The organism is Nocardia vaccinii NBRC 15922 (assembly GCF_001613305.1).
Classification (GTDB): Bacteria; Actinomycetota; Actinomycetes; order Mycobacteriales; family Mycobacteriaceae; genus Nocardia; species Nocardia vaccinii.
This window is the reverse complement of sequence record NZ_BDCC01000033.1, coordinates 171,635-286,741: the sequence shown is the minus strand read 5'-3', so window position 1 is coordinate 286,741 and position 115,107 is coordinate 171,635. Positions and strand designations below refer to the sequence as shown.

At 67.0% G+C, this 115,107-nt stretch carries 114 protein-coding genes, 1 pseudogene and 1 riboswitch (2 of these 116 only partly in view); of the genes and pseudogenes, 50 read left to right on the top strand and 65 right to left on the bottom strand.

The genetic code is table 11. From position 1 onward, the window contains the following. From NV1_RS22630 to NV1_RS22610, 5 genes are all read right to left on the bottom strand, one after another. Positions 1–442 carry the 5' end (the start) of an urease subunit alpha gene (locus NV1_RS22630; RefSeq protein ID WP_067894542.1) on the bottom strand. The gene continues 1,280 nt to the left of window position 1, outside the view, so the window shows 442 of its 1,722 coding nt (coding positions 1–442); the start codon lies at positions 440–442; its stop codon lies off the left edge, out of view. Beyond that, on the bottom strand, positions 442–753 hold the full coding sequence (locus NV1_RS22625) for an urease subunit beta (protein WP_067894803.1): 312 nt from the start codon (positions 751–753) through the stop codon (positions 442–444). The genes NV1_RS22630 and NV1_RS22625 overlap by 1 nt, the downstream gene beginning before the upstream one ends. 48 nt (positions 754–801) lie before the next feature. Then, complete coding sequence (locus NV1_RS22620; RefSeq protein WP_067894539.1) at positions 802–1,104, bottom strand: urease subunit gamma; 303 nt, start codon at positions 1,102–1,104, stop codon at positions 802–804. Positions 1,105–1,182: 78 nt separating this feature from the next. Next, positions 1,183–1,572 carry a PaaI family thioesterase gene (locus tag NV1_RS22615; protein WP_067894800.1) on the bottom strand — a complete coding sequence of 130 codons (390 nt, stop codon included), beginning with the start codon at positions 1,570–1,572 and terminating at the stop codon, positions 1,183–1,185. Positions 1,573–1,838: 266 nt separating this feature from the next. Next, positions 1,839–2,534 (bottom strand): hypothetical protein, encoded by a 696-nt coding sequence (locus NV1_RS22610; RefSeq protein ID WP_067894537.1) that lies wholly within the window; start codon positions 2,532–2,534, stop codon positions 1,839–1,841. Positions 2,535–2,729: 195 nt separating this feature from the next. Here NV1_RS22610 and NV1_RS22605 point away from each other — a divergent pair, with 195 nt between their 5' ends. The 8 genes from NV1_RS22605 (at position 2,730) to NV1_RS22570 (ending at position 11,521) form a co-directional block, all read left to right on the top strand. Further along, a complete protein-coding gene (locus NV1_RS22605; protein ID WP_067894535.1) occupies positions 2,730–3,167 on the top strand; it encodes a BlaI/MecI/CopY family transcriptional regulator in 438 nt (145 codons plus the stop codon). Positions 3,168–3,229: 62 nt separating this feature from the next. Beyond that, positions 3,230–4,174 carry a M56 family metallopeptidase gene (locus NV1_RS22600; RefSeq protein ID WP_067894533.1) on the top strand — a complete coding sequence of 315 codons (945 nt, stop codon included), beginning with the start codon at positions 3,230–3,232 and terminating at the stop codon, positions 4,172–4,174. Then, positions 4,167–5,597, top strand: coding sequence for a DEAD/DEAH box helicase (locus NV1_RS22595; protein ID WP_084525632.1), 1,431 nt, complete (start codon positions 4,167–4,169; stop codon positions 5,595–5,597). The genes NV1_RS22600 and NV1_RS22595 overlap by 8 nt, the downstream gene beginning before the upstream one ends. A 253-nt stretch (positions 5,598–5,850) precedes the next feature. Continuing rightward, entirely contained in the window at positions 5,851–6,351 is a 501-nt protein-coding gene (locus NV1_RS22590; RefSeq protein WP_067894527.1) for a DnaJ family domain-containing protein, read from the top strand. A gap of 99 nt (positions 6,352–6,450) precedes the next feature. Further along, positions 6,451–7,887: a GuaB1 family IMP dehydrogenase-related protein gene (locus NV1_RS22585; protein ID WP_067894524.1), complete on the top strand. Its 1,437-nt coding sequence runs from the start codon at positions 6,451–6,453 to the stop codon at positions 7,885–7,887. A gap of 280 nt (positions 7,888–8,167) precedes the next feature. Further along, on the top strand, positions 8,168–9,550 hold the full coding sequence (locus NV1_RS22580) for a hemolysin family protein (RefSeq protein WP_067894521.1): 1,383 nt from the start codon (positions 8,168–8,170) through the stop codon (positions 9,548–9,550). Next, the gene (locus NV1_RS22575; protein WP_067894518.1) at positions 9,543–10,607 is read left to right on the top strand and encodes a hemolysin family protein; all 1,065 of its coding nucleotides are present in this window, start codon (positions 9,543–9,545) and stop codon (positions 10,605–10,607) included. Before NV1_RS22580 ends, NV1_RS22575 begins: the two co-directional genes overlap by 8 nt. Before the next feature lie 8 nt (positions 10,608–10,615). Further along, a complete protein-coding gene (locus NV1_RS22570; protein ID WP_067894515.1) occupies positions 10,616–11,521 on the top strand; it encodes a 3-methyladenine DNA glycosylase in 906 nt (301 codons plus the stop codon). Positions 11,522–11,539: 18 nt separating this feature from the next. Here NV1_RS22570 and NV1_RS22565 read toward each other — a convergent pair whose 3' ends face one another. Further along, entirely contained in the window at positions 11,540–12,253 is a 714-nt protein-coding gene (locus NV1_RS22565) for a hypothetical protein (RefSeq protein WP_157117238.1), read from the bottom strand. A 197-nt stretch (positions 12,254–12,450) separates the two neighbouring features. Here NV1_RS22565 and NV1_RS22560 point away from each other — a divergent pair, with 197 nt between their 5' ends. Further along, positions 12,451–12,882: a nitroreductase family deazaflavin-dependent oxidoreductase gene (locus NV1_RS22560; protein ID WP_067894797.1), complete on the top strand. Its 432-nt coding sequence runs from the start codon at positions 12,451–12,453 to the stop codon at positions 12,880–12,882. A gap of 76 nt (positions 12,883–12,958) precedes the next feature. On the opposite strand, the gene NV1_RS22555 is transcribed toward NV1_RS22560, so the two are convergent. Further along, positions 12,959–13,591 carry a TetR/AcrR family transcriptional regulator gene (locus NV1_RS22555; protein ID WP_245713861.1) on the bottom strand — a complete coding sequence of 211 codons (633 nt, stop codon included), beginning with the start codon at positions 13,589–13,591 and terminating at the stop codon, positions 12,959–12,961. Between the two features lie 126 nt (positions 13,592–13,717). Between NV1_RS22555 and NV1_RS22550 the strand changes: the two genes are divergently transcribed. The 4 genes from NV1_RS22550 to NV1_RS22540 all read left to right on the top strand — a co-directional run bounded on the left by NV1_RS22550 (position 13,718) and on the right by NV1_RS22540 (position 15,944). Then, a complete protein-coding gene (locus NV1_RS22550) occupies positions 13,718–14,740 on the top strand; it encodes an aldo/keto reductase (protein WP_067894509.1) in 1,023 nt (340 codons plus the stop codon). Positions 14,741–14,939: 199 nt separating this feature from the next. Further along, positions 14,940–15,329, top strand: a complete 390-nt coding sequence (locus tag NV1_RS22545) for a carboxymuconolactone decarboxylase family protein (RefSeq protein WP_067894506.1) — start codon at positions 14,940–14,942, stop codon at positions 15,327–15,329. A gap of 21 nt (positions 15,330–15,350) precedes the next feature. Continuing rightward, complete coding sequence (locus NV1_RS47275; protein ID WP_507762137.1) at positions 15,351–15,527, top strand: DUF8730 family Cys-rich protein; 177 nt, start codon at positions 15,351–15,353, stop codon at positions 15,525–15,527. A 15-nt stretch (positions 15,528–15,542) separates the two neighbouring features. After that, on the top strand, positions 15,543–15,944 hold the full coding sequence (locus tag NV1_RS22540) for a DUF302 domain-containing protein (RefSeq protein ID WP_067894503.1): 402 nt from the start codon (positions 15,543–15,545) through the stop codon (positions 15,942–15,944). Between the two features lie 44 nt (positions 15,945–15,988). Here the strand turns inward: NV1_RS22540 and NV1_RS22535 are convergent, their stop codons facing one another. Beyond that, positions 15,989–17,131 (bottom strand): Glu/Leu/Phe/Val dehydrogenase dimerization domain-containing protein, encoded by a 1,143-nt coding sequence (locus NV1_RS22535; protein ID WP_067894791.1) that lies wholly within the window; start codon positions 17,129–17,131, stop codon positions 15,989–15,991. 351 nt (positions 17,132–17,482) lie between these two features. Between NV1_RS22535 and NV1_RS22530 the strand changes: the two genes are divergently transcribed. After that, positions 17,483–18,472: a LysR family transcriptional regulator gene (locus tag NV1_RS22530; RefSeq protein WP_067894500.1), complete on the top strand. Its 990-nt coding sequence runs from the start codon at positions 17,483–17,485 to the stop codon at positions 18,470–18,472. A gap of 212 nt (positions 18,473–18,684) precedes the next feature. Beyond that, on the top strand, positions 18,685–19,842 hold the full coding sequence (locus NV1_RS22525; RefSeq protein WP_067894497.1) for a TfoX/Sxy family DNA transformation protein: 1,158 nt from the start codon (positions 18,685–18,687) through the stop codon (positions 19,840–19,842). A gap of 40 nt (positions 19,843–19,882) precedes the next feature. On the opposite strand, the gene NV1_RS22520 is transcribed toward NV1_RS22525, so the two are convergent. Next, complete coding sequence (locus NV1_RS22520) at positions 19,883–20,662, bottom strand: acyl-[acyl-carrier-protein] thioesterase (protein ID WP_084525631.1); 780 nt, start codon at positions 20,660–20,662, stop codon at positions 19,883–19,885. Positions 20,663–21,169: 507 nt separating this feature from the next. Between NV1_RS22520 and NV1_RS22510 the strand changes: the two genes are divergently transcribed. The 4 genes from NV1_RS22510 (at position 21,170) to NV1_RS22495 (ending at position 27,136) form a co-directional block, all read left to right on the top strand. Continuing rightward, positions 21,170–22,747, top strand: a complete 1,578-nt coding sequence (locus NV1_RS22510; RefSeq protein WP_067894491.1) for an LVIVD repeat-containing protein — start codon at positions 21,170–21,172, stop codon at positions 22,745–22,747. Continuing rightward, positions 22,747–23,439 carry a DUF305 domain-containing protein gene (locus tag NV1_RS22505; RefSeq protein ID WP_067894489.1) on the top strand — a complete coding sequence of 231 codons (693 nt, stop codon included), beginning with the start codon at positions 22,747–22,749 and terminating at the stop codon, positions 23,437–23,439. The genes NV1_RS22510 and NV1_RS22505 overlap by 1 nt, the downstream gene beginning before the upstream one ends. A 414-nt stretch (positions 23,440–23,853) precedes the next feature. Next, positions 23,854–26,052 carry a malate synthase G gene (locus tag NV1_RS22500; protein WP_067894487.1) on the top strand — a complete coding sequence of 733 codons (2,199 nt, stop codon included), beginning with the start codon at positions 23,854–23,856 and terminating at the stop codon, positions 26,050–26,052. 109 nt (positions 26,053–26,161) lie between these two features. Further along, positions 26,162–27,136, top strand: coding sequence for an esterase/lipase family protein (locus NV1_RS22495; protein WP_067894785.1), 975 nt, complete (start codon positions 26,162–26,164; stop codon positions 27,134–27,136). 71 nt (positions 27,137–27,207) lie between these two features. Here the strand turns inward: NV1_RS22495 and NV1_RS22490 are convergent, their stop codons facing one another. From NV1_RS22490 to NV1_RS22480, 3 genes are all read right to left on the bottom strand, one after another. Continuing rightward, positions 27,208–27,504: a hypothetical protein gene (locus NV1_RS22490; RefSeq protein ID WP_067894484.1), complete on the bottom strand. Its 297-nt coding sequence runs from the start codon at positions 27,502–27,504 to the stop codon at positions 27,208–27,210. 11 nt (positions 27,505–27,515) lie between these two features. Next, positions 27,516–28,712, bottom strand: coding sequence for an inorganic phosphate transporter (locus NV1_RS22485; RefSeq protein WP_067894481.1), 1,197 nt, complete (start codon positions 28,710–28,712; stop codon positions 27,516–27,518). A gap of 223 nt (positions 28,713–28,935) precedes the next feature. Continuing rightward, positions 28,936–30,243: a lipase family protein gene (locus NV1_RS22480; RefSeq protein ID WP_245713860.1), complete on the bottom strand. Its 1,308-nt coding sequence runs from the start codon at positions 30,241–30,243 to the stop codon at positions 28,936–28,938. A gap of 419 nt (positions 30,244–30,662) precedes the next feature. Here NV1_RS22480 and NV1_RS46435 point away from each other — a divergent pair, with 419 nt between their 5' ends. From NV1_RS46435 to NV1_RS22465, 4 genes are all read left to right on the top strand, one after another. Continuing rightward, positions 30,663–30,785 carry a hypothetical protein gene (locus NV1_RS46435; protein WP_281181870.1) on the top strand — a complete coding sequence of 41 codons (123 nt, stop codon included), beginning with the start codon at positions 30,663–30,665 and terminating at the stop codon, positions 30,783–30,785. Between the two features lie 58 nt (positions 30,786–30,843). After that, entirely contained in the window at positions 30,844–31,434 is a 591-nt protein-coding gene (locus tag NV1_RS22475) for an HNH endonuclease (protein WP_067894779.1), read from the top strand. Next, entirely contained in the window at positions 31,431–31,691 is a 261-nt protein-coding gene (locus tag NV1_RS22470; RefSeq protein ID WP_067894479.1) for a WhiB family transcriptional regulator, read from the top strand. The genes NV1_RS22475 and NV1_RS22470 overlap by 4 nt, the downstream gene beginning before the upstream one ends. A 112-nt stretch (positions 31,692–31,803) precedes the next feature. Continuing rightward, a complete protein-coding gene (locus NV1_RS22465; protein WP_067894477.1) occupies positions 31,804–33,471 on the top strand; it encodes a VWA domain-containing protein in 1,668 nt (555 codons plus the stop codon). A gap of 88 nt (positions 33,472–33,559) precedes the next feature. On the opposite strand, the gene NV1_RS22460 is transcribed toward NV1_RS22465, so the two are convergent. The 16 genes from NV1_RS22460 to NV1_RS22390 all read right to left on the bottom strand — a co-directional run bounded on the left by NV1_RS22460 (position 33,560) and on the right by NV1_RS22390 (position 48,758). Beyond that, the gene (locus tag NV1_RS22460) at positions 33,560–34,690 is read right to left on the bottom strand and encodes an MSMEG_0565 family glycosyltransferase (RefSeq protein ID WP_067894475.1); all 1,131 of its coding nucleotides are present in this window, start codon (positions 34,688–34,690) and stop codon (positions 33,560–33,562) included. A gap of 31 nt (positions 34,691–34,721) precedes the next feature. Beyond that, complete coding sequence (locus tag NV1_RS22455; protein ID WP_067894473.1) at positions 34,722–35,570, bottom strand: carbon-nitrogen hydrolase family protein; 849 nt, start codon at positions 35,568–35,570, stop codon at positions 34,722–34,724. Next, positions 35,567–35,818, bottom strand: coding sequence for a hypothetical protein (locus NV1_RS43745; RefSeq protein WP_157117236.1), 252 nt, complete (start codon positions 35,816–35,818; stop codon positions 35,567–35,569). The genes NV1_RS22455 and NV1_RS43745 overlap by 4 nt, the downstream gene beginning before the upstream one ends. A 91-nt stretch (positions 35,819–35,909) precedes the next feature. After that, positions 35,910–37,352, bottom strand: coding sequence for an MSMEG_0567/sll0787 family protein (locus NV1_RS22450; protein ID WP_067894470.1), 1,443 nt, complete (start codon positions 37,350–37,352; stop codon positions 35,910–35,912). Positions 37,353–37,354: 2 nt separating this feature from the next. Continuing rightward, on the bottom strand, positions 37,355–38,413 hold the full coding sequence (locus NV1_RS22445; protein WP_067894468.1) for an MSMEG_0568 family radical SAM protein: 1,059 nt from the start codon (positions 38,411–38,413) through the stop codon (positions 37,355–37,357). After that, positions 38,410–39,693, bottom strand: coding sequence for an MSMEG_0569 family flavin-dependent oxidoreductase (locus tag NV1_RS22440; RefSeq protein ID WP_067894466.1), 1,284 nt, complete (start codon positions 39,691–39,693; stop codon positions 38,410–38,412). Before NV1_RS22440 ends, NV1_RS22445 begins: the two co-directional genes overlap by 4 nt. Continuing rightward, the gene (locus tag NV1_RS22435) at positions 39,686–40,582 is read right to left on the bottom strand and encodes a carbon-nitrogen hydrolase family protein (RefSeq protein WP_067894464.1); all 897 of its coding nucleotides are present in this window, start codon (positions 40,580–40,582) and stop codon (positions 39,686–39,688) included. The genes NV1_RS22440 and NV1_RS22435 overlap by 8 nt, the downstream gene beginning before the upstream one ends. A gap of 30 nt (positions 40,583–40,612) precedes the next feature. Continuing rightward, positions 40,613–41,137: an MSMEG_0572/Sll0783 family nitrogen starvation response protein gene (locus NV1_RS22430; protein ID WP_067894462.1), complete on the bottom strand. Its 525-nt coding sequence runs from the start codon at positions 41,135–41,137 to the stop codon at positions 40,613–40,615. 270 nt (positions 41,138–41,407) lie between these two features. Next, the gene (gene gcvP / locus NV1_RS22425) at positions 41,408–44,239 is read right to left on the bottom strand and encodes an aminomethyl-transferring glycine dehydrogenase (protein WP_067894459.1); all 2,832 of its coding nucleotides are present in this window, start codon (positions 44,237–44,239) and stop codon (positions 41,408–41,410) included. 163 nt (positions 44,240–44,402) lie between these two features. After that, positions 44,403–44,498, bottom strand: a riboswitch (glycine riboswitch). A 126-nt stretch (positions 44,499–44,624) separates the two neighbouring features. Further along, positions 44,625–44,798 carry a CsbD family protein gene (locus NV1_RS22420; RefSeq protein WP_067894776.1) on the bottom strand — a complete coding sequence of 58 codons (174 nt, stop codon included), beginning with the start codon at positions 44,796–44,798 and terminating at the stop codon, positions 44,625–44,627. A gap of 99 nt (positions 44,799–44,897) precedes the next feature. Beyond that, positions 44,898–45,509 (bottom strand): MerR family transcriptional regulator, encoded by a 612-nt coding sequence (locus NV1_RS22415; protein WP_067894457.1) that lies wholly within the window; start codon positions 45,507–45,509, stop codon positions 44,898–44,900. A 150-nt stretch (positions 45,510–45,659) separates the two neighbouring features. Continuing rightward, positions 45,660–46,133: a bifunctional nuclease family protein gene (locus NV1_RS22410; protein WP_067894456.1), complete on the bottom strand. Its 474-nt coding sequence runs from the start codon at positions 46,131–46,133 to the stop codon at positions 45,660–45,662. An 83-nt stretch (positions 46,134–46,216) separates the two neighbouring features. Next, positions 46,217–47,017: a transcriptional regulator FtsR gene (gene ftsR, locus NV1_RS22405; protein WP_067894455.1), complete on the bottom strand. Its 801-nt coding sequence runs from the start codon at positions 47,015–47,017 to the stop codon at positions 46,217–46,219. A 13-nt stretch (positions 47,018–47,030) separates the two neighbouring features. Beyond that, a complete protein-coding gene (odhI, locus tag NV1_RS22400) occupies positions 47,031–47,507 on the bottom strand; it encodes an oxoglutarate dehydrogenase inhibitor Odhl (RefSeq protein ID WP_040823302.1) in 477 nt (158 codons plus the stop codon). Between the two features lie 177 nt (positions 47,508–47,684). Then, positions 47,685–48,083 (bottom strand): glycine cleavage system protein GcvH, encoded by a 399-nt coding sequence (gene gcvH / locus NV1_RS22395; RefSeq protein ID WP_067894454.1) that lies wholly within the window; start codon positions 48,081–48,083, stop codon positions 47,685–47,687. Positions 48,084–48,131: 48 nt separating this feature from the next. Then, the gene (locus NV1_RS22390; protein WP_067894452.1) at positions 48,132–48,758 is read right to left on the bottom strand and encodes a CDP-alcohol phosphatidyltransferase family protein; all 627 of its coding nucleotides are present in this window, start codon (positions 48,756–48,758) and stop codon (positions 48,132–48,134) included. Between the two features lie 155 nt (positions 48,759–48,913). Between NV1_RS22390 and NV1_RS22385 the strand changes: the two genes are divergently transcribed. Together NV1_RS22385 and NV1_RS22380 are read left to right on the top strand one after the other, a co-directional pair. Further along, positions 48,914–50,608, top strand: a complete 1,695-nt coding sequence (locus NV1_RS22385; protein WP_067894449.1) for a GMC oxidoreductase — start codon at positions 48,914–48,916, stop codon at positions 50,606–50,608. 240 nt (positions 50,609–50,848) lie between these two features. Continuing rightward, positions 50,849–51,727, top strand: coding sequence for a nuclease-related domain-containing protein (locus NV1_RS22380; RefSeq protein WP_245713859.1), 879 nt, complete (start codon positions 50,849–50,851; stop codon positions 51,725–51,727). Here the strand turns inward: NV1_RS22380 and NV1_RS22375 are convergent. Continuing rightward, positions 51,709–52,350, bottom strand: a complete 642-nt coding sequence (locus tag NV1_RS22375; RefSeq protein ID WP_245713858.1) for a phosphatase PAP2 family protein — start codon at positions 52,348–52,350, stop codon at positions 51,709–51,711. The two genes, NV1_RS22380 and NV1_RS22375, sit on opposite strands and share 19 nt — an antisense overlap. Before the next feature lie 67 nt (positions 52,351–52,417). Further along, complete coding sequence (locus tag NV1_RS22370) at positions 52,418–54,337, bottom strand: acyl-CoA dehydrogenase family protein (protein WP_157117256.1); 1,920 nt, start codon at positions 54,335–54,337, stop codon at positions 52,418–52,420. A gap of 287 nt (positions 54,338–54,624) precedes the next feature. Between NV1_RS22370 and NV1_RS22365 the strand changes: the two genes are divergently transcribed. Further along, positions 54,625–56,028, top strand: a complete 1,404-nt coding sequence (locus tag NV1_RS22365; RefSeq protein ID WP_245713868.1) for a threonine/serine exporter family protein — start codon at positions 54,625–54,627, stop codon at positions 56,026–56,028. Between the two features lie 34 nt (positions 56,029–56,062). Here the strand turns inward: NV1_RS22365 and NV1_RS22360 are convergent, their stop codons facing one another. The 3 genes from NV1_RS22360 to asnB all read right to left on the bottom strand — a co-directional run bounded on the left by NV1_RS22360 (position 56,063) and on the right by asnB (position 60,294). Continuing rightward, positions 56,063–56,824, bottom strand: coding sequence for a TetR/AcrR family transcriptional regulator (locus tag NV1_RS22360; protein WP_245713857.1), 762 nt, complete (start codon positions 56,822–56,824; stop codon positions 56,063–56,065). Positions 56,825–56,848: 24 nt separating this feature from the next. Continuing rightward, the gene (locus tag NV1_RS22355; RefSeq protein WP_067894437.1) at positions 56,849–58,075 is read right to left on the bottom strand and encodes a cytochrome P450; all 1,227 of its coding nucleotides are present in this window, start codon (positions 58,073–58,075) and stop codon (positions 56,849–56,851) included. A 374-nt stretch (positions 58,076–58,449) separates the two neighbouring features. Next, the gene (gene asnB, locus NV1_RS22350; protein WP_067894767.1) at positions 58,450–60,294 is read right to left on the bottom strand and encodes an asparagine synthase (glutamine-hydrolyzing); all 1,845 of its coding nucleotides are present in this window, start codon (positions 60,292–60,294) and stop codon (positions 58,450–58,452) included. A gap of 519 nt (positions 60,295–60,813) precedes the next feature. Between asnB and NV1_RS22345 the strand changes: the two genes are divergently transcribed. The 3 genes from NV1_RS22345 (at position 60,814) to NV1_RS22335 (ending at position 65,566) form a co-directional block, all read left to right on the top strand. Further along, the gene (locus NV1_RS22345) at positions 60,814–61,479 is read left to right on the top strand and encodes a biliverdin-producing heme oxygenase (RefSeq protein WP_067894434.1); all 666 of its coding nucleotides are present in this window, start codon (positions 60,814–60,816) and stop codon (positions 61,477–61,479) included. A gap of 331 nt (positions 61,480–61,810) precedes the next feature. Continuing rightward, positions 61,811–63,814 (top strand): SDR family oxidoreductase, encoded by a 2,004-nt coding sequence (locus NV1_RS22340; protein ID WP_067894431.1) that lies wholly within the window; start codon positions 61,811–61,813, stop codon positions 63,812–63,814. Positions 63,815–63,877: 63 nt separating this feature from the next. Beyond that, the gene (locus tag NV1_RS22335; RefSeq protein ID WP_245713856.1) at positions 63,878–65,566 is read left to right on the top strand and encodes a bifunctional metallophosphatase/5'-nucleotidase; all 1,689 of its coding nucleotides are present in this window, start codon (positions 63,878–63,880) and stop codon (positions 65,564–65,566) included. On the opposite strand, the gene NV1_RS22330 is transcribed toward NV1_RS22335, so the two are convergent. The 3 genes from NV1_RS22330 to NV1_RS22320 form a co-directional block, all read right to left on the bottom strand. Further along, entirely contained in the window at positions 65,567–66,496 is a 930-nt protein-coding gene (locus NV1_RS22330; RefSeq protein WP_084525625.1) for an alpha/beta fold hydrolase, read from the bottom strand. Between the two features lie 86 nt (positions 66,497–66,582). Further along, a complete protein-coding gene (locus NV1_RS22325) occupies positions 66,583–67,473 on the bottom strand; it encodes an expansin EXLX1 family cellulose-binding protein (protein WP_157117234.1) in 891 nt (296 codons plus the stop codon). 115 nt (positions 67,474–67,588) lie between these two features. Continuing rightward, entirely contained in the window at positions 67,589–68,590 is a 1,002-nt protein-coding gene (locus tag NV1_RS22320; protein ID WP_067894424.1) for a zinc-binding alcohol dehydrogenase family protein, read from the bottom strand. A 166-nt stretch (positions 68,591–68,756) separates the two neighbouring features. Between NV1_RS22320 and NV1_RS22315 the strand changes: the two genes are divergently transcribed. After that, positions 68,757–69,608, top strand: a complete 852-nt coding sequence (locus tag NV1_RS22315; RefSeq protein ID WP_067894422.1) for an LLM class F420-dependent oxidoreductase — start codon at positions 68,757–68,759, stop codon at positions 69,606–69,608. A gap of 64 nt (positions 69,609–69,672) precedes the next feature. On the opposite strand, the gene NV1_RS22310 is transcribed toward NV1_RS22315, so the two are convergent. The 8 genes from NV1_RS22310 to xylA form a co-directional block, all read right to left on the bottom strand. Further along, complete coding sequence (locus NV1_RS22310) at positions 69,673–71,268, bottom strand: AMP-binding protein (protein ID WP_084525624.1); 1,596 nt, start codon at positions 71,266–71,268, stop codon at positions 69,673–69,675. A 74-nt stretch (positions 71,269–71,342) separates the two neighbouring features. Next, on the bottom strand, positions 71,343–72,581 hold the full coding sequence (locus NV1_RS22305) for a cytochrome P450 family protein (protein ID WP_067894419.1): 1,239 nt from the start codon (positions 72,579–72,581) through the stop codon (positions 71,343–71,345). Continuing rightward, positions 72,578–73,864, bottom strand: coding sequence for a cytochrome P450 family protein (locus NV1_RS22300; protein ID WP_067894416.1), 1,287 nt, complete (start codon positions 73,862–73,864; stop codon positions 72,578–72,580). Before NV1_RS22300 ends, NV1_RS22305 begins: the two co-directional genes overlap by 4 nt. Next, on the bottom strand, positions 73,861–74,478 hold the full coding sequence (locus tag NV1_RS22295; RefSeq protein ID WP_084525623.1) for a GTP-binding protein: 618 nt from the start codon (positions 74,476–74,478) through the stop codon (positions 73,861–73,863). The genes NV1_RS22300 and NV1_RS22295 overlap by 4 nt, the downstream gene beginning before the upstream one ends. Next, entirely contained in the window at positions 74,459–74,830 is a 372-nt protein-coding gene (locus NV1_RS22290; RefSeq protein WP_067894755.1) for a DUF742 domain-containing protein, read from the bottom strand. Before NV1_RS22290 ends, NV1_RS22295 begins: the two co-directional genes overlap by 20 nt. Positions 74,831–74,840: 10 nt before the next feature. Continuing rightward, entirely contained in the window at positions 74,841–75,251 is a 411-nt protein-coding gene (locus NV1_RS22285; RefSeq protein WP_067894410.1) for a roadblock/LC7 domain-containing protein, read from the bottom strand. Further along, the gene (locus tag NV1_RS22280) at positions 75,248–76,708 is read right to left on the bottom strand and encodes a sensor histidine kinase (protein WP_245713855.1); all 1,461 of its coding nucleotides are present in this window, start codon (positions 76,706–76,708) and stop codon (positions 75,248–75,250) included. The genes NV1_RS22285 and NV1_RS22280 overlap by 4 nt, the downstream gene beginning before the upstream one ends. A gap of 451 nt (positions 76,709–77,159) precedes the next feature. Next, positions 77,160–78,326, bottom strand: a complete 1,167-nt coding sequence (xylA, locus tag NV1_RS22275; protein ID WP_067894407.1) for a xylose isomerase — start codon at positions 78,324–78,326, stop codon at positions 77,160–77,162. A gap of 120 nt (positions 78,327–78,446) precedes the next feature. On the opposite strand from xylA, the gene xylB reads away from it, so the two are divergent. Together xylB and NV1_RS22265 are read left to right on the top strand one after the other, a co-directional pair. Continuing rightward, positions 78,447–79,928, top strand: a complete 1,482-nt coding sequence (gene xylB, locus NV1_RS22270; protein ID WP_067894748.1) for a xylulokinase — start codon at positions 78,447–78,449, stop codon at positions 79,926–79,928. Beyond that, positions 79,925–81,187, top strand: a complete 1,263-nt coding sequence (locus NV1_RS22265) for an ROK family transcriptional regulator (protein ID WP_084525622.1) — start codon at positions 79,925–79,927, stop codon at positions 81,185–81,187. The genes xylB and NV1_RS22265 overlap by 4 nt, the downstream gene beginning before the upstream one ends. 77 nt (positions 81,188–81,264) lie before the next feature. Here NV1_RS22265 and NV1_RS22260 read toward each other — a convergent pair whose 3' ends face one another. The 5 genes from NV1_RS22260 to NV1_RS43740 form a co-directional block, all read right to left on the bottom strand. Further along, a complete protein-coding gene (locus NV1_RS22260; protein WP_067894405.1) occupies positions 81,265–81,918 on the bottom strand; it encodes a hypothetical protein in 654 nt (217 codons plus the stop codon). Positions 81,919–82,391: 473 nt separating this feature from the next. After that, on the bottom strand, positions 82,392–83,153 hold the full coding sequence (locus tag NV1_RS22255; RefSeq protein ID WP_067894402.1) for a glucose 1-dehydrogenase: 762 nt from the start codon (positions 83,151–83,153) through the stop codon (positions 82,392–82,394). 45 nt (positions 83,154–83,198) lie between these two features. After that, entirely contained in the window at positions 83,199–84,380 is a 1,182-nt protein-coding gene (locus NV1_RS22250; RefSeq protein ID WP_067894399.1) for an NADH:flavin oxidoreductase, read from the bottom strand. Then, complete coding sequence (locus NV1_RS22245; RefSeq protein ID WP_067894396.1) at positions 84,377–84,961, bottom strand: TetR family transcriptional regulator; 585 nt, start codon at positions 84,959–84,961, stop codon at positions 84,377–84,379. The genes NV1_RS22250 and NV1_RS22245 overlap by 4 nt, the downstream gene beginning before the upstream one ends. Positions 84,962–85,871: 910 nt before the next feature. Further along, positions 85,872–86,246 (bottom strand): hypothetical protein, encoded by a 375-nt coding sequence (locus NV1_RS43740; protein WP_157117232.1) that lies wholly within the window; start codon positions 86,244–86,246, stop codon positions 85,872–85,874. A gap of 213 nt (positions 86,247–86,459) precedes the next feature. Between NV1_RS43740 and NV1_RS43735 the strand changes: the two genes are divergently transcribed. The 3 genes from NV1_RS43735 (at position 86,460) to NV1_RS22230 (ending at position 90,190) form a co-directional block, all read left to right on the top strand. After that, the gene (locus tag NV1_RS43735) at positions 86,460–87,494 is read left to right on the top strand and encodes a hypothetical protein (RefSeq protein WP_157117230.1); all 1,035 of its coding nucleotides are present in this window, start codon (positions 86,460–86,462) and stop codon (positions 87,492–87,494) included. Positions 87,495–87,872: 378 nt separating this feature from the next. Then, positions 87,873–89,231: an MFS transporter gene (locus NV1_RS22235; RefSeq protein WP_067894391.1), complete on the top strand. Its 1,359-nt coding sequence runs from the start codon at positions 87,873–87,875 to the stop codon at positions 89,229–89,231. A 98-nt stretch (positions 89,232–89,329) separates the two neighbouring features. Beyond that, positions 89,330–90,190 (top strand): alpha/beta fold hydrolase, encoded by an 861-nt coding sequence (locus tag NV1_RS22230; RefSeq protein ID WP_067894388.1) that lies wholly within the window; start codon positions 89,330–89,332, stop codon positions 90,188–90,190. A gap of 293 nt (positions 90,191–90,483) precedes the next feature. Here the strand turns inward: NV1_RS22230 and NV1_RS22225 are convergent, their stop codons facing one another. Next, positions 90,484–90,663 (bottom strand): hypothetical protein, encoded by a 180-nt coding sequence (locus tag NV1_RS22225; protein ID WP_084525652.1) that lies wholly within the window; start codon positions 90,661–90,663, stop codon positions 90,484–90,486. Positions 90,664–91,186: 523 nt separating this feature from the next. Between NV1_RS22225 and NV1_RS22220 the strand changes: the two genes are divergently transcribed. From NV1_RS22220 to NV1_RS22190, 6 genes are all read left to right on the top strand, one after another. Then, positions 91,187–92,083, top strand: a complete 897-nt coding sequence (locus tag NV1_RS22220; protein ID WP_067894742.1) for a helix-turn-helix domain-containing protein — start codon at positions 91,187–91,189, stop codon at positions 92,081–92,083. Then, positions 92,080–92,286: a DUF397 domain-containing protein gene (locus NV1_RS22215; RefSeq protein WP_067894383.1), complete on the top strand. Its 207-nt coding sequence runs from the start codon at positions 92,080–92,082 to the stop codon at positions 92,284–92,286. The genes NV1_RS22220 and NV1_RS22215 overlap by 4 nt, the downstream gene beginning before the upstream one ends. A gap of 114 nt (positions 92,287–92,400) precedes the next feature. Beyond that, the gene (locus NV1_RS45850; protein WP_067894380.1) at positions 92,401–92,733 is read left to right on the top strand and encodes a DUF397 domain-containing protein; all 333 of its coding nucleotides are present in this window, start codon (positions 92,401–92,403) and stop codon (positions 92,731–92,733) included. Positions 92,734–93,013: 280 nt separating this feature from the next. Beyond that, positions 93,014–93,490 carry a DUF7674 family protein gene (locus tag NV1_RS22200; RefSeq protein ID WP_067894375.1) on the top strand — a complete coding sequence of 159 codons (477 nt, stop codon included), beginning with the start codon at positions 93,014–93,016 and terminating at the stop codon, positions 93,488–93,490. Further along, a complete protein-coding gene (locus NV1_RS22195; protein ID WP_067894373.1) occupies positions 93,487–93,915 on the top strand; it encodes a hypothetical protein in 429 nt (142 codons plus the stop codon). The genes NV1_RS22200 and NV1_RS22195 overlap by 4 nt, the downstream gene beginning before the upstream one ends. 42 nt (positions 93,916–93,957) lie before the next feature. After that, positions 93,958–94,488, top strand: coding sequence for a class IV adenylate cyclase (locus NV1_RS22190; protein WP_067894370.1), 531 nt, complete (start codon positions 93,958–93,960; stop codon positions 94,486–94,488). A 99-nt stretch (positions 94,489–94,587) separates the two neighbouring features. On the opposite strand, the gene NV1_RS22185 is transcribed toward NV1_RS22190, so the two are convergent. Next, positions 94,588–95,235: a TetR/AcrR family transcriptional regulator gene (locus tag NV1_RS22185; RefSeq protein WP_084525621.1), complete on the bottom strand. Its 648-nt coding sequence runs from the start codon at positions 95,233–95,235 to the stop codon at positions 94,588–94,590. A 65-nt stretch (positions 95,236–95,300) separates the two neighbouring features. Between NV1_RS22185 and NV1_RS22180 the strand changes: the two genes are divergently transcribed. Beyond that, positions 95,301–95,723, top strand: a complete 423-nt coding sequence (locus tag NV1_RS22180; RefSeq protein WP_067894365.1) for a PaaI family thioesterase — start codon at positions 95,301–95,303, stop codon at positions 95,721–95,723. Between the two features lie 93 nt (positions 95,724–95,816). Then, positions 95,817–96,635, top strand: a complete 819-nt coding sequence (locus NV1_RS22175) for an endo alpha-1,4 polygalactosaminidase (RefSeq protein ID WP_067894361.1) — start codon at positions 95,817–95,819, stop codon at positions 96,633–96,635. A gap of 7 nt (positions 96,636–96,642) precedes the next feature. On the opposite strand, the pseudogene NV1_RS42330 reads toward NV1_RS22175, so the two are convergent. Further along, a pseudogene (locus NV1_RS42330) lies at positions 96,643–96,783 on the bottom strand (mycothiol transferase); the annotation flags it as partial. Between the two features lie 73 nt (positions 96,784–96,856). On the opposite strand from NV1_RS42330, the gene NV1_RS43730 reads away from it, so the two are divergent. The 3 genes from NV1_RS43730 (at position 96,857) to NV1_RS22165 (ending at position 99,139) form a co-directional block, all read left to right on the top strand. Next, a complete protein-coding gene (locus tag NV1_RS43730; RefSeq protein WP_157117228.1) occupies positions 96,857–97,000 on the top strand; it encodes a hypothetical protein in 144 nt (47 codons plus the stop codon). Positions 97,001–97,040: 40 nt separating this feature from the next. Then, a complete protein-coding gene (locus NV1_RS22170; protein WP_157117226.1) occupies positions 97,041–98,651 on the top strand; it encodes a serine/threonine-protein kinase in 1,611 nt (536 codons plus the stop codon). A gap of 185 nt (positions 98,652–98,836) precedes the next feature. Continuing rightward, the gene (locus NV1_RS22165; protein WP_067894352.1) at positions 98,837–99,139 is read left to right on the top strand and encodes a hypothetical protein; all 303 of its coding nucleotides are present in this window, start codon (positions 98,837–98,839) and stop codon (positions 99,137–99,139) included. 10 nt (positions 99,140–99,149) lie between these two features. On the opposite strand, the gene NV1_RS22160 is transcribed toward NV1_RS22165, so the two are convergent. The 3 genes from NV1_RS22160 to NV1_RS22150 form a co-directional block, all read right to left on the bottom strand. Further along, entirely contained in the window at positions 99,150–100,859 is a 1,710-nt protein-coding gene (locus NV1_RS22160; protein ID WP_245713854.1) for a hypothetical protein, read from the bottom strand. A gap of 398 nt (positions 100,860–101,257) precedes the next feature. Continuing rightward, entirely contained in the window at positions 101,258–102,841 is a 1,584-nt protein-coding gene (locus tag NV1_RS22155) for a GMC family oxidoreductase (RefSeq protein ID WP_067894349.1), read from the bottom strand. Between the two features lie 180 nt (positions 102,842–103,021). Next, complete coding sequence (locus tag NV1_RS22150) at positions 103,022–103,582, bottom strand: TetR/AcrR family transcriptional regulator (RefSeq protein WP_067894346.1); 561 nt, start codon at positions 103,580–103,582, stop codon at positions 103,022–103,024. A 96-nt stretch (positions 103,583–103,678) separates the two neighbouring features. Here NV1_RS22150 and NV1_RS22145 point away from each other — a divergent pair, with 96 nt between their 5' ends. Then, entirely contained in the window at positions 103,679–104,110 is a 432-nt protein-coding gene (locus tag NV1_RS22145; RefSeq protein WP_067894343.1) for a DoxX family protein, read from the top strand. Positions 104,111–104,328: 218 nt separating this feature from the next. Here NV1_RS22145 and NV1_RS22140 read toward each other — a convergent pair whose 3' ends face one another. After that, positions 104,329–105,177 (bottom strand): oxidoreductase, encoded by an 849-nt coding sequence (locus tag NV1_RS22140; RefSeq protein WP_067894340.1) that lies wholly within the window; start codon positions 105,175–105,177, stop codon positions 104,329–104,331. A gap of 76 nt (positions 105,178–105,253) precedes the next feature. Here NV1_RS22140 and NV1_RS22135 point away from each other — a divergent pair, with 76 nt between their 5' ends. Further along, positions 105,254–105,877 (top strand): TetR/AcrR family transcriptional regulator, encoded by a 624-nt coding sequence (locus NV1_RS22135; protein ID WP_067894337.1) that lies wholly within the window; start codon positions 105,254–105,256, stop codon positions 105,875–105,877. A 63-nt stretch (positions 105,878–105,940) separates the two neighbouring features. Here NV1_RS22135 and NV1_RS22130 read toward each other — a convergent pair whose 3' ends face one another. The 5 genes from NV1_RS22130 to NV1_RS22110 form a co-directional block, all read right to left on the bottom strand. Beyond that, positions 105,941–107,185 (bottom strand): cytochrome P450, encoded by a 1,245-nt coding sequence (locus tag NV1_RS22130; protein WP_067894737.1) that lies wholly within the window; start codon positions 107,183–107,185, stop codon positions 105,941–105,943. A gap of 13 nt (positions 107,186–107,198) precedes the next feature. Then, complete coding sequence (locus NV1_RS22125) at positions 107,199–107,828, bottom strand: TetR/AcrR family transcriptional regulator (protein WP_169813374.1); 630 nt, start codon at positions 107,826–107,828, stop codon at positions 107,199–107,201. A 181-nt stretch (positions 107,829–108,009) separates the two neighbouring features. Next, positions 108,010–108,432: an organic hydroperoxide resistance protein gene (locus NV1_RS22120; RefSeq protein WP_067894334.1), complete on the bottom strand. Its 423-nt coding sequence runs from the start codon at positions 108,430–108,432 to the stop codon at positions 108,010–108,012. Between the two features lies 1 nt (position 108,433). Next, entirely contained in the window at positions 108,434–108,883 is a 450-nt protein-coding gene (locus NV1_RS22115) for a MarR family winged helix-turn-helix transcriptional regulator (protein WP_067894731.1), read from the bottom strand. A gap of 152 nt (positions 108,884–109,035) precedes the next feature. Next, positions 109,036–109,905 (bottom strand): NmrA family NAD(P)-binding protein, encoded by an 870-nt coding sequence (locus tag NV1_RS22110; protein ID WP_067894332.1) that lies wholly within the window; start codon positions 109,903–109,905, stop codon positions 109,036–109,038. Between the two features lie 95 nt (positions 109,906–110,000). Here NV1_RS22110 and NV1_RS22105 point away from each other — a divergent pair, with 95 nt between their 5' ends. Further along, on the top strand, positions 110,001–110,579 hold the full coding sequence (locus NV1_RS22105) for a TetR/AcrR family transcriptional regulator (RefSeq protein ID WP_067894728.1): 579 nt from the start codon (positions 110,001–110,003) through the stop codon (positions 110,577–110,579). 62 nt (positions 110,580–110,641) lie between these two features. After that, a complete protein-coding gene (locus NV1_RS22100; RefSeq protein ID WP_067894331.1) occupies positions 110,642–111,139 on the top strand; it encodes a beta-class carbonic anhydrase in 498 nt (165 codons plus the stop codon). Positions 111,140–111,357: 218 nt separating this feature from the next. Here the strand turns inward: NV1_RS22100 and NV1_RS22095 are convergent, their stop codons facing one another. From NV1_RS22095 to NV1_RS22080, 4 genes are all read right to left on the bottom strand, one after another. Beyond that, on the bottom strand, positions 111,358–112,128 hold the full coding sequence (locus NV1_RS22095; protein WP_067894329.1) for a hypothetical protein: 771 nt from the start codon (positions 112,126–112,128) through the stop codon (positions 111,358–111,360). Positions 112,129–112,221: 93 nt separating this feature from the next. Beyond that, positions 112,222–113,607, bottom strand: coding sequence for an ABC1 kinase family protein (locus NV1_RS22090; RefSeq protein WP_067894725.1), 1,386 nt, complete (start codon positions 113,605–113,607; stop codon positions 112,222–112,224). Between the two features lie 181 nt (positions 113,608–113,788). Then, positions 113,789–114,787 (bottom strand): alpha/beta hydrolase, encoded by a 999-nt coding sequence (locus tag NV1_RS22085; protein ID WP_067894327.1) that lies wholly within the window; start codon positions 114,785–114,787, stop codon positions 113,789–113,791. Positions 114,788–114,918: 131 nt separating this feature from the next. Then, positions 114,919–115,107: the final stretch of a lipase family alpha/beta hydrolase gene (locus NV1_RS22080; RefSeq protein ID WP_067894325.1), read on the bottom strand. 1,032 nt of this gene lie beyond the right edge of the window; only the last 189 of its 1,221 coding nucleotides appear in the window; the start codon falls outside the window, past its right edge; its stop codon occupies positions 114,919–114,921.

Below are 115,107 nucleotides of genomic sequence, written 5' to 3'. Positions count from 1 at the left end.
GCGGGCAGATGAAGTGCACGTGGCAGTCGATCGCGCCCGCGGTGAGGATGCGCCCGTTGCCCGCGATGATCTCCGTGCCCGCGCCGACCACCAGATCCGGGTGGACGCCATCCATGGTGTCGGGATTGCCCGCCTTGCCGATGCCGCAGATGCGTCCGTCGCGAATACCGATGTCGGCCTTGATAATTCCCCAGTGGTCGACGATCACGGCACCGGTGATCACAGTGTCCGGCGTGCCCTCGGCGCGGGTGGCGCGGGCCTGCCCCATGGATTCGCGCAGCACTTTGCCGCCGCCGAAGACGGCCTCGTCACCGGCGATTCCCGGTCCGCCGCAACGATCCTCGGTGATCTCGATCAGCAGATCGGTGTCCGCCAGGCGAATCCGGTCGCCGACGGTGGGCCCGAACAGCTCCGCGTAACGGACACGGGACAATTCGACCATCAGGCGTCCAGCTTTCCGGGTGCGTCGAGACCGATGCCGTGCACCTCGCGCGCACCACCCAGCGGAACCAGCGAAATACGCTGTCCCAGACCGGGTTCGAAGCGCACCGCGGTACCCGCGGGAATATCCAGGCGACGGCCGTGCGCGGCCGCCCGATCGAACCGCAAAGCCTTGTTGGCCTGCGGGAAGTGTACGTGCGAACCCACCTGTACCGGCCGATCTCCGGTGTTGACCACCTCGAGTTCGATCCGGTCCGCACCGGCGTTGATCTCGACGGCCTCCGCGGCATACAGGAATTCGCCGGGCACCAGGCCCGTGCCGATGCGCTCGCGGGCGGAATCGTCGTGACTCACGCCGGCTCAGCCGATCGGGTGGTGGACGGTGACGAGTTTGGTGCCGTCCGGGAAGGTTGCCTCGACCTGCACATCGGCGATCATCTCGGGGATGCCCTCCATGACGTCCTCGCGGGTGAGCACCGCGCGCCCCGAGTCCATCAACTCGGCGACGGTGCGCCCGTCGCGCGCGCCCTCGAGCACGTGGTCGGTGATGATCGCGATCGCCTCGGGGTGATTGAGCCGCAGTCCCCGGGCCCGGCGACGCCGGGCCAGTTCGGCCGCATAGCTGAGCAGCAGCCGTTCCTGCTCGTGCGGCGACAATCGCATGCGGACTCCTCGGCGGATCTGTCGGTGTCGCACATTCTGGCACGTCGGCCGGGTAACCGCGCGTCGCGGACGCGCAGATCAGTCGGCGACGGGCAGATTCTGCAGCCGGACCTGTCCCCGCGCGACCACCCGCTCCTGTTCGTCGGTGATCGCCACCTGCCACAGCTGCTGCAGCCGGCCCCGGTGGACCGGGGTCGCGATACCGCGCAGGACGCCCTCGCGAACCGCGCGCAGGAAATCGGTGTTGTTGTTCACCCCGACCACCGATCCACGATCGCCGTACCAGACCCCGCCACCCACGCTGGCGAGCGTCTCGATGACGGTGCAATACACACCGCCGTTGACGATGCCCGCGGGCTGATGCAACTGCGGGGAGACGACCCACTCCCCGGCCACGCGATCGGGCGAGACCTCGGTGTACTTCAATCCGATCAGATCGGAGAAACTCCCCTCGCTGAAACGGGTCATCTGCTCGGGAGTCAGATCCGCCAGCGAGCGGATCCCGGACCGATCGTTCTCTGTCATGCGAAAACAGTTGCATACCCCAGCTAACGCCCGGGCTCGCGGGTCGGACGAACGGGATCGAGGGTATTCCCACGCCGGAGACGAGAGCGGCGGGCCCGGCACGATAGCCGGACCCGCCGCGGCAACAGATCGGGGAGTCGACCGCAGCCCTCGGGACTCTCGCTCGATCTCGACGCCACTCCTAGTGTAGGACAGGCTTGCCTAACTCATCAAGTCCGAAGCATCGGCAGCCCGCGTTCCCGCATCGCGGCCAGCAGACCCCGACCGCGCTCCGCACCCGCCGTCGAGGAGGTGCCCGCCAGATCCGGCACGTACGTCGCCGCGCCGACCACGCTCTCGATCACCAGTGACCAGAACCGGCGCGGGGCCAGCCCTGCGCAGCGCCACAGAGCGACCTGCACGAGCGTCAGCGCGGTCGAACAGCGATGCGCCAGCCACACTTGCAACGCCGGCTCGCACGGCAGCACCACCACCCCCGGCTCCCCCGCCAGCCGATCGCCCGCCACGACGCGAATCGTGGTGTCGGACAAGCCCGCCCAGTCGATGCCGCCGTCGTTGTCCGAATGCACCCACAGATTCTCGAGGCCGGGATCCCAGGCGCGCCCCTCGGCCACCAGCAGCGCGACCACGCGGCCGACCACCGCATGGATCAGCGCCGTCGCCACCACCTCCGCGGCGATATCGGCACTGCTCATCTCGGCGGCGTGGCGGCGGTACATCAGGGCGATACGCCCTTCGTCCAGCGCGTCCGACAGCCGCCACCAGCGGCGTCGGCCGTGATCGGCCATCGCGGCGACAGCGTAGACGCGCGGATGTTCCGGTTGCAGTGCCCGCAGCCGCTGACACGCGTGCCCGAATACCGGCTCGCACTGGCGGGGCGGACAGGCGGTGATCGGCTCGAACATTCGAACCTCCTTCGGGAAACGAAGCGGACCGGAACAGAATATTAGGTTAGCCTTACCAGATTTACCGGGCAACGGATGGGATCGGCCAGGGGCGATTCGACACCACGACCTGCGTATGAAAAATCCCACACGTTACCGGCTGGTTACGACGGCCCGTAGTACGCATTTGCGTCGTTGGCTCCGTAAACTCGAGGGATGGCAGGTCTTGGTGAACTCGAGAAAGCGGTCATGGACCAGTTGTGGTCGGCCGATCAACCGCAGACGGTCCGGCAGGTCCACGAAGCCCTCGCGGCGCATCGCGAGCTCGCGTACACCACAGTGATGACGGTTCTGCAGCGTCTGGCGAAGAAGGACCTCGTCGTCCAGCAGCGCGACGACCGTGCGCACCGGTACGCCCCCGTGCACACCCGCGACGAGTTGGTCGCCAGCCTCATGGTCGATGCGCTGCAGCAGGCCGACGAGGTCGGCAGCCGTCGCGCGGCCCTGGTCCACTTCGTCGAACAGGTCGGTAACGACGGGGCTGCCGCCTTGCGCGAGGCACTCGCTAAGCTCGAAGCCACCGAGGCCGCGCGCACCAAGTCCGACACCACGCGCAACGTGTCCGACGACGAGGGAGCCGCGCCGCCGCAGTAGAAAGCTGCGGCGTTCCCGCGCCGCGATCTCGGGCCCTGGCCCCACAACGCAGTGAGCTGAGCATGAATGCAACCGCGCCGGTATTCGCCGGTCTCGCTTTGCTTCTGGCGGGACCGGTCCCAGCCCTGCTCAGTCGAGCCTCGTGGCCGTACCGGACGCCACGGGCGGCTTTGGTGCTGTGGCAGGCCGTCGCCCTGGCCGCGGTGCTCAGCGCCTTCGGCTCCGGTCTGGCCATCGCCAGCCTGCTGCTCGTTCCGGGCCCCGACGGGCGGCCGACCACCTCGCCCACCCGGGAGATCCACGCACTCGGCCTGCCACTGTGGTCGGCCTACGTGATCGTCCTCGCGCTGACCCTCCTGGTCGGCGCCCGCCTGATCTACATGGTGGTCCGGGTCGGCATTCACACCCGGCGCCGCCGGACCCGTCATCGCATCCTGGTCGACCTGCTCGATCAGGGCGGCGATCTGAGCGGCCATCGCGCCGCGGACATCCGCGTGCTGGCTGCGGCCGAGCCGATCGCCTACTGCCTGCCCGGCCTGCGCCGCCGCGTGGTGCTCAGTCAGGGCACCTTCACCAGCCTGAACGAATCGGAGCTCACCGCGATCGTCAGCCATGAGCGTTCGCATCTGCGCGCCCGGCACGATCTGGTGCTCGAGGCGTTCACCGCCGCACACGAGGCCTTCCCCCGGTTCGTGCGCAGCAAATCCGCGCTCGACTCGGTGAAACTGCTGATCGAACTGCTCGCCGACGATTCCGCGGTCAAGGTCACCGGCGCGACGCCGCTGGCCCGCGCGTTGGTGGCCTGTTCGAATTCGACCGCGCCGCAGGGCGCGATGGCCGTCGGCGGGCCGACCACCCTCATCCGCATTCAGCGCCTGGCCGGCCCGCTCGGCGATCTGCGCATCGCGATGGCGGCCTATCTCACGGCCGCGGCCATCCTGGTGGTGCCGACTCTCGCGGTGGCCATTCCCTGGTTGGTCGAGCTGAAGCGCCTGTTCCGTGCCTGAACCGAGCGTGGTTCGCGCGCCGCGGTTCGTCGATCTGGGCCTGCCGGTCCCGCTGGTGCAGGCGCTGCGCCGCGCCGGACTCGAGACCGCCTTCCCGATCCAGGCCGCGGCCATTCCCGACGTTCTCGCCGGCCGCGACGTATTGGGCCGGGCCGCGACGGGTTCCGGCAAAACCCTGGCCTTCGGCCTGCCCATGCTGGTGCGGCTCACCCGCGCGGCCTCCGCATCCCGACGACCGCGCGGGCTGGTCCTCGCACCGACGCGGGAACTCGCCCTGCAGATCGAGACGGCTTTGGACGAACCGGCCCTCGCCCTCGGGCTGCGGTTGGGCAGCGCGGTCGGCGGCGTCCCGATCGCCCGCCAGGTCCAGCGGCTCGAGCGCGGCGTGGACCTGCTCATCGCGACTCCCGGCCGGCTCGCCGACCTGATCGCACAGAGCGCGGTCGGACTCGACGCCATCCGCGTCGTCGCGGTGGACGAGGCGGACCACATGGCCCAGCTCGGATTCCTCGACCAGGTCACCGCCCTGTTGGATCTGCTGCCCGCGGACAGCCAGCACCTGCTGTTCTCGGCCACCCTCGACGACGCGGTGGACGTTCTGGTGCGACGGTATCTGCGCGAGCCGGTACTGCACGCGGTCGGCGCGGCGCCTTCGGGCGCCACGGATGAGTCCTCGGATCCCATTGCGCTCCAGCACAATACGACATCGCCCGAACCTGCTGCCACGCTTGCCGGTGCCGTCACGAACGCATCTGCGTCACCGGCCGAGGCCGGATCGAGCCCGGCCATCACCCATCACCTCCTGCATCTGCGCAAGGCCGACAAGCGCGCGGTGGTCACCGAGATCGCCGCCCGCGAGGGCCGCACCCTGCTGTTCGTGCGCACCCAGTACGGCGCGGACAAGCTGGTCCGGCGGCTGCGCGAATCCGGTATCGCGGCGGCGGTCCTGCACGGTGGCAAGGCCCAGAACCAGCGCACCCGCACGCTGGCCGCATTCGCCGACGGCTCGGCCCCGGTTCTGGTCGCCACCGACGTCGCCGCCCGGGGCATCCACGTCGACGACATATCCCTGGTCGTGCACGTCGACCCACCGGCCGACCCCAAGGACTACCTGCACCGTGCGGGCCGCACCGCACGCGCGGGCGCCACCGGCACCGTGGTCACCCTCGTCACGGCGGACGAACGCGAGACCGCCGAACAACTGCTGCGGGACGCCGGAATTCGGCCCGCCCACACCGAGGTCCGCCCCGGCGACCGCCGCCTGGCCGACCTCACCGGAGCCCGCCGCCCCTCCGGCACCCCGGTCCCCGACCCGACCGCACCGCCTCCCCCGCCGACCCCCCGCACCGACCCCGGCGACCGCCACCGCCGAACCCGCCCGGGCCGTTCGTATTCCACCCGGCGCAGCCGCCACACCCGCTGATCGACCGCCGTCCCGATCCGCTCAGCGGCGGCGCACCGATCGAGCCGGCCGACAGAAGAGCCGGCCACCGGCTCGTGTGCCACAGCGGATTCCGCCTCCCGGAACGACGGCGGCCCCGTACCGTGACCAGCCCATCCGGTAGCCGCGTCGCCCCGACCGCGGCCGCGCGATCCGACGCGCGCCACCGGATATTCCGGCAATTCGGACATGCGGATCGATTAGGCTGGCATCAGTCGATCACGGAGGGGCGACGATGACCGAACGCAAACCAGCCGGTATGACCTACGAATCGTGGCTGGACAAGCAGATTCGCGAGGCGACCGAGCGCGGTGAATTCGATGATCTGCCGGGTGTGGGCAAGCCGCTGCCGGATGCGGGGCAGAGCTACGACGAGAACTGGTGGCTGAAGGATTATCTGCGGCGCGAGGGCGTGAGCGGGGACGGCATGCTGCCGCCGTCATTGCTGCTGCGGCGCGATGTGGAACGGCTGCCGGACGCGGTGCGGACCATGAATTCCGAGCAGCGGGTTCGGGAGCACGTCCGCGAACTCAACGCCCGGATCGTCGCCTGGTTGCGGATGCCGCACGGACCGCACGTCAACGTCCGGCCGGTCAACGCCGACGAGGTGGTCGCACAGTGGCGCGCCCGGCGGCAACCCGCGGCACGGCCCGAACACGCGGCGACCACCGAGCGCACGCCTACCGCGTCGGCCGCTCCCCGATGGCGGCGCACTCTGTTCCGCCGGCACCGCTGACGCGACCACCGTACGGGCTCGCAATCGGCCGGTCAGCAGCCCGCGCCACGTTCGCCGAGCTCGTCCGCGCAACCCGGGAGTTCCCCTACAATTGCCGGAGTGCAGTTTCTACCGGGCCATCAGCCGCCCTACGACCTGACCTACGACGACATCTTCCTCGTCCCGAATCGGACGGAAGTCACGTCCCGATTCGACGTCGACCTGTCGACCAGCGACGGGACGGGCACGACGATCCCGATCGTGGTGGCCAATATGACCGCGGTCGCCGGACGCCGGATGGCCGAGACGGTCGCCCGCCGCGGCGGCATCGTGGTGCTGCCGCAGGATCTACCGCTCGGTGCGGCCGCCGACACGATCTCCTTCGTGAAGACCCGCTCGCTGGTCGCCGACACCCCCGTGGTGCTGGGCCCGGATCATTCGGTCTCGGAAGCGCTGGCGCTGATCCACAAGCGTGCGCACGGCGCGGTCGTGGTCGTGGAGAACGGCCGCCCGATCGGCGTGGTCACCGAGGCAGCCTGCGCCGATGTGGACCGTTTCGCACGCCTGGGCAGCGTGGCCGAGACCGGATTCGTCACCGCCGCCGCCGACGCCTCACCGCGTGAGATCTTCGAGATCCTCGAAGCGCAGCACGCGCACCTCGCGGTGCTGCTGGCCGCGGACGGCACGCTCGCCGGTGTGCTCACCCGTACCGGCGCGGTCCGCACCGGCATCTACGACCCCGCGGTCGACGGGACCGGCAAGCTGCGCATCGCGGCGGCGGTCGGCATCAACGGCGACGTCCCGGCGAAGGCCAAGGCGCTGGTCGACGCCGGCGCCGACGTCCTGGTCATGGACACCGCGCACGGCCACCAGGTCAAGATGCTGGAGGCGCTGCGTTCGGTGGCCGATCTGCGCCTGGGCGTTCCGCTGGTGGCGGGCAATGTGGTCTCCGCCGAGGGCACCCGCGATCTGGCCGCGGCCGGAGCCGACATCATCAAGGTCGGCGTCGGGCCCGGCGCGATGTGCACCACCCGCATGATGACCGGCGTGGGCCGTCCGCAGTTCTCCGCCGTGGCCGAATGCTCCTCGGCCGCAAAGGATCTCGGCGTGCACATCTGGGCCGACGGCGGCGTGCGGCATCCGCGCGACGTCGCCCTGGCCATCGCCGCGGGCGCGTCGAACGTGATGATCGGCTCCTGGTTCGCCGGCACCTACGAATCCCCCGGCGACCTGCGCGTCGACCGTGACGGGAACGCCTACAAGACAAGTTTCGGCATGGCGTCCAAGCGTGCGGTCGCCGCGCGCACCGCCACCGACAACGCCTTCGACCGGGCCCGCAAGGCGCTGTTCGAGGAGGGCATCTCCTCCTCGCGGATGCTCCTGGATCCCGAGCGGCCGGGTGTGGAGGATCTCATCGACCACATCTGCTCGGGCGTGCGCAGCGCCTGCACCTACGCCGGGGCCCGCACGCTGGGCGAACTGCACGACAAGGCGGTGCTCGGCGTGCAGTCCGCGGCCGGATTCGCCGAGGGTCGCCCGCTGCCGTCGGGGTGGTGAAAGTTCCGATCGGCCGATGATTCGGGTCGCCACCGCGCGCCGCGGTGGCGACCTTCGCAGCGGTTGCCGGTAACATGAAGGTTGCCGGTCCGGGCACGAGGAAGGCCCGCGGCCGTGTCCGTACCGAAGAACAGCTTCCGCTTGCGAAAGGAACCAGTTGTCACCCGCGTCCGAGGGCGCCACTCAGGAGGGCTCCTCTACCGAGCCGGGTGACATACCCGGCGCCCCCGTAACCGCAGCAATTCCCGGACACCTCAGGCATCGGGGACGGTGTTGAGACGTGTCCGTGCTGCTCACGATTCTGAGTCTGGTGGGCTTCGTCGCGCTCACCGTCGGCACCGCACTGTTCGTCGCCGCCGAATTCTCACTCACCGCCCTGGAACGCAGCACCGTCGAGGCGCATGCCCGTGACGGTGACCGCCGCGCCCGCCAGGTCCGTCACGCACACCGGACACTGTCGTTCCAGCTGTCCGGCGCGCAGCTCGGCATCACCCTCACCACCCTGGTCACCGGTTATATCGCCGAACCCGTCCTGGCCCGGCTGATCGAACCGCTGTGCACTGCGCTGGGCGCGAGTCCGGGTGCCGCACAGGGTATTTCGCTGGTCATCTCGTTGGTCCTGGCCACCTCGCTGTCCATGGTCTACGGCGAACTGGTGCCGAAGAACATCGCCATCACCGCGCCGCTGGCCATCGCGCGCCTGACCGCGATCCCGATGATCACCTTCTCCACGTTCTTCTCCTGGTTGATCAAACTGCTCAACGGCACCGCCAACTGGGTGGTGCGGCAGCTGGGCATCGAACCCGCCGAGGAACTGCGCTCGGCGCGCTCCCCCGAGGAATTGGGGTCGCTGGTGCGCACTTCCGCCCTGCGCGGCGCACTGGATCTGCGCACCGCGCAGGTGGTGGGTCGTTCCCTGGAATTCGGCGAGCGCAGCGCCGAGGAATTGATGACGCCCCGGGTGAAGATCGAAACCCTGGATCAGGACGACACCATCGCCGATCTGATCGCCGCCGCGAACCGCACCGGATTCTCCCGATTCCCGGTGATCGACGGCGATCTTGACAACACCCTGGGCGTGGTGCACGTCAAACAGGCATTCGTGCATCCGGTCCGGGATCGCCGCCATATCGGATTGCGCGCCATCGCCCACCAGGTGCCGATCGTTCCGGCGAGCCTGGACGGTGACGCGGTGCTGGAACGGGTGCGCGCGGACGGTATGCAGGTGGCGCTGGTGGTCGACGAATACGGCGGCACCGCGGGCCTGGTGACGATGGAGGACATCATCGAGGAGATCCTCGGCGATGTGCGCGACGAGCACGACGAGGAGGAACTCGACGTGCGCCGCACCTCCTCGGGCTGGAACTGCTCGGGTCTGCTGCGCATCGACGAGGTCGCCCGCACCACCGGATACGACGCGCCCGAGGGTGAATACGAAACCCTCGGCGGTCTGGTGCTGACCCGGCTGGGCCGGATCCCCGAGACCGGTGACGAGGTTCTGCTGCCCGATCCCGGTACGGGACAACCGAATTCGAGTCGGATGCATTCCGGCGGCGGGTGGCTGGCCCGGGTGGAACGCATGGACGGGCGCCGGATCGACCGGGTACTGCTGCAACCGGTGGACGCCGCCGCGGTGACGGATTGGGAGCTCAGCCATGGGTGATCTGTTCGGTGTGCTGCTGACGCTGGTGCTGCTGGGCTGCAATGCCTTCTTCGTCGGCGCGGAATTCGCACTCATCTCCGCCCGCCGCGACCGGCTCGAAGCCTTGCAGGCACAGGGCAAACGTGGTGCGGTGACGGTCATCCGGGCCGGCGAGCACCTGTCGATGATGCTGGCCGCCGCACAGCTGGGCATCACCATCGCCTCGCTGCTGCTGGGCCGGATCGGCGAACCGGCCATCGCGCATCTGTTGACACGGCCCTTCGATCTGGCCCACGTACCCGAACAGCTGCTGCATCCGATCTCGTTCGCGCTGTCGCTGTGCCTGGTGGTGATGCTGCATATGCTGCTGGGTGAGATGATCCCGAAGAACATCGCCCTGGCCGGGCCGGAACGCGTTGCGCTACTTCTGGTTCCGGTGATGTTGATCTGGCTGCGGCTGGCCCGTCCGGTGATCGTGTTCTACAACCTGGCCGCGAATCTGTCGCTGCGGGCACTGCGGATCGAGCCCAAGGACGAGCTGGACACCACGGTCTCGTCGGTGGAGCTGGCCGAGATGCTCGGGGAATCCCGTTCGGAGGGTTTGATCGACGAGGAGGAGCATCGTCGTCTCACCCAGGCGCTGGGCACCACCGACCGCATCGTCGCCGATGTGATGGTGCCGCTGGCCAAGACCCGGTGCGTGCCCCTGCGCGGGGACGGAACCACCCTCGGCGATATCGAATCCGCGGTCGCCGAGACGGGTTTCTCCCGATATCCGGTGCGCACCGAAGACGGTTCGCTGGTCGGCTACCTGCATGTGAAGGATGTGCTGGACAAGGTCGCCGACGACGATGCGGGCCCGGCCACGCCGATCCCCCGCGCCGATATCCGCCCACTGCCGACGGTCAGCATGGGCACCACCCTGTACGAGGCGCTCTCGCGGCTGCGACGTACCAGCAGTCATCTCGGGCGCGCGGTCGACAGCCGCGGCAACACCGTCGGTATCGTCGCGCTCGAGGATCTGGTCGAGGAGTTCGTGGGCACGGTCCGCGACGCCACCCACCGGATCGCGGAATGAGAGCCGCGATGACCGGTTCGGCCCACGATTTCCTGCCCGAGTCGCGGTGGCGCGCCCGCGCGCGGGTGCACCGCGACCGGGTCGATGCTCTCGTCGGTCCGTATCTGCGACACCGGTCGGCAGGGTCGAAACATCCGGTCATCGACTTCCTGTTCACCTACTACGGGCACAAACCGGCCCAATTGCGCCGCTGGCATCCGGGTTACGGCGTGGCGCTGGAGAACGCCCGGGAATACGACGGCGCGCGAGGGTACCGGCATCAGGAGACCGCCTCGGGCGCGGGCGCCTGGGCTGCCGATGCCGCATACCTGCTGCGCCGCCGCGACACCATCGAGTTCGTGGCGGACCTGTTGTGCGCCACCGCATCCCGCCCCGCCCGACTGTCCTGTTTCGGGCTGCACGAATGGGCGATGGTGTATCGCTCGCGGGAGGTCCGCCATCAGCAGGTGCCCCTGCGCCTCGGCCACGCCGGCACCGATGCCGTGGTGGAGTCGATGTCGTTGCGCTGCACCCATTTCGACGCCTTCCGGTTCTTCACCCCCGACGCGGTCCCGCGCAACACCGATCCGCTGACCCGCGACGGCCGAGTCCTGCGCGAACAACCCGGCTGCCTGCACGCCAATATGGACTTGTACAAATGGGCCTTCAAACTCGTCCCGCTGGTCGAGTCGGGCCTGCTGCTGGACTGCTTCGAACTCGCCTGCTCCGCACGCGAACTCGATATGCGCGCAAGTCCCTACGACCTGTCCGAGTACGGCTACGAGCCGATCGCCATCGAAACCCCTTCCGGGCGAGCCGACTACGTCCGCCGGCAATCCGAGATCGCGGAGCACGCCGATGGCCTGCGCGCCCGGCTGATCACCGCGTGCCGGGACCTGCTCGCCCGTATCCCCGAAGACGTTCGAGCGTCCTAGACAGCTGAACCCGCCGAATCATCGAAACGGATACGGTTGCGGCGCGAGGGTCAACGAGGGCTTGCCGAACAGCTCCGGCCGCGAGTCGTACGGTGCGATCAGCAACGGGATTTCACGCAACTCGGCCAATGTGCGCGGCAGTCCACCGAGCGCGCAGATGATCCGCATGGTGGTCCCGTCGTCGAACTCGGCACCGACCGTTCCGGCGGCCTCGACAGCCGCACGCACCTCGGCGGGCACCTCGGCGAGATCGTCGAGATCGGATTCGTCCCGGGAGTGGAAGAACAGCGTCTCCCCGTCGATCGCGTAGCCGAAGTTGATATGCCCGGTAATCGCGACACTACTGATGGCGGCCGCCGCACCAGCGGTGGACAGCGCCGACACCGCCTCCGGGCGCTGTTCTAGGTGCCACAGACAACTGGTCTCACCCAGGTCGTCGTAGATGAACGTCCATTCGCCGACGCGCCCGGCGATGAGCACCACGGTCGGGTTCAGCGGTTCGATCGCGGCCCTGGCCAATGACGCCCGGTCGCCGGGGCTGCGGGCGGGTAGCTCACACGGCCGGATGTCCTGCCGGTCTACGCCCAGCAGCGCCAGCGCATCGGCCGGGTCCAGATCACGCACGATGTGCACCAGGTGGTTCGGATCGTATTCCTCCCCCGCGAGCGCGGTCACCCAAGTGGGACAACCGTTTTCGTCCAGCTGATCCGGGGAGAAGTAGAGTTCTGGCATACCTGCGATGATCCGGTATCGCGGCGCGTCCCGCATGTCGGCACGGACTCGCGCCGAGTGCGACCGACGGGCCGAGGCACCCGGCGGCCACCGGGAAGGACTCGCACAGGGCGGTACGGACAGCCGATGACCAGGGGTTTGCCGAACCGACACACGTACCGGGAATGAGAACGATCCGCGCACCGTTGGGCGTGAATATGACAGATGAGACGGTAGAGCTGAGCCCAACGGACTGGGTACAGGATCAGACGAAGAAGATCCTCGACACGGGCACCACCGAGGGCATCGAGGTCGTCGGGTCGCCGATCGTGCTGTTGACGTTGCGCGGCGCGAAGAGCGGCAAGTTGCGGTACACGCCGGTGATGCGGGTGGAGCACGACGGTCACTACGCGGTCGTCGCCTCCAAGGGCGGCGCACCCGAGCACCCGGTCTGGTACTACAACATCAAGGCGCATCCGGAGTTCCCGCTCCAGGACGGCACCGTGACCAAGGACTACGTCGCCCGCGAGGTCGAGGGTGACGAACGCGCCGTGTGGTGGGAGCGCGCCGTCGCCGCCTACCCGCCCTACGCGGAATACCAAACCAAGACCGATCGGCTGATCCCGGTCTTCGTCCTCGATCCGAAGTAGCGGGAATTTTTCGCTCGAATTCGGTTGCCACACAAGCGATTGCCGGTCCGGTCGAATGACCGGGCCGGCTTTTCGTTCAACGGGTCGTCGCCGGACGGGCCCCGCGACGCAACCCGTCCACCAGAACGCTCACCATGTGCTGGTTGTAGGTCAGATCCTCGCCGGGAACGGGCTGGCAGAGCAGCGCCACCGCGTGCACCAGTTCGCGCGGGCCGATATCGTCGCGGATCTCGCCGGTCGCGACCGCCGCGTCGATGAGGTCGCCGAGTACGGGCTCGAGCCGCTTCAGCAGGCGCCCGGCCAGATCGTCGAACTTCGGTGCGTCCGAATGTATGGCCGCCGCGAGTCCTCGTTTGGTTCCGACGAATTCGGTGAGCCGGTACAACCACTTCGCCAGCGCCTCGGCCGGGTCGTGGGCGGCGGACAGAACCGGGCCCGCCGCCACGCACACGTCGATCTCGCGTTCCAGTACGGCCGCGACCAGATCGGACCGCTGCGGGAAGTGCCGATACAACGTGCCGACGCCGACTCCCGCACGATCGGTGATCTCCTTCGCGGGGGCGTCCACGCCCGAGACCGCGAAGACGCCCTTGGCCGCTTCGAGTAGCGCGTCGACATTGCGTTGCGCGTCGGCCCGGCGGCGGCGCGGCGCGGCCACACCCGCGTCGCTGCTCGGATCCTCGCCGGTCAACAGCTCTTCATCGGTCAATTCGATACCTCACTTGCCTAACCGGAAAAGTTTTCCGTATAGTTCCGGAATAGCTTTCCGCTTAGGTCGAGCGTACGACACAACGTGATCGGCGACCACATCCGTCCCCTATCCCAGGAGCTATCCATGCAGTACCGCACACTCGGCCGCACCGGCATCAGGGTGAGTCCGTACGCGCTCGGCGCCCTGATGTTCGCCACCAGCGTGGGCAATCCGGACCCCGACGACTCGGCCCGCATCATCCACCGGGCGCTGGACTCGGGAATCAACTTCATCGACACCGCCGACGCCTACGGCGACTCGGAAGAGGTTGTGGGCAAAGCACTTCGAGGACGCCGGGACGGTGTCGTCCTCGCCACCAAGGTGAGCCGCCCGATGGGCCAGGACCCCAATCGGCAGGGCACCTCGCGGCGCTGGATCGTGACCGAGGTCGAGAATTCGCTGCGCCGTCTACAGACCGATCACATCGATCTCTACCAGATCCACAGGCTGGATCCGGAAACCGACATCGAGGAAACCCTCTCGGCGCTGTCCGATCTGATCCGCAGCGGAAAGGTTCGCGCAATCGGGTCCTCCAACACTCCGCCCTCGGACATCATCGAGGCCCAGTGGGTCGCCGAACGGCGCGGATACGAGCGCTTCCGCACCGAACAGCCGCCCTATTCGATCCTCAACCGCGAAATCGAGCGTGAGGTCCTGCCGATCGCGCAACGCTACGGAATGGGCGTGGTGACCTGGGGCCCCCTCGGTCAGGGCCTGCTCACCGGCCGCATCCGCAAGGGGCAGGAGTCCGATGTGCGCCGCGCCGGAATGTTCAAATCGCTCAACGACGAACGCCGCATAGAGGTGGTCGAACAGCTCATCCCGCTCGCGGCCGAGGCGGGCATGCCGCTGGTCCATCTGGCCATGGCGTTCACCATCGCTCACCCCAGCGTGACCAGCGCACTGCTCGGCGCGCGCACCATGGACCAGCTCGAGGGTCTGCTCAGCGGAATCGAGGTCACCCTCGGCGACGACATCCTCGACCGCATCGATGAGATCGTCCCGCCCGGCACCGACATCGGCAGCCTCGACCAGGCATATCAGCCCCCGGCCCTGCTGCATCCGCACCTGCGCCGCCGACCGGTGAGCGAGCGCAGCGCCGCCTGAGGCACCAGTTCACCAGCGTTCCCCGGCCTGGCGATTCGATCAGGCCAGGGAGAGCAAGAGTCCCTCCAGCTTCTTCGCAGCCGAGCGGCCGAGCCCGCTTTTTGAACATACCCCCGGGGGTATGTTACCGTCGAAATAACATCCCCCCGGGGATATTTTCACCGAACCGAATCCGGTGCGATGGAAGGAAAGGAACCTCATGTCCGCACCCACCCACGATGCGCACGCCTCCCGCTACGGCGTCGAGGTGCTGCGCGAACTCACCCCGCAACACCGCGCGCTGCGCCAGGCCATCCCCGAGGTCTACCGGGGCTTCGGCGAACTCAGCAGCGCCGCATTCGCACCGGGAGCACTCGACCGCAAGACCAAGGAGCTGATCGCGCTGGCGATCGGCGTGGTCGAGGGGTGCGATGGCTGCATCGCCTCGCACGGGCAGGCCGCCGCCCGCGCCGGGGCCACTCGCCAGGAAGCCGCCGAGGCGATCGGCGTCACCTTCCTCATGCACGGCGGGCCGGCCACCATTTACGGGGCACGTGCCTACGAAGCGTTCTGCGAGTTCGCCGACGCCCTCGAGGACGCTCCAGCGTGAACGATCACGGAAAGGAACGACATGTGCAGCCCGATTCGGTGTAGAACCTGTGGTAAGACGACATGGTCCGGCTGCGGGCGGCACATCGACCAGGTCCGCGCACGAGTCCCCGCCGGGCAGTGGTGCCCCGGCCACTCCACCGACAGCGGCTCCGACCCCAACCACAGAAATCCATTGCGCCGGTTATTCGGCCGATAGGAAGCAGGTGATGTGATGCAAACCGATCCGACATTGTCCGCCACGGTGCGCGCATCCTTCGACGACGCGGTCGAGCGGACCCGGAAAGCACTGTCGCAGCAGGGTTTCGGCGTGCTCACCGAAATCGATGTGCGGGCGACGATGCGGGCGAAACTCGACGCGGAGATGGAGAACTATCTCATTCTCGGCGCGTGCAATCCGCCGCTCGCACATCGAGCACTCGACGTCGAACGCCGCCTCGGCCTGCTGTTGCCGTGCAACGTCGTCGTTCGCGATGCCGATGCGGAAACCGTGCTGGTCGAGGCCGCGGACCCGCGCATGATGTCCGGTCTCATCGACGTTCCCGAGGTCGCCGAGGTGGCCGAGGAGGCGACCGGCCGGCTTCGAGAGGCCATCCGGGCACTCACCGAGGAGTAGCCGGCCGATCGTCGAGCAGCCCGGCCGAGCCGGATCCGCCGTACTCAGGGGATGACGACCGGCCCGGCGAGCGGGGCCGGGTCGTCGGCCCAGCGATGGCCGGTCTCGCGCGGCGTACGGCTGTGCTCGGTCCACGCCGACAGCAGTTCGGCGACCTTGCTGTGCATGATGGTGCGCAGCCGGTCGAAGGAGTTCTCCGGATTGTCGTCGACCTGGCCGAGCAGCAGCCACCAGGCCCAGGCCACGGCGCCGGCATTGGCGACGAAATCGGGCAGTACCGGGACGCCGCGAGCGGCGAGCATGGCCTCCGCCTCCGGTGTGGTGGCGGCGTTCGCGGCCTCGACGATGATGCGCGCGGTGATATCGAACGAGTTGTCCGGCGTGATCGCGTACGAGATCGCCGCCGGGACAAGGATATCGGCGTCCATGGACAGGATCGCGGCGCGCGGCAGTTGCTCGATGCCCTCCGGCAGACGCGTGCGGTCGATCTCGCCGAAACCGTCACGCAGGCCCAGCAGCGCCGGGACGTCCAGCCCCTCGGCGCGGTACAGAGTGCCCGCGGCGTCGGCCAGTGCGGTGACCGTCATCCCGGCCTCGTGCAGATAGTAGGCAGCGGCGCCGCCCATCGTGCCGATGCCCTGGATCGCGACGGTCGTCTCCGCGGGCGACTGCCCCCAGGACACCGCCGCGGCCAGACAGGCGTGCGCGACCCCGTATCCGCCGATCACGTCACCGAGCAGGAATCCGCCGTCGACCGCCGCGTTTAGCCCGTTCCGGACTCGTTCCAGCGTCGCGGCCGGATCATCGGCGCGCCGAATCGCGGCGTGGTAGCTCTGGCCCAGCCCCAGCTTCTCGAAGACCTCGTCGATCAGGTGCTGTGGGACTCCCAGATCCTCGGCGGTCACCCAGTGCGCGTCGATCCAGGGGCGCATGGCCTCGCAGAACCGCTCCAGCACCGCTACCGCGCGCGGGTCCTTGGGGTCGAAGTCGATGCCGCCCTTGGCGCCGCCGACCGGCAGATCGAAGGTGGCGGTCTTGTTCGCCATACCGCGAGCCAGATCCTCGACCTCGGTCAAGGTACAACCCGCCCGCATCCGGGTGCCCCCGGTGGCCAGTCCCGACCGCAGGGTGTGCACAACGAGGTAGCCGACCGCGCCCGTGAGCGAATCCGTCCACTGCAGGCGCATGTACGGCTCGGGGCGGCGGACCGCGGCAGGGGCGACCGTTTCGGTCGGTAGGGCCGGAACGGTCTGTGCGGTCACGTGCGGGGTCCCCCCGACCGGCTCCTGTAGCGTCGTCACAGCGATCGCCTCCTCTTCGTCCTCGCGCCCGCCACCGACCCGAGGGCGGAGGGCACATGTTCTCCCGGTTCGGACCTCGTCGTCCCGGCCGAACTTTCACATCCGGCGCGCCTCCAGCCTGCGGCTAAACCTGTTTGTGCGTCCATTTACGGTTCATTAACGGAGGTTTTCAGCGTTCCTGCAGAGCGCTCGATCGCGCTCGGCGAGAAGCGACCGTCCGCCTTTAGGCTCGATGTCATGGATCTGTCGCTGGCCCGCTTGCGGATGTTGCGTGAGTTGAACCGACGCGGAACGATCACGGCGACCGCGAACGCGCTGCACTACACGGCTTCGGCGGTATCTCAGCAGCTCGCGCAGCTCGAACGTGATGTCGGCACACGGCTGTTCGAGCGGCGGGGTCGCCGAGTACAGCTCACCGACCTCGGGGTGCTGCTCGCCGAGCACGCCGAGGAAATCCTCGCCGCGGTCGAGCGCGCGACCCAGGCGCTCGAGGAGGCCGGTGAATCGGTGACGGCCAAGGTCACCGCCGGGGTGTGGGCGTCGGTGGCGTCCGGTCTGCTCCCCGACGCGCTCACCACTCTCGCCCGCACCCATCCGGGCATTCTGGTACGGACCAAGGAACTGGCCCCGGAAGCCACGGCCGCGGCGGTCCGTGACGGCGCGCTGGATCTGTCCTTCGTCCTGGAATACTCGAATTACCCGATGACCTGGGACCGGGATCTGCAACGCACGGTCATCGCCGTCGAGCGGCTGCACGCCGCGGTTCCGGCCGACGCGGTGGCGATGGCCGGTGTGACACTGACCGATCTGGCTGAACATCCGTGGATTCTCGCGCCCGCCCGGTCCCATTTCGGGCACGCGGTCCGGCTGGCGTTCCAGTCCGCCGGGCTCGCCCCCCGAATCGATCACGAGGTGGAAGAGCAGGCCACCGCGATGGCGATGGTCGCGGCCGGACTGGGCGTCACCCTGGTCTCCGATCTCGGCCTTGCGCTGCGCCCACCGGGAGTGGACATCCTCCCGCTCGGCGATTCACTCACCCGGACCGTATCGCTGGCCTACCGCACCAACACCGCGCGTCGAGCCGCCCTGCTGCTCGTCGTGGACGCGATCCGGACCACCGCCGCCGCCAAGGGCCTGGCCGCCGATCCCACCACACTGCCCGCCCCGGCCGAGACCAGCGCGCCGGACCCGCCCGAGGCCACCAACGGAAGCTTCGGGCACGCTTGACCACCGGCGCTCAGGACCCCTTGACGAACCGCAGATAGAGCGCGCCGAAGATGAGGACGATCATCGCCGGCACGTAGACCACGACGATCGCCTGCCTCCCCATTTCCTCGTTGTACACCGGTCTTCGCCGCGAGGTCACCGGATCGGCCGTCCCGTCACGGTTCGGAAATTCGTTTGAACCCCGGGGCGTCGCCGTGGCGTCATGGAGGGCGATGAAACAGCAACGCCCCGGCACCGCGCGATCCGTCACCGACGGACTCAAACTGCATCGGCATCCGATGCGGGCGCACGGCCCTGTCCGCACCGTGATCACCCTGCGCCCTGGGACGCGAGTCCAGTTCAGCACCAACCGTTTTCACGAAACCTGGCATGTGCTCTCCGACGATCACGGCGCGCGGTTGCTGGCACGGCTGCTGTGGGGTCTGTCGTATCAGGCGCGGCCGGGCACGGTCGTTCTGATCGACCGCCCGTTCCTGCGGCCGACCCCGTTCGACGCCGATCCGGCCGACCCGATCGTCCTGGTTCCCGGCTGGTGCACGACATTCGACGAGCACGCGGCGCGAAACCTGAAAAACCTTCTGCCCCTGACAAATCCGGAAGGCACGGTGCGTTGGCGGTCCTTCGGCCTGGACCGGACGCTCGAGCCCGCAACACTGGACGTCTGGTGGGATACTCGGTGGCATCGCCACCGTCACCGGCGGGACATCGGCACGGTGGCCCGACGCGCCGGACTGCTCGTCCTCACCCCCGGCGCACCCGACGAATGCCGCGCGTGGGCCTTACAGACGGCCGGTCTCGACACCACCAACGCCTACGGCACCGACCACACCTACCTCGGCCCCTGGAATCGGGGGTACGACGGGGAGATCCAGATCTTCCGGCGATTCGGCCCGATGGTGAATATCGCCACACAGGCCCGGGCGCAGGTGCTGTCCGCCGCCGAAGCACCGACGGGCCCGGACGAACTGCGCGCGGCCGTCTGGGATGAGGCCGAAACCATCAGGGGCGAAGAGCATTTGAGAGTGCGGGTGTTTCGCGACCGCACCTGGACGCTCGGATACGCGGCCGCGGAGATGCTGGACCGTGCCGATGTGCACTCGCTCGAGGATCTGGCGGCGATCGGCGCGGTCGAGGCGTATCGACGCATGCGCGCGGCGGGAGTCCGCGGGCTGGACCCGCGGATGTTGTGGGCGATGGAGGGTGCGCTGATCCACCGCGACCGTCGCGGCATCCCGCTCGAACGACGCCGCGAACTGCTGGCCGAACTCGGCGACGAACCGCCTGGACTGCCGTCACGCCGACGGTCCCGTTCCGGCCGGGTTCCGCACCGTCACCGCGTCGGTGCACCGAAGATGTTCCGCACCAACTGATTTCAACGATCCGCTCGGCCGGATCGAAACCCCCGGCAGTTCAGGCGGAGCGGAGGGATTCGATTCGCGCCAGCGTCCGGGCGCTGCCGTCGACCTCGAGCTGTACCTGCAACGCGGACTCACCACGCCAGGTGCGGATCAGCACATCGTCACCGGCCATCACGGGACCGGCGTGTTCGAGGATGACGCGATACGGCATTTCCCGCGGATGTCGCGCCAGCGCCTCCTCGATCGCCTCCCAGTGCACCGCGTTGTTGACATGGCCGTAGCGGTCCACATCGGTGACCCGCAGCGGAAACGCCCAGCGCTCGCCGTCGCCGTCGGCGCGTTCGGCGAGCGCGGAACGCCAGCGCAGCCGGTGTTCCGTGGTCGCCGCGAGCATCGGCGCCATGAAACGGTCGCTCATCCGGGCCGGCCGTCCGGCCTCGAGGTCGACGTGGATGAGGAACATCTCGGACTCGATCAGCCCACCGTTCTCGCCGCGGACCTGGATGCGCATATTGCACCATCGGTTCGACAGCGCGGACGGCCATCGCCGCAGGTGCACCCGATCACCGAATTCGATCGGCGCGAGCATATCGATCACGGTGCGCCGCGCGATCCACCCCTGATGCAGATCTCCCTCGTCCACCGCCTGCAGATGGTCGTACCCCACGTCTTGCAGGTACCGAGCCACCGCGTCGAGCCGCAACCGCGCGTCACCGTCGGTATCCCCCAGCCGGACCGGCCATTCCTCGTGAAACGCCCGGTCCTCGTCCGCACACGGCGGCAGTGGAAATGCGATGTCCACGGACCGGTCGGCGGTGGCGGCGACGCTCATGAACGCTCCTTTCGCAGGTCATGGACGAGCGTACCGACCGGCACCCTCCGGACCCGGCACCCACCCCTCCGAGCCGCCGGCGCTGTTCCTCGAATACGTTCCGCACACCCGGGGGCGGTGGTTGGACCAGCAGGCGGCGACGGATGCGGAACACGCGGACCGCGCCTGCGCACTCGCCGAGCGGGAGGTGCCCGCGATCGCCGACATCCCTACCCGCACAGGGAATCGAACAGGTCTGCGCATCGATCGGTGTCGACACGAGCTGCGGCGCACCCGGTCGACGGCTCGCATCCGCCGGACCGACGCCGACCGCGCTATGGGAAACGGTGAATTCTCGTCCGTCGCGACGTGGACATGGCACGAACATGCCTGGCGGCCTGCGAAAGTCATTCCGCCGAAAACGAACCTACCGGCCAGTTATGTGAGTTACCGTTCCGGATTGTCGATGTGAGTGGCGATTCCGCCCGCACACCGGCGTGATTCCGGCTGAGAGTTGGGGGTTCCGCAATGCGGCGGTTCACGGGAATTCGGCGGTCCAAACCGGTCCTGGTGGTGCTGGCGGCGCTGCTCGCGGCGGCGACACTGCCGCTGGGCGGGGCGTCGGCCGATCTGCAATCAGATATCGCCACGCAGGTCCGGCAATTCCTGGACGTCGGAACGACATCGGTCCCGCGTGCGAACTGCGGACCGGGCTCCTTGCCGGAAACCGGTATGCAGGGCGACGTTTCGGCCGCGGACCGCGACAGCGGACGCAGTAAACAGGGCTATCGCTGCAACATCTCACTGGTCGGCGGCTACACCGGGCGCGGCGCGGGCATCACCTCGACCACCTTCGACCACTGCTCCTACACCGGCTCGTTCTTCCCCGGCGACATCCTGGGGCCGGCACAGGGCGTGCAGGTGCTCGATGTGGCCGATCCGGCACATCCGGTGCTCACGGCCACCCTCACCGAACCGGCGATGCTGGCGGGCACCTGGGAGAGCCTGAAGGTCAACGCCGCGCGAAAGCTGCTGGTGGGCACCGGTGTTCCATTGCTCGAGGGCGCGGGACTGCTGTCGGTCTACGACATCTCCGACTGCGCGCACCCGCGACTGCTCAACCCCGGTCCGGGTAGCAATCTCGCGATGCCGCTGCCGATCACGACGCACGAGGGCGGCTTCTCCCCCGACGGCCGCACCTACTGGGCCTCCGGCATCGCACCCGGTTTCCTCAGTGCCGTGGATCTCACCGATCCGTCGAATCCGCATGTGATCTGGCAGGGGCTGGCCGGTATCGAGGCGCACGGGTTCGGCATCAGCCCCGACGGCAATCGCATGTACCTGTCGGCGCTGGCCGGATTCACCGTGCTGGATATCAGCGCCGTCCAGCGACGCGATCCGAACCCGCAGGTGAACCACATCGGCCGGGTGTTCTGGACCGACGGCTGGGCCACCCAGCACAGCATTCCGGTCACCTACGGCGGCAGGCCGTACCTGTTCACCGTCGACGAGGCGGGCGCGGGCGGGGTGAAACTCGTGGACATCTCGGATGAGCGAAATCCGCACGTGGTGAACAAGATCAAGCTGGAGATCAACCTGCCCGACCACCTGGACAGCCAGCTGGCCTCCTCGATGGGCGGTTCGGTGTTCTCCTACGATCCGCACTACTGCGCGGCCGACCGGCCGGACAATCCGACGGCGCTGGCCTGCGGCTGGGAGTCCTCGGGCATCCGGGTGTTCGACGTGCGGGATCCGTTCCACGCCCGCGAGATCGCCTACTACAACCCGCCCGCGCGCACCGGACAGAACCTGGATCTGTGGAATTCACCGCACGCGCTCGCCTCACTCATCGGACCGCCCGCGCTCGAGGGCTTCTCGATGGCCCGCGCGGTGCTGGACGGGAAATTCGATCCGGCCAAGGCGCTTTCGCCGCGGACCGGGATGCTGGCCTTCGGTGATCTGTCCACGGACTGGTGTTTCGCCCCGCCGGAGTGGCACGGCAGTCAGCTGTGGACCACCTGCAACGACAACGGCTTCATGGTCCTGCAACTGGACCACACCGTGTATTCGCCACCCGGGAACCAGCATTCGATCGTGGGTTCCTGATGGGCCGCGACCTCCCGGCGTCGTGGACGCGGCCGGGCGCGCGGGCCTACCGAATCGCCGCGTATGCCGCGACCGCGCTGATCCTGCTGGTCGTCGGCGCCGCGTTGCGCCCGGTGATCCTGCCCGAGCACCCCAGTCCCACACCGATTCTCAACGACGTGGAGATCGGCTTCGCCCAGGACATGATCACGCACCACGAGCAGGCCCTGTTCCTGGTCCAACGACTCGATCCCGGAGTGGATCCCACCGTGCTGCGCCTCGCCCGGCAGATCGATCAGTCCCAGCGGATGGAGATCGGCACCATGCTGGGCTGGCTGCGGCTGGCCGACGCCTCGCCGATGTCCGAACATCCGATGGCCTGGATGCACGCCGAAACCGCTGCCGCGCCGACGCATTCCGCCATGTCGATCACAGCCGCGACAACCCCGGCCGCGACCGCCATGCCCGGCATGGCCTCGCAGGCCCAACTCGACACCCTCGCCGCCGCACGCGGCCGTGACGCCGCGGTCCTGTTCCTGCAGTTGATGTATCGCCATCATCTGGGCGGCATCACCATGGCGCGCGCCGCCGATCGCGCCCTGCACTCCGGCGCGGTCAAGGAGCAGGCCCGCGCGATGATCACCGCCCAGGGCCAGGAGGCCGGGATCATCGCGCTCATGCTGCAACAACTGGGCGCTCAGCCACTCCCCTGACGCCGCGGCCGATCACCCCCGAAAACGACGATGCCCGCCGGATTCACCGGCGGGCATCAGCACGGACAGGTCAGATCGGCGGAAAACCGGAAGACCCCGTGGAGAACCAGTTCCAGAACGCGGACGCGTGCGCCAGAATCACACTCACCACGTCAATGGCGGTACTGCCCATCAAAACTTCCTAACATCGAAGGCTCATCCCCCGCTCGCGCGAGGAGCACAGCGGCGAAACGTCAGACGGACCAAAATTGGACCCGGGTATGGTAACAGACAGGTCACAACCAACCTCCCAACAGCGGCGAGAACGAGAGCCGCGGAGCGGATCCGCGTGGGGTAGGTACCAACCAGCTATTACCGCCGAGTAACATGACGGTCGTACTTTTTCCATCCGGCTTTCTCGAAATGAGGCAGTAGATGACAGAGCGGATTCTCCTCGGCGGGCTTCAGGTGGCAAGTGTTCTGTACGACTTCGTGCAGAACGAGGCACTCCCCGGCACCGGTGTGGATTCCGCCGCGTTCTGGACCGGTGCCGAGCGGGTCGTGAACGACCTCGCCCCGCGCAACCGTGCCCTGCTGGCCGAACGCGACGAGATCCAGGGCAAGCTCGACGCCTGGCACGCCGAGAACCCCGGCGCCGGGTACGACAAGACGGCCTACAAGCGGTTCCTGACCGAGATCGGATACCTGCGTCCCGAGCCCGCCGACTTCGCCATCGGCACGCAGAACGTGGACGACGAGATCGCCACCACCGCGGGCCCGCAGCTGGTCGTGCCGGTGATGAACGCGCGGTTCGCGATCAACGCCGCCAATGCGCGCTGGGGCTCGCTCTACGATGCCCTGTACGGCACCGACGCCATCCCGGAGACGGGAGGAGCAGAGAAGGCCGGTCCTGCCGAAAACCCTGGCTACAACAAGGTCCGCGGCGACAAGGTCATCGAGTGGGCGCGCAATTTCCTCGACGACGCGGTGCCGCTGATCACCGGCTCGCACATCGGCTCCACGGCATACAAGATCGTCGACGGCGAGCTCGAGGTGACCCTGGAGGACGGCACCGGTATCGGCCTCGCCGACGCCTCCGCTCTCGTCGGCTACCTGGGCACTCCCCAGGCCCCGACCTCGATCCTGCTGCGCCACAACGGTTTGCACATCGACATCCAGATCGATCCGGCTTCCCCGATCGGCAGCACCGACAGCGCCGGGATCAAGGACGTCGTCCTCGAGTCCGCGGTCACCACGATCATGGACTTCGAGGATTCGGTCGCCGCGGTCGATGCCGAGGACAAGGTGCTCGGCTACCGCAACTGGCTCGGCCTGATGAAGGGCGATCTGGCCGAAGAGGTCAGCAAGGGCGGCAAGACCTTCACCCGCACCATGAACCCGGACCGGGTCTACACCGGCTTGGATGGCAAAGACGTTGTGCTGCACGGCCGTTCGCTGCTGTTCGTGCGTAACGTCGGCCACCTGATGACCAGCGACGCGATCCTGGACGCCAACGGCGACGAGGTGCCCGAGGGCATCCTGGACGCGCTGTTCACCTCGCTGACCGCGATGCACAGCCTGCGCGGCGAGGCCAAGGTCTCGAACTCCCGCACCGGTTCGGTCTACATCGTCAAGCCCAAGATGCACGGCCCGGACGAGGTGGCCTTCGCCAACGAGCTGTTCGCCCGCGTCGAGGGTGTGCTGGGCCTGCCCGCCAACACCCTCAAGGTCGGCATCATGGACGAGGAGCGCCGCACCACTGTCAACCTGAAGGCCTGCATCGACGCCGCCCGGGAGCGCGTGGTCTTCATCAACACCGGCTTCCTGGACCGCACCGGCGACGAGATCCATACCTCGATGGTGGCCGGGCCGATGGTTCGCAAGGCCGATATGAAGAAGCAGCAGTGGATCGCCTCCTACGAGGACTGGAACGTCGACACCGGCCTGAGCGCGGCTCTGCCGCACAAGGCCCAGATCGGCAAGGGTATGTGGGCGATGCCCGATCTGATGCACGACATGCTCGAGCAGAAGATCGGCCACCCGCGCTCGGGCGCGACCACCGCCTGGGTGCCCTCCCCCACCGCGGCCACCCTGCACGCCACGCACTACCACCAGGTGAACGTGTTCACGCGACAGGCCGAGATCGCCCGCGGCGGCAAGCGCGCCACGGTAGATCAGATCCTGGAGATCCCGCTGGCAGCGAATCCGAACTGGTCCGCCGAGGAGATCGCGAACGAACTGGACAACAACTCCCAGTCCATCCTCGGCTACGTGGTCCGCTGGATCGATCAGGGCGTCGGCTGCTCCAAGGTGCCGGACATCAACGACGTCGCGCTGATGGAAGACCGTGCGACCCTGCGCATTTCGAGCCAGCTGATGGCGAACTGGCTGCGGCACGGCATCGTCACCGCCGATCAGGTCGTGGCCAGCCTCGAGCGGATGGCCCCGGTGGTGGACCGGCAGAACGCGGGGGACGCGAACTACCGTCCGATGGCTCCGGACTTCGCCGCGAGCGTCGCCTTCCAGGCGGCGAAAGAGCTCATCCTCGAGGGCTGTGACCAGCCCAACGGGTACACCGAGCCGATCCTGCACCGGCGTCGTCGCGAGGCCAAGGCGCTGGCCGCCAAGGGCTGAGTCTCGAAACGGGCACCGATCCAGGCACAACCGGGCCACAACCCCGCAGATCCCCTGGCCGAACGTCGTTCGGCCAGGGGATCATTGGTTTCCGGGGGAAGGCGTGGGTATGTGTGCGATCCGGAAAATCCTGTTGTGCGTCGGCACCGTGTGCGCACTCGCGTGTGGCGGCGCACCCGCGGGCGCGGACATCGGTGCCGGCCTGCCCGCGCCCACCCGGGGCGTCGACGGCCCGCCGCCCGGTGCGAACGACTGGAATTGCGTTCCCGCACAACAGCATCCACGGCCGGTCGTGCTACTGCACGGCACCACCGACAACGAGGGCGCCTGGGCGGCGTTAGCTCCGGAACTGGCCGCCGACGGGTACTGCGTCTACACCCTCGACTACGGCCGGGACACCAGCACGGCGGTCGATGCCGCACTCGGCGCGATTCCGGGCGTCTACGGTCTGGGTGACATCGCCGCCTCCGCCCGCGAAGTCGCGTCCTTCGTCGACCGCGTGCTCGCCGCGACCGGGGCCCGCCAGGTGGATCTGGTCGGCCATTCCCAGGGCGGTCCGCTCGCCCGGCAGTACATGCGCTTCGACGGCGGTACCGATCCGGCGGATCCGGCGCGGAACCGGGTCGCGCATCTGATCACCCTCGGCGGGACCAATCACGGCGTCCCGCTCCCGGGACTGGCCGCGCTCGGCGTCACCGGGGCGGCTCTGCGGCCCGGCACTCCCCCGGGCGACGCGGCCCGGACCCTGATCCCCGTCGCGGCCCTACAGCAGGTGGCGGGCAGCGACTTCCTGACCCGGCTCGACGCGGGCGGGGACACCGAACCGGGCGTCTCCTACACCGCGATCGCGACCCGATACGACATCACCGCCATACCGCCGCAGGCAACTTTCCTGACCGCCGGACCCGGCGCGAGCGTCCGGAACGTGTGGGTCCAGGACGTGTGCCCGACCGACATCGTGGATCACGAGATGCTCCCCTTCGATCCCGTCGTGGGTCACCTCGTCGAAACCGCCCTGGACCCTGCCTATCCGGCACGGCATCCGGTGCCGTGCCCGACACGAATTCGGCCGGGGCCACCGTAACGGTGGCCCCGGCCGGACGGAACGACAGACTCATCGAACGCCGAGCGAGGTCGATCTCGCCCGGCGATCACTCATCCCTTCTTCGGTGGCTTCGCGCCGAACAGTTGGACGTCGAAGGTGTGGCTGATGAAATCCTTTGCGACGTAGACGATTCCGAGCAGCACCGCGATCATCACGATCGCGAAGCACACGTACGCGACCGTCTGGAAGACGGTGTTGCGCCCGGCCGGCGCACCGTTCACGGTGGCGGTCTCCATGGACCAGAACCGCACCCCAACCGCGAAGATCAGCGGAATGCCGACACCGAGGATCAGCGCGATCAGCATCACCTCGCCGAGCGAGGTGGCAATGGCATCGAATGTATGCATCGGAACCCTCCTCAGGCGGCCGTGGTGACTTTGTCGGCGGAGGCGACTTCGGACGGCGGCGTGAGCCCGCCCTCCCACTCCTCGTTGACGTTGCTGGTGTCGACCTTGTTCTTGCGCGAACGCAGGTAGATGTAGGTCGATGCGGCAATCAGGATCACCGCGTCGATCACCACACCGCCCAGTCCGGGGACCAGATCGGTGATACCCCAGCACACCGCACCGACGAGCGCGGCCAGTGGCAGGGTGATGATCCACGCGACGCCCATCCGGCCGAGCACACCCCAGCGCACCTCCGCACCCGGCTTACCCAGGCCGGTGCCCAGGATGGAACCGGTCGCGGCGTGCGTGGTGGACAGCGGCAGACCGAACTGCGCCGAGGTCAGGATGATCGCCGCCGAGGATGCCTCGGCCGCGAATCCCTGCGGTGCGTCGATCTCCACCAGGCCCTTGCCCAGGGTGCGGATGATCCGCCAGCCGCCCAGGTAGGTGCCCAGCGCGATGGCCAGCGCACAGCAGATCTTCACCCACAGCGGGATCTCCTGGCTGTTGTCGGCCGAGCCGTACGCGACCAGGGCCATGAAGATCACGCCCATGGTCTTCTGCGCGTCGTTGGTGCCGTGCGCCAGCGAAACCAGTGCGGCCGAACCGATCTGGCCGATCCGGAAACTCTTGCGCACCTTGACCGCGTCCGAGGTCTTGGTCAGCCGGTAGACGATGTAGGTGCCGAGGCCGGCGACGATCGCCGCGACGATGGGGGCGAGGAGGGCCGGGACGACGACCTTGTTGATCAGGCCGGTCTTCTCGTTGCCGGTCCAGATCACCCCGGACACGCCGAGAGCGGCCATCGCGGAACCGATCAGCCCGCCGAACAGCGCGTGCGTGGAACTGGACGGGATGCCGAACAGCCAGGTGATCAGATTCCACAGAATGCCACCGACGAGACCGGCGAATACGATCTGTAGCAACGCCATGCCGTGTACATGGTCGATCCGCAGCAGGCCGGATGAGACTGTCTTGGCCACCTCCACCGAGAGGAACGCGCCGATCAAATTCAGCGCACCGGACATCGCCACTGCCGTACGCGGCCCCAGCGCACCCGTGGCGATCGAGGTCGCCATCGCGTTCGCGGTGTCGTGGAAGCCGTTCGTGAAATCGAAGGCCAACGCCGTGACTATAACTATGAGAAGGACAATGAGTTCTGCGCTCACTCGACCAGTTTCGTCCCGGCAAGCTCCACTCACCACCACACGGCGAGCTGTTCACCTGACGTTCAGCTGATAATCCACTTTCGGTGGTATAGCGGAGTGCCGCAAGTCACGTGATGCGTCATCATGACGCGCGGAGTTCATTCACCGGTGATTCGCATCACCTCGGCGACACCTTCGCGGGGTGGCCGGACCGCCACGCGGCGTCCGAACACCGTGCGACGGCTCAACATTCGTCCGGTGCGGGCACCGCCTGCAGACGCTGATCCAGCCAGCTGATCAATCCCGGCCAGCCGGTGTCCCCCGCGAGGAAGTGTTCGCCGGGAACGTCGCGGTAGATCGCGGTCACGCCCAAGGCGCACTGCTGGCGGTACAGTTCGCGGGCTCCCGCGGCCGGGATCCAGAAATCCTGAGCGCCGTTGTACACCAGTAGCGGCATGGCCGATTTGCGCGCCGAGACGTCGGTGGCCTCGAACACCTTCCGCGCCACCGCACTGTGCAGCGGATCGGAGATGTTGGCGGCGATATCGATCGGTGGTGTGATCACGCCCGGCACCTCGATCAGATTCATGCACACGTTCTTCAGCGATGAGGTCGTCACCTGCTGTGCCAGGTTGTTCATCGCGGCGAGAACCTCGGAATGCTCACGCCCGATACCGAATACCGCGGCCATGAAGACGCCGGTCGCGAGGTTGGCGTTCATCGTGGTCGAGAGCATGCGATAGTCGGCGGGCACGCCACCGACCGCGGCGCCGACCGCCGATGTCGTCAATTCCGGTGCGTACTCGGACATCAGCACCGCCGCGGCCCGCGTCGCGATCGCGCCGCCGGAGTACCCCGTCATCGCGAACCGGCCCGAACCGAGTTCGCCCGGGAACAACTTGCGCACACCGCGAATGGCGTCCAGTACCGCGTGACCGGCCACGTACGGTTCGGCATAGGCCATGTCCGGGCCCTCGTGATCGGGAATGAGCACCGCGTATCCGCGCAGCGCGGCCAGCTGCGTCAGCGGCGGGAAGAAGTCGGCGCTGTTGGTATTGGCCGAATAGCCGTGCGCCAGTGTGTAACTCGGCGTGCATTGCCGCCCGAGCCCATCGATCGCCAGATTGTTCACCAGCATCGGCCGATCACCGGGGCCGGTCCACGCCGTGGCGGGCAACACCAGCGAGGCCGTCGCGAAGGTGGGCTCGCCGTGCGCACCGGTGGTGCGGAATTTCAGCTGTAGTACCTGGCGTACCGGCACCGTCAGCAGCGGTGCGGCCATCGCGGTGACATCGCGCGTCTCGACGACGTCACCGGGCGCCAGGCTCGCCAGGCCCGGCGGCCGCACATCGAACATCGGATCGCCGATGTTCGACGGCAGGACCGCGGCGCGCAGGGCCGCCGGATCCGTTGCGACACCGGAAGTCCCGGTTTGGGCGGACGCCTTCGGAACCGAGGTCGACTGGGTGAGCTCCGGACGCGGCACCACCGCATCGATCCACTGTTGCAGATCAGTGATGCCGAGCCCGTGCGGCACCGGAATGGTCGGCAACGCAGGAGGATCGGGCGGCTGCGCCCGCCCGACAGCGGCGACACCGCCGCAGGAGACGACGACGGCCAGAACGACTACACACCGAGCCCACACGAGCCACCCCGCAATCCATGCGTACCGAAACGAAGGCGGCGGCACCAGCTTCCAACCCCGTGCCACCGCCGCGAATTATGCAGCCGATCGTATAGCTCCCCAGGTCCGAGAAGTCGGCGTGTCTCGACACCGTGACCAGATCGTATGCGGGAATAGTTCTGGCGCGCGCCATGTTGGAATCTGCGGCACACAGCCGTCGCGTGTGCGGAAAAAAATGACCCGACAGCGGCGGTAACGCTGTGTCACCATGAGGACGATGTAACAACCGCCTCGGCCAGTTCCCGGCCGGGGCGCGACTTTCGGCGAATACGGGAAGGAGGTGGCCGATGCCTTCGATGAATACCGATGTCCCGCAGCAGATCTGCGTGTACCGGGAACGGTTGTCGAACAGCCCGTCGCGTGATGCGCGCAAGGGTATCGCGTTCGGCCGCCTCCCGGTCGCGGCCTGACCGCCCACTCCCCGATTCCGATCCGAACTCCGCATTTTCACGAAACATGGTGACGCCCATGCCATTCCGCCCTGCCGCCCGCGCGGCCATCGACTCGGACAACTGGATACACACCGAAGTGCTGGTGCTCAACGCCTCTTACGAGGCACTCACCGAGGTCGGCGCGGACCGCGCCGTGGTGCTGCTGATCAGCGACGCCGCGGAGATCGTCGTCGAGCGCGCGCCGCGCTTCCCGATCCGCTCGCAACACGTGGAAATCGCGCTGCCGGAGACGATTCGGCTGCGTCGCTACGTCTACCTCGGGCATCGGGTCCTGGTGCACGACGAGAGCCGCGCCACGCTCGCGGGCGTGCTGCGGCGTGATGAGCACCGGTGCGGGTACTGCGCGGGATGGGCCCGGACCGTCGACCACATCCTCCCGCGCAGCCGGGGCGGCCCGAACACCTGGTCCAACCTGATCGCCGCGTGCGCGGACTGCAACACCCGCAAGGCCGATCGCACGCCCACCGAGGCGGGCATGCGACTGCTGTGGGAGCCCAAGGCGCCGAACGACCTGGCCCGCGCCCAGCGGCAGGTCTGGAAGAGCCTCGCGACCACCCCACCCGACGACCACCACATGACACAGCGCACCCAAGGAGTTCCGCTATGACCAACGCAGTGCAGGAGCCGACCCTGATCGACCTGTTCCCGCTCTCGGACGCCAAGGACTGGCAGGCCGCCGCCTGCCGGGGCGACCCGAACCACGACGCCTGGTTCCCCTACCCGTCGCAGGACTTCGCGTACGCACGCGGCATCTGCGCCGGATGCCCGATCCGGCGCGCCTGCGGCGACTTCGCCACCCGCACCGGTCAGTCGGGAGTTTGGGGTGGTCACGAGTACGATCGCGGCCGGATGATCCGGGATTGAGGACCCGCCCCGGCGTCACCTGATGCCGGGGCTGTGGCCTGCGTCACCGGCCGCCGGGTCCAGGCTCGGGCGCGCGGAGCGGCACTTATCGCGTGACCATACACTGAGCGTCGTGGGTACACATCGCAGCATCGGCGGAACACGAGGCGTCAGCAAAGGTTTGGTTATTTCCGTGGTAGCGGTGCTGTTATTCGCGGTGGCGGTCGTCGGCTGGTTCTGGCTCGGCCGTCATTCCGCGGACCAGAATCGCAATGCCGCCGCCGAATGCGTCGAAGGCCCCGCGACCCTGGCGGTCACCGTCGATCCGGCCGTCGCCGGGCCTGTCCGCAGCGCCGCGGACAGGTTCACCGCCACCAAACCCCACGTTCGCGATCACTGTGTCACCATCGCGGTGAACTCGCAGCCCTCGGCGGCCATGGTCGCCGGATTCACCGCCAAGACCTGGGACACCAAATTGGGCGCACCGCCCGCGCTGTGGATCCCGGACTCCTCACGCTCGGTGCAGTCCATGCGCATTCCGGGTGTGATCGAGGGCACTCCCGAACCCGTCGCGGTCAGCCCCATCGTGCTGGCGGTGCCGGATCAGCTGCGCCAAGCCCTCACCACCGCCAAGACCTCCTGGGCCGATCTGCCCACGTTACAGCAGGGCTCGATGAGCAAACTCGGCCTGGGTAGCTGGGGCGGACTGCGGATGGCTCTGCCGGGTGGGGACGGAACCCTCGCCGCGGCCACCGCCGTCGGCGCCGCGGTCTCGGGCTCGGATCCACTGACCGACGATTCCGCGCATTCCGGGCAGGTGATCTCGGCGATCTCCCGCCTGGCCCAGAACGCACCACAGTCCGCCGACGTCGCCAGCGCGATGAACACCGTCGCGACCTCCGCGAACAATGTCGCCGCCGCACCCGTCCACGCTGTCGCGGTTACCGAGCAGCAACTGAAAGCCAATGGCGGCCTTGCCGAATACCGTCCCAGCGGGTCCGCACCGGTCGCCGATTTTCCGGCCGCACTGCTGACCGGATCGTGGGTGGATCAGACGCAGCAGGTTGTCGCCGGAATGTTCGCCGATTATCTGCGTGCTCCGGCGCAGCAACAGCTGTTCACCGCCGCCGGATTCGGCGGCGCACCACCGCAACCCGCACAGGTGCCCGCCAAATCCGTTCTGGATCAGGTTCATTCGGTTCTGGCCAACCCGGTGCTCGGTGTGCAATCGACGGTCCTGATCGACACCTCCGCATCGATGGCCACGAACGACGGCACGATGACGCGACTGAACAACACCATCGGAGCCGTGGAGTCGACCCTGGACACCATGCCCGCCGACTTCGGCGTCGGCGTGTGGACCTATGCGGGCGATTCCGGTGGCAGTCCCTATCGGATCGTCTCCAAGACCGCGCCGCTGACCGACCAGCATCGTTCCGAATTGGCTCAGGCACTGGGCAATATCTCTGCCACCGGCTCCCAATCGGACCGCGCCTACCCGGCGCTGGAGGCGGCATACAAGAGCGCGGTGAGCGGATTCGCCGCGGGCCGAACCAATTCCGTACTGCTGATCACCGGCGGCCCCAACGACAATTCCTCGGTCACCGGACAGCAGCTGATCTCCGACCTCACCGCCGACACCTCCCACCACGTCCGCGTCGACGTCATCGTCATCGGCGGCCAGGGCGCGGCAACCCTGCAAACCCTCGCCCAGAAGACCGGCGGCACGTACACGAAGGTCACCACCTCCGACGACCTGTCCTTCGGCACCGCGGTCAACAAGGCCCTGACCACACCGTGACCGGGCCACCGGCATACGTGGTATGTCCGCGGGGTGCCGATGATCGCCGACCGAGCGCGCACATCGCCGGAACGCCAGGTATGTCGGGTCAGCCGCGACCTCGTCCGGATGCGGTCCCGTGCCGTGCCGGCAACGCATGGGTGCGGTAGAAGTCCAGATGCGCGCGGGCCGCGGCATCCCAGGTGTGCGCGGCGGCGAGTGCGAAACCGCTTGCGGCGCGGGCGTAATCGGCGGTCAGGGCGTCTGCCAGTCGGTCCGCGAGGTCGGCGGCGTCCGCGGCGTAACCGACGGTATCGCCGAATACCTCGCGCAGGACCGGCAGGTCGCGGGCCACCACGGGACGGCGAGCGGCGAGTGCCTCCATCGCGGCCAAGCCGAATCCCTCCCGCACGGACGGGAAGGCGAAGACATCGCACGCTGCGACCAGCGCGGGCAGATCGTCGTCCGCGACCGAGCCCAATACCACCGGCTCGAGGCCGAATTCGCCACTGCGGCGCTCGAATTCGGCACGATAGTCGCGATAGTCGAACAGCGTCTCACCGCCGGCGAAGACCAGGGACAGGTCCCCGCGGCGGCGGCACAGCAGCCGGTATGCCTCGAGCAGATCGATACTGCCCTTGCGGGGTTCGATCCCGCCGACGGCGAGGATGTAGGGGCCCAGCCGATCACGCCACCGCTGCCGGGCCGCGGTCGCCTGCGGCGTCGAGGCTGCGGCGGCGGAGAACCGCTCGGCCAGTACGCCGTTCGGAATCACGGTAGGCTCGAATCCCCATCCGGCCCGCACCTCCCGCGCAACCGCCCGCGATACGCAGATCCGCGCGTACGGCCTGACGATCGCCTGCTCGTGACACTGCGCCAGCACCGGGGTGGTGAAGTGGTCGAGATGGTGGATGGTGCGCACACAGGGGCCGACCGCGTTCGCGCTGATGCAGTCCTGCGCGTGCACCACGTCGTACTCGGCGGCGGCGAAATTCGCCCGCAGAACGTCGATGGATCGGACGATCCGGTTCGCGACCTGTTCACCCGGCACATCCGGGAACGGCACCAGCCGCAATCGCACCCGGTCGTCGACCACCCGGAAGAACCCCTGGTCGCCGCCGCGCGCCAGCGACCAAACCGTCACCTCCACACCGAGATCGCTCAGCGCCTCTGCCAGGTTCAAGGTGTGCACCACACCGCCGCGAGGCTTGGTCGAATAGGTCAGCAGGGCTACCCGCACAGCACGCCTCCTCCGGGCTCACAGCAGTGAATCACCTTGTACGGGAGGGTGATTCGATCAAATAGGCATCGGTCCGGCGCTCCGCGAGGTGATCGAGCACCCGCCGGGCCCGGGCGATCTCGGCTTCGACGTCGACGGTCACCACGGCCAGCCCGCCCTTGGATCTGGTCGTGGCCAGGATGTCGCCACCCGGTCCGACGACCTTCGCCTGACCGAGGAACCGCAACTCCCCCTGCACTCCGGTCTGATTCGAGGACACCACGAAGACCTGGTTCTCGGCGGCTCGGGCGCAGTCGTACAGGTCGAACAACCGGGACTGGCGGTCTGCGGGCAGCCGGGCCGCGCGGTCGGTGACGCTGGCCGGCCATGCCGACAGCGCCGCGATGACGGTAGCGCCGTCGAGGGCGAGCGACCGCGCCGATTCCGGAAACGTCTTGTCGTAGTCGATCAGCATCCCGAGCCGCCCGACCGGGGTGTCGAATGCGCCGAAGGCGTCTCCCGCCGCATAGGCCAGATGTTCACCGTCAGGCTGGTGGACCTTGCGATGGGTGCCCAGAACGCCGTCGCCGGACAGGCACACCGCGGTGTTGTACCGCAGATCGCCCGCCGCTTCGGCATATCCGACGCATACCGTGACCGGACCGGCCGCCGCGATCAGGGCGGCGATCTGCGGGCTGTTCGGATCGAGCGCCGGTGGCAGGTCGTCCAGCGCCGGACTGCGGAGATCGCCGATATATCCGCCGAGCGCCGCGTCGGGGAACACCAGCAGATCGACGCCGTCACGCACCGCGGCGTCGATCAGCCCGAGCGCCTTGTCCAGCCCTCGCTCCAGATCGCGACCGAAGTGGCCCGCGACCGCGCCCAGTGTCACCATCGTCATATCCGCACTCCTTGTCCGGCAGCGTTTATCGTCGGGCAACGTCCACCGTCCGGCAGCGTCCACCAGCCGGCAGCATCACTGTCCAGTAGCGTCCACCACCCGGGAGCGCCCACGGTCCAGTAGCGTCCACCACCCAGCAGCATCCACTGTCCAGTAGTGCCCACCGTCCCGTAGCGCCCACGATCCAGCAGCATCCACCACCCAGCAGCATCACTGTCCAGTAGCACCCACCGTCCCGAAGCGCCCACCGCCCAGCAGCATCCACTGTCCCGCAGCGCGCTGCGTCCGGCAGCATCCATCGGCCAGCGGCGTCGGCCGACCGGTCGTGCATCCCAGGTGTCAGGCGGCTCCGAGTCCGGTCACGCCGGAGCCGAATGCCACTGTGATCGTTCCGTCCGGCCAACGGAACCTCACCCCCGGCTCTGCCGTCAACCGTCCGCACGGCGCGGCGGTCAGCGGCGCGGGGACCGTGTGCACGGGCTCGGGATCGGCGACGAGCATGGCGAAGCCGGGGAAACAGCCCAGCCACGCGCCCATCGACGCCCCGGCGGGCCGGGGCACGGCCGCGATATCCAGTTCGGCTCCGGTTCCGGACGCCTCGGCGAGCATGCCCAGTGTTCCGGCCAGACCCGCCATACTGACATCCTTCGCCGCTGCCGGACGCAGCCGCGCGACCACCTCCGCCATACCACGCAGCTCGGTCGCGCTGCGCCGACTCGTGCTGTCCCACTGCCGGTCTCGGTATCCGGGCCGCCAGTCGCCGCCGAGGTCGGCGATCAGGGAGACCTTGTCGCCGATCGCGCCGCCGCCCGCGCGAACCGGTGTGGGCGTGACGCCCAGCGCAGTGACCGCGAGGGCAGCGGGAACGCCGAGTTGGGTATGACCGCCCAGCACCGGCACACCCCAGGCATCGGCGGCTGCCGCCAGGCCGCGCACGATCCGATCCAGCTGTGACGCGGTGGGTGCGGCGAGCGCATCGAGCAGCCCGAGCGGCCGCGCGCCCATCGCCGTGAGATCGTTGACGTTCACCAGCACCGAGCACCAACCGGCCCACTCCGGATCCCGCTCGACCATCGACGGCAGAATCGCATCGCATGCCGCGATCACCTCCGTATCCGGCACGGGAGCACCGTCATCGCCCCGGAAGCCCGCGGCGCCCAGTCCGTGGGCCTGCCGCAGGAATGGTCTGAGCAGCGCGCCCAGCGGAGCCTTGGTGGCCTCGACGGCGCGTTGCACCGATCCCACCGGCCACCGCATCCGGCGGTGTGCGCGACCGCCGACGACCGGCCCGGGACCGGTGTCCTCCCAGCCCAGATGCCGGAACAGGGCCGCGTGGCGGTCCTGGACAGTAGCGTCGAAACGCAGTGCGCCGGCCGACTCGACATGTGCGCACGCCGCGCGAACGAGCGCCGCGCCGACTCCGCGGGAGTGGCAGGTGTCCGCGACAGCGAGCCTGCTGCCCGACCACCAGCCGATATCCGCGCCGGTGGCCGGATCGCGGTGCGACACCAACCGCACGCCGCCCAGCACCACCCCCTCCGGTGTCATCGCGACGAGAGTGGTCGTCCGCGGATCGGCATCGAACTCGTCGAGGTCCGATCGGACGAAAAGCTGTTGCCGCTCGACGAATTCGCGGTGACGCTGGCGCAGATGGTCTCGCCGGGCCCGGACGTCCGCCACGGTGACGTGGAATTCGGGCCGCCGCGCACGCGGCTCCCCCGCCAGAATCGACAGGGCCGAGGCAGCCGCCGCGGCAGGCGTATGCGAGGCGCCGTCCAGCATGGTCAGGCTCCCATCACTCGGAGCAGACCGCACGCTCCGCAGGCCGCGCAGCCCGCCTGCTGTGCGGCTCCGCGCATTCCGATTCGCAGCAGGTGGTCCGCGACCGCTCGAGTCACCCGTTCCAGCACCGGTGGATCAGGCGCGGTCGCCCGGTCCACGTCCACAGCCAGGGTGCCCGCGTGCGGCCGGAACGGCACCACGAACGGATATACCCCTGCCGTCGCCAATTCGATTGCCCCGGAGATCAATTCGTCCGGATCCTCGCCGAGGCCGACCAGCAGGTAGGTCGACACCCGGTTACGCCCGAACACCCGTACCGCCTCGTTCCAGGCTCGGCGATATTCGGTCAGTGGCACGGTTGCCTTGCCCGGCATCCAGCGCCGCCGCACCGCGTCGTCGAGCGACTCGACGTGGATGCCGATGGCGTCGGCCCCCGCCGCACGCAGGTCGGCCAGGACCGACAGATCCGCGGGCGGCTCGCACTGCACCTGAATCGGCAGATCCGGAACCGCCTCCTTCACCGCACGCACGCATCGGACCAGATGGCGAGCCCCACGATCGGGACCCGCCGAGGTGCCGGTGGTCATGACCATCTGGGTGACGCCGTCCAGATCGACTGCCGCACGGGCGACTTCGGCGAGTTCGGCGGGCTGCTTCACCGCGGTGGTGGCTCCGGCACGCAGCGATGCCTCGATGGAGCAGAATCGGCAACGCCGATCCTCCCGGTATCGGATACAGGTCTGCACCACGGTGGTCGCCAGTACGCCTCGGCCGTGCAGCTTCGCGATCTTCTCGTAGGGCACGCCGGCGGCCGTGACCAGATCGTAGAACCGGGGCCGGCTCACGGCCGTGATCTCGACGCCGGTGTCGGTGCCGTCGTACAGCACCCTGTCTCCGTCGAATACATACGGGCTGTTGGGATTTCGCGGCACCGCGGCGGGCAGGCCGTCGATGAGCAGATGACCGTCGTCACTGGGCCCGGCACCACCGGTGCGGTGCACCGGTGGCGTGCCGCGAATTCCGACGAGCGTCAGATCCACTCGGGTCGGAGGCAAGCTCATGATCGAACTCCGTTCTCGGACAGAACATCCGGCGCCATCGCCGAGGACAGGGCGGCGACGGTGTCGGCGACGTGTTTCGCGTCCCGGTCGATGCCCAGGAAACGTCCCGAACCCCAGGTGTGCATCCAGGGCAGACCGATGAAGCTCAACCCGGGTACCTCGGTGACGCCCCGAGTCTGCATCGGACGGCCACCGCCGTCGAACGCGCTCGCCTCGATCCAGCGGTAGTCGGGCCGATAACCGATGGCCCACACGATGCTTCGCACACCGGCCGCGGTGAGGTCGAGTTCCGTCGGATCCGCATCGGGGGCCCAGACCGGGGCATAGCGGGAAGGCGGGGGCGCATCGATCCCGGCTTCCTGGATGTAACGGTCGATATCCGAACAGATCGAGTTGTACACCGAGTCGGCCTGATCGAGTGCCGCGGTCAGAGTGGGCGCGAAGTGCAGTTCGGCGTCCTTGCCGCCGATCAGCGTGCCGTACAACGCCATTCCCTCGGCGGCGAAGCGGCGCAGATCCACGTCCCGGCCGCCGTCGCGGCCGGTGACGTAGTGGTTGGTCTTCTCTCGCGCCGCCGTACCGCCCGGATATTGCTGGGCGGGCGTGTCGTACACGCCCATGTCGGCGAGCCAGGTCATGCAGTCGCGGCCACGGTAGAAGCGGGCCACCCGCGGTGCGCTGCCGACGGCGAGGTGAACCGACCGGCCCGCCAAGTGCAGATCCTCGGCGATCTGCGCACCGGACTGTCCGGTGCCGACCACGAGCACGGCCCCGTCGGGCAATTGCTCCGGATTGCGATACTGCTCCGAATGTATCTGCGCGACCATGGGATCGAGCGCGGCGGCGAAGGACGGCAGGATCGGCAGCGGATATCCGCCGGTCGCCACGACCACCTGCGCGCAGCGGAGCGTCTCGATTCCGCCCGCCGACTCGAGAGTGAGCTCGAAACCCGCTGCGGTACGGCATAATCGACTGACCTTCGTGTGCATGCGCAGCGGCGGGTCGAACGTGCCGAGCCATCCGGCAAGCCAGTCCACGACCTCGTCCCGGGTCATGAACCCGTCCGGGTCGCGCCCCTCGTAGACGTAGCCGGGGAGCCGGCAGTGCCAGTTCGGCGTGACGAGTGTGAAGTTGTCCCAGCGCGTGTCGGCCCAGGCGTGCATCGGCGTCCCGGACTCGACCACCAGATGCTCGATCCCGGCCCGGCCCAGATACCAGCTGACCGACAGCCCGGCCTGCCCGGCGCCCACCACAACGACCGGGACGAACGTCTCAGGCATGTGCCACCTCCCGCCAGGGAGCGGCCGCGGTGTCGGCGGCGACCAGTGGCCCGTACACGTCCGGCCTGCGGTCCCGCAGGTGGAACATGCCCGCGCGCATGGTCGTGAACGTGCCCTCGACATCGACCTCGGCGACCGCCAGCCCGCTGTCGAGGGCGGTGGTGGCCAGGACATTGCCACCCGGGTCGACGATCTTCGCATTGCCCACGTACCGCAACGAACCGAAGGTGCCCGACTGGTTCGACGCCACCCAGAACACCTGATTGTCCAGTGCCCGAGCGGTATCGAACAGATTGAACCGGTAGGTCCACCGGTCGTCCTGCAGATTCTCCGCGGTCGCGGTCCGTGCCGCCGGCCAGGCCGACAGACTGGCGATGATCTCCGCACCGCCCAGCGCCATCATCCGCGCGGCCTCGGGAAACGCCTTGTCGTAACAGATCTGCAAGCCGATTCGCCCGACCGGTGTATCGAAGATGCCGTAGCCGTCACCGGCCGAATAGGACATGTTCTCGCCCAGCGGCTGGTGCACCTTGCGGTAGCTGCCGTAGATCCTTTCCCCATCCAGCAACACCGCCGCGTTGTACCGGGTTTCACCGTCGTCGCCGAGTTCACAGAAACCGATCGCGAGGATCATGTCACCGGCGATGGCTCGCACCCGCGCCAATTCCGGGCCGTCGAGCCGGATCGCCGGTGGCAGCGAGCGTGTCGTGGTTTTCACGGTGTCGCCGTGATTGCCCAGGCTGGACAGGTAGCCGCCGATGGCGGCCTCGGGAAAGACCAGGAAGTCCACCTCGCGCCGCTCGGCCTGTGCGACGAAATCGGCGATGGTGGCGAAATTCTGTTCCAGGTCGCGGGTGAAGTTGGCGGCAACCGATCCGATGGTGACCATGGTGTACCTCGTTACCGATGACGTGCCGGATCACACCATGTAGGTGGAATTGATGATCGCGCCCTTGCGCGCGTAGTGGATGACCGCATCCTGTACATCCAGCGGGTGTGCCGGGATGACACCGGTGATCAGATCCTCTTCGCGGGCACCGTGCAGAGCCAGGCCGAAGCGGCAGCAGAACACCGTGCCGCCCTCGCCGATGAATGTCGCCAGCGCGTCGTTGATATTCTGCTCACCAGGGAATCCGGAATCACCCGTCTTCGGGAATCCGCGAGTGGCAAGGCAGTTCAGCGCGCCCGGCCCGTAGAAGTAGATCGCCGACTCGAAGCCCTTCCGCAGCGCACGCGTCGCCTGCAGAACCGCCACGAACGCCACGGAGGATTCGTGGGCTATGCCGTGGACCAGGGTGAAGTAGCTCTCCCCGTTCTCGGCCTGGTAGTCGGGGAATATCTTGGTGCCGCCGTACAGATTCGAACCGGCAGGCAGAGACGGGTGTGGAATCTCGGCGAGGGACTTCTCGATATTCTCGGTGATGGTAGCGTCGAATACGGACATGGGGCACTCCCGGAATGGTGGCGAACGGCAGTACGATTACCGTCGAGTGATATCGGACCGCGCGTCGTTGCGAAGACGAAGCCGGATCGCGGAACGATCCGAAGCTGTAGCTTTTCCGGCTACAGTTAGATTTCACGCTCGACGTATTGCGCAATGGTTACCGATGGAATAAATGCCCGGCCGAATTCCGTAACATTGTGCGCCCGAAGCTTTTCCGACCGAGCTGCGGTGCCGCCGCCGCTCGGGATCGGATCGCAGAGCCCTTGCCGGTCAGTCGGTGTAGGCGTCCGGAGGCGGACAGGCGCAGACCAGGTTGCGGTCGCCGTAGGCGCCGTCGATGCGCCGGACCGAGGGCCAGATCTTGGCGCGGGCCGCGCCGAGCCCCTGTGGGTAGACCGCGGTTTCGCGGCTGTAGGGATGGGTCCATTCGCCCACCAGGCAGGCGGCGGTGTGCGGCGCGCCGCGCAGCGGACTGTCCGCGACGGGCCAGACGCCCGCGGCGACCTGGTCGATCTCGCCCTTGATGGCGATCATCGCATCGACGAAGGCGTCGAGCTCCTCGAGATTCTCACTCTCGGTGGGCTCGACCATCAGCGTGCCCGCGACCGGGAAACTCATCGTCGGCGCGTGAAAACCGAAGTCCGCCAGACGTTTCGCCACATCGTCCACGGTGACTCCGGTGCGCTTGGTGATCTCGCGCAGATCCAGGATGCATTCGTGCGCCACGACGCCGTCCGCGCCCGTGTACAGCACCGGGAAATGCGAATCCAGCCGTTGCGCAAGGTAATTCGCCGAGGCGATGGCGGTCAGCGTGGCGCGGCGCAGCCCGTCCGCACCCATCATGCGGATATAGGACCAGGTGATCGGCAGAATCGATGCCGAGCCGTACCGGGCGGCGGACACCGCGTGCGAGCCCGTTTCGAGCGGATCGCCCGGCAGATACTTCGCCAGATGTTCGCGCACCGCCACCGGGCCGACGCCCGGACCGCCGCCACCGTGCGGAATGCAGAACGTCTTGTGCAGATTCAGGTGTGAGACGTCACCGCCGAACCGGCCCGGACGGGCAAGTCCGACAAGAGCGTTCAGGTTCGCCCCGTCGACGTACACCTGACCGCCCGCATCGTGCACCAGGGCACACAGCTGCGCGACCTCGTGCTCGTACACTCCGTGCGTGGACGGATAGGTGATCATGATGCAGGCCAGCCGATCGGCGTGGTCGGCGATCTTGGCGCGCAGATCATCCAGGTCGACATCGCCGTTCTCGCGGCACTTCACCACCTCCACGCGCAGCCCGGCCATCGCCGCCGACGCGGCATTGGTGCCGTGCGCACTGGACGGGATGAGGCAGGTGTCGCGCCGGGTGTCACCGCGATCGAGGTGATAGCGCCGAATCGCCAGCAGCCCGGCGTATTCGCCCTGACTTCCCGCATTGGGCTGCAGGCTGACCCGGTCGTATCCGGTGATGGCCGCGAGCCATGCCTCCAGATCCTCGATCACCCGCAGGATGCCGGGCACGTCCTGGACGGGGGCGTACGGGTGCAGGCGGGCGAATCCCGGCCAGGTGATCGGTTCCATCTCCGCGGCCGCATTGAGCTTCATGGTGCACGATCCGAGCGGAATCATGCTGCGGTCCAACGCGATATCCTTGTCCGAAAGCTGCCGCAGATAGCGCAGCATCGCGGTCTCGGTGTGATACCGCGTGAAGGCCGGATGCGTCAGATACTCCGACTGGCGGTCCTCGATACCGGGTAGCGGCGCACGGTCCGAATCCGCTGTCGCACCGAAGGATTCGAGCACGATACCGACAAGTTCGGCGGTGGTCGCCTCATCGCACGCCACCGAGACGTGGTCCGCGTCGACCAGGCGCAGATTCACGCCGCGGCCCTGCGCCTTACCGACCACGGCCTCCGCGCCGCCGGGCACCCGCACCAGCACGGTGTCGAAGAACCGTTCGTGCACAACGGCTTCCCCGAGTCCGGTGGCCAGCTCCTCGGCGTACCGATGCACCCGCCGCGCGATCGCGCGCAATCCGTCGGCTCCGTGATAGGAGGCGTACATGGCCGCCACGATCGCCAGCAGCACCTGTGCGGTACAGATGTTCGAGGTAGCCTTCTCCCGGCGAATGTGCTGCTCACGGGTTTGCAGCGCGAGCCGGTAGGCGGTGCTGCCGTCCGCGTCGACGGACACCCCGACCAGGCGGCCCGGCAGCTGGCGCGCGTGGGCGGTGCGCACCGCGAGATAGCCGGCGTGCGGCCCGCCGAATCCGAGCGGCACACCGAAACGTTGTGTGGTGCCGAAACATACGTCCGCGCCCTGCTCCCCCGGCGGCGTGATCAACGTCAGCGCGAGCAGGTCAGCGCCGGCGGCCACCAGCGCACCCCGTTCGTGCGCGGCCGCGATCAGCGCGGTCCAGTCCACGATGCGACCGGACGCACCGGGCGTCTGCACCAGCACACCGAAGAATTCACCTTCCGGCAACCGGGGCGGGCTCATGGGCATGTCACTGCTCAGATCCGCCTCGACGATCTCGATCCCCAGCGGTTCGGCGCGGGTGTACAACACGGTGCGAGTCTGCGGAAACAGATCGGCGTCGATCAGCAACCGCACGGACTTGTTCGCCCGATTTGCCCTGCGCAGCAACGTCATCGCCTCGGCGGCGGCGGTCGCCTCGTCGAGCATGGACGCGTTCGCCACCTCCATGCCGGTCAGGTCCGAGACCATGGTCTGGAAGTTCAGCAGCGCTTCGAGCCGTCCCTGGCTGATCTCGGGCTGGTACGGCGTATAGGCGGTGTACCAGGCCGGATTCTCGATCAGGTTGCGAACCAGCACCGGCGGGGTCAGCGTGTCGTAATAGCCGAGCCCGATCATCGAGGTCGCGACGGTGTTGGTGTGCGCGAGTTCGGCGAGTTCGGCGAGCACCTCGTGCTCGGACGCGGCCGGGGGCAGCACACCGAGACCGGTGTCGGCGGCCTGGTCGATGATCGCGGCGGGAACGGCGCGCCCGGCCAGATCGTCGAGCGAACGCACGCCGACGACGTCGAGGATCTCGGCGAGGGCGGCGGGATCGGGACCGATATGACGGTCGGCGAAGGGACGGGTCACGGTAACTCCCAGGGGTCGGGCGGCGTCGACGAGCAGGTCGACAACGTCGGGCCCTCCCCCTCTGTCGTGGCGCCTGAGAGATTCGGGGCACGCACGCGGCGGACCTTTTCCCCATGGGCGGCTGGTCCGCATTGTGTGCGGCCAACTCTTTCCAGAGGCGCCCACTGCCCGCACGGTCCCTTGTGCCTGAGAGATTGACGGGGAGGTGCTGCTCCTTCGGCGCCCGGGACGGTACCCGGAACTCTCCCGCACGGCATTGGCGCACCGCCAGTCTAGTCGGACGTGTGTGTCGCCTGTGTTTCCGCCCTGATCGGGCTTCTTCCCCCCGAAACACGCCGATGGCCGGCCACCCGATAACGGGCGGCCGGCCATCTGGAGCATTCCATCAGTTGCCGAAGGCGTCCTTCACCTTCTCGCCGGCATCCTTCAGATTGGATTTGGCCTGATCGGCTTTCCCCTCGTTCTCGGTGTCGCGATCACCGGTGGCCTCGCCGAGCTTTTCCTTCGCTTTGCCGGTCATCTCGTCGAGCTTGTTCTTCGCCTTATCGGTGGCACTCATCACGCACTCCTTCCGGTCCGGTCGCTGACTCATCCGGCTCTACCCGGCACTGCAGCATCGAAACCCGGACCCGGAGATCACCACCGGGGCACGAACGGATCAGCCGGTCTTGCGGTTCTCGCGAACCTTCCGGCGAAACGCCAGCTCGTCCTCGGGGCGCTCGGAGGCGGTGTGGCTCTCGGCCCGCTCGGCCGGGAAGGCCGCGATCGCACCGGTCAGCTCCCGCATCGCACCGCTCACCGCGATCCCGAACACGCCCTGCCCGCCCTGCAGTAAATCGACGACCTCCTCGGGCGAGGCGCATTCGTATACCGTCGCGCCGTCGGAGAACAGGGTGATACCCGCCAGATCCTCGACACCGCGACTGCGCAAGTGGTCGACCGCGATGCGAATGTTCTGCAGCGAGATACCCGCGTCGAGTAGTCGCTTGACGATTTTCAGAACCAGGATGTCCTTGAACGAGTACAGCCGCTGGCTGCCCGAACCGGTGGCGCTGCGAATGGACGGGACCACGAGGCCGGTGCGGGCCCAGTAGTCCAACTGCCGATAAGTGATTCCGGCCACCTGACAAGCGCTCGGCACCCGGTAACCCACTAGATCGTCGGGCACCGTGTCGTCGGGGAACAGTCCTGGCTGTACCACCGCGGCGGACCGCGCATGTTCTGCCGGGGCGGGCCGCGCCTGAGATGTCTGCTGCGGTTGGTCTCCCACTGACTACTCCCTCACTGCATCGCCGAAGAGAACAACGGCCTAACTGTCGAGGCTACTCCCCCGATTGTCTCGGCAGCACAGGCATGGAACCAAACTCCGCGCGCGGCGTGTTTCTCGACCTCAACTAGAGGTCGAGAGCACATTTCGGGTCTAACTGTCGGTCGCCTTGAAGTCGTCCGGAGAGACCGATTCGAGGAACTCCTTGAACTTCTCCACCTCGTCCTCGCGTTCGTCCGGCATCACCAGACCCGCCTCCTCGAGCACCGGCTCCTCGGCGTAGATCGGGCAACCCACCCGCAGCGCGATGGCTACCGAATCCGAGGGGCGCGCCGAGATCCGCAGATCGTTCTCGAACACCAGGTCCGCGTAGAAGGTGCCCTCCTGGAGATCGACGATGCGAACCTCTTTGAGGGTATGCCCCAGGTCGTGGATCAAGATCTTGATCAGGTCGTGGGTCAACGGGCGAATAGGTGTGACGCCCTCTTGTTCGAGGACGATCGCCGTGGCCTCGGCCTGGCCGATCCAGATGGGTAGGTACCGGTCCCCGTCCACCTCGCGGAGCAACAGCACGGGCTGATTCTGAGGTTGCTCGACGCGGATGCCGATCACACGCATTTCAGTCATGACTCGCCACTGCCTCCCATACTCGCGGCCCGTCCAGCGTGCCACTACGAAACCGGCCGTGCCACCGAGTCTAGGCGAAGATTTCAGCCGCCGAGGGCAGCGCGCACCGACGTCTTCACCAGGCTCGTGTGCAACGTCAGCGAGAGCGCCGCGAGTTCGCGGACCGTCTCCTCCGCGCGAGCGCGCGCGTCGGCGTCCCGGCTCTTGGCAATGGGGGCCACGATCTGGGCGATCATCGCCGCCTCACGATCGGCGGCCAGTTTGAAGGCCCGTAGATGCCGGGCCTCCAAACCGAATTCACTCATCGCCTTGGCCGCGCGCGCCAGCGTCACGGCCTCGGTGTCGAAGTATCCTGCCGCGCCCGCAGTGATGAGGTTCGCGCGGATCAGCTCGGTGAGGAACTTCTCATCGATACCGGCCTGCTCGATCAGATCCGCACGGGTGATACGGATTTCGCTGTCGAACCGGAGTTCGTCCGGTGTCACCTCACCGGGCACGACGCCGAGCCGCCGGGGTGGGGACAGGGCGCCGGCGGAGCGGACGGACTCGGGCGCACGCCCCGCTCCGTCGACCCCGTCCGCCCGGGCCCGCGCCTCGCGCACCCCGAGCGTCGCGGCACCGCTGTCGATCGCCTCGAGCTGCTCCTTGATCACCTTCAACGGCAGGTACTGATCGCGCTGTGCGGTCAGGACGAACCTCAGCCGCTCGACGTCCGCGACCGAGAACCTGCGATACCCCGAAGGCGTGCGCTCCGGGCTGACCAGCCCCTCGGATTCGAGGAAGCGAATCTTGGAAATGGTGATGTCCGGGAAATCCGGACGCAGCAGATCCAGCACGGAGCCGATCGACATCCCTCCGCGGGTCCACTGCGCAGCGCCTGTCATCTCGTGCCGGCTCCTAGAGCGCGCCTGCCGCATCGCTCGCGGCGGGGCGCGGACCCGTCAGGAAAACCAACCGGAACTTGCCGATCTGCACCTCGTCACCGTTCTGCAGCTCGGAGGAGTCCACCGGTTCGCGATTGACGTAGGTTCCGTTCAAGCTGCCCACATCCACCACCTGGAAGGTGTCATCGTCCTGCCGGAACTCCGCGTGGCGACGGCTGACGGTGACATCGTCGAGAAAGATGTCGCTGTCGGGATGACGCCCCGCCGACGTGGTCGGCTGATCCAACAGGAACCGCGACCCCGCGTTCGGGCCACGCTTGACCACCAGGAGGGCAGCGCCCGCGGGCAGGCCCTCGACACCCTGCACCGGCTGTTCGCCGGTCTGCTCACCGGAGCGCGACGCGTCGACCTCGTTGAGGAAGTCAGCGCGGAATACCGACGTCGTCTCGGCCGCGCTCTCCCCGTAACCCGGGTCTTTGTTCTCGCTCACCCTTGCTCTCCTCCTCGAACCGATTATCCGTACAAGCATCCGATTCCGGATTGCCATCACCCAGCGCGACCGGCTGTCGCGCCCTTGGACATTCCGGCACCGGTCGCCGGCACATCTGTTGGCATTGACCGTACCCTGCCAGGGCGATCCCGTGCAGGTAGAACTGTGAAGGCCACTTCAGCCCCCGATAACTCCTTGATAACCTGCGGCATCGAGCAGTTCACCGAGCATCGCGTCCAGTGCCGCGGCGTCGGAAACCTCCAGCTCGAACATCCAGCCCTCGCCGTACGGATCACTGTTGAGGGTCTCCGGCGCGGAATCCAGAACCTCGTTCACCGCAACGACTTTCGCGCTCAACGGGGAGTAGATGTCCGAGACGCTCTTGGTGGATTCCACCTCCGCGATGCTGTCACCGGCCGGTGCATCGCTGTCCAGCGCGGGCAACTGTACGAACACGATGTCACCGAGCTGCTGCTGGGCGTAGTCGGTGATGCCGACCAGCACGCGGGTCGGACCCGTGCGCCGGACCCACTCGTGCTCCTCGGTGTAGCGCAGATCCTCGGGAAGGGCGGTCAATGCTCATGTCCTTTCACGGGGCGTCCTTTCACGGGCGTGGCGATCACTCTAATCGCGGGGTGAGACAGGCGGTATGGCCGGGATGGTCCGGGCCACCGCGAGGGCCTTGCCGAGATAGAGCAGTCCCGTCCAGATATAGGCCGCCGTACCCCAGATCAGGAAGGCCCAGCCGAAGGCGCGGCCGAAACCTGCCAGCGGCCAGTGCATCTCGCCCGCCAGCAACCACGGCAGCGCCGACATCAACGCGAACGTCGCGGCCTTGCCGAGATAGATCACCTCCGGCGGATCGAGGTGGCGGCGGCGGTAGATCGGGAGGGTCGCGGCGAGGATCAGATCACGTCCGATCAGCACGACAACGAACGGCCACGGAAGAATTCCGCGCACCAGCAGACCGAGCACCGTCGCCACCAGATACAGCCGGTCCACGAACGGATCCAGCAGTGCACCCAGACGCGAGTACTGATCCAGCAACCGAGCGAGTTTGCCGTCCAGATAGTCGGTGACTCCGCTGGCGATCAACAGCGCGAACGCCCACCCATCCGCCCGCGCGGCCAGCAGCAGCCAGAGGAAGACCGGCACCCCGATCAGCCGCAGCACGCTCAGCGCATTGGGCAGGGTGAGGATGCGGTCCTCACGCCGCGGGGCCGGTGGGGGGCCACCGGATTGGCTCGTCACAGCCTGTTGCTTACCCGAATCGGCCCGGCGTCGCCATTCGGGCACGCCGGAAGGGGTGCGGGAGATGTTCCGGGCCGAGTTCCGCGCCGGCGGGGCGGTGAGGAGAATGATCCGCGAAAGCGTTTCATGCGATGTGCTCGTTCGAGAGGAAGACCATGCCCGACTTCGATTACGACGTCGTAGTGATCGGCTCCGGGTTCGGCGGGAGCGTGAGTGCGCTACGGCTGACCGAGAAGGGCTACCGGGTGGCGGTCCTCGAATCCGGTCGACGCTGGCCCGCCGAGGCCATCCCGAACACGAATTGGAATGTGCGCAAATCGATCTGGGCTCCGCGCCTCGGCCTGACCGGTCCGCAGCGGATCAGCGTGCTCGGCAAGTGCGCGGTGTTCTCCGCGGCCGGGGTGGGCGGCGGTTCGCTGATCTACGGCAACACCCTCTACGAACCGCTGCCGAACTTCTACGAGGACCGGCAGTGGGCGCACATCACCGACTGGCGCAGCGAGCTCGCGCCCTATTACGACCAGGCCAAGCGCATGCTCGGCGTCGCCCAGAATCCGCGCACGACCCCGGCCGACGAGGTCATCCGCGCGATCGCCGACGATCTGGGCGTCTCGGAGACTTTTCATCCGACCAACGTCGGGGTCTTCTTCAACGAGCAGGATCCCGGCACCGAGGTCGACGACCCGTACTTCGGCGGCGCCGGACCGCGCCGCAGCGGCTGCATCCACTGCGCGCGCTGCTTCACCGGCTGCCCGCACAACGCCAAGAACACCACCCCGACCAACTACCTGTACCTGGCCGAACAGGCCGGGGCGCACGTGTTCGAACTCACCACTGCGAGCAAGGTCCGGCCCATGATCGGCGGCGGCTACGCCATCGAGACCAGGCGTTCGGATCGCTGGATTCGCAAGCAGCGCAAGACATTCACCGCCGAGCAGGTGGTGTTCGCCGCGGCCGCGCTCGGCACGCAGAAGTTGCTGCACAAGATGCGCGACGAGAAGGTGCTGCCGCGGTTGTCCCCGCGACTGGGCGAGCTCACCCGCAGCAACTCCGAGGCGATCCTGAACGTGGTCAGCCGAGATCGCCGTGATTTCGCCGAGGGCATCGCGATCACCTCGTCGATCCATCCCGAACCGGACACCCACATCGAGGTCTGCCATTACGGCAAGGGACAGAACGCGCTGTTCCCGATGTCGGTCCCGATCGTGGACGGCGGCGCGTTCCGATTCCTGCGCTTCCTGCTGGCCATGTTCGCCCGGCCGATGGTGTTCCTGCGCAGTCTCAATGCCCGGCACGCCTCGGAGAAGTCGGTGATCCTGCTGGTGATGCAGTCGCTGGACAATTCGCTCACCTCGTTCCGGCGCTGGGGCGGCCTGAAGACGAAACAGGGTACGGGCGCACCGAATCCGACCTGGATCCCGATGGCGCACGAGGTCGGCCGCCGCTTCGGCGAGAAGGTCGACGGCGATGTGCACGGCTTGGTGATGGATGTGTTCAACATCCCCGCGACCGCGCACTACATCGGCGGCTGCGTCATCGGCGAAGGCCCCGAGACCGGCGTGGTCGACCCGTACCAGCGCGTCTTCGGACATCCGGGCCTGCACATCGCCGACGGATCGGCGGTCACGGCGAATCTGGGTGTGAACCCGTCGCTCACCATCACCGCGCAGGCCGAACGCGCGATGGCGTTCTGGCCCAACAAGGGCGCCCCCGATCCGCGCCCGGCCCTGGGCCGCCCGTACCGGCGCATCGAGCCCGTGGCCCCGATCCAGCCGTCCGTCCCGGTGTGGGCCCCCGGCGCGCTGCGTCTGCCGATCACTCCCACCGGCCCCGCCGTCCCGACCGCCTGAGCGACACACTTCCCTGGGATCGAGCTCGACCACGATCGGCCGGGTCCGACTATCCTGTTGACGGTGAGATGCGTGCTCTCCCAACCACACGAACGCGCCCAGCGGCGAAGCATCTCCGTGCGCCGGGAACAGTCGGGCCGAATCCGCCAGCCCTGAGGTTTTTCTTCGGGTGCCGAAAAACCCGCCGGAGCGAAGCGGAGGCCAAAATTACAGAAGGGCGGGTCGCCAATGCTCGTGCGCGTGCAGAACTCCGCGGGGACACTCGCCGAGCGGGTACTGATCGACTGGTTGCGCACCTGGAAGGGTCCGGGTGATCCGCACGGCGTCGCCATGGTGAACTGCAGCCTGTTCTTCGAAAAGCAGCTGCATCAGTTCGACGCGATCGTGTGGACCCCGACCAGTTGCGTGATCATCGAGACCGAGGCGCTGGTGGAACAGGTGTCCGGCGAGTTGGAGGTGCCGCTGGACGGTCCCTGGCGGGTTGGCGGCCAGCTCGTCTCCCTGGAGGGTGGCCGGCGCAATCCGATGGAATCCTCACGTAACCACACCTATGCGCTACAGGCGTTTCTGGCCGACCGCGGCCTCGGCCAGCGCGTGGTGCAGGGCCTTGTGCTGGTGGTACCGCCGCAGGGATCGAGTGTTCGATTGCGGCAACTCTGGGACGATCCCGGACTGCAGGTGGTGATCGGCGACCACCAGCAGCAAATGGCCCAATACCTGCACGCCCTGGCCTCCATGGGACGCGCGCAGTGGACGGCCAACGATGTGGCGATGGCCTTTCGCGGCCTGAATCTGCTCCCCTATCTGCCGTCGCCGCAGGATCTGGTCGCCGAGGGTTTCGGCGGTACGGTGGACACCACCCTGTGGCGCGGCGGGCCGCAGCAGGCGCAGGCGGAGATCTTCCGCGAGGAGATGGCCAATTCGGAGCAGGCCGCGGCCGTGCCGACCTCGATGGCGATGCCCTGGTACAGCCCGTGGCAGCTCTACCCCAACGAGCCCGGCGAAATGGATCTGCGCCAGAGCGTCATGCGGGTGTTGCTCGCGGTGGGGATGCTCGTCGCGGTGGCGTGGGTGCTGTGGTTCGTGATCACGGCGATCATTCAGTTCGGGCCGGGCTGAACGGGTTTCGAGTCCCGGCGCAGCGTGCCCGGGAGCGCCGCGTACATCGCGGTCACCAGCGCCAGGGCGGTAGCGGTGCCGCCGAGTATGTCGGTCGGATAGTGGTAGCCGAAACCGACCATGCCGACCGCGACAGCCGCCAGTAGCACCAGAGCGAGCACCGCCGCGCCGATCCGGAGCCGGGACGTCGGCACGATCAGCACGAAAGCCGTTGCGATAGCCACGAATTGCACGGTGTGGCCGCTCGGATAGGCCAGGTAGTGGTGAAGATGCCGGTGCCACACGTATTTCAGCGGATAGGTGGTGATCGCGACCGCGAGTTCCGGTACCACGAGCAGGAATCCGGCTCGCCACCAGTCCCGGCGCCAGGCGTACCAGAGCACCCCGATCAACAGGACGGCCAGTGCCACGGGGGCGTCGCTCGGCGTCACCAGTATCCGGTAGACGGTGCGGTGCGCATCGAGGGCCGAATGGATCCGGTCGTCCACGACGCGGTCGAATCCGGTCGGCCCGCCGCCGGCCGGGAATGCCAGCGGCAGCAGGACGGTGATCAGGACCCCGGCGATCACCACCGCCGCGAGCGGAACGATCCGATAGGACGGCAGAGCGGACACGCGTTTCACGGCACGACCTTATCCGCGCCCGCCCGCCCGCCCGCTCCGCGGTGCGGCGCGGTCTCACACCTCCGGCTCATTCCCCCTGATGCGAGCTCGCATCGTCCAGCAGGGCAGCGCGCAGCGTGCTCTCGGGCACGCCCAGCGCCTCGACCAGGGTCAGCGCATGTGGGCGCAGGCGGTCGACGAGCTCGTTGACCCCGCGACGCACGAGTTTGGCCCGGTCCACCGACATGAACCGGTGCATGATGTACCACGCCTGGTTCTGTTCGATCGTGGAGTAGACGTACAGATCGCAGACGGTATCGGCCAGCGCGCGAGCCTCCTCGTCCTCGATATCGGCGATGCCCTCGATGAACGTCTCGAGTACGAGCCGCTCGATATGCGCCTCACCGGCCAGCAGGATGTGGTCCTGGGCGTTGTTGAAGGCCTCGAACGGCCCGGTCTCCTCGGCGCGGGCCCGCAACCGGTACGCGGCGGTGCGCACCAGATAGTCCTCGCGGTCGGCGAACAGTTGCAGCTGCACCTCGCGACGGGACAGATCGCCGTCTTCGACCGAATCGCCGCCGCGGTCACGCAACCGTTGAATCAGTTGGCGCACACCGGAACTCTCCCGCGCGACGTCCAGCGCCATGGTCGCGGCGAAACGCACCCAGCCCAGCGCGTCCAGATCGCGCACCTCGTCGGCGTAGGCGGTGAGCAGTTCCTTGGCGACCAACTGGGTGAGCACCACGTTGTCACCCTCGAACGTGGTGAACACGTCGGTATCGGCCTTCAGGGTCACCAACCGGTTCTCGGTGAGATAGCCCGCGCCGCCGCATGCTTCGCGGCATTCCTGGATGGCCCGGGTGGCGTGGCGGGTCTGCGCGACCTTGAATCCGGCCGCTCGCTTCTCCAGGGCGCGCTGCGCCTCGGGATCCAGATTCTGGCCGGTCTGCACCAGATGCATCCGGCGCACCAGATCGTTCTGCGCGAAGGACAGCGCGAACGCTCGCGCCACGTGCGGCAGCAACCGACGCTGATGACTGCGGTAATCCAGCAGTACGACCTCTTCGCCGGTGTCGGGGTCGTCGAACTGACGTCGCCGCTCGGCGTAGCGGATCGCGATGCTCAGTGCGACCCGCGCGGCCGCGGCGGCCGCGCCGCCGACGCTGATCCGGCCGCGCACCAGCGTGCCGAGCGTAGTGAAGAAGCGACGGCTCGGATTCTCGATGTCGGAGCTGTAGGTGCCGTCCGGGGCGACGTCGGCGTACCGGTTGAGCAGGTTCTCGCGCGGAATGCGGACGTGGTCGAACCGGATCCGGCCGTTGTCGACGCCCGGTAGGCCACCCTTGAGCCCGCAGTCCGAGGTCGTCACGCCGGGCAGATCGTTGCCGTCGGCGTCGCGCAGCGGCACCAGGAAACAGTGCACCCCCCGGCCCTCGCCGCCGGTGATCAGCTGGGCGAACACCGCTGCCATCCGGGCGTGCTCGGCCGCGCCGCCGATGTAGTCCTTGCGGGAGGATTCGGTCGGGCTGTGCACGACGAATTCCTCGGTCGCCGGATCGTAGGTGGCGGTGGTCTCGAGCTTGGCCACATCGCTGCCGTGCCCGGATTCGGTCATGGCGAAGCAACCCAGCAGATCCAGCGACATCAGCCGGGTGACCACGTCCCGGTGACGTTCGGTGCCCAGATTCTCCACCGCACCGCCGAACAGCCCCCACTGCACGCCACTCTTCACCCACAGCGACAGATCGGTGTAGGCGAGCATCTCCAGCCCCGTCACCGCGCCGCCGGGATCGGCGGTGCCGCCGTGCTCGCGCCGGAATCCGCGTTCGGCCATACCGAATTTCGAGACCAGATGCATCTGTTCGAGCACTCGCGCCCGTGCCTCGTGATAGTCCAGTCCCGGATCTCCGAACAGGCGCTCGTCATCCAGCCGCGGCCGCACCTCCTCGCGCACCTCCCGCCAGGGCCCGTCTAGCGCCGCACGAAGGATTTCCGCTGTCTGGTTCACGGGAGAGGCCATTCCCCGACCCTAGCCACCTAAACCGGCCGCACCGCGTGACCAGGCTCACCGTGCGGATGTGTCGGGGTGTTCGCGTGGCCACACATCTACGGGCCGAGCTGACACGAAGGGCCGGGAACCTTTACCTTGCTGTGTGTGAGGCTACGGAATACCGCCGAACCGTCGGCCGGGCGGGTGCGGACGTGAGTGAGGAAGTCGACACCGAGGCCGTCGAGGAATCGGAGAGCCCGGAGAGCCAGCGTCCGCGTCGACGCTGGCGGCGAACGCTCGACTGGGTGACCGACCGGATCGTCGCCGAGCGCATCGCCACCGTGGACGCGGTCGTCGAGGCGCCCGCACCGCTGCAGCCGATCGATCTGTCCGACGACGCCGCCGTGACGCAGGTGATGGAGCTCGCCGAACGGGTCGGCGAGGTGGTGCTCGCCTCGGGCACAGCGGTCACCGATACCACCACCCAGGTCGAATTCATCGCCGCCACCTACGGTTTGTCGCAGTGCGATATCGACGTCACCTACAACTCGATCCGTATCTCGGCAGATCGCGGCCCCACCATGCCGCCCGCGTCCACTATGCGAGTGGTCAACTACCGCACGCTCGACTTCACTCGCCTCGCCGCCGTCGACCGGCTCACCCGCCGCATCCGCCGCGAGGTGGTGCCGCCCGAGGAGGCGCACGCCGCACTCGACGAGATCACCACCGCCCCGCACCCCTACAACCGCTGGGTCGCGACCGCGGGCTGGGCGCTGCTCGCGGCGGCGATCGGCCTGCTGCTGGGCGGCGGCCCGATCGTGGCCGCGACCAGTTTCGTGGCGACCGCCGCGATCGACCGCACCAACCGCGCGTTGAACTACCGCGGATTGCCCGCGTTCTTCCAGGCGATCGTCGGCGGCGCGATCGCGACCGCGCCCGCGATCCTGCTCGCCACCTTCGCCGGTCGGCTGGAGACGAGTCCGTCGTTGATCGTCGCGGCCGGAATCACGGTGCTGCTGAGCGGATTACAGCTCGTCGGCTCGGTCGAGGACGCGATCACCGGCGCACCCATCACGGCGGCGGCGCGCATGCTGGATCTGCTCATGATGACCGGCGGGATCATCGCCGGGGTCGCGCTCGCGCTGCGGGCCGCCGATATGTTGAACGCGGTCGCGCCGTCGATCGATATGAATTCCTCGGCCAACATCACCAATCTGCCGCTCAAGCTCATCGCCGGCGCTGTGGCCTCGTTGGCCTTCGCACTCGCGTGCTACGCCGAGCGCCGGGCGCTGGCCGCCGCGGCGATCAGTGGTGCGGCGGCGACGCTGTGCTTCCTGCTGGTGCAGCGGTCCAGTTTCGGGCCGGTGATGTCCTCCGGTGTGGCCGCCTGTGTGGTGGGTCTGGCCGGTGGTCTGATGGCCCGCCGGGCGCTGACGCCGCCGCTGGTCGTCGCGGTTGCCGGAATCACACCGCTGCTACCGGGTCTGAGCATCTACCGAGGGCTTTCGGCGCTGCTCAACGATCAGCAGGCGACGGGCCTGAATCAGTTGCTGGCCGCGTTCGGCGTCGGCTGTGCGCTCGCGGCCGGGGTCACCCTCGGTGAGTGGGGCGCGCGATTTCTGCGGCGGCCGCGAATTCTGCTGCGATTCCGCGGAATTCATCCGCCGACGTTCGCCACGGGCGAGATGCCGAGTGTGCCGCCGCCGTGAGCGGGTCGCGTATCCGGTGGCCGCGGAACGCGGCTCAGGCCCCGATGCTGCGAGCCAGATCCTCGAGCGTCGCGTCGAACAGGATGTCCGGATCCCGCACGGCCATCGGATAATTGCCGAAGACCTCCAGGGTGACGTGCCCGTAGATGCGCGCCCAGAAGGTGGTCATCAGGTAGGTGACGCCCAGATCCAGCTTCTCGGCCGGGAACTCCTGCCCCGATTCGCGCAACACCACGAGCAGGTCGGCCTGGAACCGCTCGAGATCCGCGCACAGCGCCTCGGGGATCACCTCGGTCGACGGAGTCACGATGTCGTAGGTGGTCAGCAACAGACCGGCCGCCTGCAAGAAGATGCGGCCGAAGGGTTCGTCGAATTGCCGCATGGCACTGGCGTTCTCCCCGGCGGGCGAGGCGAACACCAGGGTGAACTCGGGGGCGTGGTCCAGCGCCCAGCGCCGGAATCCCCGGCATACGGCCAGGAGCTGCACCACGCCGTCGTCGGGTAGTTCGGCGACCTGTTGGGCGAGTTCCGCGGCCAGGTCCGCGCAGATGTCCCGGCGCAGGGTCGCGACGAGATCCTCACGCGAGGCGTAGTAGCGGTACAGCGCCGGGGCGGTGATGCCCAGTGCCCGCGCGATCGCGCGCAGCGTCACCGCCTCCGGCCCCTGTTCCGCGAGAAGGGATCTGGCCACCCGCCGGATGTCCCCGTCGTTCACCGCGGGCGCACGCCCCCGGCGCGCGGGGACGTGGGCGGTGGCTTGTCCACTGATCGACCGGGGCCCGTTGTGGTTGGGCACGTTACCTCCTCCGGGCCCGACCGCTCATTCGTAAGCAACCTGCCAGCTCTTGATTCCGTTCAACCATCCTGAGCGTAGCCGCACCGGCTCGGAGATTTGACGCAGGTTCGGCATCGCGTCGGCGATGGCGTTGAAAATCAGGTCCAGTTGCAGGCGCGCCAGATTCGCGCCGACACAGTAGTGGGTCCCGGTACCGCCGAATCCGACGTGCGGATTCGGGTCGCGCAGGATGTCGAATTCGAAGGGCTTCTCGAACCGCTCCTCGTCGAAATTGGCCGAGGCGTAGAACAATCCCACGCGCTGTCCCTTGGCGATCGGCTGACCACCGATCTCGGTGTCCGACAGGGCGGTTCGCTGGAACGCGATGACCGGGGTGGCCCAGCGGACGATCTCGTCCGGCGCGGTGCGCGGCCGCTGCTCCTTGTACAACTCCCACTGTTCCGGGAAGTCGATGAACGCCTTCATCCCGTGGGTGGTCGCATTGCGGGTGGTCTCGTTGCCCGCGACCGCCAGCAGGATGACGAACCAGGCGAATTCGTCCGACCCGAGGGATTCGCCGTCCACATCGGCGGTGACCAGCTGGCTCACGATGTCGTCGGCCGGACAGCCGCGCCGCTCCTCGGCCAGATTCCACGAATAGCCCATGACCTCGGCGGTCGCCATCTTGTGGTCGCCGCCGAATTCCGGATCGTCGTAACCCATCATGGTGTTGGACCACTCGAACAGCTTGCCCCGGTCGGACTGCGGGACGCCGAGCAGTTCCGCGATCGCCTGCAGCGGCAGTTCGGAGGCGACCTGGGTGACGAAATCGCCGCCGCCGTTGCGCTTGGCCTCGTGCACGATGCGCTCGGCGCGCTCGCGCAGGGCGTTGCGCAGGCTCTCCACCGCGCGCGGGGTGAATCCGCGGGAGATGATCCGGCGCAGTTTGTCGTGCGAGGGCGGATCCTGGTTGACCAGCATGCCGCGCTGGATGTCGATCTCCTCGCGGGTGATGTCCTCGTAGAAGCGGATCACCGCGGTGTTCTCGAAGTTGGAGAACACGTCGGGCTTCTTGGAGATCTCCTTGATGTGGTCGAGTTTGCTGACCACCCAGTAACCGTCGTCGCCGAAGCCCGCGATGTTGTGCGGCTGGTCGACCCACCACACCGGAGCGGTGCGGCGCAACTCCGCCCACTCGGCGACGGGCAAACGACTGGCGAGCAGGTCCGGATCGGTGAAGTCGAAGCTGTGCGGCAGAGAGGGAGCGGACACGGTTACCTCCTTTGGAACACGTTTCGCATGAGTGAACCACACCACTCCAATTTTGTGAACACCTATTATTAAACTCCGTAAACCTTTCACTCGGAAGGGGCGCGCGACATCCAGGAATTCGCCGGCCGATCGAGGGTGCACGCGGCCCGCGACCACGGTTGTCCGCCCGCGCCGGTGAGCAGTGGGGAGCGGCCGACACGCACCGGGTCCAGCGTCGAACTGCCGGGCAGCAACCGGTGCGCGAGCCGGGTGCCGGCCGCACCGCGGTTCGTCGGCCGGCGGACAGGTGCGCGCGTTCGGGCGCCGCCGTCCGAACCGCCGCATCGCTCGCCTCGGAAGCGGGTCCGGGGCGAGCGAACGACCGTCGGACTCGATCAGCCCAGCAGCAGTTCCGGCGAGTAGATGTCGAGCCAGGTGTGCAGGTCGACGGTGCGATCCAGATTGCCGCGGGTCATCGCGTCCATGTGCAGCGGATCCTGGGTCACCGCACGCTGTAGCCAGGTCCTGTCGACCAACTGGAAGACCGCCGAATCCTTCTCGGCCAGAATCTCTTTCCCGAGCTGCTGCAGATTCGCCGCGTAGCCCGGATCCTGCGTCGAGGGGTACGGGCTCTTGACGCGCTCGACGACCGATTGGGGCAGAACGTGTTTCGCGGCGTGCCGCAGCAGGCTCTTCTCACGTCCGTCGAAGGTCTTCAGCGCCCACGGTGTGTTGTAGACGTAGCCGACCAGGCGGTGATCGCAGAACGGCACCCGGACCTCGAGTCCGACCGCCATCGACGCGCGGTCCTTGCGATCCAGCAGCGCCCGCACGAAACGCGTCAGATGCAGGTGACAGACAGTGCGCATGCGGTGCTCGAGCTCGGACTCACCGTCGAGGTGTTCCACGTCCGCGATGGCCGAGGCGTACTGATCGGAGATGTAGTTCTCCAGCTGAAGACGTTCGCGCAGTTCGGGTTCGAGCATCTGCCAGCGGCCCTCGCCGGTGATCGAGTTGTTGAACGCCAGCCACGGGAAGGTCTCCTCCTTCAACGCGACCTCGTCGTGGAACCAGCGGTAACCACCGAACACCTCATCGGCCGACTCACCCGACAGCGCGACCGTGGACTGCGCGCGAATCGCCTTGAACAGCAGGTAGAGTGAGGAGTCCATATCGCCGAGCCCGGCCGGGATGTCGCGTGCGGTGATCACCGCGCGGCGCACCGTCAGATCCGACAGTTCCGACGGATTCAGCACGACGTCCTCGTGGGCGGAGCGGACCAGTGCGGCCACCTCGCGTACGTACGGCGAATCGGGGGTGTCGCGCATCTCGTCGGGAACGAAATTCTCTTCCTGGTTGGCGAAATCGACCGAGAAGGTGCGCAACTGCTCGCCGTCGCGGGCCAGCCGGGCGGCGGCCAGACCGGTGATGGCGCTGGAATCCAGTCCTCCGGAGAGCAATACGCAGCGCGGCACGTCGGAGACGAGCTGGCGGTCCACGATGTCGGTGAGCAGCTCGCGCACCTTCGCGACGGTGTCCTCCCGGCTGTCGGTGTGCTCCACCGCATCGAGCCGCCAGTAGGTGCGTTCGTGAATCCCGTTGCGGTCCACCGTGATCAGTGTGCCGGGCAGGACCTCGTACATCCCTTTCCACAGCGACCACTTCGGCTGCTTGGTGAACGCGAACAGCTCACGCAGCCCGTCGTTGTCCACGACCTTGCGCGCCAGCGGATTCGCCAGGATCGCCTTGGGTTCCGAGCCGAACAGCACGCCGTCCGGAGTCGGGTAGTAGTAGAACGGCTTGATGCCCATGCGATCCCGGATCATCACCAGCTTCTCGGTGCGCTGATCCCAGATCGCGAAGGCGTACATGCCGTTGAGATGATCGACCACCGATTCGCCCCACTGCAGGTAGCCGTGCAGTACGACCTCGGTGTCACTGTCGGTCCGGAAGGTGTGGCCCAGCGCGGTCAACTCGGCGCGCAACTCGTGGAAGTTGTACGCCTCTCCGGAATACACCAGTCCGATATCGCCGGACGGGGTGCGCAAGCTCATCGGCTGCGTGCCGCCGGGCAGGTCGATGATGGCCAGGCGGCGGTGCCCCAGCGCACCGTGTGTCCGCACGAACGTGCCGCGCCCGTCGGGCCCGCGACAGGCCATCGTCTCGGTCATAGCGTCGAGGACACGCTGTTGCCGGGTCAGGTCGGAGTCGAACGACACCCAGCCCGCGATTCCACACATGTTCACGCCCTCCAGTTAGTTAGCAATAACAACTACACGTAACTCCGTTGTAACACAGGCACATTCACCCCCGCTAGGCCTCCGGACCCAGAAAGAAATGTGTCCGTGTCACACCCGCCCGGGCGCGTCGCAATCCCGGCCGCGCCGACCTCGCCGAATACCGATTCCACCAATCGAACCCGCGCGACACTGGACGATTCACATTGCCGCAAAAGCACTTTCGTGCTAATCGAGGCAAACATCCGACGGCCGAACCCGCCCGTGCGGCTTTCGACCGGCCCGCCGAATCGTCGCGACCGACCGGCCCGACGGCCCGCACCGGAGCGCGGATCGCTCGGCCCACAGCTCACACCCCCGGGCACGCCTCTCGCCCGAACGTCCGCACATACCCCCGGAGGCGGCGTTGTCGTCCGAAAGTTTGATTCCGCGACGCGCTCGGCCAGGTATCGTCAAGGGAAAGTTAGGTAACCCAAAGCAGGCCGGAGCGTTGCCCGGGAACGAAGTGAGGACAGCAGCACCATGCCCGACACCGCCACTCCCTTCTCCGCGCAGATCCGCACCGCTACCGAACGGCAACATGCGGATGCGGAGAACTCCACGTTCATGAGCGATATGCTCGGCGGTGGACTGGGGGTTGCGGCGTTCTACCGGTACACCGGCCAGCTGTGGCACGTCTACCGCGCACTCGAGGAGCACAGCGATGCGCTGGCGTCCGATCCGGTGGCGGGCCCGTTCGTCCGGCCCGAACTGGCGCGGGTGGCGCACCTGGAAGACGATCTGGCCCATCTCGGCGGCGAAGACTGGCGCGCGGACCTGGATCCGCTGCCCGCCACCGCCGCCTACGCCGAACGAGTGCGGGAGTGCGCCCGGGAGTGGCCTGCCGGATATGTCGCGCATCACTACACCCGATACCTCGGAGACCTGTCCGGCGGACAGGTGATCCGCGGCACCGCCGAGAAGTTGTGGCAGTTGCCCAAGCGTGGCGACGGCGTGCGGTTCTACGTCTTCGACCAGATTCCGAACCCGGCGGCATTCAAGCGCGAATACCGCGAACTGCTCGACGCGCTCGCGGTGGACGATCTCGAAAAACAGCGCGTACTGGGGGAATGTCAGCGCGCCTTCGATTTCAACTCGGCGATGTTCCGCGAACTGGCCGCGGAGTTCCCGAGCCGGCGGCAGGGCTGAGCCGACTACCCGGTACGGGATGCCAACAGATAACCAGCCCCTCCGAGAGTTATCTGAAAACCCTTGACACAGGTATCAATCGACACCCTCACGTGGTGATACGACACACACAACGAAAGGCGCGGCGTAGTTGCGGACCCAACGGAACGCCCGCTAAAGTTACTCACCAGTTAGGCACGACGGTGTTCCTACCCCGGCCCAACGCCTGCTAGTGAGGCAGTCCGTCAGCGGCCGATTCTTACGTCCGCATCCACCGGCGAATGTCGGACGAACAGTGTTATGCGCAGCCGAAGTTGTTGCGCCACGCCATGTTCGACATCCAGGAGGGGCGATGGTTTCGTATATCGTGACGGGCGGCACCGGATTTCTCGGCCGACGCGTCGTCCAGGGTCTGCTCACCAGCGATCCGGAGGCTGTGATCCACATCCTGGTGCGCGAGGCATCCGCGGCCAAGCTCGCCGAACTGATCGCGAGCTGGCAGGCCACCGACCGGGTCTTCCCGCTGATCGGCGATCTGACTGCGGAAAATCTTGGGCTGCAAGATGTTCCGCCGCAGGCCGAGCACGTGATCCACCTCGGCGCGGTCTATGACATGACCGCCGACGAGGAAACCGCCTACGCCGCCAACGTCACCGGCACCCGCGGAGTGATCGAGCTGGCCACCGAACTCGACGCGGTCCTGCATCACGTCTCCTCGGTAGCGGTCGCGGGCGACCACCGCGGTCAATTCTTCGAGGACGATTTCGATCTCGGCCAGAACCTCGAATCTCCTTATCACCGAACCAAATTCGCCGCGGAGAAACTGGTTCGCGAAGCCCGGGGACTACGCTGGCGAATCTATCGCCCGGCAATCGTCGCCGGAGATTCGACCACCGGCGAGATGGACAAGATCGACGGGCCCTACTACTTCTTCGCCGCCATCGCCCGGTTGGCCGCACTGCCCTCGGAACTGCCGATGATGCTGCCGGATCTGGGCTGCACCAATATCGTTCCGGTGGATTACGTGGCCGCGGCCATGGTCCGGTTGATCCGCCGCCCCGGCCTGAACCGCCGCACCTTCCACCTGGTCAATCCGGAACCCCAGCCGTTCGCGGAGGTCTACGCCGCACTGGCCCGCGCCGCGGGCGCACCCGCCGCAGTGGGCACGCTGCCTGGCAGCCAAGGTGCGTTGAACCTGCTCGGCAGGATTCCGGGTGTTCCGCAGGTGCGCGATTATCTGTTGCAGCAGTTGGGAATTCCGGCCGAGGTCGCGCCACACGTGACCTTCGCCTCCGAATTCGTCTCCGACTTCACCCGCGCCCAGCTGCGCGGGCTCACCCCGCCCGCATTCGAGGAGTACGCCGGAACGCTGTGGGACTTCTGGCGCGGCCGCCTGGACCCGGACCGGGCGCGCCGCACCGACGGCGATCCGCTGCGCGGACGGATCGTGCTGATCACCGGCGCATCCTCGGGCATCGGCCTGGCCACCGCACACGCGGTCGCCCGCCGCGGAGCCACGGTCCTGATGGTGGCCCGCAGCACCGACGAACTCGAGGCCGCCGCAGCGGAGGTTCGCGCGAACAGCGGTGCCGCGCAGGCATATTCTTGCGACATCACCGATGAGAAGGCGGTCGAGCTACTGGTCAAACAGGTGCTCGCGGACCACCGCCACATCGACTACGTGGTCAACAACGCGGGCCGCTCGATCCGTCGATCGGTGCTCAACTCCACCGACCGGATGCACGATTTCGAGCGGACCATGGCGGTGAACTACTTCGGCGCGGTGCGGCTGATCCTCGCGGTGCTGCCCGCGATGCGCGAACGCCGCTTCGGGCATTTCGTCAACATCTCCTCCATCGCCGTGCAGACCAAACTGCCGCGCTTCGCCGCCTACGTCGCGAGCAAATCCGCACTGGACACCTTCAGCGAGATCGCGGCCGTGGAAAATGCCGATGCCGGAATCAGTTTCACCTCGGTGCGGATGCCGCTGGTGCGCACCCCGATGATCGCGCCGACCGATCTGTACCGCTCCATCCCGGTGCACACGCCCGATCAGGCCGCGGCGATCGTGGTGCGCGCGTTGACCGAACGCCCGGCCCGCATCGATACGCCGATAGGCACTTTCGCACAGGTCGTGGATACCGTGATGCCCTCGGTGAAGAAGGCGATCCTGCACCGCGGTTTCCGGATGTTCGGCGAGTCGGCCGCGGCCACGTCCGGCGCGGGACGTCCGGACACCGATGCACCGGAGGGGCGAAGCCCACTGCTGGCACTGGCCCCGCTCGTGCAGCCGCTGATGGGGATGCCGGCGCCGGCCACTCGGATCACCAACCGGATTCCCGGCCTGCACTGGTGATTCCGCCGGAAATTCACCCGAGCGCCGTCCGGACGCAGTATCGGCCTGTCAGAGTCGAGGGTTATGAAGCCGCGTCGCCGCCTGATCGAAGCGATGATCGCCGTCATCGGCATGGTATTGCTGGCCGGCTGCGGGGGTCACGGTACCGCACCGTCGAACTCGTCGCATGCCGACCCGATCCCGCTGATCTCCACCGATGATCTGCCCGCGGCACAATCGGGCGAGGTGCATCTGTTCGAAATCAACGACCTGCACGGCAATTTGGAGCCGCCCGGCGGGAGCAACGGACGCGTCGGCGCGTACCGGGCCGGGGGCGCGGCATACCTGAGCGCTCATCTGGCGAAGCTGAGAGCGGCCTATCCCGCGAGCGCGATCCTGTCCGCCGGCGACAATGTCAGCGCCAGCCCGCTGATCTCGGCGCTGTTCCACGACGAGCCCACGATCGACTACCTCGATTCGCTGGGAGTGGCCGCCTCCGCGGCGGGCAATCACGAATTCGACCACGGCACAGCCGAATTGACGCGGTTGCAGGAGGGCGGTTGTGCCGCTGACGGCTGCTCCCCCGGACAACCCTTCACCGGAGCCGCATTTCCCTATCTGGCGGCCAATGTCACCGATGCGTACGGTCAACTGCCACCCGGTCTGAAGCCGTGGACGATGTTGCGGGTGGGCGGCCACAAGATCGGCGTCGTCGGCACCGTCACCCCGGCGACAGCGCAGATCGTGATGCCCGACGCGATCCGGGGCTACACCTTCGGCGATGAGGCCGACGCGGTGAACAAGTACGTCCCGCAGCTGCTCGCCGCGGGGGCGGAAACGGTGGTTGCGCTGGTACACGACGGCGGCGCACAGCAGACTCGCGGCGCGCCGGTCGACTACAACGGCTGCGCGAACATCGGACCGAACGTCACCGCGCTGGCCGATCGCCTCGATTCCCGGGTGAAGGTGCTGCTCACCGCGCACACCCACCAGGCCTACAACTGCACCATCGCGGGCAAGGTGGTGACGCAGGCCGCGTCCTACGGACGCCTGATCACCGATGTCACCCTGCGCTTCCACGACGGAACCGTCGATGCGAAGGCGGTCAATCGGGTGGTCACCCGAACCGTGGCACCCGACCCGGCCGCCGCGAAACTCGTCGATTTCTTCGCCGATCAGTCGCGCCCGCGCGCCGCGCACGTGGTCGGCACCACCGCCGGTCCGTTGTCCAACGAGCCGACTCCCGGTGGTGATTCACCGCTCGGCGATGTGATCGCCGACGCCATGCTCGCGGCCATGGCTCCCGATCACGCCGTGGCCGCGTTCATGAATCCCGGTGGCGTGCGGGCGGATCTGAGCGGCGGCGCGATCACCTACGAACAGGCGTACACCGTGCAGCCCTTCGGCAACGAGGTGGTGACCGTGGCTCTGACCGGCCAGCAGATCCTGAATCTGCTGGAGCAGCAATGGGATAACAAGACCACGCCCGGTGTGCTGTCGGTGGCCGGGATCACCTACTCCTACTCCGATTCCGCGCCCACGGGCCACAAGATCCTCGAGGATACCGTGCGGATCGCGGGGCAGGCTCTGGATACCCATGCGGTGTACCAGGTTTCGACGAACAACTTCCTCGCCGCAGGCGGAGATGGGTTCAGCGTCTTCGCTCAGGGGCAGCAGAGCGCGGTCGGCCCGGACGACCTCGCCGCATTCGATGCGTATCTGGCGAGCCGAGCGAAGATCGAACCCCCGGCAAGCCGCGTCCAGCGGCGCTGATCACAGCCGGGCGGCCACCGCTGCACACGCGTCCAGCAGGGCGGGGACGAAGGCGTCGGCCTCGAGCACACAGGCCGCGTGTCCCGCCCTGGCCAGGAAGATCTCCGCACCCGGAATCAGCGTGGCCATCTCCAGCTGCCGACGCACCGGCAGCACCCGATCGTGCGTCGTGATAACCACTGCCGCAGGAACTTTCAAGGTACCAAGCCAGGACGACGAATCGAATTCGCCGAGCTCGGCGATGGCCCACGCCATTCCCAAGCTGCTGACACTGTGCAGCTCCGACAGCGCCCAGCGATCCAAACGTCCCTTCTCCCAAGAGATCCGCGGCATTCCGGGCAACCGCTGCCCGACGCGAACCACGCGACGCGAGGCCGTCTCCGAGGCGAGCCCCGCCACAGCGGCCAGTCCACCGTGGAAGGCCCGTTCGCGCCATGTCTCTTGGAATCGATAGGTAGTGGCGCACAACACTATTCCACCGACCCGCTCGGGAAACCGGTGCGCGACGAGCTGGGCGACCATACCGCCCATGGAGTACCCGGCCAGGATCGGTCGTTCGACGCCGACCAGATCGGCGACCGCGATCACGTCCTCGGCCAGATCATCCAGATCGAAACGGCGCGAACGGATTCCGTGGCCGTGCCAGCGTTGGTCGAACAGCACCACGCGGTAGGCCCTGGACAACTCCTCGAGCGCGGGGAACCAGTTGAGCATCGCGGTGGCGACCATACCGTGCAACAGGATCAGCGTCGGAGCGCCCTCGGGACCCGCGATGTCGACCAGATAGGTCCGGCCGCGACCGGGCAGTTCCACCATTGTCCCGGCGGGTACCTCGTTCAGCCGCGTGACCCGGTCGCTCAGGCTGCGGATCGGTCTCGCCGCCGAGAACCGTGCGGCCGCCTTCTGGTTCGCCGTGTTCCGATCGGCCATCGCCTGCCTCCTGGTGCACCGCCCCGACGGACGAGAACGTGTTCCCGCCGATGATCGCATACGCCCGGTCGGCCGATATGCCCGGCTCAGGAGCAGACGGCCACCGCCGAGGTCAGCACGGACGACACGGGCCGCGAGACGGTGGCCGCCGGTATCCGGGCGGGAGGCGCGTAGAGACTGCGACCGGTATGTCGCGAGCGTCCCGGTTCCAGCACGATTCCGGGCACGACGACCTGGTGGCCGTCCGCATCGGTCACCAGCGCGGTGAACGGACCCGCTCCGGCCCCCGAGATCGTCCAGAAATTGTCCATGCGCCGCGTCAGCGTATGCCCGGCCCCACCCGCAGTCGGACGAATCTCCACTCGGCTCAACGGATTTCCGGTATCGGTGAACTGCAAGCCCAGCCAGTCCGCCGAGGAGCCGTCCTCGATCCGATACACCAGATCGGGCGACGGCGAAGGATTGTGCACACGGCTGACGCCGATCTGCGCTACGCCGGCGCCCGGATCGGCTACCCGCGCGAAGGCAGCAGCGCTCAGATCGTATTGGTGCGCACCGCATCCCGGGCAGCGATCCACGATCTGCGCGCGCACCGACCCCAGCGGTCCGTACAGGTCGACGTACTGGCCGCAGACCGCACTGCCGTCGTACTCGTCCGTCGGCACCCCGACGTAGTAACCGTCCGACGGCAGATCCGGGTACGAACACGCCACATCCGGACCGAACGTGTAGTACCGCGCCTGCGCGAGGGCAGGTGGATCGACCTGTTCGGTAATCGGAATCCGTTGGGAAAACGGCGTATTCGGCACACTCATCGTCGCCGGGCGCGGCCCCGCGCCCGGCGAGGCGGTCCGGCAGGCGGACGGGTCCGGACGCACCGCCCACACCGCGGCCGCGATCACCGCCACCGTGATCAGCGTCGGCCACAACCACGGCCGCGCGCTACGAGCATGGTCCTGCTGCGATACCCGATGCATCGACTTCGCCTCCATCCTCTACTCGCCGTGTATATATCCAGCAAAGCATCAGACACCACGACAAAGAGGGTGAATCGCGAACTCTAGCTGCACTAATCGGCGTGTCACCGGCGTGTCAGGGGATGAGCGCGGCAGCTCCCGCAAACTGTCCGTTTGCCAGATCCGAGAGAGCGCGGTCCGCGAACTCCAACCCGTACGGGTGCACAGTCACCTCGAGCCGGTGCGCGCCGGCGAAGGCCAGGAATTCGCGGGCATCGGTTCGGGTATTGGCCGTCACCGATCGAATCTCCCTCTCCTGGAACAGATGCCGCTGATAGTTCAGCACCGGAACATCACTGAGATGGATGCCCGCGATCGCCAGGACCCCGCCGCGGTCGAGCGCCGCCATGGCCGGCGGCACCAGAGTACCGACCGGCGCGAACAGGATCGCCGCATCCAGCGGGACCGGCGGCGGGTCCGCGGCACCCTGCGCCGAGGCCGCACCGAGCGCCACGGCAAGCTCCCGCGCGGCCGGATCGCGGGTCATCACATGCACCTGCGCACCGCGCGCCAGCGCCACCTGGGCGGCCAGGTGCGCACTGCCGCCGAATCCGTAGATGCCCAGCCGCCCGCCCTCGGGCAGCGCGGCCCGCTGCAACGCACGGTATCCGATGATGCCCGCGCACAGCAGCGGCGCCAGCTCCGCGTCCGTATATCCGGACGGCAGCGGGTGCGCGTAATCCGATGGCACCGTGGTGAATTCGGCGTATCCCCCGTCGGCGTCCCAGCCGGTGTAGCGCGAATCCGGGCACAGGTTCTCCGCGCCCCGGCGGCAGAACCGGCACACTCCGCAGGTGTGCCGCAGCCACGCGATGCCCACCCGGTCCCCCACCTCGAACTCCGCGGCGGCGCCCGCGCCGCTCGCGACCACCTCGCCGACGATCTCGTGTCCGGGTACCACGCCGGGCCGATGCACCGGCAGATCCCCCTCCGCCACATGCAGATCCGTGCGACACACCCCGCAGGCCAGCACCCGCACCGAAAGCTCACCCGGCCCCGGCTCCGGAATCGGTACCCGCACTCGCCGCAATGGGCCGCCGGATATCGGCCCCGGCCGGGTGACCTGCCAGGCCGTCATTTCGCCCGCATCCGGCACGGTTCGTCTCGTCGACTCACTCATGGCCCCACCTCGCTTCCGCTCGGCTCCGCATGTGACTCGCCAGTACCCCGTCCGCACCGCCGATCGGAGACATTTCCGCAGGCTGCTTGACATGGAGCACACTCCAGATCGTAGCGTTGCACCCATGCGATTCGCCTTCAAAACCTCACCGCAGAACACCACCTGGGCCGATATGCTGGCGGTCTGGCGGGCCGCGGACCAGATCGACGTGTACGAGTCCGGCTGGACCTTCGACCACTTCTATCCGATCTTCTCCGATTCCACCGGCCCCTGCCTCGAGGGCTGGACGACGCTCACCGCCCTCGCCCAGGCCACCACGCGCCTGCGACTGGGCACCCTGGTGACCGGCATCCACTACCGGCACCCGGCTGTGCTGGCGAATATGGCTGCGGCACTGGACATCATCTCCGACGGACGACTCGAACTGGGCATCGGTGCGGGCTGGAACGAGGAGGAATCCGGCGCGTACGGCATCGAATTGGGCACCATCCGGGAGCGGCTCGACCGTTTCGAGGAAGCCTGCCAGGTTCTGATCGGCTTGTTGAGCCAGGAGACAACGGATTTCGACGGCAAGTTCTACCAGCTGAAGGGCGCGCGCAACGAGCCCAAGGGCCCGCAGCAGCCGCACCCGCCGATCTGCATCGGCGGCAACGGCGAGAAGCGCACGCTGCGCATCACCGCGCGTTACGCCCAGCACTGGAACTTCGTCGGCGGAACTCCCGACGAGTTCGCGCACAAGCGTGACGTACTCGCGGCGCACTGCGCCGATATCGGCCGCGATCCGGCGGAAATCACGCTGTCCGCCCATCAGCGGCTGGAGGCGGGCCAAAGCTACCCCGAATTCCTGGAGCAGATCGCCGCGTTCGAGGAGAAGGGCCTGGATCTGGCCATCATCTACATCCCCACACCGCACGATCCGGCGGTGCTCGAACCGCTCGCCGAAGCGATCCGCGATTCGGGGCTGTGGAAGTCCTGACCGCACAAACGACTGTGCGCCCGTCCGAATCGGACGGGCGCACAAGTCGTTCCGGCGCGGGCGGTCAGTTGACCTGACGTCCGGTGCCCTCCCAGTAGCGAGCGCGCAACGCCTTCTTGTCCGGCTTACCCAACGGGCTCAACGGAATACTGTCGGCGAACTCGACCGTCTTGGGTGAGTACACCGCGCCCTTGTGTTCCTTGACCAGTGCCTGGAGTTCCTCGGCGGACACGCTCTGGCCCGACCGCAGCACCACGATCGCGGTCACCGACTCGCCCCACTTCTCGTCCGGCACGCCGATCACCGCCGCGGCGGACACCGCGGGATGGGCGGACAGGACGTCCTCCACCTCGCGCGGGAAGACGTTGAATCCGCCCGAGACGATCATGTCCTTCTTGCGGTCGACGATATAGAGGTAGCCCTCGTCGTCCTTGCGGGCCACGTCACCGGTGTGCAGCCAACCGAATTTGGTCGCCTCGGCGGTCTGTTCGGGCTTGTTCAGATAGCCCTGCATGATCAGCGGCCCGCGCACGCAGATCTCGCCCGGCTCGCCGTCCGGCACCTCGTTGCCCTCGTCGTCCAACAGCGCGACGTGCAGCCACGGCACCGGACGTCCGCAGCTGGACAGCCGCTCGGGACGGCTCAGATCGTGATCGGCCTTGCGCAGCGCCGAAATCGCCATCGGGCATTCGGCCTGGCCGTAGAACTGGAAGAAGATCGGGCCGAACCGCTCGACGGCCTCGGCCAGCCGGGCCGGGGAGATCGCCGACGCACCGTAGAAGACGGTCTCCAGGCTGGACAGGTCGTACTTGTCCAGATCCGGGAAGTCCAGCAGGGCGTAGAGCATCGTCGGCACGAGCATCGTCGCGGTGATCTTGTACTTCTCGATCGCCTGGCACAGCTTCTCCGGATTGAATCCGGGCAGTACCACGATCGAGCCGCCGCGCATACTCGTCGGATTCCAGAATGCGCCACCCGCGTGGCTCAACGGCGTGCACACGAGAAACCTTGTCTCGCTCGGCCATTCCCATTCGGTCATCTGGATGCGCAGCATGGTCGCGGTGCCCCGGTTGCTGATCTGCACACCCTTGGGCTTGCCGGTGGTGCCGCCGGTATACGCGAGGCTGAACACGTCGTCCAGACCCGTGCTGGGGCCGACGAGTTTCTGCGGCTCGAACTTCTCGGACTCGGCCAGCAGGTCGGTGCCCGCCTCGGTGGGGCCGAAGGCGAGCAGATTCTTCAATCCGGGAACCCGCGGCGCGAGCTGGGCAGCGCGCTCCTCGAAGGCGCTCGGGTCGTAGACGAGGGTATCGATGCCCGCATCCTCGAGAACGTAGGCGTGATCGTCCAGCGACCCCATCGGGTGCAACGCCATCGACCGGATCCCGGACAAGGCGTTGGCGCCCTGGGCGATCAGCACCTCGGGGCGATTCGCCGACAGGACCGCGATCGCCGAACCGGATGCGATGCCCAGCGCCGCATATGCCTGGGTGAAACGGCTGATCTGATCACGGACCTGGCGGTAGGTGAGCTCGTCGTCTCCCACGTACATCGCCGTCCGATCGGCATAGCGATCCAGGGACCGGATCAGGATGTCGACCGGCAGCGGTTCACGGTGCAGGTAGTCGGGCTCGTCGTGCTGCGGGATGACAGGTGCCATCGGTCATGCGCCTTTCGCTGGGTACCGGACACCTCCAAGTTAGAACACGTTATAGAAATTGCCTAGAGGGGCACTTACCGGACAGGGCCCAAACGCACCGGAAGCGCGGCCACATCGTTCTGCGTGAGCACCGGCAGATTGTGCAGTTCCTCGATCGGAGCGGCCAGGTGCAGGTCCGGGAAGCGCTCGAACAGGGCGGGCAGGGCGATCGCGGCCTCGAGCCGGGCCAGGGCCGCACCCGGACAGATGTGCGGGCCGTATCCGAAGGAGATGTTGCGATGCGCGGTGGGCCGGGTGATGTCGAAATCGTCGGCGTCCTGGCCGTGCACAGCGAGGTCGCGGCCGATCGCCCGGTACGACATGACCACGCCCTCACCCTTCTCGATCACGGTGTCGCCGACGGTGACGTCCTCGGTCGCGAACCGCATGAGCAGGTGGATCACCGGACCGTCCCAGCGCAGGGTCTCCTCGATCACCTGCTTCCACTCGACCTCGCCGCCGCGCACCAGCTTCAACTGCTCCGGATGGGTGAGCAGCGCGCGCACGGCCGAGATGATCAGGCTGACCGTGGTCTCGTGCCCGGCGGCGATCAGAGCACGCAGATTGCCTTCGACCTCCTCCTCGGTCAGCGGCTCACCGCCCTCATCGGCCTGGATGAACGCGCTGGTCAGATCGTCGGTCGGGTGCGCGGTGCGCTCGCGCACCATGATCGTGAAGTACGCGATCATTTCCTCGATGATCCGCAGTCGCTCCTGCTGCGGGGTCAGCAACGAGAAGAACGCCTTCCAGCGCTCCAGCAGCATCGGATGGTCGGCACGATCCACGCCCATCAGCTCGCTGATCACCCGCATCGGCAGCGGGTAGGCGAAGACCGCCTTCAGATCCACGACCTCGCCGTCACTCCCGGCCGCGGCGAGATCGTCCAGCAGTTCGGTGGTGAATCGTTCGATCATGGGCCGCAGCGCCTCGAGCCGACGCGGTGTGAGCGCCTGGGTGGTCTTGATCCGCAGCCGCCGATGTTCGGGCCCGTCGACGGTGAACATCGATCGGCCCGCGTCGATCATGCCGATCAGCGGCCACTCCCGGGTGACCGCGCCGGAGGTCCACAGCGACCACGAGCCGATGTCCTTGACCAGTCGCGTGTCGACCAGCAGCTGCCGGGCGATCTGATGGTCGGTCACCGTCCACGCCGGTACGCCCAACAGCTCGATGCGGGTCAGCGGGCCCTCGTCGCGCAATCGCGCGGTTTCCCCGGCGAGATCACCGATCATCGGGTCGATGACGATACCGCCGAGGGGACATTGGTTGCTCACGACATACCTCCGACTGCACGAACCGGTGTGAAATTGACTGGGAGCGAGGACATCCCGCGAAGAAACGGTGACGGCCGACGCACCAGCCGGTCCGGCGGCACCGAGAGGTCGATATCGGGCAGCCGATCCAGCAGTACCTCGATACCGGTCCGGGCGATGATCTCGGCGATCTGCTGCGCCGGGAACGGGCAGCGGTATTCACCGTGACTGAACGCGAAATGCGCGCTGTTACCGGCGTGCACCAGATCCGCGCCCGCACCCAGATGCGCGCGCACGTGCGGGTCGCCGTTCGCCGCGCCCAGGCCGAGCAGCAGCATGTCCCCCGCGCGAATCGCCTTGTCCGCCAACCGCGTATCGCGCGAGGCCCAGCGGCCCGCGAGGATCTGATTGGGCGCGTCCTCCCAGAGCGCCTCGTTCATCGCCTGATCCACGCTGCGCCGCCCGCCGCCGAACGCGACGGCGAAACGCTCGTCGGTCAGCATCAGCCCCAGCGAGTTGATCAACCAGTCCGCCGTGGTCAGATGTCCTGCCGCCAGCACCGCCTGCACGTCGTAGCCGTACTCCTCGGCGGTGAACGGCTCCGGGAATTCGAGCATCGCGGTGATCATGTTGTGGCCCGGGTGTTCTCGTTCCCGATGAACCCGGCCGTGCGCGAGTTCGGTGAACCGCTGATAGGCCGCCTGCGCCTGAGCGCCGCCGTCGGCGAGGGTCTTCATCGCCCACGCCAGTTCGGGAGCCTCCGCGTCGGAGAACCCCATCAACCGCGCCAGTGCGAGCACCGGCAGCGGCTCGGCGAATTCGGAGACCAGCTCTGCCTCACCCCGGCCGCAGAAGACGTCGATCATCCGATCGGCGAGATCCTCACAGGTGCTGCGCAATTCGAACGGATCGATGGATTCCAGCGCGGGTTCCACCATTGCAACGTGCCGCCGGTGCTCGGCGCCCGCGGTGAAGTAGATCGAGGGGATGGGCTGCCCGACCATCGGCAACAACGGCCAGTCCGGCGGAATGTTGGGCCACTGATTCCACAGGGCGACGTTGCGCGGGAACAGATCCGGATCGCTGGTCACCTGATGCAATTCCCGATAGCCGATGACCAGCCACGCCGGAATCCCGCCCGCCAGTTCGACGGCCACCACCGGACCGTGCGCACTGCGCATCTCCTCGTAGAGCCGATGCGGATCGGTATGGAACCGCGGTCCGCTCAGCGGCACCACCGCGGAGTCCGGGTGCACCGGGCAGCCGCCGATGTGGTCGTATCCGGCTTCGGGCGGCGTTGTCATGGCGCGGACTCCGGTGTCGGGACGGCACCCGCGTAGAGATGCTCGACGAGGGTGATCAGGACCTGCTTGCCCGAATCTCGCGATCGGGCATCGCATTGCGCCAGCGGCACATGCGGATCCAGATCCAGTGCGGCGCGCACCTCCTCGGGATCGGTCAACCGGGTACCGAAGTCGTTGCACGCCACCACGAACGGCGTGCGCTGATATTCCAGCCGGTCGATGGCGTACCAGCAGTCGGCGATCCGGCCTGGGTCCACCAGCACGATCGCACCGAGCGCACCGGTGAACAGCCTGTCCCACAGGAACCAGAACCGCTCCTGACCGGGCGCGCCGAACAGGTACAGCACGTGTTCCGCATCGATGGTGATCCGGCCGAAGTCGAATGCCACAGTGGTGGTGGACTTTCCGGGCACGGCGGACGGATCGTCCACGCCCGTGCCGACATCGGTCATCGTCGCCTCGGTGTCCAGCGGCCGGATCTCGCTGACCGACCGGACCAAGGTGGTCTTGCCGACCCCGAAACCGCCCACGATGACGATCTTCAGCCCTTGCTGCACGGTGTCCTGCAACGGTGCGTCCGCGCGGGCGGGCCGATCAAAGTTTGCGGAGTCCAACTAGCACCTTCTCGAGGGTGGAGGCATCGGCAACTCCGGTCCGCCCCGCACCGCGGTCGGTGGAGCCGGAATACGGATGCCGCACGGTGATTCGGCCGGCATGCAGCAGATCCGACAGCAGGATCGTGACGATGCCGACCGGCAGACGCAGTTCGGCGGCGATCTCGACCACCGCGGTCGGGGCCCTGCACATATCCAGGATCGCGACATGTTCGGATTGCATGCCCGGGGTAGGGGTGCATTCGCTGACCACGAGGGTGACCAGGTCGAACGCATCGGAATCGGGTTTGCTGCGGCCGCCGGTGAGCGTGTAGAGCCGGTCGGGCCCCTCGTCCCGGACAGACCTGCTCATCGCGAATACCTCACGCCGCACCACCGTTTCGTGGCGGTGCGACCAGATGGTGGCCGAGTTGCTCGACCAGTTCGGCCATGTTGTGCCCCACCAGGCCCGCGTCGGCCTCCTCGTTCGCGACCACCGCGAGGTGCGTGCCCAGCCCCGACTGGACGATGAACAGGATCCCGCCGTGGAACTCGGTCATCGATTGGCGCACACCACCTTTGGAATCCCCGAATTCGACCGACGCACCGTGCGAGAGACTCTGGATACCCGCCGCGATCGCGGCCAGCTGATCGGCCTTGTCGACGCTCAGTTCCGGCGTATGGCACATCTTGAGCCCGTCGCTGGACAGCAGCAGCGCATGACGTGTCTCCGGGGTGCGGGACAGCAGCTGTTCGAGCAGCCAACCCAGCTGGGACGGCGCGGATGTCGTCATAATTCGTTCTCCACGGTCGGGGACGGGTTGGTGGTGTCCGCGGTGTCGCGCCCGCTGATCGCGCGCTGGAATGCCCCCAGCGCGGAGGGGTTCGGCGGCGGGGAGACCCGCGTACTCGGCGGTTCCGCGGACTCGCCCAGCCCCTCGGGATGCACGGCGGCCAGGGTGCTGCCCTTGCGTCGTTTGGGTAGCGGCGATGCGGTTGCGGCCGTGCCGGTTTCGGGCCCGCTCGACTCGGCGGCCGCGGCCGGCGCCTGCACGGCGGTATCGAACCGCGCGGCGGGCAGCTGCTGGAATTCGGTGCGCGAGGAGGCGATCGAGACCGCCGCGGGCGCACCACGATCCACCCGGACGATCAGATCGCGCGGCACCACCACGACCACCGCGGTGCCGCCGATCGCCGAGGGGCGGTAGGACACCCGCAGGCCGTGCTTGCGGGCCAGATGGCCGACCACCGCGAGACCGAGCCGAGTTCCGGTGAGCGAGGACAGGTCCGAGCGCTCGCCCGCTCCGGTGCCCGATACCGCTTCCTCGGCGCGACGCAGCGCCGACTCGCTCATCACCAGGCCGCTGTCCTCGATGGTGACCACAACGCCCGCGGGCACCTCGGCGGCGTAGACGTGCACCTCGGTGGTCGGCGGGGAGAAGTTGCAGGCATTGTCGAGCAGCTCTGCCAGCGTGTGCATCACCCCCTCGGCCGCATGTCCGGCGACGCCGATATCGGCGATTACGCGCAACCGGACTCGCTGATATCCGGCGATTCGGCCCATCGAACCGCGCAGAATCGACTCCATCGCAATGGGTTTGGCCCAGCGTCGCCCGGTGCGCGCACCGCTGAGCACCGCGATGCTGTCGGCGAGGCGACCGGCCTGGGCGGTGCGGTGATCGAGTTGCAGCAGGTCGGCGAGCACCTTCGGTTCGCCGTGGCGGTGCTCCATCTCACGCAGTTCGGCCAGCATGCTGGTGGTCATGGCCTGCATCCGCCCGGCCGCACCCGCGAAGGCAGCCAATGCCGAGGCACGGCGGCGATCGCTGTGCCGAGCCTGCGCGGCCCGGTCGAGCACGGCCCGCTCGGCGGCCTCGATCCGCAGGGCGGCATCCTCGCCCACCGCGACCAGCTGCGCCGAAAGTTCTTCGCGCACAGCGCTCACCCGCGCCGAGGCCTCCCGATGCACGGCTTGCAGGGTTCGCTCGGCCTCCTCGGCCAACGCCCGGTACCGGCGCGCCTGCGTCGCGTAGTAGACGCCCGTGGCGGCGATCGCGCACACCAGGACGGCAGCCGCACTGCAACCGATCGCCATTGACAGCCGCTCATCGAGAGGGGTGACGAATACCGCGCCCATCACCGCGACCGCCGCGACGACCGCGCACGCGCCGAACGCACCTCCGGCCGCGCGCAGATCTCGATTGCCGGAAGCGGCAGCCTGACCGTTCTGCGAATTTACCGATACGGCCAACTTCTACACTTTCCGCTTCGTAACCGACCATTAAACGAAACAGCCCGGATGTACACTCCGCATACACCCGAATCCCCTGTTAGAGACCCTGATTCATTACGCGCAGCAGCATAGCCCGGCGGACACGACGTCGCCACCCGACGGGATGTGACCCAGTCGAGTTACGGTCCAGCATTGCCTGCCGGATGAAAGATTCATCTTGAAGTTCGAACCATAAGTACCCCGAGCCTTCAGATCGAAAACCTAGGACATCCGAACATCTTCGGCTGTTGTTCGACACCCGATATACACCGATCACGCCACGATCACGCGCCGATCACGGTGTGGCACACCGAAGCTCACCCGCAGGCGATCCGCCCCTGCCGGCGGGCGCGGGCAGCCTTCCGGGGAGCCACCCACGCCCACAAGTTACCGACGCATCACCACTGCCTCTCGCCGGCGCGGCGGCCGGTCAGCGAGCGCCCAGCAGATGCTCCAGCGCCAGCTGATCGAGCCGCTCGAAGGCCATCCCGCGCCGCCCAGCGGCATCGGGATCGAATTCCTCGAAGCTGGCGCGGTCGGCCAGCAGGCCCGCCAGGCCGTCGGCCGCGGTCGGCACCGCCAACTCGTCCACCCGCGAATCCCGCAGGGCCTCTTGCACTTCCGGATCGGCCCGGAATGCCTTCGCACGGTCGGCCAGGATGAGATAGTTCCGCATGCATCCGGCCGCCGCGGCCCAGACGCCGTCGAAATCCTCGGTTCGCGCGGGCTTGAAATCGAAATGGCGCGGGCCCTGATAGTCACTGCGCTCGAGCAGGTCCACCAGCCAGAATGCCTGGCGCACATCACCCGCGCCGAAACGCAGGTCCTGATCGTATTTCGGACCGGTCTGACCGTTCAGGTCGATATGGAAGAGTTTGCCGTGCCAGAGCGCCTGGGCGATGCCGTGCGGGAAATTCAATCCGGCCATCTGCTCATGTCCCACCTCGGGATTCAGGCCGAACAGTTCCGGGAATTCCAGCTCGTCGATGAACGCCAGGGCATGACCGATCGTCGGCAGCAGGATATCCCCGCGCGGCTCGTTCGGCTTGGGCTCGATGGCGAAGCGGATCCGATAACCCTGCTCGCGGACGTGCGTGGCGAGCAGGTCGAAGGCCTCCTTCAGCCGATCCAGCGCGAGGCGCACATCCTTGGCCCCACCGGATTCGGCCCCGTCGCGACCACCCCAGGCGACATAGGTGGACGCGCCCAGCTCGACCGCCAGATCGATATTGCGGAGCGTCTTGCGCAGGGCGTAACGCCGCACGTCGCGATCGTTGGCGGTGAACGCGCCGTCCTTGAACACCGGATGGGTGAACAGATTGGTGGTGGCCATCGGCACGGCGAGGCCGAACTTGTCCAGCGCCGCCCGGAATCGCGTGATGGTTTGCGCCCGTTGGGTTTCCGAGGCGTCGAACGGGATCACATCGTTGTCGTGGAAGGTGATGCCGTACGCACCCAGTTCGGCCAGGCGCTCGATCGATTCGACCGGATCCAGGGCCGGGCGCGTCGCATCGCCGAACGGATCGCGGCCCTGCCAGCCGACGGTCCACAGACCGAAGGTGAACCGGTCGGCGGGGGTGGGAGTGAACCTGCTCATGCGCGGCTCCGAACTCTGCGCGGGATGGTGAATCCCTATTTGTAAAGTCGAAAAACAAATATAGTGTGTGGTGACCGGGATGGGAAGACCGTCCGCGCGACCCACGGCAGGAGCGTGATCATGGCTGTTCAACGCGTCGTCATCGGCGTCGACAGCTCGACGCAGGCGACCAAGGCGCTGGCGGTCGACGTGGACTCGGGGAAAGTGCTCGGCGAGGGGCGCGCACCGCATACGGTCAGTTCGGGCCAGGCTCGCGAGAGCGATCCCCGGCAGTGGTGGTCGGCACTGGGCGCGGCGGTCGAGGCGACCGGGCATTCCGCACGAGCCGAGGCGATTTCGGTCGGCGGGCAGCAGCACGGTCTGGTGACGCTGGATGCCGTCGGCGAGCCGGTCCGTCCCGCCCTGCTGTGGAACGACGTGCGCTCCGCGCCCCAGGCCGAAGCGCTGGTCGAGCGCTTCGGCGCGCAGTGGTGGGCCGAGCGCGCGGGCTCGGTGCCCAATGCCTCGTTCACCGCCGCGAAGTGGGCATGGCTACGCGAGAACGAACCCCGCAACGCCGAACGCGTTGCTGCCGTGCGACTTCCGCACGACTATCTCACCGAGCGACTGACCGGCATCGGTGCGACCGATCGGGGTGATGTCTCCGGTACGGCCTGGTGGTCGCCCTCGGGATACGACGACGAGGTGCTCGCGGCGATCGGGCTGGATTCCGCGACCCTTCCCGCTCTCGCGCCGCCGGACCGCGCGGTGGGGCTGTCGCGCCCGAACGGGCCGGTGCCGCAAGGGATTCCGGTAGCGGTGGGCACCGGCGACAATATGGCCGCGGCATTGGGGCTGGGGCTCGAGCCGGGCACGCCGGTCCTGAGTCTCGGCACCTCCGGCACCGTGTACGCCCGCACCCGCGTCCGCCCGTGTGACCCCACCGGCGTCGTCGCCGGATTCGCCGATGCCGGGGGTGATTGGCTCCCCCTGGCGTGCACACTCAACTGCACTCAGGCGATCGACCGCGTCGCGACGCTACTGAGTCTGGGCCGGGAGCAGGTGGAGCCGGGCGGCAGCGCGGTCGTCCTGCCGTATCTCGATGGCGAGCGCACCCCGCGCCTGCCTTCCGCGAGCGGGTTGATCCACGGCCTGCGCCATGACACCACCCCCGGTCAAGTCCTGCAGGCCGCCTATGACGGCGCGGTCTATTCCCTGCTCGCGGCCCTGGAATCGGTCCTGGCTCCCGGTACCGCGACAGCCCCGGACCGAGCCGCCGCGTCGCCGCCGGACCGGGACGCTGCACTGCTCCTCATCGGCGGCGGAGCGCGTGGAACCGCTTGGCAGCAAACGGTTCTGCGCCTGTCGGGCCGCGCGGTCCGCATCCCGCCCGCCGGGGAACTGGTCGCACTCGGTGCGGCAGCCCAGGCCGCGGCACTGCTGACCGGCGAGGACCCCTATGCGGTCGCGCGACGCTGGGGCACCGCCGAAGGCCCGCTGCTGGAACCGGTTCCGCGCGACACCGGCGCGGCCGACCGGATCGCCGAGACGCTCCGCTCCGCCGCGGCGCTTTTCGGCGACAGCACATCGGATTCGTCCGCGTCGGGGAGCACCGGCGCATGACCGACGCCCCGCGTGATGCCACCAACGCCCGCAACATCCGACACGGCCACGCCGGTATCGGGCATCCGGAGACCACGCCCCCGCACTCCCACGGCCGGGCCGCATCCCAACTGGGTATGCGCAGGCAGAATCTGGCCGTCGTCCTGCGAACCGTGGCCGCGCACGCCGAACTGTCCCGCGCCGATGTGGCCGGGCGCACCGGCCTCACTCGTGCGGCGGTCTCGAGCCTGGTCGACGAGCTCATCGCCGCCGAGCTCGTGCGCGAGGGCCCGATGGCGTCCTCGGGACGCGCCGGACGTCCGGGACGCACGCTGGCGCTCAACGACACCGGCCCCGCCGGATTCGGACTCGAGATCGGCGTGGGCCACCTCGGCGCATGTGTGGCCGATCTGCGTGGCGAGGTGCGAGTATGGCGACGGGTCGAACGGGCGAACGCACATCACGATCCGGCCGAAGTCCTTGCCGCACTGGCGAATCTGGCCGATGAGGCCCGCTCCGAGGCGGAATCCTCGGGTCTGCGCCCGCAGTCCCCGATTCTGTCGGTACCCGGTTTGCCCGGGCCGGGGCCCGCAATCCTCACGCACGCACCCAATCTCGGCTGGCACGATGTACCGATAGCCGAGCTGTGGCCGGGTCCGGGAACACCGGAACTGGCGAACGAGGCCAATCTCGGCGCCCTCGCCGAACTCTGGACCGCACACGCCCCCGACAATTTCCTGCACGTCTCCGCCGAAGCGGGAATCGGCGCGGCACTCGTGATCGACGGACGGCTCTACACCGGATCACGCGGTTTCGCCGGAGAACTCGGCCATATGCCGGTCCATCCCGACGGACCGGAGTGCACCTGCGGCAGTCGCGGATGTCTCGAGCTGTACGCGAATCAGGATGCGGTACTGCATGCGGCCGGACTGCCCGAACCAACCGCCACCGATCCGGTCACCGTTCTCACCGAACACGCTCGCGCCGGACATGCGGGCGCCCTGGACGCGATCGAACGCGCCGGTGATGCCCTGGGTATCGCCCTTGCCGGTGCGATCGGCCTGTTCGACCCCGCCGCGGTGGTTGTCGGCGGAGCCTACGCCGAACTCGGTACCTGGCTACTGCCCCGCATCCGCCGGCAACTGCGAACCCGCCTCACCGTAAGACCTTTCGACTCTCGGAAGGTCACCGCGTCACCGTTGGGGCGACGCGGGCCGGTCCTCGGCGCGGCCCTGCATACGATTCAGGAGATCCTGCGAAATCCGGCCCGCCTGAGTTAGGGGCGAATCCGCCCGTACTGTCGGTACCGCCCGCGGCGATTGCGAAAACGGTGAACTCGCATACCGATTCGGCAGCATCAGTTCGACAACGTCATGAGCGTTGGACGAAATACATTGTGCGCATTCGCGATTACGGTCCTACCGAAGGTGAGGTTGCCCGCGGCGCCGACCACCGCGCCGATTCCGATCGGTAATGTCTTGCCGAACAGGAGCACTCCGCGTCTGATGATGAATTGGACGATGAACCTTTTCGCCGTGGCGTTGTCGATATTGCGCACGATCGGGAGTTTGTCGGCCACCACGTTCGCCCAATCCTTGGCCGACTGACCGGCGTTCCTGCCCAGCAGTTCCATACCGCTCTCACCGAGTACCACACCGACGACCCGGGCGCGCTGCTCCTTCGGCGACAACGATTCCATACCGTGCAGAGCGCCCGCCGAGGCGGCGTACAGCGCGGACGCTTCCAGGAAGAAGACGAATTCGATACCGCTGGCGACCAACCCGATCAGCGTGCCCACCCCGGGCACGACGGCCGACAGGCCCGCGACGGTGCCGCTGGCGGTGACAACGATCAGGTAATTCGACTCCAGTTTCTTCTCGATGTCTTCGGCCGAACGATCCGGATGCCGCTGCCGCAACCGATCGACGTATCTCGCCGCCAGCGGCACCTGCACTCCGGTTCCGCCGCGCAAGAGCACTTCGACGGACTTCTGTATCGTGCGTTCGAACAAGACGGCGTTCCTTTCCCTGGCCCGACACGCCGGGCCCGATGCGGCTCCCGCGAGCATATCGGGGGTGGTCGCGACGGCGGCGGCGCCGAGTCACATCGTCATCACTCGACGACCGCGATGCCCCGAGACACGACGTCCATGCGCCTGCCCCCGGGAAATTCTGAAACAGCTTGCGGTACAAGCAGTTCACTCGATCCGAGCGATGCCGCTACACTTCGGATCCGGCGCGGCCGCACCGCCGGGCGGGCGCATCCTCCTGGCCCGGGCGTTGCCGGGCTCGATACCCCTGATCGCGGTGCTGCTGCCCGGTCGGCACCGGTGACCCGAACGTAGCGCGGTCATCCTGCCCCGCTCGGCGCTGCCGCCGGGCAGGCAATGAGCATTGCCACCCGGGTGCAGGCTGGTAGCGGAGGAGACCGCCCGGCGGTAACGGCCGTCGTTCTCGACGGTGGACCGCACGAGGGCCGATCAGCTCAGCCGAAGGTCGACCCCGCCGTCATTCCGCCGTCGGCGATGAATTCCGCACCGTTGCAGTAGCTGGACTCCGCCGAGGCCAGGAAGACCACCAGGCTGGTCACCTCTTCGGGAAGGCCAAGACGCGCAAGCGGATTCGCGTTTCTGTCCACCGCCGGAGCCGCCCCCGGTTCGGCGACCGGTGCGCCGATCATCGGGGTCATGATGCCGCCAGGATGGACGGAGTTGACCCGCACACCGTGCGGGGCCAGTTCCAGCGCGGCGGATTTGGTGAGTCCGCGCACGCCGAACTTCGATGCGGTGTACGCGTGCATCCCCGCAACACCCTGCATGCCCGCGGCCGAGGATATATTGATCACCGCGGACGGGCTCGATTCCACCAGCGCGTCCCGGGCCGCGCTCAGGCCGAGGAACGGACCGGTGAGATTCACCGAAAGCACCCGCTCCCACTGCTTTTCGGTGTAGACGCCCAATGGTCCGCCGTCCAGCAGACCGGCATTGTTGACCAGCACGTTGAGGCCGCCGAACCGCTCTACCGCGGTGTCGACCGCCGCCGCCCAATCATCCGCGCGGGTCACGTCGAGATGCACGTAAACCGCCCGCTCGCCGAGTTCGGCCGCCAGCCGCTCACCGGCCTCGTCGGCGATGTCACCCAGCACCACCGCCGCGCCCTCGGCGACGAAGGCGCGCGCATGCGATGCGCCCATACCTCCGGCCGCGCCGGTGATCAGCGCGATACGTCCGGTCAATCGTCCTGCCACAGTTGCAAACTCCTCGTTCGGTCGGCCGGGTTCATCCCCGTCGGATCAGTCCGCGGTGGCGGGCTGCTCCAAGCGCAGCACGCACCGCGTGGTGGTGTAGATGGTCGGCATACATTCGTTGCAGTGAATGCACGCCGATCGGGTCGCGGGGTCGGATTGGATGCGGCGCAACAGATCCGGCTCGCGCAGCAGGGCGCGACCCATGGCGACGAAGTCGAAACCCTCCGCACGCGCGAGCCGCATCGTCTCCAGATTCGTGATGCCGCCCAACAGGATCAGCGGCAGTGCCAGCTCGCGGCGGAATTGCCGGGCCAGATCCAGCAGATAGGCGTCGCGATACGGGTATTCGCGCAGGAACTTCTTACCCACCACGCGAAAACCCCATCGCGTGGGCACCGGCAGCGTCTTCGCGAACGCGGCGCGCGGCGCGTCACCGTGGAACAGCAGCATCGGGTTGAGCAGTGAACTGCCCGCGGTCAACTCCAGCGCATCCAGGCAACCGTCCTGTTCCAGCCACCCGGCGACCTGCAAAGACGCGGCCAGCCCCAGACCGCCGCGCACGCCGTCCTCCATATTCAACTTGGCCGTCACCGCCAACCGCCCGCCCACCGCGTCGCGGACCGCGCGGGCGATCTCGCGGGCCATTCGGGCGCGATTCTCCTCGGAGCCGCCGTACCGATCGGTGCGCCGGTTCAGCAGCGGACTCAGGAACGAACTGGCCAGATAGTTGTGCCCGAAATGAATCTCCACCGCGTCGAATCCGGCCTGTTCGGCGTAGCGGGCCGCATCGGCGTGTGCCGCAACGAGTTCGGCGATCTCCGACTCGTCGGGAACCTTCATCATCCGCATTCCGAGCGGACTGAACATCCGGCTGGGCGCGAGGGCGGGCAACCGGTTGGACGCCGCGTTCGCGACGGGTCCGGCGTGACCGAGCTGAGCGCTGACAGCGGCCCCCTCGGCGTGCACCGCGTCGGTGAGCCTGCGCAGTCCGGGCAAAGCGTCCGGGCGCATCCAGATCTGATGCCGATCGGTGCGGCCGCCCGGAGCGACGGCGCAGTAGGCGACGGTCGTCATACCCACACCGCCGGCGGCGATTTCGCGATGGAAGCCGATCAGCTCGTCGGTCACCAGGGCGTCGGGTGTGCGGCCCTCGAAGGTCGCGGCCTTGATCACCCTGTTGCGCAGGGTGATCGGGCCGAGCTGAGCGGGTGCGAAGATGTCGTTCATCGATTCTCTCCTGTGGGAGCGGTCAATCCGGCCACGACGAAATCGCGCAGTGTCGCCACCGCACCCGTGGACAGTTCGGAGCCCTGTGATTCGACGTTGCCGAATCGCATGATGATCAGGTCGAAGGCGAGCATCCAGCGGCGGCGGCTCTCGCGTTCGCTCAGGCCAGGCAGCAGCCCGTCCCAGGTATCGAGGCGGAACCACGGCCGGCTGAATCCCATCGGGCGGCGGCCGAGCACGAATTGCGCCATCAATCGCAGGTGCAACCGCCCCACCGGATCGGCCGCCAGCTCCACGAACGGTTCGATCACCGCGTCGACAACCTCCGGCACCCCGGCATTCCGCGCGGTCAATTCGGTGAGCCGGGTATCCCACAGCGCACCGAGACGATCCTCGATCAGCGCCGCGACGAGCGCCTCCTTGGAGCCGAAGTGATAGTGCACCGCAGCGGAATTCGCGCCCGCCGCCGCACAGATTCCGCGCACGGAAACCTCGTCGTACCGCCCGGTCAGCAGCAACTGCTCCGCCGCCGCGAGCAGCCGCTCGCGGGTGCCCGCCGCGTTGTCGACCTGCTCAGTCATGCCACCGAGTCAAACATATTTCAAACGATGATTCAATCACTGATTGAACAGGTGCGGCAGCCTCGGCGGAACTCACCCTTTCGAGGGATCTCGGCGCACTGATGCGAGCCCGAACGGAATCAGCGGTGTGCGGCACCCGCTGCCCCCATCGACGACCAGCCGCCTGACGTGCGCCGACTCGACAGGCGATGGTTCAGTGTTGTCGAAACCTTCTGGGGCACAAGCTGGTTCACTTGGAAGTCGCGAACACCGGCGCCACGGGACGAAGGCAGCCCGGACTGCGGGGCCGCACTGGGCGGAGCCACGGACGGGCTGTGCCGGTAGGTGAAGTTCGGTCGCGGGCCGGGAGTCAAGAACCATCCTCGAGAAATCCGGCGCGCAGCGTTTGCCGCATATGGTCGCTTACTATATGCGGCAGTGTCGGAGTCGTCCTGCCGCGATGTGCCGTTCGAGCCGGGGCGACTTCGGAAACTATCTGCGGTAGCGGTGGGAGGTCGGTCGATGCGCCGCTGCGGGAACGGCTGCTGTGGCACATGTCCTACGAATCCTCCGCGCGCCGAGGAGGTGCCGATGCTGGATGTGCCCGCTCTCGATACGGCGAACCGATGTGCGGTGGTAACCCGCAACGGCGGGCGCGTGAGGCCATCGCGTGGCAGACCGGCACGGCGCGGTTGTTGCCGTGGATGCGCACCGGACGTGAATCCGGTGAAGCTGTCATACCTCGGTGCGCAGCCTCGCCGAATCCGCGCGAGTCTCCGACGCCGGGCTACTGCGATATCAGGCCGACAGCCACCCCGCCGCTCGTCGGCGAGCAGGCCGGTGATCGGCAGATGAGATCCACGCGAAGGTCCTACGTGCACGGCGGCGGCCGGCGATGACGGGTGTGCCCGGGGAGGAGCTACTACAACAGTTACAGCGGATGGCGGACGACATGGTCGAACTGCTCAGCCGCCGGACCGGTCCACACCTGCACGACACGTTGGGCGACATGGCCGATGAGGTCCGTGCGGCACGCGGAGCAATCGGCGGTGCTGAGGAGCAGGGCCGCCTGCTGGTCGAAGGCCATGGGCGTGAGGTGGATCGGCCGGTGCACGGCAGTCACGGCGGTGGTGATCGTGACGACCTTCCAGAAGGCATGGACGGCCTGCTGACCCGTATCCGCGCCGCCGGTGCGGATACCGACACAACCGCACGTACCGAACGGGCGGTGCTGGACAGATACCAGGAACAGCTCCGAGAGCGGGAGCGCACCCTGCGGCAGGAATTCCTCAACAACAAATCCCATGAGCTTCGCGAACGCGGCGAGACCGCGGACGCAGCCGACGCCGCGGCCCGCAGCCAGGTGGATGAATATCTGCACGGAGAGCGGGCTCGATACCTGGTCCGTCGTGACGCGGCAGCTCGTACCACCGAATGGGCGGACAAGATCGAGCTCCCCCAGGTGTTACGCGAGGTCGGCGCCTCGCCACGAGGGGCCGGACCGCAGCATGTCGATGACATGCTCGAACGCCTGGCTACTCGGGGCGAGCGGGCCGAACAGCTGCCCAAAGGGTTGAAGCAAGCCTTGGCCCGGATCGAGAACAGCGGCGCTGACGAGCGCGCGATCGCCGATGCCAGGAGTCTGCTGTACGACCGCTACCACCAGTATCGGCAGCCACCGATGACCAATACCTACCGCGAGACACTGCTCGAGCGACGCGCCGGATTCACACGGGACGGGTTCCCCCCTCACATTGCCGACAGACTCGCCCAGAGGGAGACCGAAGCGTTCACCCAAACGGCGAAGGCGCAGCGGATGATCGACAGCGTCGCAGCGAACAACACCAACCAGTGGTTCGAGAAGATTCGCACCGCCGGCCAGCGCAGCGACATCGAACTCGTCGACCGCCTCGCACAGATCCATCACAACGAGCAAGCAACGCTGGGTGATCGACTCCACCGGATGCATGACGACGTGGACAGTGCGCAGCAGCGCCTTTCCACGCTGCTGGAACGTTCACCCGAGCTCATGAACAAGGGTGCCGACCGTTGGGTAGCCGGCCTGCGAACGCAACGCTCGGCGGTGACGAGGCTTTCGGAGGCTTTGGATTCTCGCGCCGTCGAAACCGCAGACCTGCAGGGCCCCGAGGCCAACATCCGCGGATACGACGGTGAGATCCGCATGGCCGAAAGACTCGACAACATCGAGGATCTCGGCCCGCTCGTCGATGTCACCACACCCACCGGCGCCAGGATGGCCAGCGAGGTCGACATCGTCACCGATGAAGGCCGGGTGTGGCACGAGGTCAAGACCCACGAACCTGACACCCAACGATCATCCGCGAAAGAACTCGAAGCACAAGGCCGCAAGCAACTCGCCATCTCCTACATGAACCGCGAGTACTGGGTCGACGGCAAACCGCCAGAACTGAAGGAGCACTTCATGAATGGCGTAGACCCCGCCGTCAAATCCAGGATCGAAGCCATCCGTATCGAAGACGAGAACGGACACATCGTCCACGACCACCGCATCGAAGTCATCGACGAGTCCTGATCACGACACCGCAGGCTCGGTCACGGTGTCGGGGTCGCGCAACGGGCGGTGTGTTCCGCGGGGGCCGCGGAAGCGGTGGACTCGCCCGACACCACACCAAGATGAAGGACACCTTCGTAGGAGTAATTGTTTTACAAGACGCAAGAGCTTTGATCGGCTTCACGCTTCCCGCTCGAGGCACATACAGATCCGACGCACAAGTCTTGCGATGCCAACTCCGGAGTGTTAGCTTCGACAAGCAGATTGTTAGACAATCTACGAGTGCAGGGTGTGATCGCCGAGCCCGGACAGCGCGGGCCGTCGCACCGCGACGTACGCGAACGCCGGACAGGTGGCTGCGGGATCCGTTGTGCCCGTAGGTAGGTCGAGGAGACGAAGATGTCGACTATCCAGCGCGATCCGAGGCCCGACGCGCTCGACTCCCGGCGAACGCGCAACGCGGTATTCGGCGCGGCGTTCGGGTTCTTCGTCGATATGTACGACGTGTACCTACCGACGGTGACGCTCGTACCGGCGATGATCTACTTCATTCCGGCCGATATGCCGCCGAATACCAAGGCGGTCACCTCGGCGCTGGTTTTCGTCGCGACCCTGATCGGCCGGCCGGTGGGCTCGATGATCTTCGGCTACTTCGCCGATACGGTCGGGCGACGCCGGGTGACACTCTGGGCGGTTGCCGGATGCACGGTCTCGACCGCTCTCATCGCCGTCCTGCCTGGCTACGCCGATGTCGGCATCGCCAGTACGGCACTGCTGATCGCGCTGCGATTCGTGGACGGGGTGTTCATGGGTGGTGGGTACACCGGATCGACGCCGTTGGCGATGGAGGCATCGCCGAACGGGCGGCGCGGTTGGTACGGCGGCTTCATCGGCGGCGGCTCCGCCCTCGCCAACTGCGTCATCGCGGTGGCCACCCTGGTGGTACTGCAATTCGCCCACGAGGGTGGTCCGCATGCGGCATACACGGTGTGGGGCTGGCGGATTCCGTTCGCGTTCGGGGCGGTGCTGTCGATCGTCTTTCTCGTCTACTACGCGCGGTCCGTGGACGAGTCGGCGGCCTGGAAGTCGACCCGGAAAACGAAGAATCCGATTCGTGAAATCGTGTTGGGATCGCAGCGTCGCGACTTCGTGCAGATATTCGTGCTGATGACCGGGGTGTGGTTCGCATCGAGTATGGCCTCCGGAATTCTGCCCACCGCGCTGCACGAGGACAGTCACCTCACCGCGACGCAGGTCACCGGCGTGCTGGTGATCGCGCAGGGGATCCACGCGCTGTTCTTCCCGTTTCTGGGACAGCTCAGCGAGCGTATCGGCAGGCGCCGTTTCATCGCCTGGAACGGGGTGGCTGTCGGTGTGATCTGTGCGGGTAGCTTCGCGCTTCTGGCACTGGGCCGGTCGAGCGGATTCTTCGCACTCGTGCTGATCGCGTTGGTGATCCGGATGACCGGTGGAAGTGTCTTCGCGGTAACGCCGTCCTACCTGTGTGAGCGTTTCCCGGTCGCGGCCCGCGGCACCGGTTTCGGACTCGGTTACAGCACACCGCTTTTGGTCACCTCGTTCTACGCCTATTACCAGAACTGGTTGGGGCACTTGATGCCTCGTGATTTCACCCCGGCCGTGCTGCTGGTGCTCGGCGGCGCGCTGATCACCGGCGGCGCGCTGCTCGGTCCCGAGACACGCCATGCAGATCTGTCGGACGACTCCGCGCGGATCGATGGAAATATCGCGGTCGGATGAGTCTCGGTAAGCGGTACCGCGACTACCCCGCACCTCGTCCATGCCCTAACGTCCGCAGAGATCGCACTCGACCGGTGAGAAAGGGCGGACCCTCCGCGATGGCCGACTTGACATACGAGAACACGTTGCGGGAGTTGCACACCGACGCAGGAGTTCTGCGGTATCACGAGGCCGGTGACGGCCCGCCGCTGCTGATGCTGCACGGTTCCGGGCCCGGCGTCACCGGATGGCGCAACTACCGAGGCAATCTCGCGGTCTTCGCCGAGCATTTCCGTTGTCTGGTACTGGAATTCCCCGGATTCGGGGTGAGCGATCCGACCGATCAGCACCCGATGATGGCCGCTCCCGCATCGGTGGTGCGCTTCCTGGCCGGGCTGGGCCTGGAACAGGTTGACGTGATCGGCAACTCGATGGGCGGCATCGTGGCCGCCAATCTCGCTATCGCACAACCGAATCTGTTCCGCCGCATCGTCACCATCGGCGGCATCGGCCGCAACATCCTGAGCCCCGGCCCCGGTGAGGGCATCAACCTGCTGATGGACTTCACCGACAACCCCACCCGCGAATCCCTGATCAGCTGGCTGCACTCGATGGTCTACGACCGCAGCATCGTCACCGAGGAGATGATCGAGGAACGCTGGGCCCTGGCCACCGAGCCGAAAACCCTCGAGTCCGCGCGACGCATGTACAGCCGCAAGGCGATGACCGCCGCCGCAGCCGCCGCCTCCGACCAGCCGCCGTACTGGGCCATGCTGCACAAGATCACCGCCCCCACCCTCATCACGTGGGGCCGAGACGACCGAGTGAGCCCCGTCGACATGGCCCTACTCCCCCTGCGCACCCTCCCCCGCGGCGAAATCCACATCGTCCCGAACTGCGGGCACTGGGTGATGATCGAGCAGAAAGCGGCGTGGGAGAGCGCCGTTCTCGCATTCCTCACGCGTCCCGACGGCGAGTGAATCGATCGGCCGATTCACGTGGGAGGGCCGGATCACCGGCCCTCCCGTCGCATGCTCGTCCCGAGTAGCCGTTCGCCGAATCACCTTTCACCGCATTACGTTCGCCGGATCAGCGTTCGCCCGAGGACCGTTCGATCGAGGGGCGTTCGCCCGACGCCTGATATCGCCGGACACAAACGAAGCTGCAGAACACGCGATCGTCGTACCGGTAGATCACCCGGTTGGACCGCCCACACCAGTCGCACCACAGATCGTCCACACAGCTCATCGAGCCGCCCCCGCCTTCCCCGCCTTCATATGCCGAAGTGCGGTTGATCCGCGGGCACGAGCCGCTGAGCCTGCACGAGCCGCGCCTTCGCCTGCCGCTTGACCGCACAGACGGTCACCGGACAATCGATGTGCCACTGCATGATCCAATGCGCGAGCTCGGTCGACATCACCGCCAGCGGCGCATGATCCGTCGGCGGAAGCATCTCGGCCACGCCCCATCACCCCGCCGCCGTCTCGGTGGATGCCCACGCGCACAACGCATCCCGGACGCGACAGATCAGATCCGGCGTCGGCTCGTCCACCTCCATCAGAACACGCGCATTCGAACAGTTCACCGGCAATGCCCGGTGGGCACCGGGTGATCGCCGAGGCAATGCACGGTCCGGCCGCGATTTCGACATGGCTCCGCCCCTTCACATTTCATGATGTCAATTCGGTTTCCCACGACGACGAAACACTTCGCTCACCAACCTGTGAACCAGACGTCGCATACTCGGGTACGCTGTGGACCGAGCCGCACCCGAGGGCCAATTCGGTTGAGTGGCTTCCCGATCCAATTTCCCTGTCGCCGGGGTGTCTCCAGGAGACCATTGGACAAACCGAGATCTCAAGCGCACCATGCAAATGCATCGCAGGTTTTCCGAAACCCCAGAGCGGTTCGCAGCGTTCCATCCGATCATTCGCATCATGCAAACCGCCATCGCTCACCATGCAAACGGAGGGACCGTGACGACGAACGACAGCAGCGACGACAACTCGACCACATTGCCGAGACGGCAACTGGGCCAATACCTCAAAGAGAACCGGTTGGGAGCCGGACTGAAACTCGAAGAGGTTGCACCACTGATGCAATGGTCCGCGTCCAAACTGTCACGTATCGAAGCGGGCAAGTCCCCCAACGTGCGAGTTATCGATGTCGAAGCGCTGTGCAGGATCTATGACATCGAGGACGAGGAGGTGGTAGCCGGACTCATCGGCCTCGCGAAGGAGGGCGCAGGAAAAAGTTGGTGGCAGGTATACGACGACATCATGAGCGGTAACTTCGATCTTTACGTAGGAATGGAATCGAGCGCGAAACGGCTCAGGGTATTTCGGCCTGACATGCCGAGTGGACTGTTCCAAACTCCTGCCTACGCGCGCGGCGTCGATCGAGTCTACTTCCCATCTATAACAGATGAGGAACTGGAACGCCGTATCGAACTCAAGATCAAACGGCAAGCGCTCATCACTCGAAAGACAATCCCGGCAACGGTCGAGCTGATCATCCAGGAGGGTGCCTTGCGCACTGCCGTCGGTGGGCCGGATGTCATGTGCGAAGAGCTTCTTCATCTCGCGAATATGCCGATGAATGTGACCGTACGAGTCTTGCCGTTCAATGCCGGGTTCCCCGTAGGCCTCTCAACAGGGCCATTTACGATTCTGGACTTCGGCCAGGACTCCAAAGGGCGTGAGGTGTCTCCGACGGTGATCTACATCGAGTCGTACGCGGGCGCTATTTACCTCGAGCGCGCCAAGGACGTCACACGGTATAGTCAGGCCTACAACGTCATACAGCAAGCATCATTTGACGTTGCATCCAGCAAACGCCTGTTGAGGCAGGTGGCGAAGGAGTTTCGAACGTGAACGTCGATCTGTCGGGGGCCCATTGGTTCAAGTCCACCCGCAGTGGTGGCGGTCAGGACTGCGTCGAGGCTGCCTTCCTCGACAGCGGCCTGGTTGGTATGCGCGACTCCAAGAACCCGACCGGCCCAGCCCTGATCTTCACCCCCAGCGAGTGGGACGCCTTCACCGCAGGCATCCAGGGCGGCGAGTTCGACCAGTCTTGAGCAGCGAATAGACCGCAACGGCCCGGTTCGGAGGTCTCCGAACCGGGCCGTTGCCATATCTACACCAGGGTCGTATCTTCAAGTACACCAACAGGTTCCAGCAAGGGGGGCACGATGAACCTCAGCGAAGCACCATGGTTCAAGAGTAGCTACAGCGGAGGCGGCAAGGACTGTGTCGAGGTTGCATTCCTGAATGCCAACTGGTTCAAGAGCACTTACAGCAGCGCTGGAAAAGACTGCGTCGAGATCGCTTTCATCGACGCCGAGTGGTTCAAGTCCAGCCGAAGTGGCGGAGGCAAAGACTGCGTGGAGGCAGCCTTCTTGAACGGCGGTCTTGTCGGCGTACGCGACTCCAAGAACCCGACAGGCCCCGCACTGGTCTTCACCCCGAGCGAGTGGGACTCCTTCACCACAAGCATCCAGGGCGGCGGGTTCGACCAGTCCTGAGCAGCGAATAGACCGCAACGGCCCGGTTCCGAGATGCCGGAACCGGGCGCCAACCGAACCGGCGACGGAACCACTGCGGATGCGGTGCGAAACGAACTACAAACCCTCGAACCGACCGAGGGCAAATGGCACTTGACCATAGCTGTGGATTATCAGCGTGGACTGGTCAAAATGGTTGAACGACAGGAACAACACCAATCCCGCAGACCGGGCGGTCGCCATCCGGGAACTGCGGAACCTGATGGACGCACTGGCCGGACGATAAAGGACTGGGTGAACCATGAGCGAAGACAGCGATAACGAAATCCTGGAGATGCTGCACACCTGGACACGCAGCCTCACCCCGGAACTGGCGGCGTTCATCGAAGGACTCGGCACACTGGAACCCGATATTCGCCCACTGATCGCCGAGCACATCCATGACTACGACGAGATGCTGCCCAGTCTGCTCATGGCCGATATCGCTCGATGGACCAGCCGCACCGCACAGGAGAGCGTTGATCCCGCCGCACGACTGGACCCTCTGCTCGCACGGCTGGAGCACGCCTGGGGCGATGGACAGAATGCCGTCTCGGATCTGATCGCCACGTCGTTCGTGGAAAATGTCTACGTCCAGCCGCAGGTCGTCCGATTACTCGGTCCGAAACTGACACGCTACTACCGCATCCATACCGGCCAGGCTCATGCGGATGTGAGCGAGAAGCGGCCAATTCCAGAAGTTGTCAGGCAGATCACCCGGAAACTGAGGCGGTCATGAGCTACCTGGACGATTGGGAGGAACACCTCGAACGCAATATCGCCGAGATCCGTAGCAACGGTCGGCAATTGAGCAAGGCGGCGTCAGCTGTACGAGGTCGCGGCGAAACACGCGGCGTGACAGTCGAAGTCGACGCCAGCGGCAACATAACGAACCTGCAGATCGCACCCGGCGCGATGCGCTGGAGCAACACGCAGCTGACCAACACGCTGCTGGACTGCCATCGCAGAGCCCGTCACGAAGCACGAACCGAAGTCGAACGACTCGTGCGCAACGCAGACCCACGAATCCAACAGCAGGCCAACCGATTACAGAATAATCGCACCGATCGTGAGCCGTTACAGCGACCGATGACCGAGAAGGAAATCCAGGCAGCCGACGACGCCTACTTCGAACGCATGAACCGTAGGGGCTGGCGTCCGTAATCTGCCGATCGGTTCACTTGCGCGGTCGATAACATCAGCCACATGCCGATCGAGCACGAGGCCAAGATCCTCGACATCGACCCCGAGACCACCGAGCGCCACATCATCGACGAGGGCGGTCGCAAGCTCGGCCAACGATTCATGCGCCGCTACGTCTACGACATCACCCCCGGTGACGAATCCAAGTGGATCAGACTGCGCGACAACGGAAACGGCACCACCCTCGCCGTCAAACACATCACCGGCGACGCCATCGACGGCACCCACGAGGTGGAGGTGAGCGTCGCTGACTTCGCCACCACCAACGAACTTCTCGAGCTGATGGGCTTCAAGGCGAAGTCCTACCAGGAAACCCGGCGGATCAGCTTCACCCTCGACGGCGCACAACTCGAAATCGACACCTGGCCGCACATCCCGCCCTACCTCGAGATCGAAGCCGCCACGAAGGAGGACGTGCTCCGAGTCGCCGCCCAACTCGGCTACACCGAATCCGACCTCACCGGCGAGAACACCATCAAGATCTACGCCCGCCACGGCATCGACCTCAACACCGTTCGCGAGCTTCGTTTCTGAGTAGTTCTCTTGTAGAGGGACGTCGCCGACAGCACGTGAATACCGGGTCCGGCACAGAGATCGACTGACTCAGGACGTGCAGGGGCGGTCGACAATTCATCATGTCGCGGCCATTGGCGGCGGCCCTTGGGAGTCCTGCCGGACGGCGGCCGTGTCCTCTGTGGCGGGCAGGCGGTTCAGCAGTGTGCGCACCATGGCGGGGACCTGAGTGTCGAGTTCCGTCGGTATCGGGCGGTCGGCGGTGAGGTATCGCCGCACCGCGGCGTAGGGCAGGTCGACGACGGTGAGAAGGATCGTCGCCGTCGGCAATCCGGTTGTGTCGCGCAACGAGTGGACGAGTGCGCGGACGGCGGCGTCCCATCGACCCGTTTCCGCCGCGCGCTCCTCGCGCGCGGCGGCGGGCCAGTTCTGCGGAGCGAGGTGGTGGGCACCGGCGAGCAGGACCTGCGCGTCGAGCGGGCTGCTGCGGCACCACCGCACGATGTGGCCCGCGATCGCGGCGGCTGCCTCGACCGGATCGTCCTGGTCGAGCAGGACGTAGGCATCCCGGTGCAGGTGCTCGATGGCTCTGTTCCACAGGGCGGCCAGCAGCGATGGCCGGTCGGCGAAGCGATGGTAGACCGATCCGCTCGGTGCACCGGATTCACGGATCACCGCGGACATCGTGACCCCGGCGGGGCCCTGTGTGGCCAGCAGTCGTGCGGCAGCGTCGAGGATCGCCGCGGTGTCGTGTACGAATCTCACCACGCTGTAGAGAGTACTCTCCAGAACTCGTTGTAGAGTGAAGTCTCTACAACCAGGAGAGGCCGGCCATGACCATCACCGCCGAGGACGTTTACCGACTCGCTCCGTTCGTCCGCACTCTCGGAGTGGAGTTCTCCGAACTCACCCCCTCCGCGGTCAACGCCCACCTGACCCACAAGGTCGAACTGTCGACAACAGGGGGTGGCCTGCACGGTGGCGCCCTGATGGGATTGGCCGACGCGGCCGCCGCAGTCTGTGCCGCTCTCAATTCCGCCCCGGGGGCGCTGCCCGCGACGACCGATTCGACGACGCACTTCCTGCGTCCGGTCCACGGAGCGGCGCATGCGGTCGCCACGCCGATACGCGTGAGCCGAACCGCGGTGGTGGTCGGTGTGCAGATCGCGGACGAGTCCGGCGCGCTGTGCGTCCACGTGATCCAAACTGTGCAGACACGCGTTCCGCAACCGGCCGCCGCAGCGAATGGAGAGTGATCCCTGTCGGATCCGGCGCTGCCTGCACCCGGTGACCCCCTGATGCGACTAGTCCGTAGGTTGGAGGCGGGGTCGTCGATTGCTACTGATTCGATGGCATTCATCATGGGTATCAACCGTTTTCGTGTGCTTGCCAATATCGTCGTGGTCGCGATGTCGATTGTCGCGGCGGGATGTACCGGGCAGCGGTTCACGCCCCCGGATGTGCGGGTCCCGACGCCGCACGCCGGCTTCGATTATCAGATCGGCGCGGCATACCGACCGCCGTCCGGGGCCACCGTTGTTTCGCGTGACTACACCGCCGAACCCGTCGCCGGGCTCTACAACATCTGTTATGTGAATGCCTTCCAGGCGCAGCCGGGCGACGAGGGCGACTGGGGCGAGGATCTGTTGCTGCACGCCGGGAACGGCACTGTGGTCGTCGATCCCGGCTGGCACGAGGCGTTGCTCGACCTGACCACCCCGGACAAGCGACAGCGAATCGCCGAGGTGGTGAACGGCTGGATAGATTCGTGCGCCGACAAGGGATTCCAGGGCGTCGAGCCGGACAACTTCGACAGTTACACCCGATCGCGGAACCTGCTCACGGCGGACGAGGCGCAGCAATACATCCGGTTGCTGTCGGCGCACGCCCACGACAAAGGGCTGGCGATCGCACAGAAGAACACCTCCGAACTGTCCGGCAACCGTCGGCGGAACGGGCTGGACTTCGCAGTGGCCGAGGAGTGTGCGGAGAACGACGAGTGCGGCGTCTACACCGATGCCTTCAGCGACCGCGTGGAGGTGGTCGAATACACCGATGACGGTCTGGCCCAGGCATGTTCGGGTTTCGGGGATCGTCTGAGTATCGTCGAGCGCGACAAGCAGGTGTCCGCGCCAAGCGACAACGAATACGTCCGCAAGACGTGCTGAGCTGAAGTCAGCGGCCGGTCGTGCCGTCGATCAGTTCGCGGAGGATGTCCGCGTGGCCCGCGTGGCGGCCGGTCTCCTCGATCATGTGCGTGAGTGCCCAGCGGACGGTGGGGGCGGGACGGACCGGTCGCGGAATCTGCGCGCCGAGTTGGCCGGGGGCAGCATCCTGCTGGCCAGCCTCGATACCCCTGTCGCGACGACCAGCCAGTAGCCACCGAGCAATGCGCGCCAGAGGGCAGGCCTACCCGATGGCACAACGTCTCTCGACAGCCGCTCGAGAGCAGTTGCTCAACGCCGGCGTTGGTGACGTGATCGCTCGGCTACGCGAGGCCCGCCGGTTCGGCGAGCAGGCGCTGACGCTCTAAATGTGGTGCACGGCATTACGCCCGACGTTAGGGTGTGGTGGTGTTGGAGCGGGGGACCGTATTCGCCGGCTATCGGATCGAACGGCTGCTGGGCGCCGGAGGCATGGCTGCGGTCTATCTGGCCGAACATCCACGGCTACCGCGATGGGACGCTGTGAAAATCCTTGACACCAGCACGATTTCGGATACCATGCTCGCCCACCGATTCCAGCGCGAAGCCGAACTCGCCGCACGCCTGACGCACCGCAATATTGTCACGGTCTACGACCGGGGCATCGAGGGCGACCGGCTGTGGATCGCGATGCAGTATGTCGAAGGCACCGATGCGGACCGGCTTGCCCGCAGCGGCACCGAGGTGCCGCCGACCCGGCAGGCAGTGCACATCGTGCGGGAAGCCGCACGCGGCCTGGACCACGCCCACTCCCAGGGGCTGCTGCACCGCGACGTCAAACCGGCCAATCTGCTGGTCGCCGATGCCCGCGACGACGACGGAGATCCGCTCGTTCTGGTCACCGACTTCGGCATCGCGCGCGCATTCGCGGAGTCGGTCGTGCTGACCGGCACCGGCGCTATCGTCGGCACCCCCGCATTCGTGGCGCCCGAACAAATCGAGGGGGCCGAACTCGACGGCCGCACCGACGTCTACGCGCTCGGCGCCAGCCTGTACACCATGCTCACCGGCGCGCCACCGTTTCTCGGCGCGACACCACTGGCAGCAATCCACGCCCACCTGACCCGACGCCCGCCCCGGCCCTCGGAGATCGATTCCAGGCTCGCCCCGTTCGACGACGTCATCGCCACCGCCATGGCCAAAAAACGCGACGACCGCTACCCCACCTGCCGGGACCTCGCCGCCGCGGCGGCTGCCGCCTTCGATCGAACCGTCGCGCCGCCACCGTCCGCACCATCACCGTCCGCGCCGTCACCGCCCACATCGTCACGTACCGCACCGTCACGACCCGCGCCGGAGTCGGCTGTCACCATTCACGAGAGACCACCTACCCCGGCAGATCGCTCCGATCCAGCGGAAAGCAGCGAAGCCGCCTGGCAGGCCGCATACCCCGACTTGTCAGCAGGATCATCTCGTGCACAGAGGTGGGCCGTTGCCGCGGCCGCCGCGGTGATCGCGATCATCGCCATCATCGTCTGGGGCGGAGCCGCGACCGATCACAGCACCACCAGCGGGGCGTCGACGGCATCGACCGTTCCCACCACGCCCGCAACACCGCCTTGGGGTGCCGGGCAGTTCATCGCCGAAAAGTTTCCCGGGCTCATCCCTACCGCACCCGACAACATCGGCTACCGCGGTGCGACATGCTCCAAGCCGGCCGAATCAGGCTTCGTTCTCCCCGCCGCGCAAGATCGAAGCTCGTACTGGATCTTCTGCGACAGCAACGGGTTACAGTATTCCATCAATTGCTCCCGCGACGGCTCCTCTATCGATCCGCTCACGCCGGAGCCCGAGCGGTGGCAACGCCGGTCCAGCACCGGCACACTGCTCCTCGGCGAGAGCGGAAAGTCGCCCTCATCGGCGTGGCTGACCGCCACCTTCGATCAACCACAACGCTCCCGCTGCCTGCTCCTCGTGAATGCCTCCGGATGGACTGCCAGCGAACTCAGGCACACGTGGTGGGAGTCCGCACCCATCTGATCACCAGTCGCGACCGGGGACCGATACCACCGGCTCAGCGGCTTCCGTGCGAAAGCAATTCGGGTCAGCGGCCGTAGCCCGAGAAGTTCGGCGGCCGGATCGGTCACGTCGGCCCCGATGCGACCGCAGCCGAACTATCAGGCGCGCTTCATGATTCAATCTGTTCGACAACGGAGGTCGGGCCCATGGATCATGTCGATCGCGACGAGGTCGTGCGGATACTGGAGACGGTGATCGACGTGGTTGCCCGGCCGGATACCGATGTCTCCTGGTCGAGCTATGACGAGCCCGCGCAGGTGATCACCGAACTTCGCGACCTGATCCGAAGGATCCGGCCACCAGGTCCCGATCCGGCCACCACGCGACAGATAGCGCTGTTGTTCGCACCGACCGGAGCGATCCAGGAGATCTCGATCAGCAGCGGGTGGGGCGAAGGGTTCCTGCTCCTCGCGCAGCGGATGGACCGCGCCCTCGGCAAGGTCGAGTGAGCTACTCGACTCAGCGGCCGTTCACGGTCTGGCCCGGTCGCAGTACCGTTCCGCACTCCCCCGTCTTCTGGTAGTCGGGCAACAGGTGCGGAAGGACGTCGCTCGAATACTCACGCAGTTGCTGGAGTTGCTGGTCACCGTGGACGACGTCTTTGCGGACCCAGTCCTCGTCCGGACTCGAAGTGTCCTGGGACTGCTGGATTCGATAGTAGTCGCGGGACATCCGTGGATCGATGGTGAGCCCGCTCTGCATCCAAATTCCATGGCTGTGCACGAAAGTGGGTTCGAGGTCCTCGAATACGTAGTCGGCGAGGCTGACATCGGCCGTACCGGCTTTGATGTCCGCGATCCGCGAGTCGGTGAGCCCGGCCATATCGATCAGCCGCAGACGGGATGTCAGTGAGCTTCCGCCCATATCGGGCGCCAGCAATGTGCCCTTGTTCAGCCCCAGGATGTCGGCGTAGCCGTTGAAGTAGCGCCCGAATCGAAGCGCGATCCAGCACAGCGGCACATCCGAATCGGCGCGATAGCGATCGGCATCGCCCGCCCATGTCACCCCGGACGGGATCAGCGCGGCGACCAGGACCAGCACGACCAGTGCCCGCCATCGTCCACCCAGTACGGCCAGCACCTCCGCTGCGCAGATCATCACGACGAGCGCGGCCAGGGCCCACACCGGGGTGGCGAACCGGAACTGTGCCATCCAGTCCGGGCGCAGCACGCAGTAGGCGAGTATCGCCAGCGACAGCGGAACCAACAGGGTGACAAGGCTTTCACGGCGTTTGCTCGCCGAGAAAATGGCGAGTCCCACCACTGCGATGGCCGCGGCGACCGCAGGTGCGCCCGCATAGTGCACCAGGTCCGTGACCCTGGTCAGATCGTGCAGGGTCGGCATCGCCTGATGCTTGGCGACCGCCGTGTTGGCGACCAGCCGCCCGAACTCGCTGATCCGCCACGCCAGATACGCTCCGAACGGAATCCCAAACCCGCCAACGGAATACAGCGTATGCCGAAGCGCGGTGAGCCAGGTGGCACGCCGAACCAGGATTACCGAAACCAAAGGGTATGCGGCCGAGTAGATCAGGCCGTCGGGCCGGGTCAGCGCCGCGAAAGCCGCTATCGCCCCGACGGTTACCGCCACCGCCGGTGTCCACAACCGCTGGTCCGACACCGCCAGAAACATGCGAACGGCGAGAACACATACGGCCAGCGCGAACAGTGAGTTCTCCAGCCCGGAGAAACACCAGATCACGAACGACGGAATCGAAGCCAGCACAACGCCTGTGACCAGCGTGACCAGCGCGGGCCACCGTGTCACCCGCCGCGCGGCGACGTGGCAGGCGACGAGGATTCCGGCGCAGCAGAGCAGCGCGATCGCCTTCGGATACAGGACGAAGTCCGGGATGCCGAAAAGGGAGCCGGTGTCGAACAGACGGCACCATTTGCCCACCACGAGCACCAGAAGCCAAGTGGGATCGGAAAATCCCTCGACCGGTTCCGCGCCGGGCTGCAACACCGGCCCCAGACCGGATGCGACGCTTCGTGCGTAGGCGAAAGTGATTCCGGCATCGTCCACCACCCAGTTGCCGTATTGCGCCGCCCGCCATGCCAGCAACAGCACGCCGCTCGCCACCGCGGCCACCGCTGCCCACCCCGACCGGCCACGTCGTTGCCGCAAACCCTCCGACACCCCGGCGGAAGGTTGCGGCCGAGTTGCCACTACCTCGATCATTCGTCAGAACCCACGTTCGAAAGATATTGCCAGGGAAGGCAACACCCTTCGCCCACCCCAGAATTGCCGATGAAACCGATTGATCCTGAAACACCGGTCCGCAGCTGTCAATCCGGTTGTTGCCGACCAGGGGGACTGCGAGAGAAAACCATGCGGCTCGGGCCCATGAGTGGCGGGGCCGGTCTGCCGCACGTCGCGAACGCACGGGCAGCCGATCTGGTGGACCGCAACGTCCGAGTTCCGGAGGCCGAGCCGCCGGGGCGCTGTTCGGCGCCGCCTGTGTCTCGGCGCGCTCTGAATTCCGCTCTCCGAGTAGTGGACCGGCCTTCGGAGGCGATCGGCGAGCGGCGAGCAGCAGTCGCCGAGCGCCTCCGGTATGCGAAAAGCTATTCGGCCGAGAGCAATTCGGCGGCCTGTGAACCGATGAACATCGTCGGGGCGTGGGTGTGGCCACGCACCAGGACCGGCATGATCGACGCATCGGCGATGCGCAAGCCCTGAACGCCGCGCACCCGCAACTGCGGATCGACCACGCTGCGCTCGTCCGAACCCATCCGGCAGGTTCCGGCGGGGTGGTAGAGAGTATGGGAATAGCCGTTGAGGGCCTTCGCCCGAGTCTCCTCCGATTCCGGCGCGCCAGGTGCGTCGGGCGGATAGCACAGGCCGCGCAGCACCTCCTTCATCGCCGCGGTATCGGCCAGTTCGGAGCAGGCCGACAGACCGGCCATGAGTGCGGCGCGATCCCTCTCGTCACTCAGATACTTCGGGTCGATGATCGGTTTGGCCAGCGGATCTTTCGAGGCGAGCGATATCGTGCCGCGGCTGTACGGGCGCAGTAGCACCGCGGCCAGGACAACGGCGTGCTCGGTGGGGTCGACGAGACCCTCGTGGAAGAACGGCGCCGGGGCGAAGACCAATTCCAGATCGGGGTATCGGAGTTCGGGTGTGCTGCGGATGAATCCGTAGGCCTCACCGACATTGGAGGTGAGCATGCCGCGATGACGCAGCAGATAGTTCAGCAGTTGGACCGGCTTCTCGGCATCGAACAGGGAATCGGAGTCCACCCGGTACCCCAGGGCCGCCACGAGATGGTCCTGCAGGTTGGCGCCGACCTCGGGGGCGTGATGGCGCACCTCGATCCCGTGCTCGTCGAGTTCGGCGCGATCGCCGATACCCGAGAGCATCAGCAGTTGCGGACTGTTGATCGCGCCCCCGCACAGGATCACCTCCTTGCGCGCGGTGATCTTGTGCAGCGATCCGCCGCGCGAATACTCCACGCCCACAGCGCGATCCCCGTCGAACAGCACCCGGGTCGCGGTCGCCTCGGCGAGCACGGTGAGGTTGTGGCGCTTCATGGCCGGACGCAGATATCCGTCGACGGCGCTCCAGCGGCGGCCACCGCGCTGAGTCACCATGGTCTGGGTGAAGCCTTGGGGCTCGGGAAGATTCGCTCCCTCCACGGTGTAGCCGTGTTCGGCAACCGCACGCAGGAACACCGAGGTCGACGAGCGCGGACTGCGCTGGTTGGACACGTGCAGCGGACCGGCGCTGCCATGATCGTCACGGGCGCAACCCTCGACGTTCTCGATGGAGCGGAAATGCTTCACGGCCGAGGCGAATCCCCAGTCGGGCCCGGCGGCTTGCGCCCAATCGTCATAGTCGGCCTCGAAGCCGCGCACCCACATCATGGCGTTCATCGAGGACGAGCCGCCGAAGGTCTTCCCGCGCGGCCAATACACCGACCTCCCGTCCAGACCGGGCTGCGGTTCGGTGGCGTAGTTCCAGTCGTAATCGCCCTGGAACAGTTTCGCGAAACCGGCCGGTATGTGGATGAACTTGTCCTTGTCCGGCTTACCGGCCTCCAGCACCACCACCGACCGCGCCGAATCCGCACTCAGCCGCGCGGCAAGCACCGCCCCCGCCGACCCCGAGCCCACGATCACATAATCCGCACCGACATCTTCGGTCACCCTCGCCGCCTTTCGTACGCCTAGTGAGAAGATACGAGAGATTCACCATCATCGCGGCAGGAATGCGCCACGCGGCGCGATTCCCCCGAACCGCGCGGGCAGCTGTCGACCAGAACTGCGGCAACCACGCCGCCATCAGTGGCCGCGGCTTCTGTAGGCAACCGCAACAGGCGTAGGCGCTCAACCGAATTCGACGGTCGCGAGCATGCGACGAGCGAGTTCTTCGGGGTCGCCCTCGCCGAGTCGCGAATCCGCCAATGCGCCTTCGCGCCACAGCGAGGCGTAGCCGTGGACCAGGGACCAGGCGGCGAGTTCCACGTCCCGGCGGCGTTCGGGCGGCACGCCGGTACCCGCGACGCCCTCCCGCAGGTACGCACCGGAGCGGGTTCGGGCGGCGATCAGTTGTTCGTTACCCGTGTCGAGCAGATCGTGGCGGAACATGACTTCGAAGTGACCGGGGCGCACGCGGGCGAATCGAATATAGGCGATCGCCACCTCCCGGAAATCCGCTCCGGCACTGTGCAATTCGTCGGCGAGCAGGCCGAATCCCTCGATCGCGAGTTCGGTCAGCATGCCCTGTCGGTTGCCGAAGTGGTGCGCGGGGGCCGCATGCGAGACCCCGGCCCGCTGCGCGAGCGCGCGCAAGGACACCGCATCGATGCCCTCCGCCGCGATCTGCTCGGCCGCCTCGGCCAGCAGTACCGCCCGCAGATCCCCGTGGTGATAGCGGTTCCTGGTCACCCGATGATCATGACCCACAATCTAGACATTGACAAGTTCCCCACCCGAGCCTAATCTAGACGGCGTCAAGATTCATCGGCTACTCAGGAGACCCTGATGGCACCCTTCATCGTCCTCGTGGTCGTCAGCGGCATCGCCCGCCTGGTCGGTCTACTACTCCCGGGCCGGCTCGATTTCTGGCCGCACGCCGTCCGCCTCGGCCTCGCGGCAATGTTCGTCCTGACCGCCAGCGCTCATTTCCTACAGCCCCGTCGCGACGCCCTCATCGAGATGGTTCCCCCGCGGCTACCCGCCGCGGCCAATCTGGTCACCTTGACCGGAATACTCGAATTGGCCGGTGCCACAGGTCTTCTCATCCCACCGATCGCACCCGTCGCGGCATTCTGCCTCGTGGCGTTACTCGTGCTGATGTTTCCGGCCAATGTCCGCGCGGCGCGCGCCCACGTCGGCCTGAAAACCGTTCCACTCCCGGCACGTACGGCGCTACAGGTCCTGTTCATCGCCGCCTGCGTCATCGCCGCGCTCTGAATCCCGTTCGCCGAGAAGGATTTCACCGACCGCAAGGCGCCCGATAGCGGGTAAGGTCGTCGAGCCCACGCAGCCAACAGGATTCGACCGATGGTCGCCTGCCGACTGCGTGGGCTCGACGTTTCCCACGACACGCTCACGACCTGGTGTCCAGTCCGGCGGTGTGCGAACTCCGCGGGCCGCGCGCCGAACGGCCGACGACGCGCTTGCAACACACCTCAGCCGATTTGGGCTCCATCGGGGAAATCGGTGGAGCGAGTGACGTTTTCCCAGGTCGCGATATCCTTGTCGACGGCGGCCCGGCCCGCGGTGACCAGACGCAGGGCATCGGAACCCAACAGCAGGTGCGCCGGTGGATTCGGGTCGTCGAGAACGGCCAGCACCGCGGTCGCGGCCTTGACGGGATCGCCGAGTTGGTTGCCGCTCGCGGCCTGGCGCGCGGTGCGGATCGGGTCGAACAACTCGTCGTAGTCGGCGATGGCGCGTTCGGCGCGAATCATGGACCGCCCCGCCCAATCGGTGCGGAACGAACCGGGTTCGATTGCGGTGACGTGGATTCCGAATCCGGCCGCTTCCTTGCCGACGGTCTCGAGAATCCCCTCCAGAGCGTATTTGCTGCCGCAGTACGCGGACAGCCCCGGCACCGTCATCAGCCCGCCCATCGATGTGACGGCCAGAATGTGCCCACTGCGACGCTCACGCATCCCCGGCAGTACCGCGCGCATGGTGGCCGCGGCCCCGAAGACGTTGACCTCGAACTGATCTCGCAACACCGACAGCGGCGTCTCCTCGAACACGCCCTCGACGCCGTATCCGGCGTTGGCGATCACTACGTCGATCCCGCCGAGCGTGTTCTCGACCTCGGCGACCACTTCGAACACCTGTTGTTCGTCGGTGACGTCCAACAGCCGCGCGTACGCCCGCCCCGGTGCCAGCGCCTCGAACGCGGTCGCGTCGTCAGGCTTGCGCACGGTGCCGCACACACGATGACCTGCTTCGAGCGCACCCGCGGCGAAGGCGCGACCGAGCCCGCTGCTGACACCGGTGATGAGAAAGAGTTTCGCCATGCCACAAAGTCTACACAGCGCTGATTTTTCTGCACGTGACGTAGATTACCCCGTTCGGGACGGTACCCTCGGCTGCATGGCCACCAGTACGTCCCGCCGACGACACCGCGACACCCTGCGCAAAGGCGAGCTGCGCGAGAAAGCCATCCTCGACACCGCGGAATCCCTGCTGGCCGATCCCGGCCCCGACGCCATGACCGTCGAGGACATCGCTCGCGGCGCGGGCATCTCCCGCGGCTCGTTGTACTTCTACTTCGGCTCCAAGAACGAGGTCCTCACCGCACTCGTGGCCCGCACCCTCGAACAGCTCCGGTCCACCGCCCTGGTGCCGACCGCCGACACCGATCTCCCCCCGCGCGAGGCCATCGCCCTGGCCGTACAAGGCACCGAAAGCATGTGGCGCGACCACGGTTCGGTCATGCGCACCGCCGTCGAATACTCCGCGCTCGTCCCCGAAATCGGCGACCTGTGGACCGAGGCCATCGCCACCAGCCGCGACGCCCTGACCCTGATCCTCGTCCGCGCCGGCCTCCCCGACGGCCCCGCCCCCACCGACGCCCCCGCCCTGGCCCAAGCCCTCTGCTGGATGACCGAGAGAACCTTCTACCGCACCATCGTCGAATCCCCCGACCAACTCCCCACCACCGCCCGCACCTGCACCGAAATCTGGCACCGCGTCATCCCGGACAGCATCACCTGACGCTGCTCGAATGTCATTTTCCCGCCGGAGATCCGCAGCCCGGGAGCACCCCCGTACCGCCGGTCAGGTTCGGATGCGGATCGGGAGGGTTCGCAGTCCTCGCAGAACCGGGCTGGGAATTCGAGCCGGAGCGCCCGCCAGGGCGAGGTGGGGTGCGCGGCGGGCCAGAGCCTGCAGCGCTTGGCGGGCTTCGATGCGCGCCAGTGAATTACCGATGCAGTAATGGATGCCGATGCCGAAAGCGATGTGGTCGTTGACGTTTCGGTCCAGCCGGAATTCGTCCGGGTCGTCGAAGTGATGCGGATCGCGGTTGGCGGACCCGACCAGTGGCAGCACTCTGGCGCCGGCGGGAATGGTCGTATCCTGAAACGTTATGTCGGACAAGGTGATGCGCAGCAACCCCTGACCTGGACTGTCGAAGCGCAGCGCTTCCTCCACTGCCGCGGTCGCCAGCTCGGGCTCGTGGGTGATCCGCTGCCAGAGGCTGGGTCGGCCGAGCATCGCCAGCATTGCGTTGGACACCAGGTTCGTGGTGGTCTCATTCCCCGCGACCAGTAACAACACACAGAACTGGATCAACTCGACGAGGCTCAACGCCTCGCCGTCGGCGTCGGGGGTGACGAGGACACTGACCAGGTCGCCACCGGGGTTACGGCGGCGATCCCGGACGATGCGAGCGAAGAACCCTGCTATCCCCGCCGCGCTGACCAGCATGCGGGTGGTACTGCCGTCGGTGAGCAGGCCATTGATCAGGTTGTCCGACCATCGCTTGAACTGCGGATGCTGGTGTTCGGGAATACCCATCATCTCCGCGATGACGATGGTCGGCAGCGGCGAAGCGAGTTCGCGCACCAGGTCGACGGGCTCGCCCCCGGTACTGGCGGTGACCATATCGTCGGTCAGACGTTCGGCGATCTCGCCGATTCGGTGCTCCCACTCGGCGATCCGGCGTGGAGTGAACGCCCGGGAGACCTTCTTCCGCAGCCGAGTGTGATACGGCGGATCGGAGGTCAGCAGGGTCCGGACCGGCATCACCCGTTCGAGGATGCGCCCCAGCCCGCCCGGTATCCGCAACCCCGGATTGAACGGATTATCGGAGAATTCCGCGGCCGCACCGGGATCGGACGACAACCGGGCCGAATCGCGCAGGGCGGCCACGACGTCGTCGCGGCGACTGAGGATCCACAGGTCCGGATCGGTCGAGTGATAGACCGGCTTCTGCTCCCGCAGCCACGCGTAGTGCGGGTAGGGGTCGGCGATCACCGCCGGGTCGTTGAGGTCGAACGAGATTTCGGTGGTGGTGACCATGACAGGCTCCATTTCACGGAAGAGGTGATTGCGACGGTCCGCCGATCGCCGCGTGCAGCGTGGCGACCCATTGCCCGACGAAACGGTCCTCGTCGATGCCGAAAGGCTGGTCGTCGTAGAAACGAGTTGCGGCCCAATAATTTTCGAGCGCACCGAGCCAGATAGCGGTGATGGCCGCGTAATCCCGGTCGGGGGTGTCCGGTGCGGCTTTCTCGGCCAGCCAGGTGGCCAGGAACCGGCGCGCGGGTTCGAACAATCGCTCCCGCGCCTCGGACATGACCGCGGGGAACTTGTCGTGCTCGGTGATGATGACCCGAATCAGATTGCGCCAGTTGTCCAGCAGCACCAGCGATCCGCGCGCGATCAGCATCAGTTCGGCCTCGAGGTTGCCCAGCGACAGCATCGGCGCCAGCGCGAAACCGGTCTCGGCCGTCTCCACCGCCCGCGCGACCGCCGTGGACAGCACCTGTTCCTTGGTTCCGAAATGCGTGTAGAGACCGCCCGAACGCGGCGAAAGCCCCGCGGCCTCCTCGATCGACGCGACCGAGGTTCCCGTATAGCCCTGCTCCGCGAACAAGCGCAGCGCCTCGTTCAGGATGCGGTCACGCGTGCTGTCCGGCACGAATTCCCCCCAATCACTCACTTGGATGGCCCAAGTGTGCGCTTACTTTTCGGTGCGCGCAAGGTTCTCCCCGCTCTGAACGGCACACATCGCCCCGCCCATCACGGCTCGTGCAACGATGCGCACCAACGGTCATCAGCGCTGTGACACAACGACAACGGGCCGCATCGTCCAAGACGATGCGGCCCGAATATCCAGCGGATCAGTCCTCCGCGACGACCACGCGGACGTCGATATTGCCGCGGGTGGCGTTGGAGTACGGGCAAACCTGGTGGGCGGTGTCGGCCAGCTCCTGGGCCTGCTCGCGGGACAGGTGCGGGAGCGAGACCTCGAGGGTCACCTCCAGCTCGAATCCGCCCGCGTCGTTGGAGCCGATGCCGACCCGGGCGCCGACGGCCGAGTCATCGATATTCGCCTTGGCCTTGCCGCCGACCAGACGCAGGGCCGAGTGGAAGCACGCCGCGTAGCCCGCGGCGAAGAGCTGCTCCGGGTTGGTGCCCTCCCCCGAGCCGCCCATCTCCTTCGGAATCGACAGCGACACATCGACTTTGCCGTCGGTGGTGCGGGTTTGGCCGTTGCGGCCATCGCCGGTGGACAGCGCCTCCGCCGTGTACAGGACCTGCATCTCAGTTCTCCTTCGCGGTATGGGCGCTCAATGCGCCGTTGAGGCGCTGTAGCAGTTCGTACAGCGTCCCAACTTCTTCCGATGACATTCCGGCGACCTCGGCCATCTCGGCCGGAAGACCGCAGGCCTTGGCGCGCAGCCGCCGACCGGACTCGGTGAGGCGGATCTCGACGCGGCGCTCATCGGCCGTCGAACGATTCCGCGTCACCAAACTGGCCGCTTCGAGCCGCTTGAGCAGCGGCGACAACGTTCCCGAATCCAAATCCAACGCCGCACACAGCTCGCCGACGCTGCGACCGTCCTTGCGCTCCCACAGTGCCAGCATCACCAGATACTGCGGATAGGTCAGCCCCAGCGCCTCCAGCTTCGGCCGGTACACCGCCGTCATCGACCGCGATGCCGAGTACAGCGCGAAGCACAACTGCTGATCCAGAGCGAGTTGGTCGGTCACGTCCAACAATGTAGTACACAATCAAGTTGTGCACAACCATTTCGCTGCCGTGGACGGATACCACCGCGCGAGCTACCGATACGGACTCATCACCGTTCGACGCGGCTCGCCGTTCACTCCGCACATCCCCGAGCGCGGTGACGCGCCGCTCGTCAGCCGGAGACGACCGAGGTCACGGCATCGAGAGCCGGGCGTGGCGCACGGCCCAAGATCTCGGCGAGGTCACCGGTCGGCGTCCCGGTCCAGCCACCCCGAAACGCGCGGTACACCTCGACCAGAATCTGGGCCAACCCGTCCGGAATCCCCTGCCCGGCAACCGCCGCCAAGAATTCCTCGTCCTCGACCGGCTGGTACTCGATCCTCGAACCGGCCATCGTGGATGCCAACCGCGCCAGGTCGTTCCAGTCGATACTATCCTCGGCGGTGAGCGTGTAGCACCGGCCGCGATGCCCGTCCGTGGCGAGCACCCGCGCGGCGGCCTCGGCGAGATCATCGATATGGGCCGGTGCGGTCCGCGCCCGTCCGGCCGGGACCGCGAGAATTCCGGCGGCGATCGCCGTCGTCACATCACGCCCGACCGTCTGAGCCAGTCCGTAGGTGGTGCGCAGGATCGTCGCGTCGGCGGACACATTGCGCAGCAACGCTTCCGAAGCCGCGAAGTCGGCCATCATCGGCAGTGCGTATCGCTCCGGATCCGGCCAGCTCACATAGACGATGCGCGGCACGCCCGCCGCCACCGCGGCCCGGATCGCCGCGGCATGCTGAGCACTCCGGCGTTCGGTCGCAGTGCCGTAGTTGGTGCCGTTGATCAGTATGGCCGCCACACCGGCAAGCGCTGCCGCCATCGAGTCGGGTTCATCGAAATCGAAGCGGCACAGAGCAACTCCACTCTCAGCGAGTGCGGTCGCGGCCTCCGGGTCACGAGTTCCGGCGACGATTTCCGGCTCGGGAACCAAGCGGCGCAACCGATCCAGCACGGGTCGACCGAACAGTTCACCACTGGCACCGGTCACGAGAAACATACGAGCTCCTGTAATCTGCGAGAATAAACCGGGTCAACTGACCCGCTTGGAACTATACGGGTCAACTGACCCGGTTACCAGATCGGAATGTGCCGGTGACCGACCGCCCGCTGCGCGCCGACGCGCGCGACAACCGCGCCAAGATCCTCGCCGCGGCTCGATCGGCCTTCGACGACCTGGGCCCGCAGGCGAATCTGCGCGAGATCGCCCGTCGCGCGAAGGTCGCCCAGGGCACCGTGCACCGTCACTTCCCCACCAAACAGGCCCTCTTCGCCGCGATCATCACCGACCGCCTGCGCGAGCTGACCGAGTTCGCGGAACAACTGCGAGCCGAGCACGATCCCGGCGAAGCATTCCTCGCCTTTCTCACCGCCACCGTTGCGAACGCGCGCGACAACCGTTCCATGGCAGCGGTTTTCGAACAGGCCGGAAGTACCGAGGAGATGCGCGAAGCCGGTCGGCGGATGGACGCCGAACTCACCCTCCTGCTGGAGCGGGCCCAAGCCGGGGGCGCCATCCGCGACGACCTCGACCTCGCCGACATCCACGCCATCGCCGCCGCCCTCTTGGCCGTCGACGCCCACCCCGCCCGCGACGACACCGACCGAGCCCACCGCGTCACCATCGTCCTGGACGGCCTACGCCCACCGCACTCGCCCGACGCCGCACGATGACCGGGCATGCCCGGCGCTCATGACCCGTCGGCAACAACGGAACCGACCGAAAGGGTTCCACCATGACCGCCACCGACCATTACCTCGCCAACAACGCCGGCTACGCCGAAACATTCACCGGCCCAATGCCTTTGCCGCCCGCGCGGCAGACCGCGGTATTGGCCTGCACGGACGCCCGCCTCGACGTCTACTCCATCCTCGGGTTGAAACTCGGTGAATCCCACGTCATCCGGAACGCCGGCGGTGTCGTCACCGAGGACGAGATCCGGTCGCTGGCCATCAGCCAACGCCTGCTCGGCACCCGGGAGATCATCCTGATCCACCACACCGACTGCGGCATGCTGACCTTCACCGACGACGACTTCAAACGCGCCATCCAGAACGAGACGGGCATCAAGCCGGGCTGGGCCGCCGAATCGTTCACCGATCTCGCCGAGGACGTTCGCCAATCCATCGCCCGCCTCACCGCCAGCCCGTTCCTCCTGCACAAGGACAACATTCGCGGATTCGTCTTCGACGTCGCCACCGGAAAACTCGCCGAGGTGCTCAGCAACGCCTGATCCGGCCATCGCTCCGGCGAGTCCGCGAATCCCCGGTTCACCCCTGCCTATCGGCCGGACGCCGCACTTCGGCGGGATGGCGGACCACGTGATTGGGCCGGTCGAAGCCCATTTCCATCGCCCGGCCCAATCACGCACGGGCACAACGAGTTCCGCGACCATCCGGATAGCGCGTCTCCCGCCGGCCACCACCCCGGCAAGCCGAACCGCGGGAGCTCTCAGACCCCCGAAGGCGGAATATTCGACAGCCGCTCCGCCTCGGCGTCGACCGCGGCGGCATCCATATACGCCTCGGTGGTCAGCTCCAGCATGCTGGCCCAGCGAGTGATGCGGGGACGCCAGCGCTGAATGTACGCGCGAGCGTGTGCGGCCTCGGCGATCTTCCCGCCCGCCTCGGCGGCGGTTTGCGCCGCCATCGCCGCTGCCACCGTATTCTCGGCCAGCGCAAGCTGTTCGCGACAGTGGTCGGGAGTGAAGATCTCCTCGCGGACGGTATCCGCCTCCACCTGAAGATTGGTGATGAGGCTGCGTAACCGCGGATCGAGTGGTTGGATGCTGGGCCGCCCGGCCTCGGCGGCGGCCTTGGCCCGGCGCGCGCGGCGTTCGGCATCGCGGCGCTCCCATTCGGCCAGTTGTGCGCGGTAATCCTCGACCTCGGCAGCGGTCACCGAGCGGTAGACCACCCGCGCGGTCAGCGACATCCGCTCCACGCCTTCATGATCGAATATCACCGCGCCGATGCGCTCGACCGGCTGCCCGGGCTCGGGGCGGTCCTCCACCCGCGCGTCCAGCACGTCGTGATAGTGCTGTTCGGTGACATCGTCGCAGATGATGTCGAACAGCGCGGTGCCGACCTCCACATAGGTGCGGCAGATGCGCCCGGTGACCTCCTCCGGCGAACCGAATTGTCCGCCACCGCGATCAACCCGGCTGGTGCCGTCGAACCTGGTGTAGGTGATCTCCCAGCTATAGGAGTAGGGCCCGTTCATAGCTGTCCTCCCTCGGCACATGATCGGTTGGCCTGCAGATCGATCCGGTACAGCACCGTAGCCCACGGGCGGGATCGACAGGCCGGAGATCAATCAGTCGGCTGGGAGTTCGACGTCCTGCGCGGCCGCCTTGGCGGCAACCTCCTCGGGAAACACGTTGCGGAAGAGGTAGAGATCCTGTCCCAGACGCCAACCCGGCGCCAGCGCAACCGCGTAGCGTTCGAAATAGCCGAGCTGCTTACCCATCAGAATCAGCTGCTCGGGGCCCGAGGCTCCGCGCCGCTTGCCGAATTCGACCAGTCGCGCGGCGACCTTGCCCATATCCAGCTTGGCGAGCTTGCCCGAGAGCACCGGCGCGAGCGCGGTCGCGAGCTGACGGCCGATGGTCGCATCGTCACCGGCATCCGCCGCGACCAGATCCAGCTCCCGCAACGCCCGTGCGACCGGCCGGAAATCACCGTCGATGGCACTCGCGTGGAACAGCGCCCGCACGAAATCCCGCCACTGCGGCGTCATCTTGCCGACGATGCCGAAATCGAGCATGGCCGCGCGGCCGTCGTCCAGCAGCCACAGATTGCCCGCGTGCACGTCACCGTGGAAAAGCCCGTGTACCACAACGCTTTCCAGCCACGCCTTGACCAATCGGCGGATCAGCAACTCCGGGTCCGGATGCACCGCGCGGATATCGTCGAACCGGTCCAGCGGCAGTCCGCTCATCCGTTCCATGCACAGCACCCGCGGACCGGAGTATTCCGGATACACCTCGGGTATCACGACGCCGGCGTTATCGCCGAACGCGCGCAGATTCTCCCGGGCGCGAACCTGATTACCCGCCTCGTTGCGGAAATCGAGTTCGGCGACGGTCGTCTCGTACAGATCGCGGACCACGCCGCCGGCATTGGCGATCCGGGCGTTCTCCGAGCGGCGCTCCATCATCCGCGCCAACCGGAACGCGGCGCGCAGATCCACGATCATGCGCCTGGCGATATCGGGCCGCTGCACCTTCACCACCGCGGGGCGGCCGTCGGCGAGAACGCATCCGTGCACCTGCGCCACCGAGGCCGCCGACAGCGGGGTATCCTCGAACTCACGGAAAAGCTCGTCGATCGGACGGCCCAGATCGGCCTCGACGATATCGCGCGCGTCGACACCCGGGAACGGCGGCACATCGTCCAGACAGCGCAGGCAGGCGTCGGCCAGTTCGGGCGGGAACGAGCCGGGAGAGGAGGCGATCAGCTGGCCGAGTTTGACGAACATCGGGCCGAGCACCTCGAAACCGTCGACCACGCCGTCGGCCACGGCATATCGCCGCTTGGCCCTACGCAGCCCGCCGCGCACCACCCGGCGCGCCACACAGCCGGCGAGTACCGAACCGATCGCCGCGGTACGCCGGAACTCGGCGAATCCGAATTTCTCCAGCGCCGGACGCACCACCTGCTCGTCCGGCGGTGCCGAGGTCGTCACCGATTCCGCCGTCATCGGGCGACCGCCGCGCCGGCGCCGCCGTTCCACTGCGCGCTGTCCGATATTGCGACCATCTCCTCGCTCGTCGTCCGCATGCTGCGACCACCTCGTCCGTATCACTCCGAAACGCCGCCCCAGAACACCGGCATCCAGATGTACGGCACAGAGTCTACGGCCCCGCCGCCGGGGTGCCGGTTCACACCGGTACGCCGAGTCCTGCGGCCAGGACCGGCCAGGACCGTTTCAGCGCATCTTGCCAATATCCCCAGGAATGCGTACCGGCGGGTTCGAAATCGAAGGTCGCGGGGATGCCGAGCTGCCCGAGCCGGGTCCGCAGATTGTGCGTGCACCAGTTCACCGCCGCCTCGATGACGCCGCCGATCACCATCTGGTCGGCGTATCCGGACACTCCCGGCAACATGTGCGGGCCGTTGTAGGTGTCGTACATCCCCGGAATGCCCGACCCGCTCGAGATGAACAGTTTCAGCCCGCGCAGCCCGGCGGCGTGCACATACGGATCGTTCGCGGCCCACATCGGATCGTCGTCGGGGCCGTACATGTTCACCGTATCCCCGCCGCCCCAGTCCTCGACCGCGAGTTTCACGAATTCCCGACCGACCGGATCGCTGATCTGCGCACACCCGCTGTAGGCGGCCACCGCGCGGTACAGGCCGGGCTTCGCGATCGGCAGTTGCAGCACCGATGTCCCCGAAGTCGACAGTCCCGCAATGGCATTCGCGCCCGTGGTGGTGAACGTCGCCGAAATCAAGGGCGGCAGTTCCTCGGTGAGGAACGTCTTCCATTTGTACACACCGAGTTTCGGGTCCGGCGTGCGCCAGTCGGTGTAGTAACTCCACCGGCCGCCGACCGGCTGCACCACGATCACCTGTTTACCGGACAGGAACCGCTGCACATCGGTATTGCGCTGCCAGGTCGCCGAATCCTGGCCTCCCCCACCGCCATTGAGTAGATACAGCACCCCTGCGGGCGCCTTCGGATCGACCGGGCGCTGGACGTTCACCATGATGTTGGTGTTCATCGCCGCCGAATGCACACGCAGCTGAACGGTATTCGCGTTCACCTGCCAGGTGCCCGTCACGGCCGAGCCGTCGGGGGCGCCGGCCAGGCTGGGCGCTGCGGTCAGCACGGCGGCCACCACACTCACAACGGCCGCAAACACGCCGATACGCAACATATTTCGAATCATCGGATCTCTCTGTGCTGTTCCCGGCCCATGCCGGAAAGGTGGTACGACGCGGGTATGCCTGCCGGGCAGCGGAATTCGCTTCGCCCGGCAGGCATGCGCGTGGTGGACGGATCGACCGGTCAGAGCTTCCCGCCGCCGCCCAGCAGCCACGGGTTGAAAGTGCACTGCAACGGCACGCTGGGGTCGAGGGTGTTGAGGATGATCGACAGCACCCGCGGGGAGTACATCAGCGTCAGGTGATCGGACAGGTCCTGATCACAGCCGTCCTGCAGGGTGATGTTGCGCACCGTCGCACCCGGTCCGGGCTG

Coding starts and splice junctions, on each gene's coding strand:
- NV1_RS22540 (WP_067894503.1), top strand. CDS start 15,543: ATGCAAACCGATCCGACATTGTCCGCCACGGTGCGCGCATCCTTCGAC.
- NV1_RS43730 (WP_157117228.1), top strand. CDS start 96,857: ATGCGCGCCAGAGGGCAGGCCTACCCGATGGCACAACGTCTCTCGACA.
- NV1_RS22285 (WP_067894410.1), bottom strand. CDS start 75,251: ATGACGACATCCGCGCCGTCCCAGCTGGGTTGGCTGCTCGAACAGCTG.
- NV1_RS22320 (WP_067894424.1), bottom strand. CDS start 68,590: ATGACGGCCTGGCAGGTCACCCGGCCGGGGCCGATATCCGGCGGCCCA.
- NV1_RS22435 (WP_067894464.1), bottom strand. CDS start 40,582: ATGGTCACCATCGGATCGGTTGCCGCCAACTTCACCCGCGACCTGGAA.
- NV1_RS22330 (WP_084525625.1), bottom strand. CDS start 66,496: ATGGCCGATCGGAACACGGCGAACCAGAAGGCGGCCGCACGGTTCTCG.
- NV1_RS22570 (WP_067894515.1), top strand. CDS start 10,616: ATGACCGGTTCGGCCCACGATTTCCTGCCCGAGTCGCGGTGGCGCGCC.
- NV1_RS22450 (WP_067894470.1), bottom strand. CDS start 37,352: ATGCTGGACGGCGCCTCGCATACGCCTGCCGCGGCGGCTGCCTCGGCC.
- NV1_RS22230 (WP_067894388.1), top strand. CDS start 89,330: ATGGCCGACTTGACATACGAGAACACGTTGCGGGAGTTGCACACCGAC.
- NV1_RS22100 (WP_067894331.1), top strand. CDS start 110,642: ATGACCGCCACCGACCATTACCTCGCCAACAACGCCGGCTACGCCGAA.
- NV1_RS47275 (WP_507762137.1), top strand. CDS start 15,351: ATGTGCAGCCCGATTCGGTGTAGAACCTGTGGTAAGACGACATGGTCC.
- NV1_RS22385 (WP_067894449.1), top strand. CDS start 48,914: ATGCCCGACTTCGATTACGACGTCGTAGTGATCGGCTCCGGGTTCGGC.
- NV1_RS22310 (WP_084525624.1), bottom strand. CDS start 71,268: ATGGCACCTGTCATCCCGCAGCACGACGAGCCCGACTACCTGCACCGT.
- NV1_RS22165 (WP_067894352.1), top strand. CDS start 98,837: ATGGATCATGTCGATCGCGACGAGGTCGTGCGGATACTGGAGACGGTG.
- NV1_RS22095 (WP_067894329.1), bottom strand. CDS start 112,128: ATGAACGGGCCCTACTCCTATAGCTGGGAGATCACCTACACCAGGTTC.
- NV1_RS22315 (WP_067894422.1), top strand. CDS start 68,757: ATGCGATTCGCCTTCAAAACCTCACCGCAGAACACCACCTGGGCCGAT.
- NV1_RS22340 (WP_067894431.1), top strand. CDS start 61,811: ATGGTTTCGTATATCGTGACGGGCGGCACCGGATTTCTCGGCCGACGC.
- NV1_RS22190 (WP_067894370.1), top strand. CDS start 93,958: ATGCCGATCGAGCACGAGGCCAAGATCCTCGACATCGACCCCGAGACC.
- NV1_RS22445 (WP_067894468.1), bottom strand. CDS start 38,413: ATGAGCTTGCCTCCGACCCGAGTGGATCTGACGCTCGTCGGAATTCGC.
- NV1_RS22600 (WP_067894533.1), top strand. CDS start 3,230: ATGAATGCAACCGCGCCGGTATTCGCCGGTCTCGCTTTGCTTCTGGCG.
- NV1_RS22455 (WP_067894473.1), bottom strand. CDS start 35,570: ATGACGATGGTGACACTGGGCGCGGTCGCGGGCCACTTCGGTCGCGAT.
- NV1_RS22335 (WP_245713856.1), top strand. CDS start 63,878: ATGAAGCCGCGTCGCCGCCTGATCGAAGCGATGATCGCCGTCATCGGC.
- NV1_RS22535 (WP_067894791.1), bottom strand. CDS start 17,131: ATGCGCCTGCAGTGGACGGATTCGCTCACGGGCGCGGTCGGCTACCTC.
- NV1_RS22245 (WP_067894396.1), bottom strand. CDS start 84,961: ATGACTGAGCAGGTCGACAACGCGGCGGGCACCCGCGAGCGGCTGCTC.
- NV1_RS22265 (WP_084525622.1), top strand. CDS start 79,925: ATGACCGACGCCCCGCGTGATGCCACCAACGCCCGCAACATCCGACAC.
- NV1_RS22180 (WP_067894365.1), top strand. CDS start 95,301: ATGACCATCACCGCCGAGGACGTTTACCGACTCGCTCCGTTCGTCCGC.
- NV1_RS22620 (WP_067894539.1), bottom strand. CDS start 1,104: ATGCGATTGTCGCCGCACGAGCAGGAACGGCTGCTGCTCAGCTATGCG.
- NV1_RS22530 (WP_067894500.1), top strand. CDS start 17,483: ATGGATCTGTCGCTGGCCCGCTTGCGGATGTTGCGTGAGTTGAACCGA.
- NV1_RS22470 (WP_067894479.1), top strand. CDS start 31,431: ATGACCAACGCAGTGCAGGAGCCGACCCTGATCGACCTGTTCCCGCTC.
- NV1_RS22085 (WP_067894327.1), bottom strand. CDS start 114,787: ATGTTGCGTATCGGCGTGTTTGCGGCCGTTGTGAGTGTGGTGGCCGCC.
- xylA (WP_067894407.1), bottom strand. CDS start 78,326: ATGAGCAGGTTCACTCCCACCCCCGCCGACCGGTTCACCTTCGGTCTG.
- NV1_RS22225 (WP_084525652.1), bottom strand. CDS start 90,663: ATGCTTCCGCCGACGGATCATGCGCCGCTGGCGGTGATGTCGACCGAG.
- NV1_RS22430 (WP_067894462.1), bottom strand. CDS start 41,137: ATGTCCGTATTCGACGCTACCATCACCGAGAATATCGAGAAGTCCCTC.
- NV1_RS22495 (WP_067894785.1), top strand. CDS start 26,162: ATGTGTGCGATCCGGAAAATCCTGTTGTGCGTCGGCACCGTGTGCGCA.
- NV1_RS22615 (WP_067894800.1), bottom strand. CDS start 1,572: ATGACCCGTTTCAGCGAGGGGAGTTTCTCCGATCTGATCGGATTGAAG.
- NV1_RS22545 (WP_067894506.1), top strand. CDS start 14,940: ATGTCCGCACCCACCCACGATGCGCACGCCTCCCGCTACGGCGTCGAG.
- NV1_RS22500 (WP_067894487.1), top strand. CDS start 23,854: ATGACAGAGCGGATTCTCCTCGGCGGGCTTCAGGTGGCAAGTGTTCTG.
- NV1_RS22195 (WP_067894373.1), top strand. CDS start 93,487: ATGAGCTACCTGGACGATTGGGAGGAACACCTCGAACGCAATATCGCC.
- NV1_RS22490 (WP_067894484.1), bottom strand. CDS start 27,504: ATGCATACATTCGATGCCATTGCCACCTCGCTCGGCGAGGTGATGCTG.
- NV1_RS22090 (WP_067894725.1), bottom strand. CDS start 113,607: ATGACGGCGGAATCGGTGACGACCTCGGCACCGCCGGACGAGCAGGTG.
- NV1_RS22175 (WP_067894361.1), top strand. CDS start 95,817: ATGGCATTCATCATGGGTATCAACCGTTTTCGTGTGCTTGCCAATATC.
- NV1_RS22235 (WP_067894391.1), top strand. CDS start 87,873: ATGTCGACTATCCAGCGCGATCCGAGGCCCGACGCGCTCGACTCCCGG.
- xylB (WP_067894748.1), top strand. CDS start 78,447: ATGGCTGTTCAACGCGTCGTCATCGGCGTCGACAGCTCGACGCAGGCG.
- NV1_RS22605 (WP_067894535.1), top strand. CDS start 2,730: ATGGCAGGTCTTGGTGAACTCGAGAAAGCGGTCATGGACCAGTTGTGG.
- NV1_RS22130 (WP_067894737.1), bottom strand. CDS start 107,185: ATGGTCACCACCACCGAAATCTCGTTCGACCTCAACGACCCGGCGGTG.
- NV1_RS22145 (WP_067894343.1), top strand. CDS start 103,679: ATGGCACCCTTCATCGTCCTCGTGGTCGTCAGCGGCATCGCCCGCCTG.
- NV1_RS22110 (WP_067894332.1), bottom strand. CDS start 109,905: ATGTTTCTCGTGACCGGTGCCAGTGGTGAACTGTTCGGTCGACCCGTG.
- NV1_RS22550 (WP_067894509.1), top strand. CDS start 13,718: ATGCAGTACCGCACACTCGGCCGCACCGGCATCAGGGTGAGTCCGTAC.
- NV1_RS22200 (WP_067894375.1), top strand. CDS start 93,014: ATGAGCGAAGACAGCGATAACGAAATCCTGGAGATGCTGCACACCTGG.
- NV1_RS22610 (WP_067894537.1), bottom strand. CDS start 2,534: ATGTTCGAGCCGATCACCGCCTGTCCGCCCCGCCAGTGCGAGCCGGTA.
- NV1_RS22440 (WP_067894466.1), bottom strand. CDS start 39,693: ATGCCTGAGACGTTCGTCCCGGTCGTTGTGGTGGGCGCCGGGCAGGCC.
- NV1_RS22300 (WP_067894416.1), bottom strand. CDS start 73,864: ATGACAACGCCGCCCGAAGCCGGATACGACCACATCGGCGGCTGCCCG.
- NV1_RS22325 (WP_157117234.1), bottom strand. CDS start 67,473: ATGCATCGGGTATCGCAGCAGGACCATGCTCGTAGCGCGCGGCCGTGG.
- NV1_RS22420 (WP_067894776.1), bottom strand. CDS start 44,798: ATGAGTGCCACCGATAAGGCGAAGAACAAGCTCGACGAGATGACCGGC.
- NV1_RS43735 (WP_157117230.1), top strand. CDS start 86,460: ATGCTCGAACGCCTGGCTACTCGGGGCGAGCGGGCCGAACAGCTGCCC.
- NV1_RS22345 (WP_067894434.1), top strand. CDS start 60,814: ATGCCCGACACCGCCACTCCCTTCTCCGCGCAGATCCGCACCGCTACC.
- NV1_RS22140 (WP_067894340.1), bottom strand. CDS start 105,177: ATGGCGAAACTCTTTCTCATCACCGGTGTCAGCAGCGGGCTCGGTCGC.
- NV1_RS22520 (WP_084525631.1), bottom strand. CDS start 20,662: ATGAGCGTCGCCGCCACCGCCGACCGGTCCGTGGACATCGCATTTCCA.
- NV1_RS22510 (WP_067894491.1), top strand. CDS start 21,170: ATGCGGCGGTTCACGGGAATTCGGCGGTCCAAACCGGTCCTGGTGGTG.
- NV1_RS22250 (WP_067894399.1), bottom strand. CDS start 84,380: ATGAACGACATCTTCGCACCCGCTCAGCTCGGCCCGATCACCCTGCGC.
- NV1_RS22290 (WP_067894755.1), bottom strand. CDS start 74,830: ATGAGCAGGTCTGTCCGGGACGAGGGGCCCGACCGGCTCTACACGCTC.
- NV1_RS45850 (WP_067894380.1), top strand. CDS start 92,401: ATGAACCTCAGCGAAGCACCATGGTTCAAGAGTAGCTACAGCGGAGGC.
- NV1_RS22525 (WP_067894497.1), top strand. CDS start 18,685: ATGAAACAGCAACGCCCCGGCACCGCGCGATCCGTCACCGACGGACTC.
- NV1_RS22565 (WP_157117238.1), bottom strand. CDS start 12,253: ATGCCAGAACTCTACTTCTCCCCGGATCAGCTGGACGAAAACGGTTGT.
- NV1_RS43740 (WP_157117232.1), bottom strand. CDS start 86,246: ATGGGATTTGTTGTTGAGGAATTCCTGCCGCAGGGTGCGCTCCCGCTC.
- ftsR (WP_067894455.1), bottom strand. CDS start 47,017: ATGACAGGCGCTGCGCAGTGGACCCGCGGAGGGATGTCGATCGGCTCC.
- NV1_RS46435 (WP_281181870.1), top strand. CDS start 30,663: ATGCCTTCGATGAATACCGATGTCCCGCAGCAGATCTGCGTGTACCGG.
- NV1_RS22135 (WP_067894337.1), top strand. CDS start 105,254: ATGGCCACCAGTACGTCCCGCCGACGACACCGCGACACCCTGCGCAAA.
- asnB (WP_067894767.1), bottom strand. CDS start 60,294: ATGTGTGGAATCGCGGGCTGGGTGTCGTTCGACTCCGACCTGACCCGG.
- NV1_RS22575 (WP_067894518.1), top strand. CDS start 9,543: ATGGGTGATCTGTTCGGTGTGCTGCTGACGCTGGTGCTGCTGGGCTGC.
- NV1_RS22505 (WP_067894489.1), top strand. CDS start 22,747: ATGGGCCGCGACCTCCCGGCGTCGTGGACGCGGCCGGGCGCGCGGGCC.
- NV1_RS22475 (WP_067894779.1), top strand. CDS start 30,844: ATGCCATTCCGCCCTGCCGCCCGCGCGGCCATCGACTCGGACAACTGG.
- NV1_RS22590 (WP_067894527.1), top strand. CDS start 5,851: ATGACCGAACGCAAACCAGCCGGTATGACCTACGAATCGTGGCTGGAC.
- NV1_RS22120 (WP_067894334.1), bottom strand. CDS start 108,432: ATGCAGGTCCTGTACACGGCGGAGGCGCTGTCCACCGGCGATGGCCGC.
- NV1_RS22410 (WP_067894456.1), bottom strand. CDS start 46,133: ATGACTGAAATGCGTGTGATCGGCATCCGCGTCGAGCAACCTCAGAAT.
- NV1_RS22560 (WP_067894797.1), top strand. CDS start 12,451: ATGACAGATGAGACGGTAGAGCTGAGCCCAACGGACTGGGTACAGGAT.